We start from the raw sequence: 115343 nt of genomic DNA on the forward strand, positions 1-115343 counted from the left end.
GCTTCATCCGAACAATCCGGCGATGTTTTGAAGCGCTCGGATTCCAGGCGCTTTAGCCAAAGGCAAAAGCCGTTGCGTTCCCAATACAAAATCTTCGTAACCGCTCCATGAACCCCACATTCAAAGCCGAAATTTGATGCCGGAGCTACCCAATCCCTTTCCGGAGCTAGCGCCTCATCATACGTCGCGGGATTCTGTAAAAAACCAAACACATACTCAATTTCTTAGGAAGTGCGTTGATAGAGCGGATACAAAAAACCGCTTTTCGCGGTTTTTTACTATAGCCTTACAACTTATCAACCATCATTCGCACTCGCTCCGATAATTGCTCGTAACTGCTGAGCGCTTTCCTTCCAAGTCAACCAAGGCATATCTACTGATAGCGGATGTTTATTTACTTCATAGAGCGCCAACCATTCCAATATCACATTAGCAAGACTGTCGGGATCAGAGCCAGAAAAATAATAGCCATACTCTCCTGCAACCTCTCTGAAAACAGGAATATCACGCGCGATAATTGGAAGCTTATGCTGTGCAGCCTCAATCAATGGCAAACCAAACCCTTCGCCCTCGGAAGCAGCGATCAGGCAGCTCGCTGCATCATAGAGTTTATCCAGATACTCATCACTTGCCCCCTCCAACCAAAACAAGTTAAGACCAAACTCAACGTGGTTCCGTAACTTAATGGCGAGGTCTTCGACAAGCCAACCCTGCTTGCCAACAATAACAAGTTTTACATTTGCTCCGCTCAACCAAAGCTTTTCAAAGGCAGCAAGCACTACAGCATGCCCTTTACGGGGTTCTACAGTTCCCACCATCAAGAAACTGGGGGAGCGTGCCATTGCAGCCAGAATACTTTCGCCATTTCCAGGCATTCCACGAGACGGAAGCGAGTTCTCGACATCCGCCCCGAGATGGAATGATTTCATGACGGGAATATTATTATTTTCATACCCTGCACTTAGCGCCCAGGCTCGGACTGAGTCACATACCGCACGAGAGATACAAATCAAATTATCGGAAATACTCAATACCGAACGAAGCCACTCTTCGTGATGCCGTCCAACGTCCCCAGGCCACCATTCCGGGTGTTCGATCGGGAGAATGTCATAGACCACAAAGGATATTTTGGCGCCGCGCATTTTCCAGTCTTGAAAAAGCCCCGTCTGCACAGCCCCCACTATTCGGGCATTCAAATCCAGCCCTAAAAATATATCGCCCTTCTTTGGAACTACGACTTCAAAATCGTCAGCGAAACCATTGACATACCGATAGTGCCAATAGCCACCGGCATCTGTTAAATAGACAGGCTCAACTTTAACCCCTGGTAAAAAATCTTGTTCAATCTCGACTGAGATAGAGCGGACGACGCGTTGAATTCCGGTCCGTAAATCCTCGGTAAACACATGTGTCACATCAATAAATAGTTCGCTACCCTCTCGACTAGGTGTCATAGTCGCGTAATTGATCCCGCTCTTTTCAATTCGACGAATTAGACGCATGACAATTGGAAAGCGCGCGACGGACCATTTTGCGAGATGCTTTAATGGAGGGCAACGAATGACGATAAATACCAGCACACTCTTAATAACCCTGAGAAAAGGTACTAATATCTTCCAGCACACCGACTTCACGCTTTGGACCGATTTTTTTTTATTTGCATTCAAAAAATTTCGCTCAAACCATCGCACTGGCGCCGACAACCTCCAGGACCGACTTCCATAAATAGAGGCCAACTCTGCTTTTACTTCAGATATTTGAGCTACTTGTTTTCGATCATATATAGTTGCTAGATTATGGAGGGTTAATCCATACTCCTTATCAAACGGCTGCCCGGTTGCCGTCATGATGTCAGACGCTGCACTCTTTTGTGCAACAATTGAGTAGTCGGGACTTACTCCTTGCAAGACGTCTAACAGAGTGACTTCTGCATTATCAACTAATGCTACGGACTCTTGAAGACGCACTGTTTTCACGCGGCCAAATCCATAGTACTCAGGAACAAATGAGAGTAAAGCCGGTGGAATAGGGCAAATATGCGTTGGGTCAAGATAAAAATTGGACGTCCCAACGACCAGGTTCTCCGGATTTGGTGTTTCAAGGATCAGCAATCCACCAGGCTTCAGTACACGAAGCGACTCGACAACCAGATCCTGAAGCACTTCAAAGGGTATATGCTCCACCAAATGAAATCCGGACACCAGAAAAAGACTTTCATTCGGGACGGACTTGAGGAATGTCAAGGCATCGGCAGTAGCTACATCTAGACCAATGTCCCGACATGCCTGCAACATCTCATCATCAAGGTCAACTCCCCGCGCGACAATACCATTTTCGGCCAATAGCTCCAGCCACTCGCCGCGGCCGCACCCCAGATCCACAGCTTGTGCGTCTGGATATAGATCTTTCACTGCATTGATGAAAGGAAGATAAACACTAAGACGACTCTTGATCAACTGTCGCGATCCGCGAAGTTTATCTTCGAATGCGCGATAAAATCCTTTGCTCATCGATGAAGCTCCAAATTTGGCGGTATCCAGGAAACGCCCACAAAACCGTCTTTATCCAAATTGACGATATTAAAAATCAAGGCCAGATCTCTCCACTCGTAGTTTTTGCTCAAATGCGTATCAGCATCATGCAAACCGGTAGCAACTGAGTAGGTGCCTTCCCCCAGATTGGCGGAAAACGCAAAATTGAAGACCAATTTTGAACCTGCCACTATATGCTCGATCTTTCGGTCCAAATGGAAGGTGTTGGTACCAAACACTTCCTGCCCCAAACGATCTTTGATCATGTACCCCAACACTAACTTAGGCAGATCCTCGAAGGCACGCACGGTGACTCGCAGCACGACCTGCTGCCCTACATTGACCGTTTCTACCTGAGCTCCATCTTCACTGACCAGAATAATCTCTTCGACAGTGGCCTCACCTGAACCGGACGACGCCTGGAGCTTGCCTTGAGCCGTTACAGCCTGGTGAACCGACTCGCTATCTCGCTCGGCCAACATAGCGTTGTAGTAGTCCATTACTGCCTCAGGACTGCCCTCAATTACAATATTCCCTTCGTTCAGCAGAATGGCGCGATCACAAATTGACTGGATAGCCGCCTTGTCATGGGAGACGATCAATAATGTTGTGCCTTCTTCACGGAGTTTGCGGATCCGCTCAAAGCTCTTGTGCTGGAAATAGGCATCGCCCACCGACAACGCCTCGTCGACGATCAACACATCAGGCCGGTTAGCGGTAGCGACACTGAAAGCCAAGCGCATCTGCATGCCACTGGAATACATTCGAACAGGTTGGTCGATCGAACTGCCGATTTCCGCAAACTCAATTATCTGAGGCATGAGTTCATCTATTTCCTGAACACTGTAGCCCAACAATTGACCCGCCATGATCGCGTTCTGTCGACCAGTAAAGTCGGGGTGAAAGCCCATGCCCAACTCCAGCAGAGCAGCGACGCGCCCCTTGATTGCGACGGTTCCACGGGTAGGCTGAGTGGTGCCGGTGATCATTTTCAGAAGAGTACTTTTACCTGCACCGTTCATTCCGATGATGCCCATTGCCTCCCCAGGCTTGATCTCGAAACTAAGATCATTCAAAACCCATTTGAGGCGATGTCGCGTACCACTGAACGGGATCATCCACTCCGCGAGACGCGACCAGCGGTTACTGTAAACCTTGTAGGCTTTGCCTAGATTGCGAACACTTATGCTACCCATCAGAGCTCATCCACCAGTTCACCGGAGTGTTTCTTGAACAACTTCAGCCCCCACAGGCATAAACAAATACTCAGGACTGCTGTTGGCCACAGCGATAGCCAATCGGGAAACTGACCGTGTACGAGGATCTGCTGATAAGCGCCAATGACAGAAGCCATAGGATTCAACTGCATGAATGGCTGTAGTTGAGCGGGCAGGATATTGGCAGGGTAAACAATCGGCGTCAGCCAAAACCAGAATTGCAGCACTACGCCAAACAGCTGACCTATGTCTCGAAAGAAAACGTTCAATACCCCTAATGAAACACCCAGGCCTATGGCAAACAATAGTTGGATGGCAAGCACCGGAAACAGGGCGATAAATGCCAACCCTGGAAATTGCCCGGTCACGAGTAAAAACACCAAAAACAACGAAAAAATAATCAAAAAGTTGAGACTGGCGCTCAATACCAGCGTGACCGGCAAACACAAGCGTGGAAAGCTTAGTTTTTTCAGCAGCGTAGCGTTCTCGATGAATATATTCTGCGCACGCCCCACGACCTCCGCAAAATAACCCCACGTAATAATGCCCGCACACAGATAGACACTGTAACCGAAGACACTCTCGACCCCCGGTAATTTTGCGCGCATGACTTGCGAAAAAATGACCGTGTATACGAGGATCATCGCCAACGGCTGAATGATCGCCCACGAGACGCCCAGCATCGAATTCGTATACTTGGCCTGAAACTCACGTTTAACACTGCCTAAAATGAAGCCGCGATAATTCCACAGCGCTTTGATCGCCACGGGCATCACGATGCTACCTCAATCAGAGATTCAACTTCAGCCAGAAGAGCCTTGAGATTCTCGGCGGCACCTCGGGTTTCTATATTCAATCGCAGCAAGGGCTCGGTGTTCGAACCGCGAATGTTAAATCTCCACGTAGGGAAAGATATGCTGACGCCATCCGTTTCATCAACCTCAAGCGCTTCAGTGAAGAAACGTGCGCGAACCCTGTTCAGCGTTGCATCAACGTCCGACACCCGATAGTTGATTTCCCCAGAGCAAGGGAAAGCAGTAATCCTCTCGTCAACCAATTGTGCCAATGTCTTTCCGGAGCTTGTCATCAAACCAGCCACCAACAACCACGGAATCATCCCACTATCGCAATACGCAAAATCCCGGAAGTAGTGATGAGCACTCATCTCACCGCCATACACCGCATCTTCCTCACGCATGCGCTCCTTGATAAACGCATGCCCGGTTTTGCTCTGAACGGCGATACCACCCGCCTGCTCCACCTGCTCGATAGTGTTCCAGGTCAACCGCGGGTCGTGGATGATCTTGCTGCCAGGGTGTTGTTTCAGCAGCATCTCGGCCAACAGACCGACGAGGTAATAGCCTTCGATGAACCGACCATCGGCGTCGAAGAAGAAGCATCGATCGAAGTCACCGTCCCAGGCCAGGCCCATGTCGCACTGATTGGCCAGCAGCGCCTGACGAGTCAGTTCGCGGTTCTCGGGCAGCAGCGGATTGGGTACGCCATTGGGAAAGTGGCCATCGGGCTCTTCGTTGATGAATACCCACTGCAGCGGCAGCCGCGCCGCCAGTGCTTGAAGCACGGGGCCGGCAGCGCCGTTGCCCGGATCAGCGAGGATCTTGAGGGGTTTCAAGGCGCTCACGTCGACGTAAGTGAGCAAATGGTCGATGTAGGGAGTCTTGTCGAACGCTTGACGAACCTTTCCTTGTTCTGCGGCGACGGTACCTAGGTCACCATGATCGACACGCTGGCGGATTGCGTCGAGCCCCGTGTCACCGCTGATAGGGCGAGACTCGGCCTTGACGAGTTTCATGCCGTTGTAACCCTTGGGATTGTGGCTGGCGGTGATCATCACACCGCCATCGACCTTGTAGTGACTGGTCGCGAAGTAGACTTCCTCGGTGCCACACAGCCCGATATCGATGACATCGGCTCCTGCCTCAGTAATGCCACGTATCAGCGCTGCCGCTAGAGGCGGGCTTTCGAGCCTCATGTCCTGGCCGACTACGAAGGTATTTCCCTGCAATTCGACCACGAGCGAGCGACCTATGCGGTAGGCGATATCTTCATTGAGTTGAGCGGGGACCTGACCACGAATGTCATATGCTTTGAAGCATTGCGTCACGATAGGAGGATACATTCTACTCACTAGCTGAAATGTCCAATGCCGCCCTTAGGCGGCAACGGTAAGAATGGACCGCCAGAGCCTGATGCCGCTGGCGCGCTGCCACCGCAAGACGCGGGGCTCGCATTGGGTTGACTGTCTTACTTGTCGACGCGACCGTAGTTGTCTTCAAAACGCACGATGTCGTCTTCGCCCAGATAGTCACCGCTCTGTACTTCGATCAGCACCAGGTCGATAACACCCGGGTTCATCAAACGGTGCTGATGGCCGGCGCGAATAAAGGTGGACTCGTTGGTGTTCAACATCAATTCTTGCTGATCGTTGACGACCACAGCCATACCGCTAACGACGATCCAGTGCTCGCTTCGATGGTGATGCATCTGCAGCGAAAGAGATGCCTTTGGCTTCACTACGATGCGCTTGATCTTGAAGCGCTCACCATTTTCCAGCGTTGTGTAGGTCCCCCAAGGGCGATGTACCGTGCGATGGAGCAAATGAACGGTGTGGCTGCTGGCCTTGAGCTGATTGACGATATGTTTTACATCTTGGGCATGGTCTTTGTGGGCAATCATCACCGCGTCCGGGGTGTCGATCACCAGCAAGTCCTCAACACCTACCAGAGCGGTGAGTCGACCTTCACTGTTTACGTAGTTGTTGCGAGAGGCATGGGACAGCACCTCGCCTTCGAAGCGGTTACCGTTCTCGTCAGGCTCGGTCAGCTCACTGACGGCGTTCCAGGAACCGATGTCACTCCAGCCGATATCACAGGGAACGGTGGCGACTTTGGAAGAACGCTCCATCAACGCATAGTCGATAGAAATGTCCGGGACTTCGGCGAATGCATCAGGGTCTAGCGCCAGGCAGCGATACTTGGCGGAAGTGGAAAGACGGGAGGTTTCAATCGTCTTGCTGACCGCTGCCACAACGTCCGGCGCATGCTGACGAAGCTCTTCGAGAACCGTACCCACCCGAAAGCAGAACATACCGGAGTTCCAGTAATAGTTGCCTGCACTGACGTAATCCTGAGCAGTCTCAAGATTAGGCTTCTCGACGAAGCGCGCTACTTTCAACCCCCCCTTCAAAGGAGCGTCTTTTTGCGCTTCGATGTAACCAAAGCCGGTTTCAGGGTACGTCGGCTGGATACCGAAGGTGACCAACCAGCCTTCGGCAGCAAGGGCCATGGCTTTGGCGACGGCAGTGGAAAATGCTTGTTCGTCTTGAATCAGATGGTCTGCAGCCAACACCAGCATCTGGGCGTCTGAGCCATGGGTGGCCTCCAACTGAAGTGCAGCCGCAGCCACCGCAGCAGCCGTATTACGACCGAATGGTTCGAGGATAAAACCTTGAGCATGCTTCGCCGTATTGACTGCGCCGTACTCGTCTTCAGTCTTGAACAGGAGTTCACGGTTAGTCACCGTAAGAATCTCCACAACGCCTTCCAGGCGCGCAGCACGCAGGAAGGTTTTCTGGATCAGATTCTGCCCATCTGGCAGCTCCATGAACGGCTTTGGATGGGCCTCTCGAGAAACGGGCCACAACCGGCTACCCACTCCGCCAGACAAAATTACGGGAATCAGTTCCATGCTCTAAATCCTTAATCCCCTTTCTGGTAAATGCTTCCAGAAAGTGGGCTCAGTTATATTTCCGGTTGTTCATGCATCGTCATCGATGCAAATTTTTTGCTCACGCAACAGCCCAAGCGAAGCTCGGCCTTGATCCAACCCCATTAATTTCGGGCCAGGCAGCTCGATGACTGATCTGCCAGCGACTCGAATATTACAGCGTCCCCCCCATTTTTCGGAGGTGATATCGACATACGGAGGCCTACCAGAAAAGGTAATGAAAATCACAGGATCAGGGCATGCAATGCTGAGCTGAATCAGAAAATTCTGCCGGCCATTCTACAGCTAGTGCCGGGAATTAATAACTCATGCGGAAGACCGTAGACAAAAAATCGCTTGAAACCAAAATAGTGTTTCAGTCAGATGCCATCAAAATAACATCAAACAATAATATCGATCAAATATCAGCGACCAGACACATCCAGAAGCTTCTTCAGGTACTGGCCATAGCCTGTCTTGCCAAGCCGTGCGGCTTGAGCCGACAACTCCGTTGCTGATATCCATCCACTGTTGTAAGCAATCTCTTCGAGACAAGCCACCTTCAGACCTTGGCGCTTCTCAATGGTATGCACGAAATGACTGGCCTCAAGAAGAGAGTCATGAGTGCCGGTGTCCAGCCAGGCAAAGCCGCGCCCAAGAATTTCAACATTCAAGGCATTTTGTTCAAGATAAACGCGATTGACATCAGTGATTTCCAGCTCCCCGCGCTCTGACGGTTTGATACTTTTGGCGATCTCCACAACCTGATTGTCGTAAAAATACAAGCCGGTCACCACATAGTTGGATTTTGGTTTCTGCGGCTTTTCTTCAATGCTCAACGCCCTTCCGGCGGCATCGAACTCCACCACCCCGAAGCGCTCCGGGTCAGATACGTGATAGCCGAATACTGTCGCTCCCTGCTCTTTATCGGTAGCCGAACGCAGATTTTCAGAAAAGCTTTGTCCGTAAAAAATGTTGTCGCCCAGGATCAGGCAGCAAGGATCACTACCGATGAACTCTTCACCAATGATGAAGGCTTGTGCCAGACCATCCGGACTAGGTTGCTCGGCGTAGGTCAGGTTGATGCCATACAAGCTTCCATCACCGAGCAGCTTGCGAAAATTCGGCAGGTCTTCGGGCGTGGAGATGATCAGGATTTCACGCATCCCCGCGAGCATGAGTACCGACAAAGGATAAAAAATCATCGGTTTGTCGTAGATGGGAAGCATCTGTTTGGACACACCAAGGGTCAAAGGGTGCAGGCGTGTGCCGGAACCGCCAGCCAGGATTATGCCTTTGCGATTTGTCGTGGTCATTTATTCAGTACTTCCCTGAGCATTCGGGTTATGCCACTTTGCCAATCCGGCAAGTATAGAGAGAAATTGTCACGGAGCTTCTGTGTGTTCAAACGCGAGTTCAAAGGCCGGCGAGCAGGTGTCGGATAATCAGTCGTATCGATCGGATTAACCACCTTCACCGCCAGCAGCTCACCCTGGCTTCGAGCAAAGTTGATGACGTAGTCAGCATAGCCATGCCAAGAAACCTCGCCACTCGCAGCCAAGTGATAAATGCCCGTCAACTCGGAATTCAGCCTGACTTTTTGAAGAGCCAGCGCGGTGACGTCAGCGATCAGCTCGGCACCGGTGGGCGCACCGATCTGATCCGCGATCACGTTCAGGGCTTCGTGCTCCCTGGCCAGTCTCAACATAGTTTTCGCGAAATTATTGCCACGAGCGGCATAAACCCAGCTAGTGCGGAAAATCAGATGCTTACAGCCCGACGCAATAATCGCCTGCTCTCCGGCTAACTTACTGGCGCCATAGCGATTCACCGGCGCGACCAAATCTGCTTCCCGCCATGGCGTAGCACCCTGACCACTAAAGACATAGTCGGTCGAGTAGTGAATCAGCCAAGCATCCAGGGATGCGGCCTCTTCCGCCATAACCCGACTTGCCTGACCATTGACAAGATCGGCCAGATCGATCTCTGCCTCAGCCTTATCGACAGCGGTATAGGCTGCAGCATTGACAATAACATCAGGTTTAACCTTACGGATCGTTGAGCGCAGAGCATCGATATCTGACAAGTCGCCACACAAGCCATCGACGGTTTGGCGATCCAATGCGATCAATTCGCCAAGCGGTGCAAGGGAGCGCTGTAGTTCCCAGCCCACCTGGCCGTTTTTTCCCAGCAGGAGGATTTTCATACCTGGTTCGAGCGGTCTGCGTAGTTCTGGTCTATCCACTGCTGATAGCTACCGCTCTTCACATGCGCCACCCATTCGGTATTTTCGAGGTACCACTCGACGGTCTTGCGAATACCGGATTCAAAGGTCTCCTCCGGCTCCCAACCCAGTTCGCGCTGGATTTTGCTTGCATCGATCGCATAGCGAAGATCATGGCCTGGACGATCCTGAACATAGGTAATCAGACTGGCATGCGGTCGATAAGCCGAGTCTGGACGCAGTTCATCAAGCAGCGCACACAGCGTTTGCACCACCTCAATGTTCTGTTTTTCGTTATGGCCGCCGATGTTGTATGTCTCACCAACAACACCTTCGGTTACGACTTTGTACAATGCACGCGCATGGTCTTCGACATAGAGCCAATCACGAACCTGATTACCTTTGCCATAAACTGGCAATGGCTTGCCTTCCAATGCATTGAGAATGATCAACGGGATCAGTTTCTCAGGGAAATGGCACGGACCGTAGTTGTTGGAGCAGTTGGTAACCAGCGTTGGTAGACCGTAAGTACGAGCCCATGCTCGAACAAGGTGATCGGAACTGGCTTTGCTTGCCGAGTACGGGGAGCTCGGCTGATAAGGCGTTGTTTCGGTAAAAAGATCTTCCGGACCTTCAAGATCTCCGTACACCTCATCGGTCGAGATGTGGTGAAAACGGAAGCTGGCTTTACGCGAATCATCCAGCGCCGCCCAGTAGTGGCGTGCAGCCTCCAACAAGGTATAGGTGCCAACGATGTTGGTCTGGATGAACTCAGACGGGCCGGAGATCGAGCGATCTACGTGGGACTCTGCCGCCAGGTGCATGATGGCATCAGGTTGATGCTCATGCAGGATGCGGTCGATATGACCGCGATGGCATATATCGACATGTTCGAAAACATAGCGCGGGTTCTGGCTAACCTCGGCCAATGATTCAAGGTTACCGGCATAAGTAAGCTTATCGACATTAACAACAGAGTCAGCAGTGCGGGAGATGATATGACGAATAACTGCCGAACCAATAAACCCTGCACCACCGGTAATTAGAATTTTCACTCGATATCACACCCTTGAGCTGCTGACAGGGCTGGGAATCGAGCACTGTCTAATCCATGAATGCAAAAATCTGTCAGACCCAATCATTTCGATATGTGAACGCGCCACAATCGAATAACGGCCGCATTTTACAGCTTAATGAATGTTTTACTAATGGATATAGACATCCGTGGCGCTAATTCAGCGACCGTCACGCACCCACCATATTCAGACAAGCCGCTTGCGCGAAGCTCTGAACGTTCGCCCCATAAACCAGCTTAGCAGCGGCCCGATCACCATACCGATCAGCAATGCGATGACCATCACGAGAGCGACTGGCATTTGCGGCCCGGCCCAGCCGAGAAACAATAGGGAAACTGACTGCTGGTTTTCGAGCACGAAGGCCAGGATCGCCAGCACCAGCAACAGTATGAAGATACCAAGAAGCACTCGTTTTAAATTACGCATGAGCGGCTCCTTGATGAGCGGCGACAGTCAAAGGACTTCCTCTTCATCCTCGTTTACACGATCACGCAATTCTTTTCCCGGCTTGAAATGCGGAACGAACTTGCCGTCGAGGCTGACGGACTGACCGGTTTTTGGATTGCGACCTACACGCGGCGCACGGTAGTGCAGGGAGAAACTGCCAAAACCACGGATCTCGATACGATCCCCCGTGGCCAGACATTGGGACATTTGCTCAAGCATGGTCTTGATAGCCAGCTCCACATCTTTTGATGAGAGCAGCCCTTGATGGGTGACAATTCGTTCGATCAACTCCGACTTCGTCATATTTTTCCCTTCTTTTTCAAGCAGCTAGATCAGCGCTTCAAAGGTTTTAGCACGCCCGGATGATTTTGAACAGTCCGAGTTTTAACATCCCCCTACCCACCACAAAATGCCCGATTTCAGGGCATTGCTACACTTACTCGCCGCCGCACGCTCATCTACAGATGACCAGCATGGTGCGAGTCAGATAACCCGCAGGGTTGAAGCCAAAGGGAAACTCATCTTCTTCCTTGACATCATCGGACCTGGCCACAACCTTATAGCCTGCCGCCTTGCACTCCTTGGCCGCTCGCTTATGACACTTGTCCCACCCCGAGCCCAGCCCCGAACAATCAATCTCAATACCACTGACCCCACGCACAGCGTGAGTCTTGGCGTTAGTCGTACAACCCGCCAATGTCAGAATTGCTATTGCGACAATGAGCTTGTTCATTCACTTCCTTATGCCAGGCACTCTGCCCGACTGTCGTTCGACTCAGTCTAAAGACTAGCTGCAAATAAACGATTGATCCGATTAAAGAAAGAGACAGCTATTGGTTACGCTGGGTTCCCCCCACCCACACTGCCATCACTCCTGGTAAATTCCAGACACAAAAAAGGGCGACCGAAGTCGCCCTTTTTTTACAGAAAGTCAGAACTTAGTTCTGTTTTTCCGCTTGTGCAGCACGCAGCAGGTCACCCAGAGTGGTGGCTACTGGAGCATCCGTAGCTACTGGCTTGTCGCGCAGGCTCTGGATAGCTTCTTTCTCGTCTTCAACGTCTTTCGACTTGATCGAGAGCTGGATTACGCGGCTCTTACGATCAACGCTGATGATCTTGGCTTCTACTTCTTCGCCTTCTTTCAGAACGTTGCGCGCGTCTTCAACGCGGTCACGGCTGATTTCGGAGGCTTTCAGAGTCGCTTCGATATCGTCGGCCAGAGTGATGATGGCGCCTTTGGCGTCAACTTCTTTCACGATGCCCTTAACGATTGCGCCTTTGTCGTTCTCTTGAACGTACTCGGAGAACGGATCGCTTTCCAGCTGCTTGATACCCAGGGAGATGCGCTCGCGCTCTGGGTCAACCGACAGGATAACGGTGTCCAGCTCGTCGCCTTTCTTGAAGCGGCGTACGGCTTCTTCGCCCACTTCGTTCCAGGAGATGTCGGACAGGTGAACCAGGCCGTCGATGCCGCCGTCCAGACCAATGAAGATACCGAAATCGGTGATCGACTTGATGGTGCCGGAGATTTTATCGCCCTTGTTGAACTGGCCAGAGAAATCTTCCCATGGGTTAGATTTGCACTGCTTGATGCCCAGGGAGATACGACGACGCTCTTCGTCGATGTCCAGAACCATAACTTCCACTTCGTCGCCGACTTGTACGACTTTCGAAGGGTGGATGTTCTTGTTGGTCCAGTCCATTTCGGAAACGTGTACCAGACCTTCAACGCCTTCTTCCAGCTCAGCGAAGCAGCCGTAGTCGGTCAGGTTGGTTACACGAGCGGTGACGCGAGTGCTTTCTGGGTAACGGGCTTTGATAGCAACCCATGGATCTTCGCCCAGTTGCTTGAGGCCCAGGGAAACACGATTGCGCTCGCGATCGTATTTCAGAACCTTGACATCGATCTCGTCGCCAACGTTGACGATTTCGGAAGGATGCTTGATACGCTTCCAAGCCATGTCGGTAATGTGCAGCAGGCCATCGACGCCACCCAGATCGACGAATGCGCCGTAATCGGTGAGGTTCTTGACGATACCTTTGACTTGCTGGCCTTCCTGCAGGGATTCCAGCAGAGCTTCACGCTCGGCGGAGTTCTCGGCTTCGAGGACGCTGCGACGGGAAACGACAACGTTGTTGCGCTTCTGGTCCAGCTTGATGACCTTGAATTCCAGCTCTTTGCCTTCCAGGTGCGTGGTGTCGCGCACTGGACGGACGTCAACCAGAGAACCTGGCAGGAACGCACGGATGCCGTTAACGTCGACTGTGAAGCCGCCTTTAACCTTACCGTTGATAACGCCCTTGACCACTTCTTCGGCTGCGAAGGCTGCTTCCAGAACAATCCAGCATTCAGCGCGCTTGGCTTTTTCACGGGACAGCTTGGTTTCACCAAAGCCGTCTTCAACCGAGTCCAGAGCAACGTGAACTTCGTCACCGACGTTGATGTTCAGTTCGCCAGCGTCGTTGTAGAACTGCTCAAGCGGGATGAGTGCTTCAGACTTCAGGCCAGCGTGAACGGTTACCCAGCGAGCTTGGTAATCGATATCAACGATAACACCGGTGATGATGGAGCCTGCCTGAAGGTTCAGGGTTTTTAGGCTTTCTTCAAAGAGTTCCGCAAAGCTTTCGCTCATTTTAATTCCTGTTGATGAGGGCGAAGAATACGCCCATCTCCACACCCCAGACGATGTGGGTTAGTTTCATTTAAAAGAAGCGCCGCAGGACTATGACTGGTCCCCCGCGGCCTTCTTGGTCACCCGGCGATATCGCGAATGGCGATCTCGCTCATGATGCGTTCCAGCACCTGATCGATGGACAATTCCGTGGAATCCAGCTGAATGGCGTCAGCCGCCGGCTTGAGCGGGGCTACCGCTCGCTGGGTGTCACGCTCATCGCGTGCACGTATCTCATCTAGCAGACTCGACAGACTAACACCATCGACTTTGCCCTTCAACTGCAAGTATCGACGGCGCGCACGCTCCTCGGCACTGGCGGTCAGGAAAATCTTCAGCGGTGCATCCGGAAATACCACCGTACCCATGTCTCGACCGTCGGCCACCAGACCCGGCGCTTCCAGGAATGCGCGCTGGCGCTGCAACAATGCTTCGCGAACCGCGGGCAATGCAGCCACCTGGGAGGCACCGGACCCGACACTCTCCGTACGGATCACATCGCTGACTTCGTCACCTTCCAGAATGATGCGCTGCAACTGACCGTCGGTCGCCGCAATGAATTGCACATCCAGATGAGCGGCGAGTTTTTTCAGCAATTCTTCATTGGTCAGGTCAACGCCGTGGTTATGCGCAGCGAAGGCCAGCAAACGGTACAGCGCACCGGAATCCAGCAGATTCCAGCCAAGGCGTTTGGCCAGTATCCCGGCGACGGTGCCTTTTCCGGAGCCGCTAGGCCCATCAATGGTGATGACCGGTGCAATGCTGTTCACGACTGGGCCTCTTGGGCAACGCGGATGCCGACCTGTGCGCACAGCGCGAGGAAGTTGGGGAACGACGTCGCGACGTTGGCGCAATCATGGATGCGGATGGGCGCACTGGCACGCAGCGAGGCAACACTGAAGGCCATGGCAATCCGGTGATCGCCGTGACCGTGCACTTCGGCGCCGCCGATCTGGCCGCCATCGATGATGATGCCGTCCGGGGTCGGTTCGCACTTGACGCCCAGCGCCAGCAAGCCATCGGCCATGACCTGAATGCGGTCCGACTCCTTCACCCGCAGCTCTTCGGCACCACGAAGCACGGTGCGCCCTTCGGCACAGGCAGCAGCCACGAACAGCACCGGGAACTCGTCGATCGCCAATGGAACCAGCGCTTCCGGAATCTCGATACCTTTGAGTTTAGCTGCACGTACGCGCAGGTCCGCTACCGGCTCGCCACCCACCTCACGCTGGTTTTCCAGGGTGATGTCAGCACCCATCAGACGCAGGATATCGATCACGCCGGTACGGGTCGGGTTGATACCGACATGCTCGAGCACCAGCTCGGAACCTTCGGCGATCGAAGCCGCTACCAGGAAAAACGCCGACGAGGAGATATCACCGGGTACTTCGATGTGGGTGGCGGTCAGCTTGTTTCCGGACTCCACCGATGCAGTCGCGCCATTGACGGTAACCGGATAGCCGAAACCACGCAGCATGCGCTCGGTGTGGTCACGGGTCGGCGCAGGCTCGGTAACGGTGGTCTTGCCTTCCGCGTACAGACCCGCCAGCAGCAGACAGGACTTCACCTGAGCACTGGCCATCGGCATGGTGTAAGTCAGGCCTTTGAGCTTGTGACCACCACGAATGGTCATCGGTGGGCGACCTTCAGCGGCGGTCTCGATCACGGCGCCCATTTCACGCAGCGGATTGGCCACGCGATTCATCGGACGCTTGGACAGCGAGGCATCGCCGGTCAGGGTGCTGTCGAAATCTTGCGCAGCCAGCAGGCCGGACAGCAGGCGCATCGAAGTACCGGAGTTACCCAGATAGATCGGGCCAGGCGCCGGCTTCAGGCCATGCAGGCCGACGCCGTGAATGGTCACGCGGCCGTGATGCGGCCCCTCGATCACGACACCCATGTCACGGAAAGCCTGAAGGGTTGCCAGGGCGTCTTCGCCCTCGAGGAAACCTTCCACTTCGGTCACGCCTTCGGCCAGGGAGCCCAGCATGATCGAACGGTGGGAAATCGATTTGTCACCTGGTACGCGAATCCGACCGGAAAGGCGGCCACCAGGTTGAGCCAGGAAAATCAGATCGTTGGAATTCATAGCGTCCACATAGGCCCGACGGGCCAGGATTTTACTGAAATGCTCGCGGGCAACCCGGGCGCGAGTGAAAACGCCCAACAATTGGTGCCCATCCCCTGCATCGACCGCGTCGCGCAAGGCGTCGAGGTCGCTGCGAAATGTATCGAGTGTGCGCAGGACAGCTTCGCGGTTGGCGAGGAAGATGTCATGCCACATGACCGGGTCGCTCCCGGCGATTCTTGTGAAATCGCGGAAACCGCCCGCAGCGTAGCGGAAGATCTCAAGATTTTCATTGCGCTTGGCCAACGAGTCGACCAAACCGAATGCCAGCAAATGCGGCAGATGACTGGTCGCCGCCAACACTTCGTCGTGGCGCTCGACCTGCATGTGCTCGACATCGGCACCCAATTCCCGCCACAAACGGTCGACCACCGCCAACGCTGCCGGATCGGTCTGATCCAGCGGCGTCAGAATCACCTTGTGGCGTCGAAACAGCTCGGCATTGGAGGCTTCCACCCCGCTCTGCTCAGAACCGGCTATCGGGTGCCCCGGAACGAAACGCGGCGGCATACCGCCAAATGCTTCGGTCGCAGCTCGCACCACATTGCCCTTGGCGCTGCCGACGTCGGTCAGGATCGCCGACCCCAGATCCATGCCAGCCAGTCGGGCGAGCAGTTTTTCCATGGCGAGGATCGGCACCGCCAACTGGATAACGTCTGCGCCCTGGCAGGCCAGTGCCAGGTCATCTTCGCAACGATCCACCACACCCAATTCAACCGCCAGCTTGCGCGATTGCGGATCGAGATCGACACCGACCACTTCGCGGCACAGGCCGCTTTCACGCAAGCCCTTGGCAAACGAACCGCCGATCAACCCCAGACCGACCACCACCAGGCGCCCGATCATAGGTTCAGCAGATTGCAGTGCAGTGACATCAACCACGAGCCAGGACCTTGGCCAGAGCTTCGAGGAAGCGGCTGTTTTCAGCCGGCAGACCGATGGTGATGCGCAAGTGATTCGGCATGCCGTAGTTAGCCACCGGACGCACGATCACACCTTCACGCAGCAACCCCTGGAAAACCGGGGCCGCCACTCGACCGAGATCGACACAAATGAAATTGCCCTTAGAGGGAATCCAGCTCAGCCCCAGATCGCGGAAGCCCGCTTGCAGCTGCTGCATGCCGGCCTCATTGAGTCGACGACTTTCGGCCAGGTACTCGGCGTCTTGCAGGGCGGCGCAAGCGGCAGCCAGGGCCAGGCTGTTGACGTTGAACGGCTGGCGCACACGATTCAGTACATCGGCGACCACCGCGGTGGACAAGCCATAGCCGACGCGCAGCGCCGCCAGGCCATAGGCCTTGGAGAAAGTCCGCGAAACGAGCAGGTTCGGGTAAGCCGCCAGGAAATCCAGACCGTCCGGCAGATCGCTGCCTTCGGCGTACTCGATGTAGGCCTCGTCCAGCACGACCAGCACGTGTTCCGGCACGTCCTGCAGGAATTCGTCCAGCGCCTCGGTATCGAACCAGGTCCCGGTCGGGTTGTTCGGGTTGGCGATGAACACCACGCGGGTATTGGCGTCGATCGCAGCCAACATGGCCGGCAGATCATGCCCCCAGTCTTTGGCCGGAATCACTTTGGCCTGGGCGCCGACAGCCTGGGTCACGATCGGATAGACCGCAAACGCGTGCTCGCTGAACACCGCATTCAGGCCCGGCGCCAGGTAAGCGCGCGCGACCAGCTCCAGAATGTCATTGGAGCCGTTGCCCAGGGTCACTTGACTCAGCTCGACTCGGCACTGCTCGGCCAGCAGGGTCTTGAGTGCGAAACCGTTGCCGTCCGGGTAGCGGGTCAGCTCTGCGAGCGCATCGTGGATGGCCGCCAGCGCCTTGGGGCTGGCGCCCAGCGGGTTTTCGTTGCTTGCCAGTTTGACGATGCTGGCCGGATCGAGGTCCAGCTCGCGCGCCAGTTCGTCCACGGGCTTGCCCGGAACGTAAGGCGAAAGTTGTTGCACGCCCGGCTGCGCCAGAGCTAGGAAATCACCACTCATTTGCTACCGCCCTTAGAGAACTGCTTTCGGGTAGGAACCCAGCACTTTGAGTGCCACTGCTTCCTGACTGATCTTTTCCAGCACACCCTTGATCAGCGGATCACGGTGGTGGCCGACGAAGTCGATGAAGAACACGTAGGTCCATTTGCCACTGCGCGACGGACGGGTCTCGATTCGCGTCAGGTCGATGCCATTGTCGTGGAATGGCACCAGCAACTCGTGAAGTGCGCCGGGCTTGTTGCTCATGGAGACAATGATCGAGGTCTTGTCGTCGCCAGTCGGCGGCACTTCCTGGTTGCCGATCATGAGGAACCGCGTGGAGTTATCCGGACGGTCTTCGATTTTCTCGGCCAGTCGGGTCAGCCCATACAGGCCAGCCGCCATATCGCCGGCAATCGCCGCCGAGTTCCACTCGCCCTTGACCCGCTTGGCCGCCTCGGCGTTGCTGGACACCGCCACGCGCTCGACATTCGGGTAATGGGCGTCCAGCCACTTGCGACACTGGGCCAGGGACTGAGCGTGGGAGTAGATGCGACTGATGCTGTCGGTCTTGGTGTTCTCACCGACCAACAGGTGATGGTGGATGCGCAGCTCGACTTCGCCGCAGATCACCATGTCGTGTTCAAGGAAGCTGTCCAGCGTGTGGTTGACCGCGCCTTCGGTGGAGTTCTCCACCGGGACCACGCCAAAGTTCACCGCACCGGCCGCCACTTCCCGGAACACTTCATCGATCGCCGCCATCGGCTTGCTGATCACGGCATGACCGAAGTGCTTCATGGCCGCAGCCTGGGTGAAGGTACCTTCAGGGCCGAGGTAAGCCACTTTCAGTGGCTGCTCGAGCGCCAGGCAGGAAGACATGATTTCGCGGAACAACCGCGCCATCTCTTCGTTACCCAGCGGCCCCTGGTTACGCTCCATGACACGCTTGAGCACCTGAGCTTCGCGCTCAGGACGATAGAACACCGGCACTTCGCCTTCGGCCAGCGAGGCCATCTTTACTCGCGCGACTTCCTGGGCGCAGCGCGCACGCTCACTGATCAACTCCAGGACCTTTTCGTCCAGGGCATCAATGCGCAGGCGCAGTGCCTTGAGTTCTTGCTCAGACATTAGCCGTGTTCCTTCTCGAACTCTGCCATGTACGAAACCAGCGCATTGATCGCGTTGATGTCGACGGCGTTATAGATGGAGGCGCGCATGCCGCCCACGGAGCGGTGCCCCTTGAGGTTCAACAGGCCACGCTCGTCGGCGCCGGCCAGGAACGGCTTGTCGAGACGGTCGTCCGCCAGGCGGAACGGCACGTTCATCCAGGAACGGTCCGACTTGTTGATCGGGTTGCTGTACAGGCCGCTGGCATCGATGAACGCGTACAGCGTGCGCTGCTTCACTTCGTTGAGCTTGCCGATGGCTTCGACACCGCCCTGCTCTTTCAGCCACTCGAACACCAGGCCGGACAGGTACCAGGCCAGGGTTGGCGGGGTGTTGTACATCGAACCGTTATCGGCCGCGACCTTGTAGTCGAGCATGGTCGGGCACAGGGAACGGGCGCGACCCAGCAGGTCTTCGCGAACGATGTTCACCACGATGCCGCTCGGGCCGATGTTTTTCTGGGCACCGGCGTAGATCATGCCGAAGCGCGAGACGTCGATCGGACGGGAAAGAATGTCCGAGGACATGTCGGCCACCAGCGGAACATCACCGGTTTGCGGAACCCACTGGAACTCCAGGCCACCAATGGTTTCGTTCGGCGCGTAGTGAACGTAGGCCGCGTCTTTCGACAGCTTCCACTCGTTCTGCCCGGGAATGGCGAAATAGTCGTAAGGCTTGGCGGTAGCGGCAACATTGACGTGGCCGTAGCGCGAAGCTTCTTCGATGGCTTTCTGCGACCAGATACCGGTATCGATATAGTCGGCAGAGCCGCTTTCCGGCAACAGGTTCAGAGGAATCTGAGCAAATTGCTGGCTGGCGCCACCTTGCAGAAACAGCACTTTATAGTTCGAGGGGATATCCAGCAGATCACGCAGATCCTGCTCGGCCTTGGTGGCAATGGACACGAATTCATCACTGCGATGACTCATCTCCATGACCGACAGGCCCTTGCCGTGCCAATCGAGAAGTTCACCCTGGGCGCGCTGCAGGACAGCTTCGGGAAGCGCCGCAGGACCGGCACAGAAGTTATAGGCTCTCTTGCTCACATCCAATCTCGCTCTGATTTGGTGGTATCACGCAATAAATCACATTGTCAGCCGACACCGGGTCCCTGCTGAAACAGATGTGTGGGAGCGAGCCTGCTCGCGATTGCATCACCGCGATACTTCAGACTTACCGTGGCGCCTGCATCGCGAGCAGGCTCGCTCCCACAAGGGATCTCCAGAGGTGTCGATATTTCATTACGGACAAACAACAAGGGGGCGAATTTTCATCCGCCCCCTGCTTACCTGCTTACTCTTGAGGTTCTTCGTCAGCGGCGGCGTCGAGTTGCTGGTCCTCGACAACGTCGTCGATCACGACCTCACCGTCGAACTCCGCACCCTCTTCACCTTCCAGCTCTTCACCCTCGACCTCCGACGGCTCCTGAACCCGCTCCAGACCAACCAGGGTTTCATCCTTGGCCAGTTTGATCAGGGTTACGCCCTGGGTGTTACGACCCAGGCTGGAGACTTCGTCGACACGGGTACGTACCAGGGTGCCCTGGTCGGAAATCAGCATGATCTCCTCGCCATCGAGCACCTGAACCGCACCGACCAGACGACCGTTACGCTCGTTGCTGACCATGGCGATAACGCCCTGGCCGCCACGTTTGTACTCAGGGAACTCGGTGATCGCCGTACGCTTGCCGAAGCCACGCTCGGAAGCGGTGAGGATCTGGCTGCCTTCTTCCGGGATCAGCATGGAAATCAGCTTCTGGCCTTCCGGCAGGCGCATGCCGCGCACACCGCGGGCGGTACGGCCCATGGCGCGAACGTCGGATTCCTTGAAGCGAGTCACCTTGCCACCATCGGAGAACAGCATGACTTCACGTTCGCCATCGGTAATGGCGGCGGAAATCAGTACGTCGCCTTCGTCCAGCTCCAGCGCGATCAAACCGACGCTGCGTTGACGGCTGAAGGATTCCAGCGGGGTCTTCTTCACGGTGCCGTTGGCGGTGGCCATGAAGATGTAGTGACCTTCGGTGTAGTCCTCGACCGGCAGCATGGTGGTGATGTATTCACCGTCATCCAGCGGCAGCAGGTTGACCAGCGGACGACCACGGGCAGCACGGGACGCCTCGGGGATTTCGTAAGTCTTGAGCCAGTACACCTTGCCCTTGCTGGAGAACAGCAACAGCGTGGTGTGACTGTTGGCAACCAGCAGGTGAGCGATGTAGTCCTCATCCTTGACGCCGGTCGCCGACTTGCCTTTACCGCCACGACGCTGGGCCTGATACGCAGCCAGCGGCTGGGTCTTGGCATAGCCACCGTGGGAAATGGTCACGACGCGCTCTTCTTCCGGGATCATGTCACCCAGGGTCAGGTCGAGACGGGCATCGAGGATCTCGGTGCGACGCACATCGCCGTATTCGGCGCGGATCACTTCCAGCTCTTCGCGGATCACTTCCATCAGGCGCGTGGCGCTGTTGAGAATGCGGATCAGCTCGCCGATCTGGTTGAGGATTTCTTGATACTCGGCCAGCAGCTTTTCGTGTTCCAGACCGGTCAGACGGTGCAGACGCAGTTCCAGAATGGCTTGCGCCTGTTCTGGCGACAGGAAGTACTTGCCGTCGCGCAGACCGTATTGCGGATCGAGGTTTTCCGGACGGCACGAATCGGCACCGGCACGCTCGACCATCGCGACCACCGCGGAGGATTCCCAAGGGGTGCTGACCAGCGCTTCCTTGGCTTCCGACGGAGTTGGCGAGGCCTTGATCAGGGCGATGACCGGGTCGATGTTCGACAGGGCGACCGCTTGACCTTCAAGGATGTGACCGCGCTCGCGCGCCTTGCGCAGTTCGAACACGGTACGGCGGGTGACCACTTCGCGACGGTGACGGACGAAGGCTTCCAGCAGGTCCTTGAGGTTCAGGATCCGTGGGCGACCGTCGATCAGCGCGACGATGTTGATGCCGAACACCGCTTGCAGCTGGGTCTGGGCGTAGAGGTTGTTGAGAATCACCTCCGGCACTTCGCCGCGACGCAACTCGATCACGACGCGCATACCGTCCTTGTCGGACTCGTCGCGCAGCTCGGTGATGCCTTCGAGTTTCTTCTCTTTTACCAGCTCGGCGATCTTCTCGATCAGGCGGGCCTTGTTCAGCTGGTATGGGAGTTCGGTGATGACGATCTGCTGACGGCCACCGACCTTGTCGATGTCTTCGATGATCGAGCGGGCGCGCATGTAAATGCGGCCGCGACCGGTGCGGTAGGCTTCGATGATGCCGGCGCGACCGTTGATGATCGCCGCCGTCGGGAAGTCCGGACCGGGAATGTATTGCATCAGCTCATCGACGGTCAGCTCAGGGTTGTCGATGAGGGCCAGGCAACCGTCGATGACTTCACCGAGGTTGTGCGGCGGAATGTTGGTCGCCATGCCCACGGCGATACCGCTGGAGCCGTTGACCAACAGGTTGGGAATACGGGTCGGCATGACCGCCGGGATCATTTCGGTGCCGTCGTAGTTCGGCACCCAGTCCACGGTTTCTTTGTGCAGGTCGGCCAGCAGCTCGTGCGCCAGCTTGGTCATGCGCACTTCGGTGTATCGCATGGCCGCGGCGTTGTCGCCGTCCACCGAACCGAAGTTGCCCTGGCCGTCTACCAGCAGGTAGCGCAGGGAGAATGGCTGCGCCATCCGAACGATGGTGTCGTACACCGCGGTATCACCGTGCGGGTGATACTTACCGATCACGTCACCGACAACACGGGCAGATTTCTTGTACGGCTTGTTGAAGTCGTTGCCCAGCTCGCTCATCGCGAACAGCACGCGCCGGTGCACGGGCTTCAAGCCATCGCGCGCATCCGGCAGTGCCCGCCCGACAATTACGCTCATCGCGTAGTCGAGGTAGGACTGCTTCAGCTCGTCTTCGATATTGACCGGGAGGATTTCTTTGGCCAGTTCGCCCATGAGAAGCCTGATTCCTTTTTCTGGTGAAACTTCGTCACATCCATATGGGACGAACGAAGCTCGCCGCTGCAGGCTCATTGCCATGCACCGACTTACGACAAATCAACGAGTTATGCCATGGATCTGCGCAGTAAAGGTCGCCCCTTGGGGCAACCCTGGAAACCGCCGGATGTTATCACAAGAGCCGCCACGCACCTATCCCCCTGATGCGCATGGAGCATAGTTAGTTGACCGGTGACAGGCTTGAAGGGGATCAGAGAAGCTTAGAGCTGTGTTGAATGGAGAATTTGTGGCTGATTCAAGTTGATTTGTTGGCTTTGAGGGCCCAATCGCGGGCAAGCCCGCCCCCACAGAGTTTTGCTGCGCTCACAAAACCTGTGGGAGCGGGCTTGCCCGCAATAGCGATCGATCAGGCGCCAGAGACCGTCAATGCAGACGCTTACGGCACATCAACTGCGTCATTTTCGCCGTATCCGGACGCTCGACGATGCCTTTTTCGGTGACGATGGCGTCGATCAAATCAGCCGGCGTGACATCGAACACCGGATTGAACGCATCGACATCCGCCCCGACCCGTTTGCCACCGACTTCCAGCAACTCGCGACCATCGCGCTCTTCAATCGGAATGTCGTCGCCACTGGCCAGGCTCATGTCGATGGTCGAACTCGGCGCCACCACCATGAACCGAACACCGTGGTGCATGGCGTTGACCGCCAGCTGATAGGTGCCGATCTTGTTCGCCACGTCGCCATTGGCGGTGATCCGGTCCGCGCCGACGATCACCCAGGTAATGCCCTTGGTTTTCATGATGTGCGCAGCAGCGGAATCGGCATTGAGGGTGACGGGAATGCCTTCGTTGGCCAGCTCCCACGCCGTCAATCGCGAACCCTGCAACCATGGGCGGGTTTCATCGGCGTAAACGCGCTCGACCATGCCTTCAATGAACGCCCCCCGAATCACACCCAGCGCGGTACCGAAGCCGCCGGTGGCCAGCGCGCCGGTATTGCAATGGGTCAGGATGGCCTGAGCGTTGCCCTGATGCTTGCGGATCAGGTCCACACCCAGTTGCGCCATGGTGAGGTTGGCTTCGCGATCACTTTCGTGGATTGCGATGGCCTCGGCCTCCAGGACAGAGAGCGGATCGGCATGATTCTTCAGCCGATCGAGCCGTTCCTGCATGCGACCCAGCGCCCAGAACAGATTGACAGCGGTCGGCCGGGAATCGGCGAGCAGAGCAAAATCCTCCGCCAGCGCCGCCTGCCAGTCCCCGCCTTCGGCAAACCGCGCGCGAGCCGCCAGCACAACGCCATAAGCGGCACTGATACCGATCGCCGGCGCACCGCGCACCACCATCGAGCGAATGGCCTCGGCCACGCCAGCCGCGCTGGTGTAGGCGATCCAGGTCTCCTCGAACGGCAAAATACGCTGATCCAGCAGATACAGGGCGCCATCACGCCAATCGATGGCCTTCACTTTCTCCGCAGCCAACAGTCGATCGCGCATCCCTCACCCCGCACTCATGAACAAAAGCCGCCGATTATAGCGATCCCCCCGCGAAGACGCTCGGGTATACTTCGCCATCCTTTACAAAAGCACTGGAACCGACCCTCGATGCCGAACACTGCCGCTGCGCTCGACCTGTTATTACTGCCGACCTGGCTGGTACCCGTCGAACCCGCTGGCGTTGTCCTCAAGGACCATGCCCTGGGCATCCGCGACGGACGCATCGTCTTCATCGGCCCACGTTCCGCCGCCCTGAAGCTTAATGCAAGCGAAGTGCGAGATCTGCCGGACATCTTGCTCAGTCCCGGCCTGATCAATGCTCACGGACATGCGGCGATGACCCTGTTCCGCGGCCTGGCCGATGACCTGCCGCTCATGACCTGGCTGGAAAACCACATCTGGCCGGCCGAAGCCAAATGGGTCGACGAGGATTTTGTCCGCGATGGCACGGACCTGGCTATCGCCGAGCAGATCAAAGGTGGCATCACTTGCTTCTCTGACATGTATTTCTTCCCGAAGGTTGCCACCGAGCGCGTGCACAAGAGCGGCATTCGCGCACAGATCGCGATCCCGATCCTCGATTTCCCCATTCCCGGCGCCAGCACGGCGGACGAAGCCATTCGTCAGGGCATCGAGTTGTTCGGCGACCTCAAGCACCATGACCGCATCAAAGTCACCTTCGGCCCCCATGCCCCTTATACCGTGGGCGACGAAAACCTGGAAAAAATCCGCGTGATCGCCGAAGAACTCGACGCCTCGATCCACATGCACGTGCATGAAACCGCGTTCGAGGTGCAGCAGTCGATCGAGCAGCGCGGCGAACGTCCGCTGGCTCGCCTCGCGCGACTGGGCCTGCTCGGGCCGCGCTTCCAGGCCGTTCACATGACCCAGATCAGCGAAGAAGACCTGGCGCTGCTGGTAGAAAGCAACACCAGCGTGATTCATTGCCCGGAGTCGAACCTGAAGCTGGCCAGCGGTTTCTGCCCGGTGGAACGCCTCTGGCAGGCTGGCGTGAATGTCGCGGTCGGCACCGATGGCTCGGCCAGCAATAACGACCTGGACCTGCTCGGTGAAACCCGCACCGCCGCCCTGCTCGCCAAGGCGGTCGCCGGCTCGGCCACCGCGCTGGATGCCCATCGCGCCCTGCGCATGGCCACGCTCAACGGTGCACGTGCCCTGGGGATCGAAGCCGAGGTCGGCTCCCTGGAACTGGGCAAGGCCGCTGACATGGTGGCATTCGACCTCTCCGGGCTGGCCCAACAACCGGTCTACGACCCTGTTTCGCAGCTTATCTATGCCACGGGCCGGGACAGCGTGAAACACCTTTGGGTCGCCGGCCAGCAACTGCTGGACGACCGGCGCCTGACCCGCCTGGATGAACAACAGTTGATCGCCATCGCCAAGGCCTGGGGCCAGCGCATCAGCGGTCGCTACGAATCGTAAGCCCCCCGGACCGAAAACCGGGGCAACAGGATTTTTCAAGTTTTAGAGGACTTAAACCATGAGCAACGTCGACTACGCCGAAATCGCCAAATTCGAAGCCCTGGCGCACCGCTGGTGGGATCGTGAAAGCGAATTCAAACCACTGCACGACATCAACCCGCTGCGAGTCAACTGGATTGACGAACGCGTCAACCTGGCCGGCAAGAAAGTCCTCGACGTCGGCTGCGGCGGCGGCATTCTCAGCGAAGCCATGGCCCAGCGCGGCGCTACGGTGACGGGCATCGACATGGGCGAAGCGCCACTGGCGGTCGCGCAGTTGCATCAACTGGAGTCCGGCGTGAACGTCGAATACCGGCAAATCACCGCCGAAGCCCTGGCCGAGGAAATGCCGGAGCAATTCGACGTCGTCACCTGCCTGGAGATGCTCGAACACGTGCCGGACCCCTCCTCGGTCATCCGTGCCTGCTTCCGCATGGTCAAACCCGGCGGCCAGGTGTTCTTCTCCACCATCAACCGCAACCCGAAGGCCTACCTGTTCGCCATTGTCGGCGCCGAATACATCATGAAGCTGCTGCCGCGCGGCACCCACGACTTCAAGAAATTCATTCGGCCTTCCGAGCTTGGCGCCTGGAGCCGCATGGCTGGCCTGACGGTCAAGGATATTATCGGCCTGACCTACAACCCGCTGACCAAGCACTACAAACTGGCAGCCGATGTTGACGTCAACTACATGATCCAGACCCTGCGCGAGGAGTAAGCCGATGCGTATCAGAGCAGTTCTATTCGACATGGACGGCACCCTGCTCGACACCGCGCCGGACTTCATTGCGATCTGTCAGGCGATGCGTGCCGATCGCGGCTTGCCGCCGATCAACGACAAACATATTCGCGATGAGATTTCCGGTGGTGCCAAGGCGATGGTCGCCGTGACCTTCTCCATGGACCCTGAGTCCCCAGGCTTCGAAGAGCTGCGCCTGGAATTCCTTGAGCGCTACCTCGTGGGTTGTGCCGTACACAGCAAACTATTCGACGGCATGGGCGAACTGCTGGCCGACATCGAGAGCGCCAACCTGATCTGGGGCGTGGTCACCAACAAGCCACTGCGTTTCGCCGAACCGATCATGCAGCAGCTCGGGCTGGCCGAGCGTTCGGCCCTGCTGATCTGTCCGGACCACGTGAAGAACAGCAAACCGGACCCCGAGCCACTGATCCTCGCCTGCAAGATGCTTGACCTCCACCCGGCCAGCGTCTTGTTCGTCGGCGATGATTTGCGCGATATCGAATCGGGCCGCGATGCGGGCACCAGGACGGCAGCGGTGACGTTCGGCTACATCCACCCGGACGACAACCCGCGGCACTGGGGCGCGGACGTGGTGGTCGATCATCCGCTGGAATTGCGCAAGGTGCTCGATAGCGCCCTTTGCAGCTGCTGACCAAAGACGCCTTGGTGGCAAGGGAGCCCGCTCCCTCGCCACAGGTTCGGTCTCCGCTTCTTGTTGAATTTGCTGTGAGGTTTTTATGTTCGATTATTCCGCTCGCCCTGATTTGCTCAAGGACCGGGTCATCCTGGTCACCGGTGCCGGTCGTGGCATAGGCGCCGCCGCCGCGAAAACCTATGCGGCCCATGGCGCTACCGTACTGTTGCTGGGCAAGACCGAAGCCAATCTGACTCAGGTCTACGACGAAATCGAAGCGGCCGGCCATCCGCAACCCGCGGTGATCCCGTTTAATCTGGAAACCGCCCTGCCCCATCAATACGATGAGCTGGCGGCGATGATCGAAAGTGAATTCGGCCACCTCGATGGCCTGCTGCACAACGCGTCAATCATCGGCCCACGCACGCCGATCGAACAACTGTCCGGCGAAAACTTCATGCGGGTCATGCAAGTCAACGTCAACGCCATGTTCATGTTGACCAGCACACTGTTGCCACTGCTCAAGCTGTCCCGGGACGCCTCGGTGGTATTCACCTCCAGCAGCGTCGGCCGCAAGGGCCGTGCGTACTGGGGCGCTTATGGTGTCTCGAAGTTCGCCACCGAAGGCCTGATGCAAACGCTGGCCGATGAAGTCGACACCGTGGCCCCCGTACGCTCCAACAGCATCAACCCGGGCGCCACCCGGACCAGCATGCGCGCCCAGGCGTATCCGGGGGAAAACCCGCTGAACAACCCGACGCCCGAGGAAATCATGCCGGTCTACCTCTACCTGATGGGTCCGGACAGCACAGGTATCAACGGCCAGGCATTCAACGCCCAGTAATACCGTGCGTCGCTTTTGTGCCGCGCCGACTTCCCGTCGCGGCACCCAAGGTTCAGTGGTTTTTCAGTCAATCAAATGCCGCACAAGTGCCCTCCACCCTTTCAGCTACCGTTAACACATTGATTTCGAAATATTTTTATTTAATTGAACGCTCTGGCATGACTTTCGCTCTACCTTTGTTCAAACAGGCAGTGTGAAAGCAGGCAAGCGGGGCTTAACTCGACGGGTTACAAAACCGCGATAAAGCAGATTAGACTTGTAAGAGATGTCCTACGGGACTGACGGACCAGTATGACGCGCAGCCCAAAGCCGCTCTCACCCAGCTTGTAAGACAGCCTTACTGCTCAGGGGCGCACAGCATATGAAATCACCTTCCCAGACCAACGCAATTGACTTCGATAGCGCCAAATTGCAACGCCTGGGTTTTGGTCAGCAGCAAACCACTCTGGAAAGACCTCTCAGTCTTGCGCAACTGCGCCAGCAACTGAGCCTGCAGCTGCAAACCAGTCTTGAGCCACAACGCATTCTCGGACTGTTTTTCCGCGAAATTCAGCGACTCGTTCCACTCGATTCCTTGAGTTACCAGCACAATAGCAGCGACTTGCGCCTGGAGTTCGGCCAACGCGGGCATCACTCCATCAGTTACAACCTCAGTCATGAAGGTGAACACCTGGGTGAACTGGTGTTTCGCCGCAATCAGCGCTTCACCGAGCAAGAACAGGGCAACCTCGAATCGCTGCTGGCCTCGCTGCTTTATCCGATGCGCAACGCCTTGCTTTACCGTGCCGCCACCCGGAGCGCATTGCGCGATCCACTGACCGACACCGGCAACCGTATCGCCATGGACCAGACGCTGCAGCGGGAAATCGAACTGTCGCGGCGCCATTTGCAACCGCTGTCGCTATTGATGCTGGACATCGATCACTTCAAGCAGATCAACGACACCCACGGGCACAGTGCCGGCGATGACGTGCTCAAGGCCGTTGCCGCGTCGATCAAAGGCCAGTTGCGTAACGTAGACATGGTGTTTCGCTATGGCGGGGAAGAGTTCCTGATCCTGCTGTCGAACACCACCCGGGAAGCAGCGGCCATGGTTGGCGAACGACTGCGGTTGGCGGCGCAAACCGAGGACTTCCTGGCTGATGGCCGTCTGGTCGGGCTGACCGTCAGCATCGGCTGCTCGACCCTGTTGCCCGGCGAGTCTGTGGAGAGCCTGTTGCGCAGGGCCGACAATGCGCTTTATGTGGCCAAGCGCGAAGGGCGTAACCGTTTGACGATGGCGGGCTGAGATTTCAGCAACGCTGCATAATCAATGTGGGAGCGAGCCTGCTCGCGATAGTGGAGTGCCAGTCAACATCAATGTTGATTGATAAACCGCTATCGCGAGCAGGCTCGCTCCCACAGTTTTATTGCATGTTACTCGGATCAGTTTTCGGCCAGTGCCAGTCGCTCACGGGCTACCGGCGTTCTTTCCGCGTGTTCCAGCTGCATGCTGCGTTCCAGGAACAGGAACATGTAGTCGTAGCTCTTGCACACAGCCTGGCGCAATTCCGTCTGCAGGGATTTGCTCGGATTCATGCCTGCCAGGGTGCAGATGATTTCCAGCGCTTCCCATGGATGAGCATCGTCGTACTGAGCATGCATCTTCAGCCACTTCATCGCCCGCTTGCGCTCTTCCTCGGGAAACGACGCCGCATAGACGCCATTGGAACAGACCAGCGCCGACCACTCCCCGGTTGCGCCTTCAATGGCATAGTTGGTGGCCGCAATGGCCACGATCAGCGAGTCCGAGGAACTGGTGTGCCAGCACCAATGGCTCAAGGCGTGAAGCTCAGGGGCTACCTGTTGCGCCTGCAGATCTTCCAGGGTGACGCCGTGAGCACGGCTCCAGTTCACCCAATAATCGGCGTGGTTCAATTCGACGCGAATGTTGCGCATCAACCAGCGACGCGCCATGTCCTCGCCTGGGTGGCGGGCAAAACGGGTCTTGGTCAGGTTTTGTGCCATGTATAACGCGAACTGTTCAACCACCGGCCAGCCACCTATCAGGTACTGGCGCATGGTCTTTGCGCTGAGCTTGTTGTCACGCATGCGCTGATACAGTTCGTGTTCGACGACCCGGCGCTTGCTCTCGCTGCAGTCCTGGACCAATCGTTGAGCCCAGGCGGGATAACTTGCAGCTTCCATGAGTGGTCCGGTTCGGTTGAATGTATCGATCACTGTCGAGCTCCTTTTGATTGTGATTGTTGGGATCAGCAAGAGATTTCAACGGAACGTGCCAGGCGCCCTGAACAACAAAGGCTGAGGCCTGGCAGGACGACTTTGCAAGCTATCGCAGGTAAACAGTTGCGGGCGCTCAATGAGATACCCTTGAGCGTAATCCACCCCGATCTCCAGCAATGCCTGCTCGATCTGAGGCGTCTCGACAAACTCGGCAATCGTACGCTTACCCATGACATGACCGATATGATTGATCACCTCGACCATGGCGCGGTTAATCGGGTCGTCCAGCATATCCTTTACGAAACTCCCGTCGATCTTCAGGAAGTCTACAGGCAAATGTTTCAAGTAAGCGAATGAGGACATACCGGCGCAAAAATCGTCCAGCGAAAAATGGCAGCCTAAGCCCTTGAGTTCATTAATGAATCTGATTGCGCTGCCCAAATTTGAAATGGCGCTGGTTTCAGTAATTTCAAAACAAATCATTTCAGCCGGTATTGAATAAGTAACGAACTGTTCACGCAGGAAGTCCAGAAAAGCCTCATCTCCGATGGTAGTGCCTGACAGATTGATCGCACACATGGCCAAAGGCCCCTGACGCTTTTCGGCACGACATTGGGCGATGATCTTGAATACGTTTTGCACGACCCACCGATCAATCAAGCTCATCAGGCCATAACGCTCGGCCGCCGGAATAAAGCTGTCGGGCAGGATCATGCGCCCGGCTTCGTCATGCAGACGCAGCAGGATCTCAATGTGTCCGCTGCCCGCGTCAGTACGGCCGAGCGGCGCGATTTCCTGGGCATACAGGCAGAAGCGATCTTCTTCCAAGGCCATGTGCAAGCGCTGCACCCAAGCCATTTCGCCGAAACGCAGGGACAGTTCCGAATCATCCGGATGATAGAGCTGAACCCGGTTACGACCTTTTTCCTTGGCCATGTAGCAGGCCATGTCGGCAGCGCGCAACGAAGCCTCGAGTGTGGTCGGATGTTGCGCGACATGCACCAGCCCGATACTGACGGTGGTCACGAAAGGTCGACCTTTCCAGACAAAGTGCAGATTCTGTACGGTCTGGCGCAGGCTCTCGGCAATAGTTTCCGCCGCCTCCAGCCCACAATTCTCCAGCAGGATGCCGAACTCGTCGCCGCCCAGCCGAGCGAGGGTATCGCCTTCGCGCAATCCCGATTGCAACAGCGCGCAGATATGCCGCAGCAATTCGTCCCCCGCCGCATGGCCGCAGGTATCGTTGACCAACTTGAATTGATCAAGATCGAGAAACATCAGGGCGTGACGCCCCGTCTGCCGCGCCAGCGTGTGTAGCGCCTGCTCCAGGCGATACTCGAACTCGCGACGGTTGGCGAGCCCGGTCAATGCGTCATGGGTAGCCTGCCAGGACAGATTGGCGATGTATTGCCGCTCCTGGGTCATGTCGTGCAGCACCAGTACGGCGCCGCTGACGTTGCCGGCATTGCGGATCGGCGCGCCAACCAGCGTGACCGACACCGTGCTGCCATCCAGGCGTTGAATCAACTTGGAATGTTCACTGCCACCGCTGAGCTGACCGCTCAGAATTCGCTCGATCAACGTGAATCCGTCGGTGTGGGCATTCTCGTCCAGCAGATTGAACAGCGCCGCCAGCGGCAACCCCGTCGCCTGCTCGGCCTTCCAGTGGGTCAACATCTCGGCCGCCGGGTTCATGTAGGCAATTGCGCCTTCGACATCCGTGGTGATCACCGCGTCGCCAATCGATTGCAGGGTGATCTGCGCCCGGTCTTTCTCGAGCTGCAGGGCATCGGCGAAGGCATGACGTTGTTTGAGCAACTTGTGGGTGCGCATCAAGGCCAGCGCAATCAGGCCAAGGGCGGTGGCGAGGTTGGTCACCAGTAACAGCCGGAGAATGACCCGAGATCCCTCTCCCAGTGCGTCACTGAAAGCTTTCGCTGCCGGAGTCACTTCAACATTGATTGCAAATATCTGCGCCTTCCAGTTCTTGATATCGGCCTCGGAGGCCGGGCCGGCGGCAATGTGCCGGTGCATGTCCTGCGCAACGTCATCAAGCTTGACCAGATACGAATCACCCACCGTCCAGAGATTGATAGCCTTCTCGAGGTAACTGAAATGGCGGAAATTGAGGTACAGCCAGATCAGACTGGAAACGTCATCCGGGTGGTTGCCACCCTTGAGAATCGCCAGGCGCGCCGCTTCGATATTCGGCGGTTGATGATCCAGCGCTACCCGCAACTCGTGACCGCCCTGGGGCACGGACATCGCGCTCTGGTATTTGCGGAAAATCGACTCGTCACGACTGTCGGCGTAGAGATTGAGGTAGTAGATGGCGTCTTTCTGGCCTTTGGACCACAAGCTTTCACCCGCTACATAGCCGCGAACCGCCGACAGCACGTAAAGGCTAACGCCACCCAACAAGGCTTGAAACAACACTACGGCGATAAATGGCCAGACGATGCCCAATAACCGTGGCGTTCCGAGTGTCCGCGTTTGATTCATGAGGTCCCTTGCATTAGCACTTCTTGCTCGTCTTCCGGACGAAATCGCTACAGCTAGACTAGGGCGCGATCTCATTCCCGGCAAGCCGGGATATTTTGGGACGCCAATATATATGTACCGCCTCGAAGTGGCTTGAAGTATTGAAGCTGGCGCTCTTTCCATTCGAGAGCGAAGCCTGTCATGCAATTACCCACTTCAACTTCAGCGCAGCATCACGCCGGTCAACTGGCGGAATACGACGCCTTACTGTCGAAGCTGCGCGATATCCCGACTTCAGGCATCCACACAGACAACACTTATTTGAGTGCTCAACCCTTTTCGCCTCTGGCTCGAGAGTTCGACAAGGGCAGCGCAAACATTGCCGAGGTCGTTCGGAGTATCGGCGCAGAAGTGCGCGCTGATCGCCTGTTGTGTCTCACGCATATCCTGAAATATTACGGGCTTGCGGTGCCTCAGCAACAAAACGCCACCACGCTTGTCCCACTGGTTCGCGAGCTGGAAGAAAGAATCGCGAACCATCGGCTGAGTCTAGAACAGGGTCTTGATATCAGCCGCCTGTTGACTACCGACGATCGTCTGAAGATCAATCAGGAAATCCGCCGGGTTCTGGGTGATGAAGAAACGCCCATCATTGACCGGCTGGCAAGGGAAGTCGAACCGGCCATTACCCTTGAACAGTTGCAACTGACACCCGAAGTCTGCCTGCTGCGCTTGCTCGACAGCCATAAGGCCCGTTATCTGACCCAGCGCTTGATCGACGTGTTGGAATGGTACGGCACTCGCCCCGGCGAAGCATCCGCTCCGGGTATCGGCCCCCGGCTTCTGGCCGCGGCCCTGCTTGCCTGGTATTGCCCGTGGGATGACGAAGAACCCGACACCATTGCCGGCTACAGCCTGCAACAACGCTCCAACTATGGCAAAAGTTACAACCGTCTTCGTCACGAATTCGAGACTCATCTGCTCGATTCGATGCGAGCCTCCACGGCCTTGGAAAAAGCCGTACTCGGCCGTCTGCTGCTGCGACAGTTTCCAGTCGAATTTCAGGTACGCAACATTCCGGATGATCTGCCTTATGCGACCTCGGTCGTCTGGGTCAATTTTGTCCATGGCGCCAGACTCGCCCATGCCCTTGATCCGGGACTACTGCAACGTCTGACGTTTCAGCAACTGGTGGATTTACCCCTGTGCAAAAGTCAAAGCACTTCAAAGTCATTGCTTGATCTGACTGCATTGACTCGCCTCGAAGCTGCCCGCGAGTGGACCTTGGCCACGGGAGCGATTGATCCGGCCGACGAGAATGCACAAGCCTTGACGCACCCGACCACCGCTCTGGAGAAATACACCGAACAATTGAACGCTGCGATTATCCGGATGGCGGCAGAACCGCCACAACGATTGGATCTGGCCAAAAAATCCTTGGTGGACGCGCTTGGCGAAGTCAACGATCCGCTCAGTACGAGACTGATGCGCGACGACGGTAACGCTGGAAAACTCAGCAAACGAAGCGTGATCGACACTCCGCCCATTCCAGGAACGACCTATCCCCTGGTTGAGGTGTATGCCTCGGGCGGCTTGTCGTCCAACACGAAGTGGTATGTCAGCGCCGACGGCAAGATCGGGTATTTTTGGATAAGCCTGTCCAGCGACGGCGCTCTCAAGAACGGCCTTACGAGAGCGCACACTGGAACCAGACTCCATTCTTTCCTTTCCACCGATACACCCTTACCCGACATATCAGCCCTGTTCGACAAACAGTTCAGCTCTTATCTCGATAAAGCCAAGGATGCCTACGAAACCCTGATCAAAAACCAACTCGTTACTTTGCCCTGGGTTGATCGTCAGGCTCTGGAACATGGAGAGGTCAGGGTCTACACCCTGAGGGAAGAAACCTCGAAAATCAAAGCGGATGACGAGACCAGTGAACTGATACTGCCCCTGCGGGCGCGCATGGGGTTTGTTCTGCGAGCCGATTATCGCGGCAAGGCGTCGTTTTACGAGTGCCTTCCCCGTGCCGGATTGATACGGATACGGACGGATGTTTCAGTCAAAATGGTCGGTGGCTACCGCAGAAACTTCCATGCTCCCAATGCTTTCAATGACGACTACGACGTTATACCCATCACGGGTGGCAACAAACTGCCGTTCGACTGGGAAGCCCACAAGAAAGGCATAAAACCGAAGCAGGGAGCGACCTGCTACGCCATTCTCGAACAATTGGGCGGCACCCTCAGCCGTTCATTGATCCCGCCGGCACATCACGACATCTCAGCGAACCTGACACTGTCCTCGTCCCGCTCCCTGGAAATTGCCTCTTTCATTTCGAAGAATCTGTTCTACCTCGACGAAAAAGAACTGCGGGCCAGTGCCTGGGGAGAAACGAAATTCGAGCGCGATCGCGATGAAAAACACTGGCTGTACATGCTCCAACCCTTCATCCCGTTCTGGGGCAGCCTCGATGATTTGCAATCCGACAATTTCGGCGATCGAGTCCTCGGGGCCATAGGGCTGATTGTGGATATCATTTCATTTGCCATGCCTTTGGGGAAATTCGCGGCTGGCAGTATGAGGCTGGTCATCCAGGCTGGCCGAATGGGAATTCGGGCAACGCTACCCTCGCTGGGCAAACTTTCAGCGAACCTCCTGACAACCAATCTGAGAAACCTCAATCCCCTGGATGCCCTGCCTGCCCTTCTTAAATCAACTGCACGTGGCGGTCGGGCGGGCGGTCGCGCATTGGTTCATCTCGAAAACAAAGCTTTGTTCAAACTCAAGAAACTGGCCGGACAGGCTGGTGAGTACGACTTCTCCCACGGCCTGACTCAAGTAACCGACCCCGGGCACTGGCGACCTCTGACAGATGCCGATCAACTGGCCATCGTCAAAGGCATTGAAGACGTCCCCGTGCGTAATGTCGTGCCGTTGGGATTTCGCCATTACCCGATCGATCCGCTGTCCTCTCGTCCGTTCGGGCCGTTGCTGTCGACTCACACCCACGATCTCTCGCTCGGTCGTTCCAGCTACCACCCACTGAAGAAAAGTGACGAGCATGTCTTCGTTGTATTGCCTGAGAAAGCCAGCGTTCGGGAAGTGCTCGAAATCGATGGCCGTACCACGGTACTGATCGACGACTTGCCCTACCGACTCGACGCAGATGATTTACGCCGCGTCGATCTGATCGATGACAGCAGCGCATTGACCCTGGTGCCCTGCCGGCCACGTCGCACGCCAAACGGCAGTAGTGACTGCCTCAGCAGTTTTGTGACGAGCGAGCCGGCCCCCACACCGCAAATCGGCTCGTTCGACGAAACCAAAGGGTACGCGCCATGGTTTGGCGACCGGGTATCCGTGCCGGTTGCACGGCTCCATCATGAAGGTCAGTTTCTTACCCATGAAGGCAATCTTTATCACATCATCAACAATGTCCCGACGCTCTACAAAGGTGACATCACCCAGCTCGGCTTTGCCAGGAAGTGGCTGGTGCCCAGCCGCGAGATACCGGCCAGCCTGATGTTCCGCAAAGGTATTTACAGCCGTATCGAGGTTAAGGGCGTCTATGAAGGCGCTGAGGACTCGCATCGGATCGGCGCCATTCTGGTGCCGTCCCTCGATGAGTCCAGCACTTATGTGTTTACCCGAATCAACACCGACAAGTATTACGTCGCGACAGTCCCCAAGGGACAAAGCTTGAGCGAGCCGCTGACCTTGAAACGCCTGCTCAAGCCCGACATGGCCGAAGGCACGCTGGGAGCGGAATTGTTACTGGTGTACACCGGGTCGTTGAGCGCCAACAACATCGCGCGCATCCATGGAGTCGAAGCCATTTCGCGTGCCATGAAAACCATGGAGGAGATCGCCATTCCCATCGGAACGAACCCGATACCGGCGAGCAGCATGAAACACTTGAAGGTCGACACCAGCCCTGGAGAGGCGTTGATGTTCGATCATTCGACCCGAATGATCGTCACGCAATTGCCCCAAGGCGCCACGTCCTGGAGCCGCAGCAAGGACGCGCCGGAAGCCCTGAGGCAACGAACGGCAAACATTTTCGATACCCTGTTCGGGTCGCCGACCATCGACGCCAGCAAGGCGAACAGTGCGCTGCGGATAAACCAGACCATGGAAAAACTGCACCAGTTGATCCCGCGGCGCCAACGCTCCTACAACCCGAGGAACATCGCCTACGCCGAGGTCATGACCACGACCGGGCAACGGGAAATTTATGTCAGCGTTTCGGGAGGCCAACAGGCGACCAGTCATTTGCCTCTGTTCAAGCAAAACCTGGGCGCGGATCAAGTCAGGGTCGGCGATTCTGTCTACTTCAATATCGATCTGAATCAGCACTTTCCCATTACATCCCTTGATGTGACCGATCAAGGCAAGCTGCTGGCCGTACCGACGACCATCAAGGACATAGGCACCTACAAGCCTGTGCAAACTGTCAGACCTACTTCTCTGGACAGCGAAAGCAAGTTGATCCGTGTGATTCGGGAAAAATACCCTGATTCTGCAGCGATCAAATCCATAGACGTCGCTACGACAATGCGCCCTTGCGAGTCATGCTCGATCGTGGTGAAAGAGTTCGGTTACGACGGCGGGGCAAATGCGCTCCAAGTGTTGTGGAATTAACTACAACTGCTGCAAATGCCCATAAAGCTTGGCGTACAAACCGCCATCAGCGATCAACTGCTGGTGGTCGCCATCCTCGGCGATTTTCCCGCCGTCGAACACCAGCACCCTGTCGGCCTGTTTCACCGCCGACAGTCGGTGGGCGATGATCAACGTGGTGCGATTGCTCAGGAACCGTGCCATCGCCTGATGAAGGTTGTATTCGGTGGCGGCATCCAGTGCCGAAGTGGCCTCGTCGAGGATCACCACTTTCGGCTCGGCCAACACCATCCGCGCAATCGCCAGGCGTTGCCGCTGGCCACCGGACAAACGCACGCCGGAGCGCCCGACAATGCTGTCCAGCCCATTGGGCAGATCGCGTATCGTGGCGTGCAACTGCGCGATTTCCAGCGCATGCCAGCAAGCCTCGTCACTGCGTTCACGGCCCATGGTCAGGTTGGCGCGCACGGTGTCGTTGAACAGCGCCGGGTGTTGCAGGACCACGGCGACATTCTCCCGGACAGTCTCCAGACCGATCTCTTGCTGAGTCGAACCGCCGAAGCGAATGGTGCCGGCCAGTGGCGTGTACAAGCCCAGCAGCAGTTGCACCAGGGTGCTCTTGCCACCCCCGCTGGCACCGACGATCGCGACTTTCTCGCCGGGGGCGATGGACAGGTTCATCTGATTCAGCACCAATTCGTCGCCGTAGCCAAAACTCAAGCCCTGAACCTCGATGCCCACCGTCTCGCGGCCATTGAACGGATCGACCCCTTTCGGGTATTCCGGCTCATCGGCGCGGGACAGCAGTTCGTTGATTCGCGAGAGGGCACCGCCCGCAGCGTAATAGGCGTATTGCAGGTTCAACAGCTGTTCAACCGGCCCGATCATGAACCACAGGTAGCTGAACACCGCGAGCATCTGGCCGATGGACAGGTCGGAAAACAGCACCGTCAGCATTGCCGCGGCGCGGAAAATATCGATACCGAACTGGAACAGCAAGCCGCTGGCCCGGTTTGAGGCATCGGTTTTCCACTGCGAACTCACCGCGTAATCACGGACTTCCCTGGCCCGCAGCCCCAGGCGACCGAGGAAAAAACCCTGACGGTTGCCGGCACGCACTTCCTGGATCGCATCGAGGGTTTCGGTCAACGCCTGGGTGAAGCGCGAAGTGCTGTCGTTCTCGAGCTTCTTCAGGTGCTTGACCCGCTTGCCCAACTGCACCGTGGCGTAGATCACCAGCGGGTTGAACAACAGGATCAGCAGCGCCAGTTTCCAGTGCATCCACATCAGAATGCCCGCGGTCCCCACCAGCGTCAGCATGGCCACGAGGAAACGGCTGAGGGTTTCGCCGACGAATTTGTCCAGGGTGTCCAGGTCGGTGACCAGATGCGTAGTCACCGTGCCGCTGCCCAGGCTTTCGTATTCCCCCAGCGAAATACGCTTGAGTCGCTCGATCAGCCGGATGCGAATGCGGTAGACGATGTCCTTGGCCAGCGCCGCGAACAATCGCGCCTGCACCACGTTGAAGAACAAGGCGGCGCAGCGCAGCGTCAGGGTCACCAGCAGCATCAGGCCGATGTAACCCGCAGCCTTCTGCCAGGGATCCGGCAGTGCGTGGTTCATGATTTTCAGCGCAGCGTCACCATGCCCCAGCAACACTTCGTCCACCAGCAGTGGCAAGAGCAAGGGGATGGGCACACTGCAAAGCGTTGCCAGCACGGCCACGCCGTTGGCGATCCACAGGGACTTTTTGTGATGAAGCGCCAGACGACGAATTTCCGCCCAGCTCAACCGATCGACACGTTTTACCGTTGCGCTATCGTCGGGCAGATCATGCACAGGCAGCGCGCTCCAGCCAGCGGCCGAGCAGCGGGGAAAGCACACTGAGCGGCTGGTAACCATTGGTCAGCAGCGCCAATTGACCATTTCGCTCAGCCAGCAAGGTCGGGAAACCGGCAATGCCCAGGTCCTGGACCCAGGTGAAATCGGCAGCCGTAGCGGCGTGCATATCGGCACGATCAAAAGCGGCGGCGAACTCGATGCGCGGCAGACCGGCCCGCTCCGCCAGCTCCACCAGAACGCTGGCGTGGGTAACATCGCGACCTTCGGCATAAAACGCCTGCTGAATCAGACCGAGCAGTTTCCACGCACAATCCGGCGCCAGGCTTCGCGCCGTCACCAGCGCCCGACAGGCGGGCTCGGTGTCGTAGACGAATCCATCCGGCAACGCCCCTTCCAGCTTGAACGGCTGGCCGGTGGCCTCGGTGACCGCCTGCCAATGCTCGAGGATGTAACGCCGGGTGGTCGGTTCAAGCGCCGCGCCACTGCCGGTACGCAAACCGCCCACCACCAGGTGCACGTCCACTCCTGCTGCCTGCGCCTGCTCGACCAGCGCGTTGGCCACCGGAGCAAAGCCCCAGCACCAGGAACACATCGGGTCCATCAAGTAGAGCAGGCGACATGCAGACATGATTCAAGCCTCGGAGTTGATTTGCTTGTAGTTGTAGCCGATCGGGTGAGGCATGTTGCGAGCCTTGGCCAGCTCGATCTGCTTTTGTCGATCGATGGCGCTGCGACGGGTTTTCTCACTCAGTTTGTCCCAGCAATGCGGGCAACTGATACCGGCCACGTAATGTTCGGATGCACGGTCTTCGACGCTGACCGGCGTACGACAGGCGTGGCACTGATCGTAGTCGCCTTCGCTCAGATCGTGGCGAACGGTCACGCGGTTGTCGAAGACGAAGCAGTCGCCCTGCCATTTGGTTTCTTCCTGCGGCACCTCTTCGAGGTACTTCAGGATGCCGCCCTTGAGGTGATAGACCTCATCGAAGCCTTCGCTGAGCATATAGCTCGAGGCCTTTTCGCAACGAATGCCGCCGGTGCAGAACATCGCGACCTTCTTGTGCACGGCCGGGTCGAAGTTGGCTTTGATGTAGTCGGGAAATTCGCGAAAACTGGTGGTTTTCGGGTCGATCGCGCCCTCAAAGGTACCGATCGACACTTCATAGTCGTTGCGGGTGTCGATCAACAACACTTCCGGATCGCTGATCAGCGCGTTCCAGTCCTGCGGATCAACGTAAGTGCCGACCTTTTTGTTCGGGTCCACGCCGTCCACGCCGAGGGTGACGATTTCTTTCTTGAGTTTGACTTTGGTGCGGTAGAACGGCTGCTCGTCGCAGTACGACTCTTTGTGGTCGATGTCGTCCATGCGCGGGTCGTTCTTGAGCCAGGCCATGAGCCCGTCGATGCCTTCGCGGCTGCCGGACACGGTGCCGTTGATGCCTTCTTCGGCGATCAGCAGGGTGCCTTTGATGCCGTTGTCGACCATCGCCTTGAGCAGGGGCTCGCGCAGGTCGACGTAATTTTCCAGGGTGACGAACTTATACAGTGCCGCCACGACAATCTGTTGTGTCATGGGTGATTCTCCAGGTGGCTACCCTCGTAAGGGGTGAACCGGATACGAAAAAAAACGCGCCGGGTGAGCGGCGCGTTGCATATTCTAACAAAAACCGTGTGCTTTAGGACCGCGAGATGACGTTGTGGCGAGCGAGCCTGCTCCCTCGCCACAATAGCCCATCAACCCATCACATTAATGACCGCCACCTGCACAAGTCGGCGAAGCCGGAGCCGCGTCGATCTGCGCCCACTCTTCTGGCGTGTAGGTATGCAGCGCCAACGCATGGAACTCACCCATCAGCTCGCCCAGCGTGGCATAGACCTTCTGGTGTCGCTTGACGCGATTGAGCCCGGCAAACTGCTCACTGACCACGACAGCCTTGTAATGGGTCTGCAACCCGCGGCTGTGCATATGGCTTTCATCCAGCACCTGCAGATGCTGGGGCTGCAGCAGGCCCAGCGTCGATTCGATGCGTTGTTGCATGGTCATACCAGACTCCGCTTAAGGCTTTTTCTTGGCTGGAGCGGTCGCGTCTTTCGGCGTCAGCTCGGCGGTCATGTCAGCCAGCAGTTTGTTGACCACCGGCACTGCGCTTTCCAGCTTGGCTTGAGTCATCTGGGCCGATTGCTGGGTCAGCTGCGGCATTTTTTCCAGGACTTTCTTGCCCAGCGGCGACTGGTAGAACGCTACCAGGTCCTTGAGTTCGGACTCGGTGAAGTTGCTGGTGTAGAGCTTGACCATGTCTGGCTTGAGCTTGTTCCAGCCAATGGCCTGGTCCAGGGCGGCGTTAGCCTTGGCCTGGTAGGTTTCGAGTACGGCTTTTTTCGATTCCGGGGCTTTGGTTTGCTCGAAGCGTTGAGCGAACATTTGCTGAACTTGCATGTACACCGGAGTGCCCAATTTGTCAGCGTGCGCCAGGGTCAGGAAGGCCTCGGCACTGGCGTTGTGGCTGGCGGTATCGGCAAAAACCTGGCCGCTGGCGCAAACCAGTGCAACCGCGGTACAGATGGCACGAAGACGAGTCATCGAGTTTCCTTTTCTAGCAGGCGAGGTAAAACCCCAAGGACGACCATTCTGCGCCTAAAAAAGTGTGTCACTCAACCCCAAGCCTTGTCGCGCCTGATTTAGAGGGGTTCAATGGACACAATTCAGACTGATGGAACCACGGCCGTGGATCACGGCCTAAACTGCGCAATCGAACTGACAGGAGTGTGACCGATGAGCCGTATCGAAACCGACAGCCTTGGCCAGGTTGAAGTCCCGGATGAAGCCTACTGGGGCGCTCAGACGCAACGCTCACTGGTTAACTTTGCCATTGGCACCGAACGCATGCCGCTGGCCGTGCTGCATGGCCTGGCGCTGATCAAGAAAGCGGCCGCCCGGGTCAACGACCGTAATGGCGACTTGCCCGCCGACATCGCCCGATTGATCGAACAAGCGGCCGATGAAGTGCTCGACGGCAGCCATGACGATCAGTTTCCCCTGGTGGTCTGGCAAACCGGTAGCGGTACCCAGAGCAACATGAACGTCAACGAAGTGATCGCCGGGCGCGCCAACGAGCTGGCCGGCAACGCGCGCGGCGGCAAGTCGCCGGTGCACCCCAACGATCACGTCAATCGCTCCCAGAGCTCCAACGACTGCTTCCCCACCGCCATGCACATTGCTGCCGCCCAGGCCGTGCAACATCATCTGCTGCCGGCAATCAACGAATTGTCGGGCGGACTGGCCGAGCTGGCGGCGCGCCACATGAAGCTGGTCAAGACCGGCCGCACGCACATGATGGACGCGACGCCGATTACCTTCGGCCAGGAAATCTCGGCATTCATCGCGCAACTGGATTACGCCGAACGGGCAATCCGCAGCGCGCTGCCGGCGATTTGCGAACTCGCCCAGGGCGGTACTGCGGTGGGCACCGGGTTGAATTCGCCCCACGGTTTCGGTGAAGCCATCGCCGCCGAGCTGGCCGCGCTTTCCGGTCTGCCGTTCGTCACCGCGCCCAACAAATTCGCCGCGCTGGCCGGCCACGAGCCGCTGACCACGCTGTCCGGCGCGTTGAAAACCCTCGCCGTGACGCTGATGAAAATCGCCAACGACTTGCGTCTGCTGGGCTCCGGGCCTCGTGCCGGATTGGCCGAGGTGAAACTGCCGGCCAACGAACCGGGGAGCTCGATCATGCCCGGCAAGGTCAACCCGACCCAATGCGAAGCCTTGTCGATGCTGGCCTGTCAGGTGCTGGGCAATGACGTCACCATCGGTTTCGCCGCGAGTCAGGGGCATTTGCAACTGAACGTGTTCAAACCGGTGATCATCCACAGCTTGCTGCAATCGATCCGCCTGTTGGGCGACGGCTGCAGCAACTTCCAGCAGCATTGCATCGCCGGCCTGGAGCCGGATGCCGAGAAAATGGCGGAACACCTGGAACAGGGGTTGATGCTGGTGACCGCGCTGAACCCGCACATCGGCTACGACAAATCGGCGGAAATTGCCAAGAAAGCCTACGCGCAAGGGCTGACCCTGCGTGAGGCTGCCATTGAGCTGGGGTATCTGACCGATGAACAGTTCGACGCGTGGGTGCGGCCGGAGAACATGCTGGAGGCTGGCGCCAAGGGCTGAGCCTTGTAGCGCCTGAGCGTCCGTAATCGCGGGCAAGCCCGCTCCCACATTGAACAGTGCACGCGGTCAAATGTGGGAGCGAGCCTGCTCGTGATGAACGATAACGCGAATCAGCTTGCTGCCATCCGCACTTTCCGCGCCTTGAGCCCGGCAATCAACGATGGCCCCAACGCCACCAACGCCGACCCCAGCACCACCAGCACCGCCCCGCCATAGCCCAGGCCATTGATCGTTTCGGCGTGCACATACGCAGGCCACCACAAGGCCGCCAGGGCCACGGCACCGAAAGTCACCAGAGGTGTAATCGCCAGGGTCGCACTGACCCGGGATGCTTCCCAATGGGCCAACGCTTCGGCAAAGGCGCCGTAGGCAATCAGGGTGTTCATGCAGCAGGCCAGCAGCAGCCAGCCTTGCAGTGGGTTCAATTGCAGCGCTTCGAGCGGATGCACCCACGGCGTCAGCAATAATCCGCAGAACAGGTAGATCACCATCATCACCTGCAACGAATTCCACACCGTCAGCAACTGCTTCTGCCCCAGCGCATAGAAGGTCCAGACCGTGGACGCCAGCAGCACCAGCAGCACGCCGGCGGTGTAATCGGTCAGCGAGGTCAGCAGCTCACTCAAACGCTGATTGAAAAACAGGGCGAAACCGACCAGCAGCACCAGCAAGCCAATCCCCTGCCCCAGGCTGAAGCGCTCCTTGAACACGAACACACTGGCGATCAGCAACATGATCGGCCCCATCTGCACCACCAGTTGCGCGGTGCCGGGGCTGAGCAGGTTCAGGCCCATCAAATACAACACGTAGTTGCCCACCAGACCCAGCACCGCCATCAACACCAGCCAGCCACCTCGCGGGCCAAGCGCTCGGCGACTGGGCAAACGCCGGGTCGCCGCCAGGTAGATGAACAGGCAGCCACCGGACACCATCAGGCGAAACCAGGTCACCGTGACCGGGTCCATCACCAGCAATACCTGTTTGAGCTTGATCGGCAGGATTCCCCACAGCAACGCGGTCAACAAGGCCAGGAACAGACCGTAAACCCAGCGACCCGATGAAATGTGCATGTGATCCCCAGAGCGAACGTTCAAGAGCCCTCATTCTAGGCGCACCCTCATGTGGCACACAGGGACAGTTTGCGTCTGGCCGCTAATGAAACTGTGCAGGTCGCATCATGGATTTGACGGCCAGCCCAAGCTGTTTATCGCACGGCCTCGAACAACCCGGTAGCCCCCATCCCGCCGCCCACGCACATGGTGACGATGCCGTAACGCAGGTTACGTCGCTGCAACTCGCGAACGAGGTGACCCACCTGACGCGATCCGGTCATGCCGAAGGGATGGCCGATGGAAATCGAGCCGCCATTGACGTTGTATTTGTCGTTATCGATTTCCAGGCGATTACGCGCGTACAGGCACTGCGAGGCGAACGCTTCATTGAGTTCCCACAGGTCGATGTCGGCGATCCGCAAACCTTTGGCCTTGAGCAGCTTGGGCACCGAAAACACCGGGCCAATGCCCATTTCATCCGGCGCGCATCCGGCCACGGCAAAACCCCGGAAGAACGCTTTCGGCTTGAGTCCCAGTTCAAGGGCTTTTTCCAGGCTCATTACCAGGGTCATGGACGCTCCGTCTGACAACTGCGAAGAGTTGCCGGCCGTCACCGAGCCGTCCTCGGCAAACACCGGGTTCAGACCCGCCAGACTTTGCAGCGAGGTGTCGGGGCGGTTGCAGTCATCGCGATCCACCACCCCCTCAACGATCTGCACCTGGCCGGTGGCCTTGTCTTCAACGCGGTATTTCACTGCCATCGGCGCGATTTCATCGTCGAACAGCCCGGCGGCCTGGGCCTGAGCCGTACGTTGCTGGCTTTGCAGGGCATACAGGTCCTGCTCTTCGCGGCTGACGTTGTAACGGCGAGCGACGATTTCCGCAGTCTGGCCCATCGGGAAATAGATACCCGGCACCTGCTCCTTGAGCAGCGGGTTGATCAGGTTGTCGGTGTTGACGCTTTTCATGGTCAGGCTGATCGACTCGACGCCACCGGCCACGATGATGTCGCTGCAGCCGGAAGCGATCTGGTTGGCCGCGATGGCGATCGCCTGCAAGCCCGACGAACAGAAGCGGTTGAGGGTCATGCCGGCGGTGCCGATACCCAGTTGCGACAGCACGGCGACGTTGCGACCGATGTTGTAGCCCTGCGCACCTTCGTTGGAACCGGCACCGACGATGCAGTCCTCGACGCTGGCCGGGTCGATACCGGTGCGTTTCAACAAGGCGTTGACACAGTGAGCCGCCATGTCGTCGGGACGGGTCATGTTGAATTTGCCGCGAAAGGATTTGGCCAGGCCAGTCCGCACGCTGTCGACGATCACCACTTCACGCATGGCATACCTCATTGTTGTTGTCGGTTGAGAGTGAGCCGAGCATAAGCTCACTCAATTACCGGCCGCGACAATCATTCACCTCGCGTATGCGCAACCATCGGTTTATTTCTTGCCTTTCTGTGCCTCGCGTTCATGTCTGTCGGACTTTTCGAAGGCTTGCTCCAGTGCCAGGTTGATGGTGCGCAAGACCTTCACCCGCGCCCAGCGCTTGTCATTGGCTTCCACCAGGGTCCAGGGCGAAATCTCGGTACTGGTGCGGTCGACCATGTCGCCGACGGCGCCGCGGTAGTCATCCCATTTATCGCGATTGCGCCAGTCATCCTCGGTGATCTTGAAGCGCTTGAAGGGAATATCTTCGCGCTCCTGGAACCGCTCCAGTTGCGTCTGCTTGTCGATGGCCAGCCAGAACTTGACCACGATCACGCCGGCATCGGCGATCTGCTCTTCGAAATCGTTGATTTCACCGTAGGCGCGCAACCAGTCGGCCGGGCTGCAGAGGCCTTCGATGCGCTCCACCAGCACCCGGCCATACCAGGAGCGGTCGAACACGGTGAACTTTCCCCGGGCCGGAAGATGCCGCCAGAAACGCCAGAGATACGGCTGCGCCCTCTCCTCTTCGGTCGGCGCGGCAATTGGCACGATGTCGTACTGGCGCGGATCGAGCGCCGCGGCAACCCGGCGGATCGCCCCGCCCTTGCCCGCCGCGTCATTGCCTTCGAACACCGCCACCAGTGCATGGCGCCGCATTCGCTTGTCACGCATCAACCCGGAAAACCGAGCCTGCTCGGTGATCAGTTGCTCTTCATAATCCTCTTTGTCCAGGTGCAACGTCAGGTCAAGGCTATCGAGCAAGTTCACCTGATCGACGCTGACGGGCAATGGCGCGGCACTGACTTTGACGGGGTGGATCGTCGGCCGGTTCAGGGCGCTTTGCAGGCCTTCGAGCAAAATCCTGCCCACCGCCAGGCTGCGATAGCGCGGATCCATCCCGGCGATCACATGCCATGGCGCGTAGTCACGGCTGGTGCGACGCAGAATGCGTTCGCCGTACTTCACAAACTTGTCGTAGGTTTGCGATTGCTGCCAGTCCAGCGGGCTGATGCGCCAGCTGTGCAGCGGGTCATCGGCCAAGGCCTTGAGGCGGTCCTTCATTTGCTTCTTGGAGAGGTGAAACCAGAACTTGAAGATCAAGGCGCCTTCATCGCACAGCATCTTTTCCAGGCGCTCGGCGCCATTGATGCCCTGGTCCAGTCGAGCGTTCTTGAAGACGCCATGCACCCGCCCCTGCAACATCTGGCTGTACCAGTTGCCAAAGAAGACACCCATGCGCCCCTTGGCCGGGAGCATCCGCCAGTAGCGCCAGGCCGGTGGTCGCGCCAGTTCCTCGTCGGTTTGCTGATCGAAGGTGCGAACCTCGATCAGGCGCGGGTCCATCCATTCGTTGAGTAATTTGACCGTCTCGCCCTTGCCGGCGCCTTCAATACCGTTGATTAAAATGATCACCGGAAAACGCTTTTGCTGCTGCAACTCGAATTGCGCTTCGAGCAAGGCTTCACGCAGGGCCGGTACTTCGGTGTCATAGGTTTCTTTGTCGATCACGTGATCGATTTCAGCAGATTCGAACATGAATGGCTCCCTTCCAGATGTGAGCAAGACTAGCGGATCGGGCTGCTTTTGGTCGCAGAAAATTCCTTGGGGGAGCGAGCCAGCTCGCGATGTACGTCAACGATAAAGCGGTTTGTCTGAATAACCGCGGTGCTCTTGAATTCATCGCGAGCAGGCTCGCTCCTGCAAGGGCAAGTCTTCTCATCATGGCGATCGGCTAGAATGGCCGCCTTGCCGTTGCCGAGCCTGCCATGAAACCTGTAATGCCCCACGCCCAACTCGACTGGGACGACCAAGGTCGCCCGTATTCGCGAGTGTTCGACGATGTGTATTTCTCCGACAAGTCGGGGCTGGACGAAACCCGCTATGTGTTCCTCGAGCAGAACCGCCTGGCGGAACGCTTTGCCGCGTTGCCCCAGGGCGGTCGACTGGTGATTGGCGAGACCGGTTTCGGCACCGGGCTGAATTTTTTATGTGCCTGGCAGGTGTTCGAGCAACACGCGGCAACTGATGCCCGATTGCATTTTGTCAGCGTCGAAAAATACCCCTTGAGCCCGGCCGATCTGCAACGGGCCCTGGCACTGTGGCCAGAGCTCAAACCCCTTGCCGATCAATTGCTGGGGCAATACGTGGCGATCCATCAAGGGTTCCAGCGCCTGACACTGGCCAATGGCCGGGTGACCCTGACACTGCTGATCGGCGACGCACTGGAGCAGTTGCCGCAACTGGACGCCCGGATCGACGCCTGGTTTCTCGACGGCTTTGCTCCGGCGAAAAACCCCGACATGTGGACCGCTGAACTGTTCGCCGAACTGGCACGCCTGGCCGCCCCCGGCTCGACCATCAGCACCTTCACCAGCACCGGTTGGGTCCGCCGCCTGCTCAATGCCGCCGGCTTCAAAATGAAACGCACACCCGGCATCGGCCACAAGTGGGAAATCCTGCGCGGCGAGTTCCTTGGCTGGCCCCAGGAAGTTGCCGCTCCGGCGCCGGACAAGCCCTGGTTTGCCCGACCTGCCGCGCTGACCGGTGAACGCCGCGCCTTGGTGATCGGTGCCGGGCTCGCCGGTTGCGCCAGTGCCGCCAGTCTCGCTGCACGGGGCTGGCAGGTGAGCGTGCTGGAGCGACACAAGGATGTCGCACAGGAGGCTTCGGGCAACCCGCAAGGCGTGCTTTACCTCAAGTTATCGGCCCATGGCACGACGCTGTCGCAAATGATCGTCAGTGGTTTCGGCTACACCCGGCGCCAGCTCGAACACTTGCAGAGAAGCACCGACTGGGACGATTGCGGCGTGTTGCAACTGGCGTTCAATGCCAAGGAAGCCGAACGTCAGTTGCAACTGGCCGAGGCCTTTCCCGCGGACCTGCTGCACCTGCTGGATCAGCCCCAGGCGCAAGCGCTGGCCGGTGTCGGCCTGGCGCAGGGCGGCCTGTACTACCCGGAAGGTGGCTGGGTCCATCCGCCGGCGCTGTGCCAATGGCAGATGGCGCATCCGCAGATTCAATTGCTCGCGCATCACGATGCCCTGGAATTGCGCAGGGTCGATGGCGAGTGGCAGGCCTGGAACGGCGAGCAGTTGCTTGCCTGTGCACCGGTGGTGGTGCTGGCCGGCGCTGCCGAGATCCAGCGCTTCCCGGAAACCGCCGGACTGCCGCTCAAGCGCATTCGCGGACAAATCACTCGCCTGCCGCAAACCCCGCAGAGCCAGCCGCTGAACACGGTGGTCTGCGCCGAAGGCTACGTCGCCCCGGCGCGTCTGGGCGAACATACCCTGGGCGCCAGTTTCGATTTCAAGAGTGACGACCTGACGCCGACCACCACCGAACACTTGGGCAACCTGGCGATGCTCGAAGAAATTTCCCATGACCTGGTCACGCGCCTGCAGGCCAATGAGCTTGACCCCGAAAGCCTCCAGGGTCGCGCCGCCTTTCGCTGCACCAGCCCCGACTATCTGCCGATCGTCGGCCCCTTGGCCGACAGCCAGGCATTTGCCCAGGCCTATGCCGCGCTGAGCAAGGACGCCCGACAGGTGCCGGACGTCGAATGCCCGTGGCTGGATGGTTTGTACATCAACAGCGGCCACGGCTCGCGCGGCTTGATCACCGCACCGCTTTCCGGGGAACTGCTGGCGGCCTGGCTGGATGACGAACCCCTGCCACTGCCCAGAAGCGTGGCTGAAGCCTGCCATCCCAACCGGTTTGCCTTGCGGCGCCTGATTCGCCGAACCAACGCCTGACGCAGCCCCTTGCGGTCGGATGACGTTCAGCCAAACGGCGGCCCATCCGGCCCTTATAACTTATCGGTCTAAAACTCCGGGGATTCAGCCGGGTCAGTTTTTGAGTACCCGCCGTTTTGGCGCGGTAATCGAATGACCCTCCCCAACGGAAAAACCGGTAAGGAATTTATGTGCGGATTAGCTGGCGAGTTACGTTTTGACAATCAACCTGCAGACCTCGCAGCGGTTGAACGAATCACCCATCACCTGGCGCCTCGCGGCCCCGACGCCTGGGGTTTTCACAGTCAAGGGCCAATAGCCCTGGGCCATCGCCGCCTGAAAATCATGGACCTGTCGAACGGTTCGGCGCAGCCGATGATCGACCACCAATTGGGCTTGTCCCTGGCCTTCAACGGCGCAATCTACAACTTCCCCGAACTGCGCATCGAACTGGAAAGCCTCGGCTACGCCTTCTATTCCGGTGGCGACACCGAAGTGCTGCTCAAGGGCTTTCACGCCTGGGGCGAGGCGCTGCTGCCCAAACTCAACGGCATGTTTGCCTTCGCCATTTGGGAGCGCGACAGCCGACGCCTGTTCATCGCCCGTGACCGGCTCGGGGTGAAACCGCTGTACCTGTCGCGCACCGGCCAGCGCCTGCGTTTTGCCTCGTCCCTGCCGGCGTTGCTCAAGGGCGGCGACATCAACCCGATCCTCGATCCGGTCGCGCTCAATCACTATCTGAACTTCCACGCCGTGGTGCCGGCCCCGCGTACCTTGCTGGCGGGCATCGAAAAACTGCCGCCGGCCACCTGGATGCGTATCGAGGCCAATGGCAGCACCGAGCAGAAAACCTGGTGGACCCTGCCCTACGGCCCACACGCCGATGAGATGAATCTGACGCTCGAAGACTGGCGCGACCGGGTGCTCGACAGCACGCGTGACGCCGTGGCGATCCGTCAGCGTGCGGCGGTCGACGTTGGCGTGTTGCTGTCCGGCGGTGTCGATTCGAGCATGCTGGTCGGTCTGTTGCGTGAAGTCGGCGTGGAAAACCTGTCGACGTTCTCCATCGGTTTCCAGGACGCCGGCGGTGAGCGTGGCGACGAGTTCCAGTATTCGGACCTGATCGCCAAACACTACGGCACTCGCCACCATCAACTGCGTATCGACGAAAAAGAAATCATCGAGCAGTTGCCCGCCGCGTTCCGCGCCATGAGCGAACCCATGGTCAGTCATGACTGCATCGCCTTCTATCTGCTGTCACGGGAAGTGGCCAAGCACTGCAAAGTGGTGCAAAGCGGCCAGGGCGCCGACGAACTGTTCGCCGGCTATCACTGGTACCCGCAGGTGGACGGCGCGAGCGACCCGTATGCCGCCTATCGCGAGGCGTTTTTCGACCGCAGCTACGACGAATACGCCGCCACCGTTCAGCCCAAATGGCTGACGGCCAACGACGCTGCCGGCGACTTCGTGAAGAAACATTTCGCACAGCCCGGTGCGGACGCAGCGGTGGACAAAGCCCTGCGCCTAGACAGCACGGTGATGCTGGTGGACGACCCGGTCAAACGCGTCGACAACATGACCATGGCCTGGGGCCTGGAAGCGCGCACACCGTTTCTCGACTATCGCCTGGTGGAGTTGTCGGCCCGGGTGCCGGGTCAATACAAATTGCCGGATGGCGGCAAGCAGGTGTTGAAGGAAGCCGCGCGCCAGGTGATTCCGAGCGAGGTGATCGACCGCAAGAAAGGTTACTTCCCGGTACCGGGCCTCAAGCATTTGCAAGGCGAGACCCTGAACTGGGTCCGCGAACTGTTGCTCGATCCGAGCCAGGATCGCGGTCTGTTCAAGCCCGCCATGCTCGACCGCCTGCTGACCAATCCGCAGGGGCAGTTGACCCCGCTGCGCGGTTCCAAACTGTGGCAACTGGCAGCCCTGAACCTGTGGCTCAGCGAACAAGGAATCTGATCGATGAAACCTCACGCCACGGCCATCAACCAACGCTTGTTGCGCGGCCAGACACCCTCCTACGAACGCTTGCAGGCGCGCCTGGCCGAAGATGGCAGCGAGTTGGGGGGCGCGCCAATCGCCGTGCATTGCGGCTGGGGCCGGTTGCTGATCGGCCACACCTTTGCCGATGCGGCCAGCCTCGCTCAGGAGTTACTCAACGAACAGCCCGGTGAGCGCGACATCGCCCTGTATGTCGCCGCGCCGCAACAAGTGCTGGGACTGGAGCCGACCCAGTTGTTCCTCGACCCCTCCGACACCTTGCGCCTGTGGTTCAGCGATTACCGTCAGGCCACCCGGGTGTTTCGCGGCTTTCGCATCCGCCGTGCCCAGAGTGCAGCGGACTGGAGCGCGATCAATCAGCTGTACCAGGCGCGGGGCATGCTGCCGATCGATGCCACGTTACTGACGCCACGGGGCTCGGGCGGGCCGGTGTACTGGCTGGCCGAAGACGAGGACAGCGGCGCGGTGATTGGCAGCGTCATGGGGCTGAATCATCACAAGGCCTTCAATGATCCGGAAAACGGCAGCAGCCTCTGGTGCCTGGCGGTCGACCCGCATTGCTCGCGACCGGGGGTCGGTGAAGTGCTGGTGCGCCATCTGATCGAACACTTCATGAGTCGCGGCCTGAGTTACCTCGACCTGTCGGTGCTCCACGACAATCGCCAGGCGAAGAACCTCTACGCCAAGCTCGGTTTTCGCAACCTCTCGACGTTCGCCATCAAGCGCAAGAACGGAATCAACCAGCCGTTGTTCCTCGGCCCGGGCCCCGAGGCGCCGTTCAATCCCTATGCGCGGATCATCGTCGAAGAAGCCCATCGACGCGGCATTGATGTGCAGGTCGATGACGCCGATGCCGGGATGTTCACCCTCAGCCACGGCGGGCGCCGGGTGCGCTGTCGCGAGTCCCTCAGCGATCTGACCAGCGCCATCAGCATGAGCCTGTGCCAGGACAAAAGCCTGACCCACAACGTGCTCAAGAACGCGGGCCTGAACCTGCCATCGCAGCAACTGGCCGGCAATGCTGATGATAACCTGGCGTTTCTCGACGAGCACCACAGGGTGGTGGTCAAGCCGCAGGATGGCGAACAGGGGCAAGGTGTGGCGGTGGATTTGCAGACCATCGAAGACGTCCAGCACGCCATCGAAGCCGCTCGTCGCTTCGACAGTCGCGTGCTGCTGGAAAGCTTCCACGAAGGCCTTGATCTAAGGATTCTGGTGATCGGCTTTGAAGTGGTCGCCGCCGCAATTCGTCGACCGGCCGAAGTGGTCGCGATGGCCAGCATTCCATCGGCGCGTTGATCGAAGCCCAGAGCCGACGCCGACAGGCCGCCACGGACGGTGAAAGCAAAATCCCGCTGGATGCGGAAACCCAACGCACCTTGCATACCGCCGGCTACGACTACAGCAGCATTCTGCCGGCGGGCGAGCACTTGTTCGTACGGCGTACGGCGAATCTTCACACCGGCGGGATTCTCGAAGACGTCACCGCGATCCTGCACCCGACACTGGCGGATGCCGCCGTGCGAGCCGCGCGGGCGCTGGATATTCCCGTGGTCGGCCTCGACCTGATGGTGAGCGCCGCCGATCAACCGGCGTATGTGTTCATCGAAGCCAACGAGCGGGCCGGACTGGCCAACCATGAGCCACAGCCGACGGCTGAACGCTTTGTGGATCTGTTGTTTCCCCATAGTCAGCCGATCGTTTCCTAGTCACGTAGTGCCTGGGCGACCGCCTTTGCTGGAAACAAAATTCCTCCTCATCGAAACCATCGATGTGCTCAACCCCATCTGGAGTTTCCATGACCCTCAAATACCCGGAACCCGATCTGACCTACCTGCAAAAAGTCCTGCTGGAAATGCTCGCCATTCCCAGCCCCACCGGGTTCACCGACACCATCGTGCGCTATGTGGCCGAACGCCTTGAAGAGCTGGGCATTCCCTTCGAAATGACCCGTCGCGGCACCATTCGCGCCACGCTCAAGGGCAAGAAGAACAGCCCGGATCGCGCCGTTTCCGCGCACCTGGACACCATTGGCGCGGCCGTGCGCGCCGTCAAGGACAACGGCCGCCTGACCCTGGCTCCAGTGGGATGCTGGTCGAGCCGTTTCGCCGAAGGCAGTCGCGTCAGCCTGTTTACCGACAACGGAGTAATCCGTGGCAGCGTATTGCCATTAATGGCGTCGGGACATGCGTTCAACACGGCAGTCGATGAAATGCCAATCAGCTGGGATCACATCGAATTGCGCCTGGATGCCTACTGCGCCACCCGCGCCGATTGCGATTCGCTGGGCATCAGTGTCGGCGATTTCGTCGCCTTCGACCCGCTGCCGGAGTTCACCGAAAGCGGCCACATCAGCGCTCGCCACCTCGACGACAAGGCCGGTGTGGCGGCGCTGCTGGCGGCGTTGAAAGCGATCGTCGACAGCGGTGAGGAATTGCTGATCGACTGTCATCCACTGTTCACCATCACCGAGGAAACCGGCAGCGGCGCGGCGGCGGCACTGCCTTGGGACGTCAGCGAATTCGTCGGCATCGACATCGCGCCGGTCGCCCCCGGCCAGCACTCCAGCGAACATGCGGTGAGCGTGGCGATGCAGGATTCCGGTGGGCCGTATGACTATCACTTGTCACGGCACCTGCTGCGCCTGGCCAGTGACAACGAGTTGCCGGTACGCCGCGATCTGTTCCGTTACTACTTCAGCGATGCTCACTCGGCCGTGACCGCCGGCCATGACATCCGCACCGCCCTGCTCGCTTTCGGCTGCGATGCCACCCACGGCTACGAACGCACCCACATCGACAGCCTCGCGGCCCTCAGTCGCCTGCTCGGCGCCTATATCCTCAGCCCGCCGGTGTTCGCCAGCGATGCACAACCGGCCAAGGGTTCGCTGGACCGCTTCAGTCACCAGATCGAACACGACACCCAGATGGAAAGCGATACCCGGGTGCCGTCGGTGGACAGTCTGGTGGGGCAGCGCAACGATAGATGATCCTGGACTTCATCGACTGGGCCGACGCCATCGCGGGCAAGCCACGCTCCCACAGGTTCTGAGTTGCTTACCTTTTTGTGGCTTGCCCGCGAAGACGCCGGATCAGACAACACTCAAGCCCGGGCTGGCAGCAACCCGCCATTCGCCGTAGCATCGCGCCATTGATTTAACCGAGGTGCCTATGCTGATCCCCCACGACCAACTTGAAGTCGACACCCTGACCCGCCTGATCGAAGATTTCGTGACCCGTGACGGTACTGACAATGGTGATGACACCCCGCTGGAGACCCGTGTACTACGGGTACGTCAGGCGTTGACCAAGGGGCAGGCATTGATTGTCTTCGACCCGGAAAGCGAGCAATGCCAGTTGATGCTCAAGCACGACGTACCCAAGCACCTATTCGACTGATTTTTTCGCTCGGGCCAGTTTGCGCTGGATGCGCTCGTAGATTTCGTTTCGGTGCACATTGACGTGGCGCGGAGCCTCGATGCCGAATCGCACATCATTGCCGTTGATGCCAACGACGCGTATCGAAATGCTGTCACCGATGGAAATCAACTCGCCCACAACACGGCTGAGTACAAGCATGGCCTTCGTCCTTCAAGGTTACCGGACCTTGAAGATGCCCGGCGTACCGCAGCGCTTCAAGGCAACAGCGGCAATCCAGACCGAACCTACAAGCACAGACCCACAGCGCTGACAGAAACGTCTGACAAATCGATCAGGCACTTCCTTCACGACGCAGTAAAGCGCGGGCCAAACAGGATGACGCTCGCCCCGATCACACACAATGCCACGCCGATCCAGTCCGAACCGAGTGGACGAATCCGCTCGACCACCGCCAGCCAGCCAATCGATGCAATGATGTAAATGCCCCCGTAGGCGGCATAGGCGCGACCGGCGTAGACCGCTTCGACACGGGTCAGCAACACCGCGAACAAGGTCAGGCTGAGCAGCGCCGGCGCGATCCACCAGGCGCTTTTGCCCTGGCGCAACCACATCCAGAAGGCAAAACAGCCGGCGATTTCAAACAGCGCGGCGAGGAAAAACCACAGATAGTTGAGCATGCGAACGCCTCGCGAGGATGACCGATGGCGGCCACCCTAACGAGGCTGTTCCGTGCGGGCAAGTTCAACCTGCGGTTTGTTTGGCCTTGGCGCGCATCTTGTCGGCCATCAGGGTCATTTCGTTGTAGAGCAGTTGCGGGTTTTTCTGCTTGAGCGCCCAGGCCATGCGCCCTTGCTCGTGGGGCAGGATCATGAACTCGCCGGCGGCGACCTGCTGATAGATGTAGTCAGCGATGTCTGCCGCGCTGATCGGCGAGCTTTCCAGCAATTTGCCGACCTGGGCTTTCATCGCCGGGGTCGGGCCACGGAACGAGTCCAGCAGGTTGGTCTGGAAGAACGATGGGCAAACCACGTGTACGCCGACTTCCTGCTGGGCCAACTCAATCAGCAGACTTTCGGACAGCGCCACCACGCCAGCCTTGGCCACGTTGTAGTTGCTCATGGCCGGGCCTTGCATCAAGGCGGCCATCGACGCGATGTTGATGATCTTGCCCTTGCTTTGCTCCAGCAGCGGCAGGAAGGCCTTGCACCCCTTGACGACGCCCATCAGGTTGATTGCGATTTGCCAGTCCCAGTCTTCCAGGGACAGTTCACTGAAGAACCCACCGGATGCCACGCCGGCGTTGTTGACGATGACATCGATACCACCCAGTTTCACTTCGCAGGCCTGGGCGAAGGCGGTCAACTGGCTGTAATCGCGCACATCGCAGCGCTGGATGAAACCGTCGCCGCCGGCTTCGCGAACCAATTTCAGGGTTTCCTGCAGGCCCGGTTCGCTGACATCCGACAAGGCCAGCTGCCAGCCTTCGCGCGCCCAGCGCAGTGCGATTTCGCGACCCAGGCCAGAGCCCGCACCAGTGATCATCATGCGATTTTGCATAGCAAACAGCCTTGTTGTCCGGGGGAAGATGCAGCGAGTGTAGCGAAGGATATTGCCCGACCCACGCTCCATCAGATTGCTGAATGCCCCGAGCAAACCGCAGGCGCGTCCGACCCAACTAACACAATTAACCCCGAAACAGCGCATTGCTCGAAAAACATCGAAAAAACTTGGAATTTTATAGCGTGCGCGGCAGTCGGATTTTTTAAGCAGCTCGAATTAATTGCATTCCCGCTGACCGTTAACGATCAGGTCATTCCTGAATACATCCAACAAGGAAACAGTCATGGGCACAATTCTTATCGTAATTCTGATCTTGTTACTGATCGGTGGCTTGCCGGTCTTCCCGCACTCCAGAAGCTGGGGTTATGGCCCATCGGGCATCATCGGCGTCGTGTTGGTCGTGCTGCTGATCCTGCTCTTGCTCGGCAGAATATGAAGATCTGACCGGCAAAAAAAATGTAGGAGCTTGCTTGCTCGCAATGGACTTGATGACGATGCGCTTATCCAGAAAATACGCGTCATCGTTAACGTCCATCGCGAGCAAGCTCGCTCCTACAAGTGCTTGTTTCTATATTGCCGCTTTACTTAGTCCGGCTTGCCGTCAACCACACCTGCGGTGTTGTCGAGCAGGCTCTTGGTGGCCGTTTGCAGGAACGATTCAAGCTTGGTTTTCAACTCGGCAGTACGCGGGGCGTTTGGAATGACCTCAGCGTGTGGATTGGCACCCAACTCGTATTGATACATCTTCGGGGCCATGTCCTTGTCCTTCGGTAAAACCAATATCTGGTCCGCCGTAATGATCGCCGTGGTCTGCTCACTGCCCGATGGTTTGATCACGCCAAAACCAGGATCACCTTCTGGCAGGTTGAGCAGGTCGCGTCCCCAGCACTGATGGCGCACTTCGCCCCCCAGTCGACCCATGATGGTCGGCACAATGTCAATCTGAGTCCCGACGGTGTGGTCACGCTGGCCGAATTTTTCCTGAATGCCCGGTGCGATCATCAGCATCGGAACGTTGAAACGCCCCAGATCCATTTCGGTGATCTGCTGCTCGTTGCCAAAACCGTGGTCACCGACGATCACAAACAGGGTTTCCTTGAAGTACGGCTCCTTGCGTGCCTTCTCGAAGAACTGACCCAGCGCCCAGTCGGAGTAACGCATCGCGGTCAAGTGCTCGTTGAGGCTACCGCGATCAGTCACTGGCTCAACAGGCAATGGCGACGGCAAGGCATAAGGTGTGTGGTTGGACAGCGTTTGCAGCAAGGCATAGAACGGTTTTTTGTCCTTGCCATCACGAGCCTTCAGCTCTTCCAGGCCACGGGTGAACATGTCCTGGTCGGAAACACCCCAGGTCGGGTCGGAGAACACCGGGTTAACGAAGTCGTTACGCCCGATGAAGTTGGTCATGCCCTGGTTGCTGAAGAAACCCGACTGGTTATCCCAGGCGAAGTCACCGTTGTAGACATACACGTCATCGTACTGACGGGCACTGAGCAATTGCGGCAGGCCAGACAGTTTGTGACTGCCTTCCGGGGTCTGCATCAGGTATTCGAAACCCGGCAGGTTCGGGAAGCAGGCCATGGTGGCGAACATCCCCTGGTGAGTGTGGGTGCCGTTGGAGAAGAAGCGGTCGAACAACAGGCCCTCCTTCGACAGTTTGTCGAGGTATGGCGTGATGTTGCCCGGTGCACCCAATGCCCCCACCGAGTGGCCGGCCATGCTTTCCATCAGGATCACGACGACGTTCTTGATCGGCAGGGTCTTGTCTGCCGGAGGCGTATAAACGCGACGTACGGCAGCGGTATCGCCATCCACCAGTTTTTCGTCCTTCATCACCAGCATGTCACGCACAGTCTGCTGCGCCATGGGTTGTGGCAATGTCGCTTTCCAGATGTTGTCGCGATCTTCGGACATCCGGCTCTTGGCGGCGGCAATCAGTTGCAGGGTACCGTTAAGGCCCAACTGGTTGGCGAAGTTCGATTCGGTGGTGTAGACGTCACCCCAACGCATGGGTGGGCCTTGACGCAAGGTGCCACGGGCGGCGACCACGCAGATCAGCAGGCAGACCACGAACACGGCGAAGCGCGTGTACCACGGGGCAACCTGACGCGTACCAATGCTGCCGCCGCTGAAGGGGCCACGAGGACGGGTCGCACGATCAGCGCCCTTGAATGCCAGGCTGAGGATCCAGGTGCCTACGGCCCAGGCCAGCAGGTAGCGAACGACCGGAAAACCGTACCAGAGCATGCTCATCACGGTTTTCGGATCTTCTTTTACATACTGGAAAACCAGGCCGTTGAGGCGCTGGTGGAACTCACGGTAGAAATCCATCTCCATGAGGCCCAGGAACAGCGCGATGCTCGAAGCAACCGTCAACCAGAAGCGGAACAGCCCGCGCGCCGCCATGCTACGGACGCTAAACAACGCGAGCAGCAACGGAACGCTGAGGTAAACCACCAGGCGCAAATCGAAACGCAGGCCGTTGGCGAATGCTTCGAGAAATGTCGAGGCTGGTGTAGAGAGGATCATCTCGCGGTTGTAGACCAGCAGCGCGACGCGCAGCGCGGAAAACATCACCATCATGACCAAAGCACACAGCAGTGTATAAGCCAGATGCGATTTGACGGTCGGTTGCAGCAGGCGACTTGAAGCTCGCTGCTGATTCAGGGCGTCCGGGATTGCCATGTCGTATTAGGACCCATTGGAAGTTGAAGTTTCAAAAATACAGCTGCGCCCTGCCCTCTGCTGGCCAAATCCTGGCCCGGGGTTTGCGCGATGCGCAAATGTTGCACGATCAACCGCATCATTGCCATTGATAAGTGTTCGTCGATGCAGACGCGTGCGAATTGTCTTGGAGGCGTTGTGAAAATTTCGTGCAACGCATATCTGGAAACAAAATAAAGCCCTGCCCTGCAAATACGGCAACGCCCCGAACCGGTCGGGGCGTTGCGCAGGCCTTGCTCAACAGCGCAATGCGATTACTTCTCGGCGCGTGCCTTGAGGTTTTTCAAGGTATTGAACGGCGCATCGACCACAAACTTGTTGGCCACCATCGACGGAACACTACCGCCCGGCTCGGTGTGAACCTGATAGGTCACTTCAACCTGGTCGCCCTTGGGAACAAACTTCCAGAAACCATCGACCTTGGCGACCCGGACCAGACCTTTTTCATCAGGCAGGTATTTAGGCACGCCTTCGAGCTTGCGGGTCATGCTGCCATCGGCACCTTCGGTAATGGTGACGTGCATCACCGAATCACGCGGGGTGACTGGCCAAGGGGTATTGAACTGGGTGTAGGTCCAGAGCTGATTGCCTTCCTGCTTGAGCAACTTCTGGGTCTTGCATTCGTGAATCCAGGCGCAGGCGCCGGGGACGTCGTCCTGTAGTGCGCGCAGTTTGGCCATGGTGGTCTTCATCAGGGTGACGCCCTGATAGGCCTTGTAGTCGGAACCTGGTACTTCACTCAGGGATATCTTGATGCCGTCTTCGTTCTTGGCAACCTTCCAGTCTTCGGCCTGAGCGACCGAGGTGGCCAATACAGCCGTCAAACCGCACAGCAGAGCAATACGATGCAGCGAACCCATAGTCTTATTCCTTATTGTTGAAGTTCCGTTCGTTGTACACATCACGCAGCCGTCATTTGCTCCCACCAGCCGATCAGCCTGATCGCTTCTTCACGGCTATTGCCGCACACCTCGATATCAGCCTCGAACGCCGAACAGACTGCCGGGCGCTCTGGCTGGCCGAAAATAGTGCACAGGTTTTCGGCAGACAATTGCAGGCATCGTTCCCCCGCGGCTTTGCCGTTGGGCATGCCGGGGATGGGCGAGCTGATGGATGGGGCAATGCAACAGGCGCCACAGCCTTCACGGCATTTCATGACGACGAGCTCCTCGCGACGGGCAATGTGTTAAAGGACGTTGCACAGAGTAACCGCTAAAACAGTTGTTTTAAATTGGCGAACCACGGGTTTTTGCCTGCAACCAGGCGTGACCGGGCAGTCTCCGACAAAGCGTCTGGTTGGCGGGTCATCAGCAAGGAAGAATTAATGCTTGAACTCGAATTCCAGCGCCGCGCCTTCGACTTCATGACGTTCTTCGTTGCGCAGCTGCAATTGCATTTCGTTACTGATCAACCTTCCGTTGAGCTGGAACTGGCTGCTTTTGTCACCGAACATTTGCGGCAGTACCGGATCTCGCCTCGGTAATGGCACGGTGCCCACCGGCTTCAGCTCCTCGACCATGCCCTTGGGCAAACTCAAATCCAGGTCAGCTGAAGGCAGCGGGGTTTTCGCCACCTCGCTGGCCGGTTTCGACTTGGCCGCAATCGGAGGACGCTTCTTGACCGGCGCGGCTTTCTTTTTGACCGGGGCGGTTTTCGTGGCTGGAGCGGTTTTTTTCGAGGTAGTGCTTGCTGCCGGTTTTTCCTGAACAGAAGCGGCCATCACGGATAGCGGCTGAGCGCTCAATAACAGGCAAATCATCAGCCAGGTGGCGGGAAAAATCGGTTTCATGGACCCAACGGCGCAACGGCGCTAACGACAGAGGGGCCATATGCTCGCTTGTTGCAATCAACATGACAAGCGCGGACAGGCATTACCTGCCCGCCTCCGTCAAAGACCGCCGGCCATTTCCTGGCAGAGCTGGGTGGCGAGCATGCCAAGGGTCATCAAGGCACGCTCGGCTTCACGATTCCAGGGGATGCCGCAGTTCAGGCGAATGCAATGATTGAATTGCTCGGTGTTACTGAAAATCAGCCCCGGCGCGATGCTGATGCCCTGCTGCAGCGCCCGTACATGCAATTCCTGGGTATTGACCCGACCCGGCAGGCTTACCCACAAAATGAACCCGCCGGTTGGCCGCGTCATCTGGGTGCCTTCGGGGAAATACTGCTGCACGGCCAGCTGGAAGGCGCTGAGGTTCTTGCGGTATTCCTGACGGATGTAACGCAAATGGCGGTCGTATCCACCGTTTTCCAAGTAGGCCGCAATGCCCATTTGCGTGACGCTGCAGGCGGAATGGGTGCTGAACGTCTGCAAACGCTGGATTTCCTGCTGGTACTTGCCGGCAATCATCCAGCCGATCCGTACACCCGGCGACAGGGTCTTGGAGAAACTCGAGCAATAGATCACCCGGTCCAGGCGGTCATAGGCCTTGAGCGCTTTGGTGCGCCCCTGCTCGAACATCAACTCGCCGTAAATATCGTCCTCGACAATCTGGATATCGAAGTCGGATGCCAGGCGCAGCAGTTGTTTCTGCCGCTCCTCGGGCATGGTGCCCCCCAGCGGGTTGCTTAGACGAGTGGTCAGCACCAAGGCCTTGATCGACCACTGGTTGGCCGCCAGTTGCAAGGCTTCGAGGCTCATGCCGGTGGATGGATCGCTGGGAATTTCGATGACCTTGAGGCCCAGCAGATCAGCCAATTGCAGCAACCCATAGTAGGTCGGCGACTCGGCTGCGATCAGGTCACCCGGCCGGGTCAGCACCCGCAGGGACATTTGCAAGGCATCGACACAGCCGTGGGTGATCACCACTTCCGACGGATCGACCACCACGCCTGCATCACGCATGCGAATCGCCACTTGTCGGCGCAACGGTTCAAAACCCGGGCTGAACATGTAGCTGAACGCACGCGGACTGTGAAAACGGGTGACTTTGGCCAGTTGCTGATGCAGTGCCCGCACCGGCAAATAATCGACGCTCGGTACTGCGGCGCCCAACGGAAAGACGCCCTCGCGGCGGGATTCGACCAACACCTGCTGGATGATGCTGCTGCGAGTGACCAGCCCGGGACGCTCAACCCTGGCGATATCCGGTGTCGGTGCAGTCAGGGCCGGGGTCTGGTGCACGTAGTAGCCCGATTGCGGCCGGGCACGGATCAGCCCCTGATCCTCGAGGTTGGCATAGGCCTGCAGCACTGTCGCGTGGCTGACATTGAGCTGCGAGCTCATCTTGCGCACCGAAGGCACACGCTCGCCGGGTTGATAGACACCACGACGGATATCTTCGGCCAGTTGCTGAGCAATACGTTGGTAGAGCAGGAGATTGGTCATGACGCAGCACTCGATTTCACGGGCATTTTATTCTTGTGTGAAACAATACCGGAACAGTTTAGAAGTGTACTGGGACAGTTGCCACAATAGTCGACAGTACAGTGCAGTGTCAGCAAGAACTGTACTGTTTTGAGCACTATTTGGCAGGCGAAAAAAAACCCGGCGCTGACTGGCAGGCCGGGTCTCCAGTGACGCAACCCTTAGCGGGCGGCGCCCAGCTGGCCTTTTTCGTCGGAGAACACAATTTCCACCCGACGGTTCTGGGCACGACCACGCTCGGAAGCGTTGACGTCCACAGGGTATTCATCGCCGTAGCCTTCAACCTGAATACGTTTGTCGTCGATCCCAAGATCCGTCAAAACGTCCGCCACCGATTGCGCACGGTCGCGCGACAGCTTGAGGTTTTCCTGTTTGCCGCCGGTACTGTCGGTATAGCCTTCGATCCGCACCACGCGCTTGGGGTTGAGCTGCAGGAACTGGACGACTTTCAGCACGACGCGGTTCGCCGAGTTTTTCAATTCTGCTTCGCCGGTGTCGAACAGCACGTCGCCCAGGGTCATGACCAAACCACGGTCGGTCTGGGTGGTGGCCGTCGCAACGATCTGCTCTTCGATCCATTTGCCCTGCTGCTGCACGCTGAGCAGTTTGGATTCCCGCAAGGCCAGTTGCAGGCGCTGCCGCTCCAGTTCGAGCTTTGCCGCGCGCTCTTCGTTAAGCACCTGATTGGTGTGTTCCCGAGCGATCTCGCTGTAACGCTGACTCAGATAAGCGTAATGCACCACGTCCGACCCGCTGCCCCAGTAGCTGGACAAGCGATCGGCGCGCGCCAGGGACTCACCGGCGCGGATCACGTCCTTGGGTGCGATACGCAGCACATTCGAATCTTCCTTGACCTTCTGGAAGTCGGCGCCCGCCTCCTGCAATGCCGTTTCGCTGTGCTGGCCGGCGCAGCCATAAAGGCTCGCGCAACCCGCCAGGATCAGACCACCGAGGGCCTTGGTCTTGAGGCTCATTGGGAGTCCCCCACTTGCTTGCGCAGACGGGCGATGCGGGTATTGAGCACGCTCAACTGCTCCTCGCTCTTGAGGGTCAGGACCCGGGCCTCAGCCAGACGCGCGTCCAGCTCGGCCTGTTCGGCCCGCATGCGTGCGTTTCTGAAGGATTGGTCGGCCATGTTGCCCTTGGCCCGGTTGAACTTGTCTTCGGCCAATTTCATTTCAGGCACTTCGTCGGCAGTGGCGCCAACAGCCTTGGCTTGTTCGAGTGCCTGTGCAGTCAGGCGCATTTGTTCATTCGGCGCAGGATCGGCTGCACAACCCGCCAGAGCCAGAACGGCCAGGGCAGCGAAAAGAGGTCGAATACTCACTAAAAATCCCTACTGTTTTGGGCTACTGACAGGTTGCGTCTGCCGTTGAGAAAGTTGGGCATTCCAACGCTCGATATTGCGCAACAGCACGGCCTCCGTCAGTCCGGACGCGCGCAATTCTGTCATCTTTTTGGCCAACTGTCCGCGCAACCACGGATCGTTGCAGGCGGAGTCGTGGGAAATGGCCAGAAACAACCCCGGCTTGTCTACTGGTTGCACGCGAGCCACCAGATCATTGGACATGCCCAATGTCTGCGCCATCGCCACACCCGAGTAGCGTCCGGCCAGGACATATTCCGCCTCGCCCAAGAGCAATTTCTGAAAGGCCAGGGTCAGACTGGATGTGCGGATGAGGGTCAATTGCTGCTCGGCAAAAGTGCCAAATGCCGGGGTCAATCGGGATTTTTCCGACACGGCGCCGGTATGCCCCTGCAGGTCCTGCACATCGCTGTAGACCAGTGACGAATCCTTGCGGGTCCAGACCAGATAGTCGTTTTCCAGCAATGGTGGGTGAATATAATCCAGGGTTTCCAGCTCGCTGACCGTCAACGAGGCGTCGGCCAGCATGTCCATGCGTCCACTGCGCACTTCGTCCAGGGCCTGGGAGCGTTTTCCGGCGTACAACAGTTCAACCTTGATCCCTGACTGCCCCGCCACTTGCTGCAATAAATCGGCACTGGCGCCGATCAGATGCCTGGGATCCTGCGGGTCTTGCCACAGGAAAGGTGGCGCATCCGGACTGCCGGTCACCACCAGGCGATCGCACTTGCCGGCTGCAGTGGACAGCGCTGGAAATAGCGTCAACCCAAGAAGCAATGACCAGCCACATAGGCGGCTCAAATCCATGGCGAAACTCTCCCGTTGAGACCGTTTATAACCTTGTAGGAGCGAGCCAGCTCCTACAGGAAAAAAAGCAAAAAAAACCCGACCAAAAGGTCGGGCTCTTTATAAGTGAAGCAGCCGGATTAGACCAGCTTCTCCAGCTCGGGGATGGCTTCGAACAGGTCAGCCACCAGGCCGTAATCGGCCACCTGGAAGATCGGCGCTTCTTCGTCCTTGTTGATCGCAACGATCACTTTGGAGTCTTTCATGCCGGCCAGGTGCTGGATCGCGCCGGAGATACCGACGGCGATGTACAGCTGTGGCGCAACGATCTTGCCGGTCTGACCGACCTGCATGTCGTTGGGTACGAAACCTGCGTCGACCGCGGCGCGGGAAGCACCGACGGCAGCGCCCAGCTTGTCGGCCAGGGCGTACAGGTGTTTGAAGTTGTCACCGTTCTGCATGCCACGGCCGCCGGAAATGACGATCTTGGCAGCGGTCAGTTCCGGACGATCGGACTTGGCCAGTTCTTCGCCAACGAAGCTGGAGATGCCAGCGTCGTGAGCAGCGGCAACGGCTTCTACAGCAGCCGAACCACCTTCAGCGGCAACCGGGTCGAAACCGGTGGCACGCACGGTGATCACTTTCACGGCGGCGTTCGATTGAACGGTAGCGATGGCGTTACCGGCATAGATCGGACGCTTGAAGGTGTCAGCGCTTTCGACCGAGATGATCTCGGAGATCTGGTCAACGTCCAGTGCTGCGGCAACGCGCGGCAGGATGTTTTTGCCGTTGGAAGTGGCGGCAGCCAGGATGTGGCTGTAGCCCTTGCCCAGCTCGGCAACCAGAGGCGCAACGTTTTCCGGCAGCTGGTGAGCGTAGGCAGCGTTGTCGGCCACCAGCACTTTAGCCACGCCAGCGACTTTCGCAGCGGCTTCAGCCACGGCGCCAGCGCCCTGGCCTGCAACCAGCACGTGGATATCGCCGCCGATTTTGGCAGCGGCAGCCACGGTGTTCAGCGTGGCCGGGGCCAGCACTTTGTTGTCGTGTTCAGCAATAACCAAGATAGTCATTTAGATTACCTTCGCTTCGTTTTTCAGTTTCTCGACCAGTTCAGCCACCGACTTGACCTTGATACCCGCGCTGCGTGCAGCAGGCGCTTCGACTTTCACGGTCTTGTTGGTGGAGGCGGTGGAAACGCCCAAAGCGTCCGGAGTCAGCACTTCGAGAGGCTTCTTCTTGGCTTTCATGATGTTTGGCAGGGACGCGTAGCGCGGCTCGTTCAAACGCAGGTCGGTGGTGACGATGGCCGGCAGTTTCAGGGAAACGGTCTGCGCGCCGCCATCGATTTCGCGGGTCACAGCGACGCTGTCGCCGCTGATTTCGACTTTCGAAGCGAACGTACCCTGACCGTAACCGCTCAATGCGGCAAGCATCTGGCCAGTCTGGTTGTTGTCGCTGTCGATGGCTTGTTTGCCAAGGATCACCAGCTGAGGCTGTTCCTTGTCGACAACAGCCTTCAGCAGTTTGGCAACGGCCAGGGAAGTCAGATCTTCGGCGGATTCGACGAGGATGGCGCGGTCAGCACCCAGAGCCAGCGCAGTGCGCAGTTGCTCTTGAGCGGTGGACGGGCCGACGGAGACGACGACGATTTCAGTCGCGACGCCTTTCTCTTTCAGGCGTACCGCTTCTTCCACTGCGATTTCGCAGAACGGGTTCATCGACATCTTGACGTTGGCAAGATCGACGCCGGAATTGTCCGCCTTGACGCGGACCTTGACGTTGTAATCCACAACGCGTTTGACAGCTACAAGAACCTTCATGGATTCCTCGTTACTCTCCGGTGAAAAGGAAGTCGCCTAGGCGAACCTGGCGGTTGATACTCATCGGGCGCAAGGGCACCTCTAAAAACGCCGGCAAACGTGTCAAGTGACCATCGTTCATGATGTTGATGACCGTTCGTCAGTCGTGACTTACAAGTCATTCATTATCGCGGCGTGTAAACTGCGCGCCAAACCTGCGCGGCTCATCACTTTCCAGTGCCATCGCCCTGTCTTTAAAGGTGCTCTTGAAACCAACAGTCAGCCTACGGCGAGCGCAAAACCGCCCGTATCTTGACCGGAACACCTATTCCGGTCAATACGGCAAAATAGCCGTTCATAAGCCGCGTGACTTTGATTTCTCTGGCTTTGAGCCAATTCAAACAAACGTTTGTATTGGACGCTGAGAGTGGTGTAGATATAATGCGCCACCCAAAGAGAAAGGTGGTTACTCGATTGTCCTCTCCCGGCGTTGCGCAGGGATTCAGGGATGCGACACCCAACCTCCCAATTAGAAAAAAAACTGTTGAGCCTTGAGTAGGAGATAACCTGTGGAACGCGAATACATGGAATTCGACGTGGTCATCGTCGGTGCCGGCCCCGCTGGTCTTTCCGCTGCCTGCCGATTGAAGCAGAAGGCCGCCGAAGCCGGTAAGGAAATCAGCGTCTGCGTGGTCGAAAAAGGCTCCGAAGTCGGTGCTCACATCTTGTCTGGTGCCGTGTTCGAACCACGGGCCCTGAACGAATTGTTCCCGGACTGGAAAGCACTCGGCGCGCCGCTGAACACGCCGGTCACCCGCGATGACATCTTCGTGCTGAAAAATGCCGAAAGCGCGCAGAAAATCCCTGACTTCTTTGTGCCCAAGACCATGCACAACGAAGGCAACTACATCATCTCCCTGGGTAACCTGTGCCGCTGGCTGGCCCAGCAGGCCGAGAACCTGGGCGTGGAAATCTACCCGGGCTTCGCCGCCCAGGAAGCCCTGTTCGACGAGAACGGCGTGGTTCGCGGGATCATCACCGGTGACCTGGGCGTTGACCGCGAAGGTCAGCCGAAAGAAGGCCTGTACACCCCAGGCATGGAACTGCGTGGCAAGTACACGCTGTTCGCCGAAGGTTGCCGCGGCCACATCGGCAAGCAGCTGATCAAGCGTTTCAACCTCGACAGCGATGCAGACGCCCAGCATTACGGCATCGGCCTGAAAGAAATCTGGGAAGTCGACCCGGCCAAGCATCAGCCTGGCCTGGTGGTCCACACCGCCGGTTGGCCGATGGACATCATGGGCACCGAGAACACCGGTGGCTCGTTCCTCTATCACCTGGAAAACAACCAGGTGGTGGTCGGCCTGATCGTCGACCTGTCCTACAGCAACACTTACCTGTCGCCGTTCGACGAGTTCCAGCGCCTCAAGCATCACCCGGTGCTCAAGCAGTACCTGGAAGGCGGCAAGCGCATCAGCTACGGCGCGCGCGCCATCTGCAAGGGCGGCCTGAATTCGCTGCCGAAAATGGTCTTCAAGGGCGGCGCGCTGATCGGTTGCGACCTCGGCACCCTGAACTTCGCCAAGATCAAAGGCAGCCACACCGCGATGAAGTCCGGCATGCTGGCTGCCGAATCCGTGGCTGACGCGCTGTTCGCCGACAAGGACGGCAGCGAAGAGCTGACCACTTACGTCGACGCGTTCAAGAAGAGCTGGCTCTACGACGAACTGTTCGCCAGCCGCAACTTCGGCCCGGCGATCCACAAGTTCGGCGCTATCGTCGGTGGCGGTTTCAACTGGCTCGACCAGAACATCTTCGGCGGCAAACTGCCGTTCACCCTGCACGACACCAAGCCGGATTACGCTTGCCTGAAGCTCGCGGCCGACTGCAAGAAGATCGACTACCCGAAACCGGACGGCAAGATCAGCTTCGACAAACTCAGCTCGGTGTTCATCTCCGGTACCAACCATGAAGAAGAACAGCCTTGCCACCTGAAGCTGACCGACCCGAGCATCCCGATCAACAAGAACCTGCCGCTGTACGATGAGCCAGCCCAGCGTTACTGCCCGGCCGGCGTGTACGAAGTGATTACCAAGGAAGATGGCGAGAAGCGCTTCCAGATCAACGCCCAGAACTGCGTTCACTGCAAGACCTGCGACATCAAGGACCCTTCGCAGAACATCACCTGGGTGACGCCGGAAGGCGCTGGCGGCCCGACTTACCCGAACATGTAAGCCGAGCGCTGAACAACGAGGCTCCCGAACGGGGGCCTTTTTGTTGCCTGCGATTTTACTGACGGCACAAAAAACCAATGTGGGAGCGAACTTGCTCGCTCCCACAGTGTTTTGCATTCAAACCTTGAGACCCAGCTCCGCCGACAACCGCGCCGTGACCCCTTTGATCAGGGGAATCAACTCGGCCATTTTTTCCAGCGGCATATACGGCACGGTACTGGCGATGCTGATGCCGGCGACGATACGCTTGCTGGCATCACGAATCGGCGCCGCCACGCATCGGATCGACGGTTCGTTGTCCTCCAGGTCGAAAGCGTAGCCACCGGCCACGTACTCGATCATGCGCTGATGAAACTGTTCCCAGGACTGTTCCGGGTGCTGCGGCCAGAACTGATTTTTCCCACCCGCTGGCAGGCTGACTTCGTACAACCGTTGCCACTCTTGCGGAGTGTCGTCGAGCATCAGTGCCTTACCGATGCCGGTACGCGCCAACGGCATGCGATGGCCGACCCGCGAGCGCATTTCCGGGCCGTTGCGTCCCGGATTCTTGTGCAGGTACAGCACTTCGTCGCCCTCTCGGATCGCCAGGTGAATGGTGTCACCGGTCAACGCCGACAACTCATCCAGATACGGCCCGGCCAGGGTGACCAACGGCAGTTCTTCGCGCGCCTGAAACCCCAGTTCGATCAGCTTCGGCCCCAGCAGGTAACCGACTTGCGGCACCACCCGCAGATAACGTTCGTCGACCAGGCAACTGGCCAGTCGATGAGTGGTGCTGCGCGTGGTTCCGATCAACCGGGCGATCTCCTTGAGATCACGGGCGCCACTGGCCACCGCCTGAACCACACCCAAACCTCGAAGCAGTGTCTGGGTGCCGGTCGGCGCGGCGTCCTTGGCGATTTTTGGGGCGTCTTCCTGCATATCCAGCCTTTACCGTTGAGCGAGTGAACGGGCGGCATTATGGTCGCCCTCCTGCTGCGACTACAACTTGATACGCTCGACCTTGCCCACCAGCAAAATGTAGGAAAGTGCACCCAGCAATGCCAGAACCGAGATGTAGGTGATCGCCGGGGCAAAGGACTCACCGCTGGCAAGGAAACCGATGACGATTGGCGTGGCAATGGCCGACAGGTTGCCGATGAAGTTGAACACGCCACCGGTCAGTCCCAGCAAACGTGCCGGTGCCAGCGTGGAAACCAGCGACCAGGTGATCGACGCCAGACCGTTGCCGAAGAACGCCAGGGCGAGGAAGGCAATCACCAGCGGCGTCGACTCGACGAAGTTGGCGCCGATGATCGAAGTGGAAATCAGCAGGCCACTGATGATCGGCAATTTGCGAGCGAAACCGACCGTGTACCCGCGCCGGATCAGGAAATCCGAAAAGAAACCGGAACACAGCACACCGACGAACGCTGCGAGAAACGGCAGCGATGCCAGCAAGCCGGATTTGATGAAGTCCATCCCACGGTATTTCACCAGGTAGGTCGGGAACCACGTCAGGAAAAACCACAGCGTCGAGTTGAGGCAGAACTGGCCGAGGTAGATGCCCCAGAGTTTGCGCTTGCTCAAGACGATCCCCAGGTCGGCCCAGCTGAATTTGGCCTTCACCTTCGCTTGCTCGGCCTGGATGTCCACCAGCCCGCCGCCTTCGCGGATCAGGTCGATTTCGGCCTCGTTGGCACCTTTGAAGTCACGCGGTTCGCGATACACCGCGTACCAGATCACGGCCCAGAGAATGCCTACCGCGCCTGTGGTGACAAACACCATGTGCCAGCCGAATTCGTGCTGAAGCCAGGCCAGTACCGGCGTCAGGAACGCCAGGCCGACAAACTGTCCAGAGGTGTAGAAACCGATGGCCGTGGCGCGCTCGCGCTCGGGGAACCAGGTGGTTACAACGCGGCTATTGATCGGATAGGCCGGCGCTTCCAGGGCACCGACGGCCATGCGCAAGACGAACAGCGCGATGAAGCTGCCGGCGAAGCCGAGCATCACCGTGGCAATCGACCACAACAGCAGCGCGACGGTGTAAAGAATGCGCGGAGGCACCCGATCCACCAGCCAGCCACCGGGGATCTGCATGGCGGCGTAGGTCCAGCCGAAGGCCGAGAAAATCAGGCCGACGTGAATCGGGTCGATGCCCAGTTCGCTGGTCAGCGCCGGGGCTGCGATCGACAGGTTGCTGCGGTCCAGGTAATTGATCACCACCGTGATGAACAGCAGGACCATGATGAAAAAACGCTTGCGGCTGGGCGTCACCAACGTCGCCTGCCCGGTGAGGGTTTGCGGTTGCATGAGGAGTGCCTCTTCTTATGTTTATTGAGGACGATTGGAAAATTTGCACTGTCTCTGTGGAGGCGGGCTTGTCCGCGATGGCGGCGGCACATCCGGCATTGATGTGACCGACAGGACGCTATCGCGGGCAAGCCCGCTCCCACAGGTTATGTGTCAGGAGAAACTCACCACTCGGCAAAACTGCCATCGGCATGGCGCCAGATCGGGTTGCGCCAGCGGTGGCCGATGGCTGCGCGTTCGATCACGTACTCCTCGTTGATCTCGATACCCAGGCCCGGACCGTTGGGGATTTTCACGAAGCCTTTGTCGTAGTCGAACACCCGCGGATCCTTGACGTAATCCAACAGGTCGTTGCTCTCGTTGTAATGGATGCCCAGGCTCTGCTCCTGAATGAACGCGTTGTAGCAGGCCGCGTCCAGTTGCAGGCAGGCGGCCAGCGCAATCGGGCCCAGCGGACAATGCAGCGCCAGCGCCACATCGTAGGCTTCGGCCATGTTGGCAATCTTGCGGGTTTCGGTGATACCGCCGGCGTGGGACGCATCGGGCTGGATGATGTCGACATAGCCTTCGCTGAGCACGCGTTTGAAATCCCAACGGGAAAACAACCGTTCGCCCAGGGCAATCGGCGTGCTGGTCAGCGGCGCCAGCTCTTTCAGCGCTTCATAGTTTTCGCTGAGCACCGGCTCTTCGATGAACATCAGTTTGTACGGGTCGAGCTCTTTCATGAGCACCTTGGCCATGGGCTTGTGCACCCGGCCATGAAAGTCCACGCCTATGCCGACGTTCGGGCCCACCGCGTCTCGCACGGCAGCGACGTTGGCCAGGGCCAGGTCGACTTTTTCGAAGGTGTCGAGGAATTGCAGCTCTTCAGTGCCGTTCATTTTCACCGCGGTGAAACCGCGCCCCACCGCTTCTTTCGCGGCACGCGCGGTATCTGCAGGACGGTCGCCGCCGATCCACGAATAGACACGAATCTTGTCACGCACCTGGCCGCCCAGCAGGTCGCTGACCGACACACCCAACGCCTTGCCCTTGATGTCCCACAATGCCTGATCGATGCCGGCCAGTGCGCTCATGTGGATCGCGCCGCCACGGTAGAAGCCGCCGCGATAGAGCACGGTCCAGATGTCTTCGATGTTGCGTGGGTCTTTGCCGATCAGGTAGTCGGACAATTCCTCGACGGCGGCCGCCACGGTGTGGGCGCGGCCTTCGACCACGGGCTCGCCCCAACCGGTGACGCCCTCGTCGGTTTCGACCTTGAGGAAGCACCAGCGCGGCGGAACGATGAAGGTGGTCAGTTTGGTGATTTTCATCTTCTTGTCTCTCTTGTTCGGATGCAGCGCACGCAGCGCCAAAAGTCTTAGCGAAGGGATTTCCAGGCAGCGACGTAGGCCTTGGCATTGGCCGCCACTTGCGCAGGGGTCATGCCTGGCTTGAACAACCCGGAGCCGAGGCCGAAGCCCTTGACGCCAGCATCGATGAACACCTGCATGTTGTCCGGGGTGATGCCACCGACCGGTGCCAGAATCGTTCCTGCCGGCAACACCGCGAGCCATGCCTTGACGACCGCCGGCCCCATCTGTTCGGCCGGAAACATCTTCAGGATGTCCGCCCCTTCGGCCAGTGCCGCAAAGGCTTCGGTCGGCGTGGCGACACCCGGCGACAGGTACAGCCCCGCAGCTTTCGCGGCGCGCAATACCTTGGGATCGCTATGAGGCATGACGATCACCTGACCGCCCGCCGCTTTCACTTGCCCGACCTGTTCCGGTGTCAGCACCGTGCCGGCACCGATCAGGCAATCGGCGGGCAAGGTACTGCGCAGGATACGGATGCTTTCGTACGGCTCCGGGGAGTTGAGCGGTACCTCGATGACGCGAAATCCGGCCGCGTACAGGACTTCGCCGATGGCCGCCGCTTCTTGCGGACGCAAGCCGCGCAGGATCGCGATCAGACCGTTTTGCGCCAATGCTTGTTTGAGCATGTTCAGAGCTCCAGTCAGGTTTAACGGGATGGGTTGGGCGTGATCAGTCCGGCGGCCAGCGCCAGTTGCCACAGCCCGCGTTCGGTGGCCTGCTCGGCCTGGGACACCCGGGCAAACCCGCACGCGTCGAGGGCCCGGCTGTAACGCGTACAGAGTTGGGCGTTGCCGATGAGGATGATTGACGGCAGGTGCACACTGTTGCGCCGATGTCGCAGGACGCTGGCCAGGGCCGACAGTTCATGGCCGATCAACAGGCCGGACAGGTAATCCGGTTGTGCGGTGGCGCTCAGCTCCCCCGTCAGCCCGAGGCTGCGAGCGCTGAACATTGTCGAGAGCACACCGGTTTCGCCGTCCGCCGACAAAGCCACCTGCACGCCGCGGTCAAACGCTTCGCCATCGAACGACCCGCCGCGTTGCTGGGTACGCCCCAGAATGCTGTGTTCGCTGAGCACGGCGAAGACTTCGCCGGTCATGAAAGTGTCGAAATGGACGATGCAGCCGTCGGCCACTTCCACCCATTTCGAATGACTGCCCGGCAGGCCGATCAACAGATCGGCGCCCGCCTCGTCCGGCAGCGTTTGCAGCACGCCGAGCACTTGGGTTTCTTCGCCGCGCATCACGTTGGGCAAGCGCGAGCGCTGGATCACACCCGGCACGATGTGCACGTCGACACCGCGAAGACTGCGTACGGTTTGCAAGGCGGTGCCGAGGGTGGCGACGTTTGCCGGCGTATCGCGGTAGGCCGCTTCGCACCAGCCCTGGGCGCTGCCGACCATGCCACAGGCAATCACCGGAAGACCGGGCTGCTCGTCGAGCCAGTCGCCGCATGCCTGGTCAAAGGCCAGTTCAAAACCGTCGGTGCATTCCCGGCCGGCAATGACGCGCGGCGCCTTGGGCAACTGCATGATCCCCGACGACAGCGAACGCTGTTCGAGCACTTGGCCACCTTCGGCCAGTTTGTAAGCACGTAATGAGGTTGTCCCCCAATCGAGCGCGATCAATTGCGCCAGCATCGCTTCACCTGTTTTGGTTTTTGGCAGTGAGTGAGCTGGACTATAAACCCGGACGGCGAAAAATCTCAATATATAAATATCAATCCCATATATTGGGAGAAGACAAAAAAAGATCGCAGCGTTCGCTAGCTCCTCGGAATGCATTCCTCTGTAGGAGCCAGCGGGCTAGCGATGGTCGTCAACGATAATGCGTGAAGCCTGACACCCTGCAGTGCTTTCGATTTCTTCGCGAGCAGGCTCGCTCCTACAGGGTTGAGCGTTTAATTACCCTCGGCGAACTCGCGGAGCACTTTGCCGTCCATGCGGTAGCGCACCCACTCTTCCTGTGGCTGCGCGCCCAGGGATTTGTAGAAATCGATGGCTGGGGTGTTCCACTCCAGAACGCTCCATTCGAAGCGCCCGCAGTCGTTGGCACAGGCAATTTTCGCCAAATGCCGCAGCAGGGTTTTGCCGGCACCGCCCCCCCGCTGTTCCGGGGTGATGTAGAGGTCTTCGAGGTACAGGCAGTTGCTGCCCAACCAGGTGGAATAACTGAAGAAGAACACCGCGAACCCGATCGGCAAGCCGTCGCGCAGACAGATCAGGCCATGGGCGGTCGCCCCTTCGCTGAACAGGCTGCGCTCGATGTCGGCGACGCTGGCAATGACTTCGTGGCGGGCACGTTCGTAGTCGGCCAATTCCGTGATGAACGCGAGGATTTGTGGCGCGTCACTGGGGGTTGCCGGGCGGATTTCGATCGTCATGGACGTGCCTTGTCAAAAGTTGAAAACGCCATACTAAGGCGGCGCGCGATTTGTGGCGAGGGAGCTTGCTCCCTCGCCACAGGTCATTACTCCGGCTACGGCTAACCCTTGCATCGCGAACCTCGCACCTAAGATAGACGCCTTGCGTGATAGATAGATGACCTGCCTACTTATCGGGTCAAGGAACTGCGTCATGTCTAGCGCAACACCCCCTGTCTCCAGCAAGTTGTTCGGCCTGTTTTGCCTGGCCAGCTACCTGCTGTCGCTGTCCTATGGTTCGACCTTTTTGCTGTCGCTGTTGATCGGCTCTCGCGGTGGCAACGAGCAGGATGCCGGCAGCGTGATTTCGGCAGCGATGCTCAGCACTTTCGCCGCAGTAATCGTCTCCGGTCACTTGTCCGACTGGCTCGGCGCGGCCCGTTCGGTGGCGCTGTTCGGCCTGTTGCTGGTCGCCGCCAGCCTTGGTTTTGCCTTGACGCCAGGCTTCGGCCACCTGCTGCTGCCTTTCGGACTGTTGCTGGGGCTGGGTTGGGGCGTGTTCTACACCCTTGGGCCGATCATCGTCGCCAGCCTGGTGACGCCGGTGCAGCGCGCCAAATATTTCGCCCTCCTGTCGGGCAGCATGATGACCGGCATCGGCAGCGGTCCATTGCTCGGTCGCGCCGCAAGCGCCCTCGGCTATCCGGTAACGGCGGCGTTTTATCTGGCGGCGCTGGCGAGTCTCGTGGGGGTGCTGCTGTTCTGGCGTCTGGATCGACAGCTGAAAACGGCCGCGGCGCAATCGACCGTCGTATCGCGGATTTCCTGGCACGCAGCGGCCCGGGTGCTGTCATCCAGAGCGGTGCTCCCGATCATCATGGTCGGCCTCGGTGGCTGCGTGTTCGGCGGGTTGTCGAGCTTTCAAACCAGCTACGCGGCGCAGCGCTCGCTCGACTATTCGCTGTTCTTTCTCGGTTTCATGAGCGCGGCGATCAGCGGCCGCCTGCTGATCGCCGGATTCGTGGTCAAGCGCGATCCACTGCGTGCGTCCTGCCTGCTTTCAGGGCTGATGCTCGGTTCGATCCTGATGTTCGGGTTCGTGGTCAACAACGGCTTCAGCTACGTGCTCGCCGCCGTGATGCTCGGGATCGGTTACGGCCTGACCTACTCAGTGATCAACGGCCTGGCCGCCAATGAAGCGCCGAGCGGCACCACCGCACAATCCTTGCTGCTGTTCAGCCTGTCGTACTTCATCGGCGTGTTCGGCTTTCCATTGCTGGCCGGGAAAATCATCGTCGAACACGGCATGGCCACGCTGCTGCTCACCGTGATGGCGGTGGCATCGCTCAATTGGTTGATTACCGTCGGGCGCCTGGCCTGGCGTCGAATCACCACGGTCAAGGCGTTGCAGCGCGCCTGAGCCGTTCGTCGCCCATCAGGCACCCATCGAGATCCGGGGCGGACTAATCAGGTAGGACTCTATTTATTGGAGACAACACCATGAGCCTGTCCCGGTTGACCGCCCTCGCCCTCGCTGCGCTGCTGTCCTCTAGCGCCTTCGCCGGGACCACCGGCCCCACCAACCCTGTGGAAAAACCCAAGGCCCCGGCCGTCCAGAGTGCCCCCGGCATGAACACCGACGGTGCGGGAATCGACAACCGTTTGCCGCCTTCCACCGGGACCGATCCACGCACCCAGGGCAACGACCCCGGGCGCCAGGGCGGCTTCGACTTGCCGGACACCGAAACACCCGATAGCACCGGCGGCGGCCTGGGCTCAAGCACCAGCGGTAACTCGGGCAAAGCCGGCGGAATCAGCCAATAGCTGCCACCCCTGAAAGCAGGATTGCTGTCCAGCTTTCGGGGTGCAGATCAGCTATCGCGAATCGCCTTCAGGAGCCGGCTTGCCAACGATGGCGACAGATCAACGGCTAGAGCCAACGCCAATCAACGCATCCACTTCAGCCACCCCTGGCGAAGTCGCAGGCCCCCAGCGAGTCACCGCCAAAGCCGCCGCCGCATTCGCCCGCCGTGCTGCTTCAAACGCCGACAATCCCTGGGCCAGCCCCGCCACGAACACCCCGGCATGGGCATCGCCCGCACCATTGCTGTCCACCGCGTCGACCTTGAAGCCCGGCACATGCCGACGCTCAGAACCCTGGCTGATCCAGCAGCCTTGCGGCCCATCGCGCACGACCATCAACACCCTGGCCGGCAGATGGTCGGTCAGGCGCGTCAGCGCGTCGGAGATGTCCGACGCCCCGGTGAATCTCAGCGCCTCGACCGCGTTGCTGGTCCACAGGTCGATACGTGGCAGCAACGCTTGCATCAGCGGTGCATCCGGTGAATCCACCAAGGGACCCGGATCGAATACCACCTTGATAGCGCTCGGCAACGCCAGCACCCAGTCCACCAGCGCCTGGGCCTTGCCGACGTGCAGCAGGCTGTAGCCACTGACGTAGACATAGTCCCCCGCCTCGACCGACACGCCCGCCAGGTCTTCGGCAGTCAGTTCGCCCTCAGCGCCGATATAGGAAACGAAACTGCGCTCGGCCGAGGCGTCGGTGATGGCGACACACAACCCGGTATCGCGCTCGGCGCGCTGAGTGATGCCGATCCGGATGCCCTCCGTGTTCATCGCCTCGCGCGCCAGGTCACCGAAGCGCCCGGTGCCATGCCGGCCCAGGTAGACCACCGGCAGACCGTTGCGCCGGGCGGCGGCCATCACATTGAAACCGCCACCCGCTTCGAAACGGGCCGATTGCGCCAGCACGTCGCCACCTGCTTGCGGCAATTTATCCACGGCCATGACCAGGTCGATGATGACCTGGCCGGTGTGCAACAACCTAGGCATGGGCATTCTCGATCAATGCGGCGCGACGATCCTTCGCCCCGCCGAGTACCCAATAAATCCCGCCAGCGACCACGAAGGTCACGATCCAGCCGAGGCCGTTATGGCCCAGCCACGAATCGGACAGAAAGCCTTTGAACCAGACGTTTTCTGCGGTGGTGCCAATGGTGGTGAAACTGAAACCGAGCACAATGGCGATGGCCCAGGCACCGAAGGCTCGCCATTCGACGCCGCCGCGATACCAGTAGGCGCTGCTCGGGCTGACATCCAGCAAGTCCTTGGGGCTGTAGTAGTGACGATGGATCAGGTCGACCACGAAGATCCCGACCCACGCGGTGATCGGCACTGCCAACAGGGAAATGAAGGTGATGAACGGACCATAGAAACTGTCGGCGATCAGCATGAAGTAGATCGAACCGGCGAAGATCGCGACGATGTCGACCACCACGGCGTAGACGCGCTTGACCTTCAAACCGAGGGTCAGCGTGGTCAGGCCGGCGGAATACACCGAGAGGTTGTTCGACAGCAGCAGCCCGCCGAATGCGGTGATCAGGTACGGCACGGCCATCCAGGTCGGCAGCATGTCGCGGATCGCGATGATCGGATCGGTGGCCTGGGCCAGGTCGTTATTGCCCACCGACAGCAGGCCGCCGAGGGTGATCAACAGCACCAGCGGAATGCCCGCGCCGAATGCCGCCGACGCCACCAGGCGCACAGCCTTGACGCTGCGGTGCTGGTAGCGCGACATGTCGGCCCCTGCGTTGGCCCAACCGATCCCGGTGCCCGCCGCCATGGTGCCGACGCCGATGATCATGGCGCTCAGTGGCGCAGGCGTGGCGTTGAATACCGCGCTCCAGTCGATGGTGGCGCAGAGGAAACCGCCGACCAGAATGTTCAGCGCGCCGAACACGTAGGTCGCCCATTTCTGGATCACCAACAGCGTGGCGTGACCGAGGCCGGACACCGACAGGGTCAGCAACACGAAAATCGCGATGAACAGCAGCGTCAACAGCGGTGCGCTTTTCGCTTCCACCGGCGAGCCGAACAGAATGGAACACAACGACAACAGCACGAACGCGGCGGTGGTGGTGTTGACCGTTTCCCAACCCAGGCGCGACATCAGTGAGACCAGGGTCGGGCCGATGTTGCCGCGTACACCGAAGATCGCGCGCGACAGGGTCAGGCTCGGTGCCCGGCCTCGACGGCCGGCGATGGAGATGATCCCGACCACCGCGAAAGAACCGGCGGCACCGAGGATCGCGACGATGATCGCCTGCCAGATCGCCAGGCCGCGAAACGCTACGAGGGTCGCACCCAAAGGCAGGCCGAGGATGGAAATGTTGGCGGCGAACCAGACCCAGAACAGCTGCAAGGGATGACCGTTGCACTCGGCTTCCGGCACCGGTTCGATGCCACGGGTTTCCAGTTGTCCGGCATTTTGCCCGGCGGTTGATGAACTCATGAAAAATGCTCCTGTTTGCCTTTTTTGTGGTTGTGGGCAATGACGGATGTCGATACAACAGCCCGGCCATCCTGGCCTTGTTGGTGCGCACTATTGCGGTTTATCAAATTGATTCGGTGGTGCACCCATCGCAGGCAAGCCCGCTCCCACAGGGTCACAGCGATCCTGTGGGAGCGGGCTTGCCCGCGATGGCGTCAGCGCTATCAACGCAAAGCCAATAGCCCCTGCACCAGTGGCTTCAGCTCCAGATCATTGACAGCCTTGACCGTGTCGATCAACGCGACAGGCCAACTCTCAAGGCCCAGGCAGGCCCCGAGCATCGCGCCGAGAATCGCTGCGATGGTGTCGGTGTCGCCCCCCAGGCTGGCGGCCATGCACAGCGCTCCGAAGGCATTCATCTCACCGATGGCCACTTGCTGCGCCAGGGCAAACGCTACCACCACCGATTCCTGTGATGCCACCGAAGTGCCAATCACGTCATACAGCAGGTCGGCCAATAACGCCTTGTCGCTGTCGATGCTGATGCTCCGCGCCCAACTGATGCGCGAGGCAATGCGTCCGCCGGCAACCCAATGGCCATGGCTTTCGGCTTGCTGGGCGACTTGCTGGCCAAGGTTCAGCGCTGCCCCCAAATCCATGCCGTTGATCCCGGCCGAAACCACCGCCGCCACCGCCGCCGCGCTCGAAATACCCAGCGTGGTGTTATGGGTCACCTGGCAGGCCTGGACCACGGAATCGATAAAACGCGCGGGATCTGCGACGTCGGCGGCGATACCGACCGGGGTGATGCGCATCGCCGCACCGTTGGTGGTGCCGTAACGCCCCGCCTCTTCCGGCGAATGACCGGCCAGGATCATTTCAATTGCACGTTTGGTCGATGGCCCGAGCAAATCCTGGGAGCCCCTGGCCTGCATTTGGGCTTCCCATTCGATCAAGCGCCGGGCGAGCAGCGCCGGTTCGATCCTGCCCTTGCCGTCGATCAACAACTGGCCGACCAGGATCGCCTGTTCGGTGTCGTCAGTGATCGAGCCCCTGGGCATGTTGGGGGCAATCGGTTGCAAGGGGCCGGCGTCTTGCAGGTCGGTGATTTCGCCGAAGCGCGCCTTGATTTCCGGGCGGCTCAGGGATTGGGTCGGCATGCCCAGCGCATCACCCAGGGCCAAGCCATAGAATGCGCCAAGTGCACGGTTGAGCGCCGTCATTGCGCCGCTCCAAACTGCAGGTGAAGACGAAAGTGCACAGGGTCGAGCAAGCTTTCCACCTGCTCCATGAAACGGTTTTGCCGGTCGTACGTGGTGCGCAAGGCTTTCAGGAATACCGTGCCGACCGGGCGGCCCAGCAGTTCGGCGTCTTCGGCGTTCAGCGGTTCGGCACCGATCCATTGATCGCCGCGTTCACCGATATAGCCATAGGCCGCCAGGGTGATGGTCAGGGAATTGTCGATCAGACCGACACGCGGCAGGCTTTCCAGACCTCCGGTGGCGGGCATCAAGGAGCGTTCAAGGGAGACCAGCGTGCCGTCGTTGGAACGGCGGCGTCGGTCGAGCGTAATGAACTGGTCGGTACCGAAACGCGAGAGCAGGTCAGGACGGGTCACCGCCTCCAGCCGCAGCACTTCGGTGTTGACCAGCGCGCCGCTGTCGGCCAGGGCCTGGGCCCAGCCGTTGCGCTGGTCGAGCATCACACCGTCGAAGGTGACGATGGAGCCTACCCCGCTTTGCGTCGCAATGTAGTTGCGCCGTTTCAACTCGGCCAGGGCTTCACGCAAAGTACCTCGGCTGACTTTGAATTCTTGAGCCAACTGATGCTCGCCCGGCAGATGAAAGCCGTCCTCCATGAGGCCGCTTTCAATGCGCCGGATGAGTTCGTCGACCACCCGTTGTTTCTTGTCGAATCGTACCTGTCTAATCATGTACAAATTGATACCCGAAACGGGCTGGGGCGGGCAAGGAATATTTAAGGGAGGTGACAGAAGGATGCGATTGTTCGCGAGAGCGGGAGTGAGTCAGTCATGCCGCCATCGCGGGCAAGCCACGCTCCCACAGATTACGCAAAAACCTGTGGGAGCCTGGCTTGCCCGCGATGGCGCTCGTGGGAGCAGCGAAAATCTCAGCGCTGTTTCAAACGGTCAATCACCACCGCCAACAGCAGGATCGAACCCCGAATCACATACTGGTAAAACGTATCGATGTTCTTCAGGTTCATTGCATTCTCGATGATCGCCAGAATCAACACCCCGGCAATCACGTGCCGGATCATGCCGATCCCGCCACTCAACGAAACCCCGCCCAGCACGCATGCCGAGATCACCGTCAGCTCGAAGCCCTGGCCGATCATCGGCTGACCCGAGGTCATGCGCGAAGCCAGAATCACACCGGCCAACGCGCCAATCAGGCCATGCACGGCGAAGATAATGATCTTGGTCCGGTCAACGTTGACCCCGGCCAGCAGCGCCGCTTCCTGGTTACCGCCGATGGCCATGGTGTTGCGGCCATAGGTGGTGTAGTTGAGCAACCAACCGAAGAACAGGAAGCAGACGATGGTAATCAGGATCGGCACCGGCACACCGAACAGTTGGCCATTGCCGAACACGAAGAAGGATTCCTGGGACACGCCCACCGCTTTGCCGTTGGCGAAGATGTAGGCCAGGCCGCGCACGATCTGCATGGTCGCCAGCGTCGTGATCAACGCGTTGACCCGCAGCTTGGCAATCACGATCCCGTTGATCAGCCCGACGATCAGCCCCATGACCAGTGCCGCACAGACACCCAGAAACACGCTGTTGGTGTCGCGCATCACCACGGCGGCGACGACCCCGGCACAAGCGATCACCGAGCCCACCGACAAGTCGAAATGCCCGGACGCCAGGCAGTACAACATGGTGCAGGCGGCAATCCCGGTGGTGGAAATCGCCAGGCCCAGGCCACGCATGTTCAGCGGTGACAGGAAATTGTCGATCAGCAAGGTGCAGAGCACGAAGATCCCCACAGCCGCCAGCAGCATCACCCAGTCATCGAGAAAGCGTCGCAGGTCCAGAGGCTTGCGCACGGTCGGCAGGGTTTCGTTTTGGGTTGTCATCATAGTCACCTCTCAGTTCGCCACGCCGTCAGCGCGTTGGCGCGGCAAAGCCAGTTGCAGCAAGTTGGATTCGTTGGCCTGTTCGCGGCTCAGTTCGCCGCGCATGGCGCCTTCGCACAGCACCAGGATGCGGTCGGAAATACCCATCACTTCCATCAGGTCGCTGGACACCACGATCACCGAAATACCGTCGGCGGCCAGGTTGTGGATGATCTGGTAGATCTCGGCCTTGGCGCCGATGTCGATACCGCGAGTGGGCTCGTCGAGCAGCAACACTTTCATCGGCATCGACAGCCAGCGACCGAGAATGGCCTTTTGCTGGTTGCCGCCGGATAGAAACTTGATCTGTTGTCCGGCATGCGGCGTTTTTACTTTCAGTGCCTTGATCTGCTTGTCGGCGTTGCCCTTTTCCCACAGCCCGCGCAACAGGCAGCCAAACGTGGAATGGGCGCCGCGCGCACTGATGTTGATGTTTTCGGCAACGCTGGAGAGCGGCATGATGCCCTCCTTCTTGCGATCCTCCGGGCACAGCAGAATCCCGGCGGCGATGGCGTCGCGGGGTGAACGCAACTTCAATTCGTGGCCGCGCAGTTCAAGGCGTCCGGCGGTGTTGCGCGTAAGCCCGCTGAGCATGCGGAACAGCTCGGTACGGCCGGCGCCCACCAGACCGAACAGGCCGAGAATCTCGCCTTTGTGTGCCTCGAAACTCACCGGTTCGCGCAAGCCTGGCCCGAGCAGGCCGTCGACTTTCAGGGCCACCGCACCACGCTGGCGAGGACGGTAATCGTAGATGTCCTGGATGTCGCGACCGACCATGCACGTGACCAATTGATCGTGGGTCAGTTCGCTCATGTCCTCGAAGGTGCGTACGTAGCGACCATCCTTGAACACCGTCACCGCGTTGCAGATACGGAACACTTCTTCCATGCGATGGGAGACGTACAGCACCACTTTGCCCTCGTCGCGCAGGCGGGCGATGATCGTCATCAAGCGATCGATCTCCCGCGCCGACAGGCTGCTGGTTGGCTCATCGAAGGCAATCACATGGGCGCCACGGGACAAGGCCTTGGCGATTTCCACCAGTTGCCGCTGCCCGAGGGACAGGCGTCCGACTTTTTCCTGGGGGTCGATTTCATCGGCCAGTCCCTTGAGGCAGGCCAGCGCTTGCTGGCGCAGGGTACGCCGATTGATCAAGCCGAAACTGGCTGGCAAATGACCAAGGAACAGGTTTTCCGCCACGGTCATTTCCGGCACCAGGTGCAATTCCTGGTGGATCACTGCCACCCCGCTGCCGATGCTGTCGGCAGTGGACTTGAAGACCATCGTCTGCTCGCCGATCTGCAAGTCGCCGCTGCTCGGGGTATAGGCGCCACCGAGGATTTTCAGCAGGGTCGACTTGCCGGCGCCGTTCTCGCCCATCAGGGCATGAACCTGCCCGGGATGGGCGACGAAGCTGATGCCATCCAGCGCCTTCACACCGGGAAAGGTTTTGCCGATCCCGTTGAAGCGCAAGCTGCCACCGCCACTAAAGGAACGGCCGGTGCGTTGTTGTATGTGTGTTTGCGCGTGCATAACCACCTCATGACACAGATCAGGCAACCCCGTTGCGGGGGCTGCCGATGAAATCAACCCGTCCTCAGTTCCACAGACCGATCTTTTCCAGCTCCTGCTTGAAGTTGTCGCGGGTGATCAGTGTCACGTCATCCATGGCAGTGTATTTCGCCGGTTCTTTGCCGGTGGTGACCCACTCGTACATCATGCTGGCGGTGTTGTAGCCCTCGATGTGCGGGCTTGGCAGCATCGAGCCATAGAAGCCACTGTCAGGTTTCTTCAATTCACCGATGGCATCGGTGCCGTTGATGCCGATGCCGATCACATTCTTCGCCGCGAAACCGGCAGCTTCCGTGGCGCGCACGCCGCCGAGCACGGTGTTGTCGTTCATGCCGCCGATGATCAGGTTCTTCGCCGCGCCCGGCAGCTTCACCAGCGCCGAGTTGGTGGCGTCCATGCTGCCCGGCACGTCGAGGGTTTTCAGCGCCGAGAACAGGATGTGATCCTTCGGCATGCCGGCGTCTTCCAGCGCCTTGACCGAACCGTCGGTGCGTTTCTTGCCGGTGTCGAGTTCGTTGTAGGTGTTGATCACCGCGTAGGTGTCTTTCCAGTCCCAACCGCGCTTTTTCGCTTCGGTGGCCATGGCATGGCCCTGCTTCTGGCCGACTTCGAACGCTGCCATGCCCAGGTACGGAACCTCTTCCATGAATTTGCCACTGGCATCGACGAAGCGGTCATCGACGGCGATCACTTTCAAGCCGTTGAGCTTGGCTTTGGCCATGATGGCCGGGCCGAGGGATATATCCGGCGGGCAGATCACAAAGCCCTTGGCGCCGTTGGCGGCCAGGCTGTCGATGGCCGACAGGGTCTTCTCGCCATCAGGCACGGCAATCTTGATCAGGGTGAAGCCCTTCTCCTTGCCGGCCTTTTCGGCGAAGGCCCACTCGGTCTGGAACCACGGCTCTTCCGCTTGTTTGACCAGAAACCCGATTTTCACTTCCTCGGCCGCCAGCAGCGTACTGCTCAGGCTGACCGCAGTGACCGCCAGAGCGGCACAGCACAGGGAACGGATTGCACGACGACGATTCATAGGTTTTGACTCCTTGTTATTTTTGTTGAGCATTCTTCGAAAGCGTTCTTTTCAACCAGTGGCGCGGTGAAACCTTATCGCTAAATAGTCATATCGTATGATGATTGAATCTCAGACGCAGAATGGCGCCTGAAACCCTCATCATTCAGTCGTGGTACATGACCGAGCGCCCACCATCGATGGTGATGCAGGAAGCGTTGATGAACGGCGCTTCATCGCTGGCCAGGAACACGGCCGTCATGGCGACTTCTATCGGCTGACCGATGCGGCGCGGCGGATGCAGGTCGAAGGCACGCTGACGCTCGGCGTAAGGATCGGCAAAACCGTTCCAGTAATCGACGTTCAACTGAGTTTCGATGTAGCCCGGTGCAATGGCGTTGACGCGAATGCCCTTGGGCGCATATTCGATACCCAAGGCACGGGTCAGGCCGAGCAAGCCGTGCTTGGCCACCGGGTACGGGAAGCAGCCGGGAATGATGTGGCTGGAATGGGTCGAGGCAATGTTGATAATGCTGCCGGTGCCCTGCTCGATCATCTGCGGCAAAACGGCCTTGCAGCCGAACCAGGCGCCGTCGAGGTCGATGGCAAAGCAGCGACGCCAGTCTTCTTCGGTCATTTGCAGCGGATCACGGAACACATTGACCCCGGCACAGTTGACCAGCACGTCGATCCGGCCGTGACGTTCCACCGCCAGCCTGGCCATGGCGTGCAGATCCTGCTGGTGCGAGACGTCGGCCTCGATCGCCACCACATCGGCACCTTTTTCCCGCCAGTGCGCCGCAACCTTTTCGACTTTATCCCCCTGAATATCGCTGATGATCAGCCTGGCTTGCTGAGATGCGAAGCTGGCGACGATCGCTTCGCCGATACCCTGGGCCGCGCCGGTGAGCAACACGACTTTGTTTTTCAAACGCTCGCCCTTCGGCGGTTCGGGTACCGGTGGCAAGGAAAGAGGTTCAGCCATGGATCAAGACTCCTGTTCGAAAGCACGACGAAAACCGGGCATCCGTGGATGTCCGGTCAAAAGGCGTTGAGGCAAGAACAGGCACGCAAAAAACGTTTCAGCCTTGAAACGCTCTGAAGCACTGACTCCGCAAGGGAGGACGGTGGAATATCGCTGCATCACTTCACCTGTTTTGTTTTTCTTAAGTGTGAGTGCATGTAACTGGTGAGGCCGACTATAAACCCGGCCCAGGATAAATCTCAATATATATATTTACATCCCATATTTTGGGATTTATCCCGCAAATCGAGTGCAATGCTTTCCGGGTACGTCCACACGAATCGACAACACGGCCCCGTCCAGCGAATGCCCGAGCGGGCTCGCGGCACTGGTGATGTACAAGGTTTTGAGATCGGTATCGCCGAACACGCAGCTGGTGGGGCGACTGACTGGCAGTTCAATCACCCGATCGACTTTGCCGTCCGGGCTGAGCCTGAGCAGGCAGCTGCCGTCCCACCGGGCGTTCCAGATAAAGCCTTCGGCATCCATCGCCGATCCGTCCGGACCGCCGCGCCCATGGGCTGCAAACCAGGTCTGCGCCGGTTCGAGGTTGCCGTCGGTGCGGATGAAATGTTGATACAGCGTGCCATCGAGGCTGTCACCGAAATACAGGGTGGTGACGTCATCGCTCCACAACAACGTATTGGGAATGCCCAAACCGCGAAGCAGGGGCGTCACCCGTGCGTCGCGGTCAATGCGAAACAGCCCGCCGGTTCGCCGCTCGATGGGCAGGTCTTCACCTTGTTCGCCGATATTGTTTTGCATGGTACCGAGCCAGAGCCGGCCGAGGGCATCGCAACGCGCTTCGTTGGCGCGGTTGCCCGGTTGCGGGTCGGCGACGCAGAGCAACGTCAACCGCGGCTCCAGGCCGGGCGAATCCAGATCAAGTCGATAGACGCCACTGCTCAGGGTCACCAGCGCATCGCCGCGCTCACACGGAATGAACGCCGACACGTGCTCCGGCATCTGCCAGATCTGCACGTTGTCGCCGATCAGCCGCAGCGCTTGCTTGCCGGCGATGTCCACCCAGTACAGTGCCTGGGTCGGCGCATCCCAGAATGGGCCCTCACCGAGTTGCGCCCGGTGTCCGGTCACCGCAGTCCACGTCATGAAACCTCCTGCTTTCTTATTCTTTTCAGGTCGGAGCCGGTTTGCCGGCGCCCACAGGTTTTTCGTTTTCAGCTGGCTTTTTTGTCGGCCATGACCTGCGGGTAGTAGCGTTTGATCGCCAGGTCAGCGTTGTCGATCAGGGTCATGCAGGCCCATACACCCCGCGCGGCATCCCGGGCGGCGATGGCTTGGGCCATGTCTTTATGAATGGGCAAGGTGCGACGCAGTTCGTCGGGGTCGGCGGCTGACACTTCGAAACACACCGCCAGCAAGGCACCGAGGGCCGGCACCATTTGCTCGATGAATTGATTGTGGCTCGCGGCGAGGATGCACTCATGGAAGAGCTGGTCGGCGCGGTTGTAGTCGATGCCACTGTCCACGGCGCGTTCGAGCGCGTTGCAAGCCAGTAAAATCGCCTCGACCTGCTCGCCCGTCGCCCGCTCGCAGGCCCAGCGCACGGCCATGGGTTCGATGGTGCGGCGCAGGTCGAGCAAGTCATCGACGAAGTTTTCCGGCAAGCCGCTGCGCGACAGCCAGCCAACGACTTGTGGGTCGAACAGGTTCCAGCGCCGTACCGGCAACACCCGGGTACCGACCTTCGGCCCGACTTCGAGCAGGCCTTTGGCAACCAGGGTTTTGATGGCTTCGCGGATGACGGTACGACTGACGCCGAGCTGCTCGCCGAGGTCAGCCTCGACCTTGATGGTTTCGCCGGGCTTCACTTGGCCGGTAGCGATCCAGCAACCCAGCCAATCGACGGTCGACGCATGAAAACTGCTGGACATGGATATCCCCAAAGCCATTCGCCAAGGTGGCCACGCTAATCATCATACGATTGACTGTCAAATTGATTTTTTGAACATACGCAAACCCTGTGGGAGCGACCTTGCTCCCACAGGGTTACGCGTCAGGGTTCAAGGCCGATGCGGAAAAACTCACCCCCACTCCACACGCCCAACCAGCGCTGCCCATCGATCTCGCGACTGACTGCCAGCTCAACCAGTTGGTAAAACACATTGCGATGGATCAGCGCTTCAAGATTAGTGCGCACATGCACGTAAGGCGCCGGTTCCTGGGTGAGTGGATCGACCACCACACGAATCGGGTGTTCGGCACCGGCGTCGGTGGTTTCGTCGACGTTGGTGGTGAAGCGCAGGACCTGCGCCTCGCCCTCGCCTTCCACGTCCACGGCGATGGCCACGAAGGGTGCGTCATCAACCTTGATGCCGACCTTCTCGACCGGCGTGATGAGGAAATAATCATCGCCATCGCGGCGAATGATGGTGGAGAAGAGTTTGACCATCGGCTTGCGCCCGATCGGCGTGCCCAGGTAATACCAGGTGCCGTCGCGAGCGATGCGCATGTCGATGTCGCCGCAGAAGTCGGGATTCCACAGGTGGACCGGCGGCAAGCCTTTGGTTTTGGGGATTTGCCCCAACAGGTCGTTGGCTTTTTGCGGGCCACTCATGGCGATCTCCTTTGATTTACTGGTCGCTGAGCCCCAACAGACTACGAGCGTATTGCTCCAGCGGCGGGCCCATCAGGTCTTCCGGCTTTTTGTCGTGGAACGTCAGTAAACCGCCACGACTCTTGATACGTGCAGTATCAATCAAATACTGGGTGCTGGTCTCGATCAACATGATCTGAATCACGCCGCTGTCGATTCCGAGGCGATCCAGCGCCTCTTGGTCCAGCAGTTCATCCGTGTTGCCAATGCGGTCATCCGACTTGGCGAAACGGGTGTAGAGCAGGTAATGGGCACCCACGGCACGGGCTTCGCCCATGGCCTGGTCCAGACCTTCCGGCGTGCGAGCGCGACGAACCATCGGGAAGTATTCGACAAAGCCATCGAAGGCGACTTCGGCGATCACGTTGGGTCGCGGGTAAACGGCACTGCCCGGCGGTACGAATGCACCCTGGGCAATGTAGACGAACGAGTCCGGCTGAATGCGCAGGTTATTCACGCGGCGGCTGTCGCTGTGATCCAGCAGACCGACGTCGCTCATGTGGTAAAGAGTCCCTTCGGCCATATCGCTGACATTCATGCAGCCGCCAAGCGCCAAAACGGCCAGCAGCAAAACCAGGCTACGCATCCTATCCTCCAGAAGCCGGTGTCGGAAAACCGGCGAATGGCCATGGGATGCAGCTTTTGCGCCACCTCATGGACGTCGTCGCCTGATCCAACGCAATCGCGGGCAAGCCACGCTCCCACAAGTATCTGCGTAAAACCTTGTGGGAGCGTGGCTTGCCCGCGATGAGGCCGGTTCAGCCGCCGATAATCTTCATGACTGTCGCACCACCGGAAAACGCCACCTCCTGCTTGTCGCCCAACGCCTTGACCAGCAACCGCTGCAAGGCCGGCAATGCCTGATGACGCGGTTTGTCCAACAGATCGCCGACGTAGTGACGATTGCTCGAGGACAAACAGCCATGCAACCAGCCGGTGGAGGACAGGCGCAGCCTGGAACAGGTGCGACAGAACGGCACGCTTTCGTTGGCAATTACACCGAAATGGCCCATCCCCGGAATCTCGTAGCGCACGGCCGTGGCATCGAGTGGGGCATCGGCCTGGAGATATTCGTAGCGTTCGCCGATCAGACTCAACAACTGCTGAAGGCTGACAAACTGCTGCAGGAAGGCGTTGGAGTCGCTGGCCAGGTGGCCCATTCGCATCAATTCGATAAAGCGCAGTTCATAGCCACGCTCCAGGCAGTACTCGAGCAGTGGCATCACCTGGTCAAGGTTCTGGCCACGCAACGGCACCATGTTGACCTTGATCTTCATGCCAGCGGCGCTGGCCTGGTCCATGCCGTCGAGCACGGTCGCCAGATCACCGCCACGGGCAATGCCGCGAAAGGCGCTGGCGTCGAGCGTATCGAGGGAAACGTTGATGCGGCGAATGCCGGCATGGACCAGCAACGGCAGCTTTTTCGCCAGCAGTTGGCCATTGGTGGTCAGGCTGATGTCTTCCAGGCCCATCTGGCCGACGGCGGTCATGAAGGCTTCGAGCTTGGGGCTGACCAGCGGCTCGCCGCCGGTGATGCGCAAGCGCTCGATGCCTGCCGCTTCAATCAGATACGCCACGCCGCGCGCCATGGCTTCGGCCGACAGTTCATCCTGCGCAGCCACCAGCCGCTTGCCGTTCGGCACGCAGTAGGTACAAGCGTAATTGCAGGCTGAGGTCAGACTGATTCGCAAATTACGAAAACGCCTGCCTTGACGGTCAACGATCATGGATCACTCCGGCGGAAGAAAATCGAACCGCTAAAACTTGACTCACAAATCAAGTTTTAGCAAGCCCTATGCCTGAGTATATTCCTGCGGTATCGCACCATGTAGCGAATTCATGGCGTCATAAGGCAACTGAATGGCTCAGCTGCTCGGGGCGTCGGTGTCGCGCTTGCGCTTGTTGCCCATGCGAACGCCGATGTCCATCAGGAACTGGAAGAAGCCTTCCTGATCTTCCAGCACATTGCTCCAGAACGGCGAGTGATACAGGGCCACGGCACCGTGCACCAGCGCCCAGGATGCGCAGTAATGGAAGTAAGGTGGCACGTCTTCCAGCTTGCCTTCACTGATCCGGCCCTTGATCAGCAAGGTCAGGCGTTCGAAGTTCGAGGCGCGGATCTTGTGCAACTCCTCGATCATCTCCGGAACCTGGTTGCCCTTGACCACCTTTTCTTCCAGGCGATCGAACAGCCGATAGCGTTGCGGGTCACGCATGCGGAATTCGAAATAGGCGCGCGACAGGGCTTCCTTGTCCTTGTCGACGTCGGCCGAATGCAGCAGTTCATTCAAATCGCGCTCGTAGTCGAGCATCAGCCGCAGATAGATCTCGGCCTTGGATTTGAAATGCTTATAGATCGTGCCTTTGCCGATACCGACGGCATCAGCAATCATCTCGACGGTGACACTGTCTTCACCTTGTTCGAGGAACAGCTTGAGCGCGGTATCGAGAATTTCCTGCTCGCGGCGGCGAAACTCACGGACCTTACGAGGTTCTTTATGCATAAGAAAAGGTCTGTAGGGGTCAAAATTCGAAGCCGCGTATTATGCCTAAATTACGCAAAAATGCACGGATCATCCGACCATGTCTGTGTTTCCTGATGAATTCGGACAGGGTCTGCACCTGATGAGAACGCTTCCGAAGCGGGCGTATTCCAAAATTGTTTAAAAACTGTGTCCGGTAAACTGGACTCGGCGTAATAGTGATCAATACTTGAACTGTCGGCGGGGCATCTCCCCCAAGTGTCACGCCGATATTGGTACCAACGGACCGCGTGCCATTGTTTTACTCCTAATGGTCTTAACCCGGATTCACCCCCCAGAACCCGGGTTTTTTTTGCCTGCGATTTAACCTTTTACGTGCGCCAGAGGAAACAGTCGCTTGAAGTTCGCGGTGGTCTGCTCGGCAAATCGCTCGTAGGGCTCACCGCGCAGCATGGCCAGAAACTCTGCCACTTCTCGCACATACTGCGGCAGGTTCGGCTTGCCACGATAGGGAATCGGCGCCAGGTACGGTGAGTCGGTTTCCACCAGCAAACGATCGGCCGGGACTTTGCTGGCCACATCACGCAACGCATCGGCATTGCGGAAAGTGACAATACCGGACAGGGAAATGTAATAGCCCATGTCCAGGGCGGCCTTGGCCATGTCCCAGTCTTCGGTGAAGCAATGCAGAACACCCGCCTGGGGCAGCGCCGCTTCACGCAGCAAGTCGAGGGTATCTGAACGGGCACCACGGGTATGGATGATCACCGGCTTGCCGGTTTGTTGCGCCGCTTGCAGGTGCAGTCGAAAAGACGCCTGCTGCAATTCGGCGGCTTCGGGTTCGTAGTGGTAGTCCAGACCGGTTTCACCAATCGCCACGACGCGCGGGTGATTGAGCTCCTGCAACAGCCAGTCCAGCGCAGGCGCCGCTCCTGGCTGCACATCCAGCGGATGCACGCCCACCGAGCAATCGACGTCGTCATAACGCTCGGCCAGCGCTTTGACATCAGCAGCGTTATCGACGCTGACGCCGATACACAGAAAGTGCCCAACCCCGCGCTGACGAGCGGCATCGAGGGCAGCGTCCAGGGATCCGTCGTGGGCGGCGAGGTCAAGGCGATCAAGGTGGCAATGGGAATCTACGAGCATAAAAAGGGCTGCAACTTACATCGTATGAGTGGGACGGTCGGACTCGAGGGCTCCGGCCAGATGGGTTTCGATTCGACTGCGGGCAGTGTTTTCAGCATTGTTGAACTGTACGCCAACCCCGGCTGCCCGGTAACGCTTTACCGCTGACAGGTAGCGTCCAGGTTACCTCTGGGCAGGCAGGGACGCCCATTGCACCAGCAGCGCCTCCAGCAGCAGCACCCGATTGAGGTTGGCCTTGCTCAGTACTTTCTGGCGCTGGGCAAGGATCCAGTCCTGGATATTCAGGACTTTGTCCTGCGCGGTCTTCTGCGCCAGGTATTGAATCACCTTGCGCATGTCCGGCAGTCCCAGCCCCTCTTCGTCCTGGGTCAGCTGGTAGCGCAGGATCAGGCTAGACCAGTCGCAGAACCAGTCAAACAACAGTAACAACGGGATCGCATTCCAGCCTTCGGCCAGTTGGGTCGGCGATTGCTGCTGCTTGAGCAGCTTCTTCACGCCATCGACCACTTGCGCACGTTGTTCGCGTACACCTTGAGCCTGCAGGTTGACCGCGGCCAGTGGCGAACCGGCAGCCAGGGTCAGCAATTCAATACGCTCTTCTTGCGAGCAATCCGGCAGCGCTTTCGCCAGCCAGGCCAGACTCATGGCTTCGCTCGGTAGCGGGCAAGCCTGCTGCACGCAGCGACTCTTGATGGTCGGCAGCAAACGACTCGGCTGGTGGCTGACCAGCAGCAATACAGTGTCGCCGGACGGCTCTTCAAGGCTTTTGAGCAAGGCGTTGGCAGCGTTGATGTTCATTGATTCGACGGGCTCGATCAGCACCACCTTGCGTCCGCCCAGCTGCGCGGTCTGGACCACGAAGCTGACCAGGTCACGCACCTGATCGACCTTGATGGCCTTGTCGGCCTCTTCCGGTTCGAGAATGTAGTTGTCGGGGTGACTGCCAGCCTTGAGCAACAGGCAGGATTTGCATTCTCCGCAAGCGCCCTGCGCAGTGTGACGCTGGCATAACAGACTGGCCATCAGGCGCTCGGCCAGCGCTCGCTTGCCGATCCCGGCCGGACCGTGCAGCAGATAGGCGTGGGCGTGATGCGTGCGACCGGCCAACTGGTGCCAGAGGCTGTCCTGCCACGGATAGGCTTCAGCCACGGGTCAGCTCCAGCAGACGCGGCAGCAAGGCATCGAGGGACTGCTGAACCTGTGCCAGCGGCTGCGCGGCGTCGACCAACACATAACGCCCCGGCTCCGCTGCCGCGCGCTTGAGGAAGGCACTGCGCACGGCATCAAAAAAGGTTCGGCCTTCGAGCTCGAAGCGATCGAGGCGACCACGCGCACTGGCGCGGGCCAGGCCCACTTCCACCGGCAAATCGAAAATCAGTGTCAGGTCGGGACGCAGGTCGCCCTGCACGAAGGTTTCCAGTGTCGCGATACGCTCCAGCGACAAGCCGCGGCCACCGCCCTGATAGGCGTAGGTCGAATCGGTAAAACGGTCACAGAGCACCACAGCGCCCCGAGCCAGCGCAGGGCGGATTACCTCGGCCAGATGCTGGGCCCGCGCCGCGAAGACCAGCAGCAATTCGGTGTCCGGGTTCATCTGTTCTTCAACCGGTGCCAGCAGCACTTCGCGGATACGCTCGGCCAGTGGCGTACCGCCCGGTTCGCGAGTCAGCACGACCTCAATACCGGCGGCGCGCAGGCGCTCGGCCAGGTATTCGCGATTGGTGCTCTTGCCGGCGCCTTCCGGGCCTTCCAGCGTAATAAACAAGCCAGTCACAGGCAGTCCTTAGTCAGAGTCATTGCGGGCTTTGCGGGGCGGCAGCATCCGGCTCGGGAGCAGTCGCTGGCGCAGGTGCAGGATCTTGCGCCGGCACTTGCGGCAGGGCTTCCGGGGCCGGATCGGGTGAAGCAACCGGGATCGGTGCCTGGGCTTCCGCGGCCGGGGCATCCTGCGTGTCGGGCGCGGTGGCAGGCGCCGGACTGGAGCGGTAATCGGCACGACGCTTGAGCTGGAACTCGCGCACGGCGTTGTTGTGGGCATCCAGGTCATCGGAGAACACGTGGCTGCCATCGCCACGAGCGACAAAATACAGGCTGTTGCCAGCCACCGGATTCAGCGCCGCATGAATTGCTTCACGGCCGACCATGGCGATCGGGGTCGGCGGCAGGCCGGCAATCACATAAGTGTTGTAAGGCGTCGGTTCCTTGAGATGGGCACGGGTCAATTTGCCGCTGTACCGCTCACCGAGGCCATAGATCACCGTCGGGTCGGTCTGCAGCAACATGCCCATCGCCATCCGCCGGACAAACACACCCGCAATCTGCCCACGCTCCTGTGGCACGCCGGTTTCCTTTTCCACCAGCGAGGCCATGATCAACGCCTGATAGGGCTCGGTGTAGGGCGCATCAGGGGCGCGCCGCTCCCATTCCTTGGCGAGCACTTCATTGAGACGGTCATAGGCTGTTTTCAGCAGTTCTGCGTCGGACATTCCACGGACGAAGCGATAGGTGTCAGGGAAAAATCGTCCCTCAGGGAAAATTCCGCCATGGCCGAGCTTGTCCATGACCTGGGTGTCGCTCAGGCCGTCCAGGGTGTGATCGAGTTTTTCTTCCTTGGCCAAGGCGGCGCGAACCTGATGGAAGTTCCAGCCTTCGACCAGGGTTACGCTGTACTGCACCATTTCTCCGCGCTTCCACAGATCGATCAGACCTTCTACGGTCATGCCGGGAAGCATGCGGTATTCGCCGCTGTGCAGGGGTTGTTTCGGTAGATTGAAACGCCAGTACAGGCGCAGCCAGAAAGCGTCCTTGATGACGCCATCGGCTTCGAGTCGGTAGAAGGTGCGGGTCGGCGTGGTGCCCTTGGGCACCTCCAGCAGTTCTTCCTGAGCGATATTCAGCGGCTGCACCAGCGCCGAATGAACTTTCCAGGCAGAAGCGCCCAACATCAGCCCTGCCAGAACCAGTCCGGTTTCCAGCAGCAGCAAGAGTTTACGTCTCACGTATCAAGCATCCAGTAGCGCACAGGCAATGGTTTGGAGTTTACGGGTGAGCGGCCCAACCGGCCAGCTCAGTGCGGCATAGGCATGCACGGGCCAAATACCATACACGCTGTTGCAGACAAAGACTTCGTCAGCCCATTGCAGCTGTTCGAGGGTGATATCGGTGATTTGCGTGGGAATGCCCAATGACTCGGCTTGAAACAATATCTCGGCACGCATCACACCCTCCACGCCGCAACGTTTCAGATCGGCCGTGATCAACTCGCCATTGCGCACGAGGAACAGGTTACTGAACACACCTTCGATCACACGCCCCGCCTGATCGAGCATCAGGCCTTCGGCATGTTCGGTGTCTCGCCATTCGGCGCGGGCGATCACCTGTTCGAGGCGGTTCAAGTGTTTGAGACCGGCGAGCAATGGCTGAATGGAAAGTCGTGTCGTGCAGGGGAACAGACGAACGCCCTGCTCGGCATGGGCGGCTGGATAAACGGCTGGAGGATTACCAGAGAGGATACGTCGGGCTTTGGCTGAAGGATCGAAAGCGTAGCCACGCAAGCCATCGCCGCGAGTCACGATCAGCTTGAGCACACCTTCGTCCAGCTCCCTGGCGTAGGCCAGCAGCTCCGTGGCCATCGCATCATGATCAAGGTTGATCGCCAACCGCTGGCACCCCTTGGCCAAACGCTGCAGATGGCGGTCCAGCAACACCGGAAGGCCACGCCGCACGGCAATGGTCTCAAAGAGACCATCACCGTAAGCCAGGCCGCGATCCTTCAGCGACACTGCGTCAGCCGGTTGACCGTCGACCCGGCTTTCCATCAGCCTGCAAACCGGCGGAACACCAGCGAGCCGTTGGTACCGCCAAACCCGAAGGAGTTGGACAGGACGACATCGATATCCATGTTGCGCGCGGTGTGCGGCACAAAATCGAGATCGCAGCCTTCGTCCGGTTCATCGAGGTTGATGGTCGGTGGCGCCACCTGACTGTTGATCGCCAGCACGCTGAAGATCGCCTCGACCGCGCCCGCCGCACCCAACAGGTGACCGGTCATGGATTTGGTCGAACTGACGGCCAGCTTGTAGGCGTGATCGCCGAACACCGAACGGATCGCATTGGCTTCCGCCAGGTCGCCGGCAGGCGTCGAGGTGCCATGGGCGTTGATGTACTGCACTTGATCGCCATTGATCCTGGCATCGCGCAAGGCATTGGTGATGCAGCGCGCAGCACCGGCGCCATCAGCCGGAGGCGAGGTCATGTGATAGGCATCGCCACTGGTGCCGAAACCGATCAGTTCGGCATAGATGGTCGCGCCGCGCGCCTTGGCGTGTTCCAGTTCTTCAAGAACCAGCGCACCGGCACCATCGGAAAGCACGAAGCCATCACGGCCCTTGTCCCATGGGCGGCTGGCGCGGGCCGGCTCGTCATTGCGGGTCGACAAGGCGCGAGAGGCACCAAAGCCGCCCATGCCCAGGCCACAGGCCGCCATTTCGGAGCCGCCGGCAATCATCACGTCAGCTTCGTCGTACATGATGTTGCGTGCAGCCATGCCAATGCAGTGCGTACCCGTGGTGCAAGCGGTGGCGATGGCGTAGTTAGGTCCCTGTGCACCCAAGTGGATCGACAGGAAACCGGAAATCATATTGATGATCGAGCCTGGCACGAAAAACGGCGAAATCCGTCGTGGGCCGGAATCATGCAGGGTACGGCTGGTTTCTTCGATATTGGTCAGTCCGCCAATGCCCGAGCCCATGGCGACGCCGATGCGCTCACGGTTGGCATCGGTGACTTCCAGGCCGGCATTGCGTACCGCCTGAAAACCTGCGGCCAGGCCGTACTGAATGAACAAGTCGAGTTTGCGGGCTTCCTTGACCGACAGGTATTCCTCGACATTGAAACCCTTTACCGAGCCGCCAAAACGGGTGGAATAGGCAGAAAGGTCGGTGTGTTCGATCAGACCAATGCCACTGCGGCCAGCCAGAATGCCCTGCCAGCTGCTTGGCACATCAGTGCCCAGTGGCGACAACATACCCATACCGGTGACTACGACGCGTCTACGCGACACAGCACTCTCCTTTTTTGAAATGACGACTTTGCATCAGGCCTAAAGAAAAAACCGCACGCCGTGATAGCAGTGCGGTTTTTCCATGACAGCAAGCAACGATTACAAACTATTACGCCTGGTGGCTAGTAACGTAGTCGATTGCAGCTTGTACAGTAGTGATCTTCTCAGCTTCTTCGTCAGGGATTTCGGTCTCGAATTCCTCTTCCAGAGCCATCACCAGCTCAACGGTGTCAAGGGAGTCAGCACCCAGGTCTTCAACGAAGGAAGCAGTGTTGACCACTTCTTCTTCTTTAACGCCCAGTTGCTCGGCAACGATTTTCTTGACGCGCTCTTCGATGGTGCTCATACCTTGTTTTCACTCCTAATGGACAAATTCAGGCAGCTGGCCAGTGGGTAAGTGTATAGAAAGACTTTTCAGCTTTTCAACTGAAAGCTTCACTCCTCAAACCCTGCAGCCCTCTGCCTATAAATAGATTGCAGCTTTATAACGGATTTTAGACAGCTCGTATGACATTTTTTTGAAGCAATCCGTCACATTTAACTCATGTACATCCCGCCGTTCACCGGGATTGTAGCCCCAGTAACGTATGCCGCACCGTCGGACGCAAGAAAAGCGACCACAGACGCGATCTCTTGTGCTTGCCCCAGACGACCCAGCGGAATCTGCGCCTGCAAGGCTTCACGCTGTGCCTCGGGCAGTTCACGGGTCATATCGGTGTCGATGAACCCTGGGGCCACCGAGTTTACCGTAATCGAACGCGAACCGACTTCACGCGCCAGTGCACGACTGAAACCTTCCAGACCGGCCTTGGCGGCAGCGTAGTTTACTTGGCCTGCGTTGCCCATGGCACCCACAACCGAGCCAATACTGATAATTCGTCCCCAGCGGGCCTTGGTCATGCCGCGCAAAACGCCCTTGGACAGGCGGAACAGACTGTTCAGGTTGGTATCAACAACGTCATGCCACTCGTCGTCTTTCATGCGCATCATCAGGTTATCGCGGGTGATACCGGCATTATTGACCAGAATCGCCGGCGCACCGAACTGCTCCTGGATGCTCGCCAGGACCGCCGCCACGGACTCGTCGCTGGTGACATTGAGTTCCAGGCCAGTGCCCTGAATGCCGTTTTCCTTCAGGGTGGCGGCAATGCGCTCGGCACCCGAAGCGGAGGTCGCGGTGCCCACAACGACGGCGCCCTGACGACCCAGTTCCAGGGCGATAGCCTGGCCGATACCGCGGCTTGCACCAGTGACCAGTGCAACTTTACCTTGCAGACTCATGCAAGCTTCTCCTGATTCAGGCCAGCGCTGCACGAGCGGCAGCGAAAGCGTCTGGGGTATTGAGGTTGGAAGTCGATACGCCTTCGGCGCAGCGTTTGTTCAGACCGGCCAGCACTTTGCCCGGGCCGCATTCGACCAATTGAGTTGCCCCCTTGGCCGCCAGTGCCTGGACCGATTCGACCCAGCGCACAGGCTTGTAGAGCTGTTCAAGCAGATCGCGCTTGAGGATTTGCAGATCGGCCGGCACATCGGCACTGACGTTCTGCACCACAGGAATCTGCGGCGCCTGCCAGTCGATCGCAGCGATCGACTCAGCGAAACGCTCGGCGGCCGGACGCATCAGCTCGCAATGGGACGGCACGCTGACCGGCAGTGGCATGGCGCGCTTGGCACCACGGGCCTTACAGCCTTCGATGGCGCGCTCGACCGCAGCCTTGGCACCGGCGATAACCACCTGGCCTGGAGAGTTGAAGTTGACCGCGCTGACCACTTCGCCTTGCGCAGCTTCAGCACAGGCCGCCACTACGTCAGCATCGTCCAGCCCGAGGATGGCGGCCATGCCACCCTGCCCGGCGGGAACGGCTTCCTGCATCAGTTGGCCACGACGCTCGACCAGCTTCACCGCGTCGCCCAGGCTCAGGCTGCCCGCCGCGACCAGCGCGCTGTATTCACCCAGGCTGTGACCAGCCACGTAGGCCGGACGCGCACCACCTTCAGCCAGCCACAGACGCCACAGGGCGATCGAGGCGGTCAGAATGGCCGGTTGGGTTTTATCGGTTTGATTGAGTTGCTCTTCCGGCCCTTGCTGGGTCAGTGCCCACAGGTCGTAACCCAGAGCATCGGAAGCTTCTTTGAATGTTTCGAGGACAACCGGATGTTGCGCGCCCAACTCGGCCAGCATGCCGAGGGACTGCGAACCCTGTCCCGGAAAGACGAATGCGAGGGAAGCAGACATGTAACAAGCCCCTAATGATCTTGTCGTCGGAGAATTGACGTCCCTCTTGGGGGACGCAAGAAACTGACAGTTGGATGGCCAATTGAACTGAGCGGTCACATTTAAGCATTGTCCGACGAAAACGCCTAAAGCAACAAATCCGCAAGACGACCGTGAAGTCGCTCGGGCAGGTTTTCCTGAATCTCGATCAGTGCACGCTGAATGGCACTCTGAAAGCCCTGTACCCCGGCTGAACCGTGACTTTTCACCACAATCCCCTGCAACCCCAAAAAGCTTGCGCCATTATGCCGCGCCGGAGCCAGATCCGCCTGCAGACGCTTCATCAACGGCAGCGCCAATGCACCGACCATTCGCGACATCAGGGTTTTCTTGAACAATGCCTCGATGCGCCCGGCAATCATGGTGGCCAGGCCTTCGCTGGATTTGAGCAGGATATTGCCGACAAAGCCGTCACACACCACGACATCCGCCTCGCCACGGTATAAGCCGTCACCCTCTACAAAACCGATGTAATTGATGCCACGGGCATTCTGCAACAACGTTGCCGCCAGCTTGACCTGCTGGTTGCCCTTGATGTCTTCAGTGCCGATATTCAGCAGCGCTACACGCGGACGAACAATACCGAGGGTTTCTGCCGCGACAGACCCCATCACCGCGAACTGCAACAAGTGCTCGGCACTGCAATCGACATTCGCACCCAGGTCGAGCAACTGACAGTACCCTTTCTGCGTCGGAATCGCCGCGATCATGGCGGGCCGATCAATACCAGGCAAGGTCTTGAGCACAAACCGCGACAACGCCATCAGTGCACCGGTGTTGCCGGCACTGACACAGGCCTGGACCTTGCCGTCACGCAGCAACTCAAGCGCCACGCGCATCGAGGAATCAGGCTTGCCGCGCAGGGCCTGGGCCGGTTTTTCATCCATGGTGATGAATTCGGACGCAGGTGTAATCGACAGGCGAGCGCGATCCACAGCCGAATGGCCAGCGATCAATTCTTCAAGGAGGGAGGTTTGACCGACGAGGGTCAGGTGTAGCGAGGGTGTAGCAGACAGACAAGCAAGGCTGGCCTGGACAATGCTGCGGGGACCGAAGTCCCCGCCCATTGCGTCAATCGCGATGACTTGAGCGGACAAGTGATTACTCGTCAGCGCCCTTGTCGATCACTTTACGGCCACGGTATACGCCTTCTGGCGATACGTGGTGACGCAGGTGAACTTCACCAGTGGTTTTTTCTACAGACAGAGTGCTAGCCTCGAGAGCGTCGTGCGAACGGCGCATGTCACGGGCAGAGCGGGATTTTTTGTTCTGCTGAACAGCCATAATTGATTAACTCCTAAACGTTTGGGTCACGCTTTAACTGCGCCAATACACTGAACGGGTTGGACCGCGTTACCTCGTCCTCGCTCGGTTCGGGCTCATCTGCTCCCGCCGGCTGCTGGCATTCTTCCGGATGATGAGCAGGCACAATGGGCAAGGCGAGCAGAAGCTCCTCCTCGATCAGTGACTGCAGATCCAATGGATCTTCGCCCAGTTCCAGCACGTCATAACCTTTCGGCAACGACTGGGTATTCGCACCCTCCTTCACCACAGCATAACTGCATTCGCTATGGATCGGCAGGGTGACCAGCTCAAGACAACGCTGGCAAACCATTTTGACTTCAGTGTCGATAAAGCTGTGGATGACCACAGATTTACGTTCATCTCGTTCAAAAACGAATTTAGCCTGCACCGTACCGACATTGTCGGAAAGCGGGTCGCAGAGTCTCTCCAAATCGGCCAGCAGCATTTCACCTTGAAGGGTGGTGCCACGGTCAGCCAATTTGCGCGGGTCAACGTGAGGTGGAATCGGGTCATTCAACATAGGCGCAGCATTATAGGGATGCCCCCGCCCATGTCAAAGGAAATTCAGCCCTGTCCGTCACTTGGAAGGCTCGCTAGAATTCCCGTCTGCCTTTTGGAGTTGCCCATGCTGCCTTTATTACTCGCTTCCAGCTCGGTCTATCGCCGGGAATTGCTGGCCCGCCTACAACTGCCGTTTACCTGTAGCTCGCCAGATATCGACGAAAGCCATCGCCCGGGCGAGACCGCCGTTGATCTGGTCAAGCGCCTCGCCGAGGAAAAAGCCCGCGCATTGACCGACCACCACAGCGCTCACCTGATCATTGGCTCCGACCAGGTTGCCGTGCTGGGGGACAGCATCATCGGCAAGCCCCACACCTTCGAAAAGGCCCGCGAACAACTGCTGGCCGCCAGTGGTGCCAGCGTGACCTTCCTGACGGGCCTGGCACTGCTCAATAGCCAGACCGGTCGCTGCCAGGTCGACTGCATACCGTTCACCGTGCACATGCGCACACTCGACAGCGCGCGCATCGAGCGCTATCTGCGCGCCGAACAACCCTACGACTGCGCTGGCAGCTTCAAGGCCGAAGGCCTGGGCGTGAGCCTGTTCCAAAACACCGAAGGCCCGGACGCCACCAGCCTGATCGGACTACCGCTGATCCGCCTTGTCGACATGCTGCTGACTGAAGGCGTGCAAATTCCCTGAGCCACAAAAAACCGGCCACACAGGCCGGTTATTTTGAGCATCCAAAAGATCAACGCAGCGATGGACCATTGAAACCCATCCACATCGCCAAATGCTCAGCCACGCTGGCGCCGAGCTTTTTCGAGAAGCGATCGAACGGCGACTCCTGAACCGTGAAATCCACCAGCTCTTTTTCGCCGATCACATCCCGGGCAACCGAACTGGCATTACCCAGGCCATCGATCAGCCCCAGCGGCAGCGCCTGCTCGCCAGACCAGACCAGGCCGGAGAACAGCTCCGGATGCTCTTTGTCCTTCAGGCGATCACCCCGCCCCTGCTTGACGCTGTTGATGAACTGATTGTGGGTGGTATCGAGCACACCCTGCCAAAACGCCGTCTCTTCCGGTTTTTGCGGCTGGAACGGATCAAGGAACGACTTGTGTTCGCCAGAAGTGTAGGTGCGACGCTCGACCCCCAGCTTCTCCATGGTACCGACAAAGCCGTAACCGGCCGCCGTGACGCCGATGGAACCCACCAGGCTCGCCTTGTCGGCGTAGATCTGATCGGCCGCACTGGCAATGTAATACGCGCCGGAAGCCCCCAGATCCGAAATCACCGCATAGAGCTTGATATCCGGATGCAGGCCACGCAGGCGGCGAATCTCGTCATAGACGTAACCTGACTGCACCGGACTGCCACCCGGACTGTTGATACGCAGGATTACGCCCTTGACCTTATCGTCCTCGAAGGCCGCTCGCAGGCTTCCAACGATATTGTCGGCGCTGGCCGGCTCCTTGTCGGCGATCATGCCCGTCACGTCGATCAACGCCGTGTAATGGGCGCTGCGGGTGGCGGCCTTTTCCATGTCCATCAGCGGCGTGAACAAGGCCAGCGCGCCGAACAGGTACACAAACGTCAGCAGCTTGAAGAAAATCCCCCAGCGACGAGACCGACGCTGTTCCTGCACGCCGGCCAGCAGCGTCTTTTCCAGCAGCTTCCAGCTTTTCTCGTCACCGCTCTCTGCGCTCGACTTGGCGGGCGCTTTCCATTCGTCGGTCATGCCATCTACCCCAGCAACAACGTATTAAGCCCGCTGACTCAGCCAGGCATGCAATTCTGAAAAGCGATCGACCGCCAGGCGCGGCCCGAACAGCTTCAGCGCTTCGATCGATTGAGCACCGTAGCCGACCGCCACCGAATCCATCCCGGCATTGCGCGCCATCTGCAGATCGAACGACGAGTCGCCGACCATCAGTGCCTGCGCGGGAGCCACATTGCAATGAGCCAGGATCTGCTCAAGCATCAGCGGATGCGGCTTGCTGGCGGTCTCGTCAGCCGCACGGGTGATGTCGAAATAATCTTCCCAGCCATGGGATTTCAACACCCGATCCAGCCCGCGACGGGCCTTGCCGGTCGCCACAGCCAGATGATAGCCCTCGGCACGAAACGCCTCGAGCGACTCAACGACCCCCTCGAACAACGGCGAAGGTACCGCCTCCGACGCGATGTAGTGATCCGCATAATGCTGACGAAAGGCTATCAGCTCGGCATCGCCGATTTCGGGGTACAAGGTGCGGATCGCTTCCGGCAGACCAAGCCCGATGATGCCCTTGACGGCGAAATCATCACGCAACGGGAAACCGGTTCGCTCCGATGCCACATGCATCGCTTCGACAATCCGACCAATGGAATCGGCGAGCGTGCCATCCCAATCGAAAATCAGCAGCTTGTAATCAGATGGGCGCACTCAATCGCTCCACGGTCTTGGCCCACATTTCATCGACCGGCGCCTGCAACTTGAGTTCACCGCCGTCGGGCAGCGGCACAGTCAGCATGTAGGCGTGCAGGAACAGGCGCTTGCCGCCCAGGTCGCGAATTTCCTTACTGAAATCGTCATCGCCGTACTTGGTGTCGCCGGCAATGCAGTGCCCGGCGTGCAACGTGTGGACGCGGATCTGGTGAGTGCGGCCGGTGATCGGCTTGGCTTCGATCAGGGTGGCAAAGTCGCCAAAGCGACGCAGGACCTTGAACACGGTCACAGACTCCTTGCCCTCCTCCTCGTCGACCTCGACCATGCGCTCGCCGGAGCGCAGATTGCTCTTGCCAAGCGCCGCACGGACTTGCTTGATCGAGCTCGCCCAGTTGCCGCGAACCAGCGCCATGTAGCGCTTATCGACACCATCACCGCGCAATGCGGCGTGCAGGTGACGCAACATGCTGCGCTTCTTGGCGATCATCAGCAGCCCGGAAGTGTCACGGTCAAGACGGTGGACCAGTTCCAGCTCCTTGCAGTCGGGGCGCAACTGACGAAAGGCTTCGATGACGCCGTAATTCAAGCCACTACCGCCGTGAACAGCGATGCCAGCAGGCTTGTTGATCACGATCAGCGCCTTGTCTTCATAGACAATCGAGGCTTCGAGTCGCTGCAGCAGGCCCTGGGCCAGCGGCACCGGCTCGTCGCGTTCAGGCACGCGAACCGGCGGCACGCGCACGATATCGCCCGCCTGCAGCTTGTATTCGGGCTTGATCCGCCCCTTGTTCACCCGCACTTCGCCCTTGCGCAAAATGCGGTAAATCAGGGTCTTGGGCACGCCTTTGAGCCGAGCGAGAAGGAAGTTATCAATACGTTGGCCGGCATATTCCGGCGAGACCTCAAGCAGTTGTACGCCTGGGGTCGAGGGGGCTGTAGTCGTCATGCCGCGGATGATAACAATTTTTTATGGAATTGAAGCACTTAATCATTGCTGCTATAGTCGCGAACGCCGCCAAAAGCGGCCTGGACAGCGGACCAACGGTCAAAAACCGACCCTGACCAACGCAATTCACCAGGACGCGAGGCCGTCCTACGGGGCTTTCGCTACGTAACGGTGGAGTTTGCAGTTGTAACAAGCGCAGGTGACATGAGGCCTGAATCAAACCGCAAAGCAGAGTTTTCACTCGTCTTGCGAGCCAATATTCATGGCCAGTTCACAAAGTGCAGTCAGCTGCGAATGACCCCGAGCGAACGCTTCGGAAACAACGCCTAAATTAGCCATGATGCGTGACCTCCCCTATCGGAGCTCACGGTAAATGCCAACCCGCTGCGGATTCTGCGCGCGGCAGCACCCGAATTATCAGGGATACGTGTAGGGTGGAGATGCACAACCGCTGGACTGTGTAGCAATAGGCTTTATCAAGACGCTTCATCTCGTCCACAGCCGCTGGTTGATTCCTCCTCCTGACTGAGTGCTTAAGTAGCCACAGCAAGCAGGACGCGTACGTCGCGACGCCGGCCCAATTGGTCGGGGTTCGCTAGACACTGGAGTGTCCAACCACTCCTGACGCACCTGACACCGACCGTGAGAAGTCGTGTGTGCCGAACGCCGTTTCCGGCAGCCCGGAAACCGACGGTACTACATGAAAAGAATGCTGATTAACGCAACTCAACCCGAAGAGTTGCGTGTTGCACTGGTAGATGGCCAGCGCCTCTACGACCTGGACATCGAATCCGGTGCACGCGAGCAGAAGAAGGCCAACATCTATAAAGGCCGGATTACTCGCATCGAACCAAGCCTTGAGGCTGCCTTTGTCGATTTCGGCTCCGAGCGCCACGGCTTCCTGCCACTCAAAGAAATCTCCCGCGAATACTTCAAGAAAGCCCCTGAAGGCCGCGTCAACATCAAGGACGTCCTGAGCGAAGGCCAGGAAGTCATCGTTCAGGTCGAAAAAGAAGAACGTGGCAACAAGGGCGCCGCCCTGACCACGTTTATCAGCCTGGCCGGCCGTTACCTGGTACTGATGCCGAACAACCCGCGTGCCGGCGGCATCTCCCGTCGCATCGAAGGCGAAGAGCGCAATGAACTGCGTGAAGCCCTGAACGGCCTGGTTGCCCCGGCCGACATGGGTCTGATCGTGCGCACTGCCGGCCTGGGCCGCAGCAGTGAAGAAATGCAGTGGGACCTCGACTACCTGCTGCAACTCTGGACCGCCATCAAAGAAGCCTCGCTGGATCGCTCCGCGCCTTTCCTGATCTATCAGGAAAGCAACGTGATCATCCGCGCCATCCGCGATTACCTGCGCCAGGACATCGGCGAAGTGCTGATCGACAGCGTCGAAGCCCAGGACGAAGCCCTGACCTTCATCCGTCAGGTGATGCCGCAGTACGCCAGCAAGATCAAGCTGTACGAAGACAGCGTTCCGCTGTTCAACCGCTTCCAGATCGAAAGCCAGATCGAGACCGCGTTCCAGCGCGTGGTCGAACTGCCTTCCGGCGGCTCCATCGTTATCGATCCGACCGAAGCCCTGGTGTCCATCGACATCAACTCGGCGCGCGCCACCAAAGGCAGCGACATCGAAGAAACCGCCCTGCAGACCAACCTTGAAGCCGCCGAAGAAATCGCCCGTCAGTTGCGCCTGCGCGACATTGGCGGCCTGATCGTCATCGACTTCATCGACATGACCCCTGCCAAGAACCAGCGTGCCGTGGAAGAGAAAGTCCGCGAATGCCTGGAAGCCGACCGCGCTCGCGTGCAAGTCGGTCGCATCTCGCGCTTCGGCCTGCTGGAAATGTCCCGTCAGCGCCTGCGTCCTTCCCTGGGCGAGAGCAGCGGCATCGTCTGCCCGCGCTGCAACGGTACCGGCATCATCCGTGATGTTGAATCGCTGTCGCTGGCGATCCTGCGCCTGATCGAAGAAGAAGCACTGAAAGACCGCACCGCCGAAGTTCGCGCCCAGGTGCCTATCCCGGTCGCCGCGTTCCTGCTCAACGAAAAACGCAACTCGATCACCAAGATCGAACTGCGCACCCGTGCCCGCATCGTGATTCTGCCGAACGATCATCTCGAAACGCCGCACTTCGAAGTACAGCGTCTGCGTGATGACAGCCCTGAAGCCGCGATCAACCAGTCCAGCTACGAAATCGCTGCTGCCGCTGCCGAAGTGGAAGAAGTCCAGCCAGCTGCGGCCACCCGCACCCTGGTTCGCCAGGAAGCGGCGGTCAAGACTGCGCCAGCCCGTGCCAACGCTCCGGTTCCGACCGAAGTCGTTGCCGCTCCGGTTGCCGCTCCCGTCGCTGCTCCAGAGCCAAGCCTGTTCAAGGGCCTGGTGAAATCGCTGGTCAGCCTGTTCGCCTCCAAGGAAGAGCCTGCTGCCCCGGCCGTGGTCGAGAAACCGGCTGCCACCGAGCGTCCGGCTCGCAGCAATGAAGAACAACGTCGCAACGGTCGCCAGCAGAGCCGCAACCGTAACGGTCGCCGCGATGAAGAACGCAAGCCGCGCGAAGAACGTGCACCGCGTGAAGAGCGCGCACCACGTGAGCCACGCGAAGAGCGTCAACCACGCGAAGCCCGTGAAGAGACACCAGCCGTAGCACGTGAAGAACGCGCACCGCGTGCTCCACGAGAAGAACGTGCCCCTCGCGCACCGCGTGAAGACCGCAAGCCACGTGGCGACCGCGAAGAGCGCGTTCGTGAACTGCGTGAGCCTCTGGATGCTGCTCCGGCTGCTGCTCCGGCTGCGGCGGCGACCGCTGAAGAGCGCCCGGCCCGCCCGCCACGCGAAGAACGCGCTCCACGCCCACCGCGTGAAGAACGTCAACCCCGTGCCGAGCAAGCCGCTGCCGTCGCTGAAGAAGAGCTGACCACCAACGAAGAGCAACTGCAGGAAGAAGGTCAGGACGGCGCCGAAGGCGATCGCCCACGCCGCCGTTCCCGTGGCCAGCGTCGTCGCAGCAACCGTCGCGAGCGTCAACGCGATGCCAACGGCAATGTGATCGAAGGTTCGGAAGAATCCGAATCCGGCGAAAGCAATGAAGCACCAAGCACCGCTGACCTGGCCGCCGGCCTGGCTGTTACCGCAGCCGTTGCCAGCACCGTGATCAGCGCCCCGGCCGAAGCACAGGCCAACGAGCAAGCCGAACGCGCCACTGCCGCCACCCTGGAAACCGCTCCAGTCGAAGCGCCAGTCGTTGAAGCGACTACTCCGGTCGAAGCTAGCGCATCGCCGGAAGTCGAAGTGGCACAAGCACCACAAGCGGAGCCTGTGGTTGAAGCGCCTGTCGTGGTTGCAGAACCGGTTGTCGAAACCGCCACTGAAACCGTGACCGAAGCCGTTCGTGAAGTTCGCGAAGAGCAAACCGCGTTCAACTGGGTTGCCGAGCCAGCCGTAACCGAAACTCCAGCGCCAGTCGTTGAAGCTCCGGCCGCTGAAGCTCCGGTCGCCGATGCAGTGACCTCCGAGCCGGTCGTCGCAGCAGCCGAGCCTGCTCCTGTCGTGGAAGCGCCGGTAGTTGTCGAAGAGCCTGCACCAGTGGTGGCTGCCGCTCCGGCCAGCGCCCTGACGCCTAGCGGCCGCGCACCGAACGACCCGCGTGAAGTGCGTCGTCGCAAGCGTGAAGAAGAGCGCCTGCAGAAGGAAGCCGAATTGGCTGCCGCTGCTGCTCAGGCTGAAGCAGTTGTTGCTGAAGTGGCCGAGGCAGCACCTGCCCCGACTGCAGAAGTTGCTGTCGAGCCAGCTCAATCCGCAATCCACGAAGCACCTCGCTCCGTTCAGGAAGCGGTTGAGCAACACGAACAAGCCCTGGAAAAAGAACACGAGCCTAAACCTCTCGCCTGATTCCATCGGCTAATGAAAAGCCCCGCCTGGTAACCCAGGCGGGGCTTTTTCATATCCAGAACAATCACACCGATTCCCTGTGGGCGCGAGTTCCCACAGGGATCAGCGATTACTTGAAGACCAACTTCTCCGGCACATCCACATCCCATAACACCCCGGGATCCCCCACAGCCACCTCAACCACACGCCCCTTGGCGAATAGCGGCTTGGCGCCACGATCTCCCGATAGCGCCATCAATCCCGCCGCGAAATCACGTCCGAACCCGACCGGATGCCCATACTCTCCGTTCTGCACCGGCACGCTGACGCTGTCGTGGCTGATGCCCGCCAGGACTTTTTCAATGCTGGACGGCAGGATGAACGGCATGTCACCCAACATCATCAACCAGCCATCGAGTTGCGCACAGGCAGAAACTCCCGCAGCAATGCTGTCGCCCATGCCGATGGACTCGATCAATACAATTTCGCAGCCATAGGCCTGGGCCATGCGAATCACTTGGGGTCGATCAGCGGTGGTCACCAGGACGCGCTTGCCCCCATTGGCCGGCAGATTCACCAGCACGTGTTCGATCACCGAACGAACCGCACCATCGCGGCCGGTGCAATCGGCCAGCAACTTGTCCTTGTCGCCACCGGCGAACTGACGAAACCGGCTGCCCTGCCCCGCTGCCAGCACAATGACGCCGATGGACTCGCTCATACGCGCTCCTGTAGCGGCTTCTTCTGTTTCAGCTCCACGCCATTTTTAATGGCCACGATTTCAGCCATCAGCGACAAGGCGATTTCCGCCGGGCTATGACTGCCGATATGCAAACCGATCGGGCCGTGCAGCCGATCAATGGCCTGTTGCGACAAGCCCAGTTGAGCCAGATTGTCCCGGCGCTTCTGGCTGTTAATCCGTGAACCCAGCGCGCCGACGTAAAACGCCCTGGAATCGAGAGCCGTCAGCAGGGCCATGTCATCCAGGCGCGGGTCGTGGGTCAGGGCAACGATGGCCGTGCGCTCGTCGGTCTGGATACTCAGCACCGCCTCATCGGGCATGCCGGAGACGAAACGGCCATGCTGCTCTTCCCAGCCATAGACGAACTCGGTACGCGGATCGCAAATCAGCACTTCGAAATCCAGCAGCCGCGCCATTTCGGCAACGTAGCGTGACAATTGCCCTGCGCCTATCAACAACAAGCGCCAGCGGGGGCCGTAGATGGCGCGCAAGGTCTGCTCGTCAAACGCCAGTACATCCGTTTTGCCGGCCGGCTGCACAACCACTTCACCGGTTGCGATATCAAGGCAACGCGCCACGATTTCATGGGCTTCGCAACGCGCCAGCAGTTCAGCGACCCACGCGGGATCGCCGACGCGCTCCTCGGTCAATCGCAACGTGCCGCCGCACGGTAAGCCAAAACGTGCCGCCTCTTCGCGGGTCACGCCGTAGGTGATCAATTGCACCGGCGGCCCGTCGGCCGGAATCCGACCATCGTGCAACCGGGCAATCAGGTCGTCCTCCACACAACCACCCGAAACCGAACCGATCACCACGCCATCTTCGCGCAAGGCCAGCATGGCACCAGGCGCCCGGGGCGCGGTGCCCCAGGTCTGGACCACGCTGTACAACACCACCCGCTGACCGGCACGGCGCCACTCCAGGACACTGCGCAGGACATTCAGATCAGCGCTGTCCATCAAGCTTCAGCCTTCTGCCAGTCCTGCAACTGATAGCGAACCGGCAGGCTGCGGATGCGCTTGCCGGTGGCAGCGAAGATCGCGTTACACAGCGCCGGCGCAATCGGCGGCACGCCGGGTTCGCCGACGCCGCCCAACGGGACATTGCCCGGCGGCGTGACCAGATGCACGGCGACTTCCTTCGGCGCCAGGGACATGCGCGCCACTTCGTACATATGGAAGTTGTCCTGCTGGACCTTGCCATCCTTGAAGCTGATTTCACCCAAGACCGCGTTGCCCAGGCCCATGACGCAGGCACCTTCGAACTGCGCGCGAATCCGCTCGGGATTGATCTGCGGCCCGCAATCCACGGCAATGTCAGCCTTGTGCACAATCAACGTGCCATCGTCTTTGACCTCGACTTCGATCACCGCCGCCACGTATGTGACAAAGCTGTAATGCACCGCCAGGCCCAGGCCGCGCCCCTTCGGCAGCTCGCGCCCCCAACCGGCGGCTTTGGCCGCAGTTTCCAGCACCGTGCGCAAACGTCCGGTGTCGATCGGGTAACGTTCCGGCGATTCACCGTAGTTCCACTCTTCACTCAAGGTGCGCGGGTCGATCTTGCGGTCCGGGCCGAGCAATTTGATCTGGTACTTCAGCGGGTCCTGTCCGGCCTTGTGCGCCAGTTCATCGACGAAACTCTGGATCGCAAAGCCGTGGGGAATGTTCGACACCGAGCGATACCAGCCGACGCGGGTGTGCACCGTCGCCTCGGGGTTTTCCAGGCGCACGTTGGGAATCGCGTACGCCATGTTGGTAAAGCCCATGCCCAGCTCGAATGCCGCCTCGTGGTTCATGCCCGGCGCGAACAATGCGGTGATGCTCGGCGCGACCGTGCGATGCAACCAGCCGGATGGCAGGCCATCCTTGTTCAGGCTGGCCTTGAGGTACTCGGCGGACACGGTATGGAAATAGGAGCAGTGGATGTCGTCTTCGCGGGTCCATTGCACACGCACGGCCTTGCCAGGGAACTCCTTGGCAAGAATCGCCGCCTCGATAATGAAATCCGGCTTCGACTTGCGGCCGAAACCGCCACCCAACAAGGTGACATTGAAGGTGACATTGTCGAACGGCAGGCCGAGACGTTCGCTGATCCGCTCACGGGTGACCTGTGGCGCCTGACTCGGGCCCCAGGCTTCGCACACACCGTCCTTGTAGCGGGCGATGGCGACCATTGGCTCCATCGGCGACTGCGATAGATGCGGCAAGTAGTAGGAGGCTTCCAGCGTGCTGTTGGCGCCGCTCATGGCTTCATCGATGTTGCCCGTGTTGCGCACCACTTTGCCGGGCTTGAGCGAAGCGGCTTCCAGCTCCTTGCGGTAGGCGATCGAGTCGTAACTGGCATTGGCGCCGTCATCCCATTCGATGTTCAGCGCTTCACGTCCCTTGATCGCCGCCCAGGTATTACTGGCCACCACCGCCACCCCACCCAGCGGTTGGAACTCCGAGGGCAGTGGACGGCTTTCGATTTGCACGACCTTGAGCACACCGGGGACTTTCATCGCGGCGCTGGCATCGAAAGTTTTAACCTTGCCACCGTAAACCGCTGGACGGGCGATGGTGGCGAACAGCATGCCGTCGACATGCACGTCGGCGCCATACACCGCGCGACCGTTGACGATGTCGTCGCCGTCGATGGCCCTGGTGCCTTCCTTGCCGATGTAGCGGAACTCCGAAAGTTGCTTGAGTCGCAGACTGTCACGCGCCGGCACGGCCAAGGCGCCGGCAGCAGCGGCCAGGACACCATAATCCAGCTCGCGACCGGAAGGTTTGTGGATGACTTTATGCAGTTGCGCATGACATTCACTGACCGGCACTTTCCACTGCTCGGCAGCCGCCTGCTCCAGCATGGTCCGCGCGGCGGCACCGCAGCGGCGCATTGGCTCGTACCAGTGGCGCATGCTGCGCGAACCGTCGGTGTCCTGGTTGCCGAAACGCACTTCGTCGCCCGGTGCCTGCTTGACTTTGACCCGCGCCCAATCGGCTTCGAGTTCGTCGGCCACGACCATGGTCAGGCTGGTGCGGACACCCTGCCCCATTTCCGAACGGTTGCAGACGACTGTCACTGTGCCGTCGGCTGCGATGCTGAGGTAAACCTTGGGATCGTCAACCCAGCCGTGGGGCATGCCATCGGCGCCGAACTTCTTCTCCTTCTCCTCGGCGAACGCGTCTTGCCAGCCCCAACTGGCGGCCACCACCAGGGCGCCGGTAGCACCCACGCCTTTGAGGAAACCACGCCGACTGAGGTTGCTCAGGGCGAAATCATTCGGTAACTGGCTCATGCCTTGGCCTCCTTCAGGTGAGTGGATGCCTGGCGGATGGCGGTCTTGATGCGGTTGTAGGTGCCGCAGCGGCAAATGTTGCCGACCATCGCCTCTTCGATCTGTTCGTCGCTCGGGTTCGGATTGGTTTTGAGCAATGCGGTAGCCGACATGATTTGCCCGCCCTGGCAGTAACCGCACTGGGCTACGGCCGTATCGAGCCAGGCTTGCTGCACGACCTGACCGACCGGGTCGGCATGCAGATTGTCGATCGTGGTGACGTTCTGCCCCACTACCGAGCCGATTGGCGTGATGCAGCTGCGCGCCGGAGCGCCTTCGATGTGAATGGTGCAGGCACCGCACAGGCCCATGCCGCAGCCGAATTTGGTGCCGTTGTAACCGGCCACGTCGCGGATCGCCCAGAGCAGCGGCATGTCCTCGGTGACGTCGAGTTGATGGTCTTGACCATTGAGTTTCAGGGTAATCATGGGCACGCCCGCATAGTATTGGGTTATGGGGTCGAGCAATCTGCCGCTTTAGCCAAGCGGTTCGGTAATCGCAGATCGACTCAGGCTATTGGGCTCTCTTGTGCGAACGAACACGTCTGCACCGGGCCTTTGGATGGAGCAAATGCTGGTATCGTTAGGTGGCTAAGTTAACCCAGCATTAACAAAAAAGCCCTGCACAATGGAAGTTGTGCAGGGCTTTGAGATCAGTCTGGAAAGCTTAGCCTCAATACTGATTGGGCTCCATTTCCAGATTGACATGAAAACGCTCTGAAATGTCTTTCTGGATACGCTGTGCCAGGTCGAGCAATTGCAGTCCGGTAGCACTGCCATAGTTGACCAGCACCAGTGCCTGCAATTTATGCACGCCGGCATCGTTCTCGCGAAACCCTTTCCACCCTGCCCGTTCGATCAGCCAGCCTGCGGCCAGCTTCATCTGACCGTCCGGTTGCGCGTAGGCCACCAGATCCGGGTATTCGCCCTTGAGCTGCGCTACCAGCGCGGCCGGTACCAGCGGATTCTTGAAGAAACTGCCAGCATTGCCGAGCACCGCCGGGTCCGGAAGCTTCTCGTTGCGGATACTGCAAATGGCCTGGCTGACGTCAGTGGCGGTCGGCTGATCGATGCCCTGCTCGGTCAGGCGCTGACGCACCGGGCCGTAATCCAGATGCAGATGCGCGGTGCGGTCAAGCGTGAAACGTACCCGAAGGATCAACCAGCGCCCCGGTTGCTGCTTGAAGACGCTGTCGCGGTAAGCGAAGTTGCATTCTTCCAGGCTGAAGTCGCGCAGTTCACCGCTGTGGCGATCGAGTGCCGTCAGGCCGGCAAACACGTCCTTGATCTCGACGCCATAAGCACCGATGTTCTGCATCGGTGCCGCGCCCACGGTGCCGGGAATCAGGCTCAGGTTTTCCAGACCGGACAACCCCTGCGCCAGTGTGTGCTGCACGAACGGATGCCAGGGCTCGCCAGCCTCGGCTTCAAGCACGACTGTGCGGCCATCGTCGCTCAGCACACGAACCCCGCGAGTGGCCATGCGCAGCACCAGCGACGACACGTCCGCCGTCAACAGCAAGTTGCTGCCACCACCGATGACCAGCAAGGGCACGTCATGGTCCCGGGCATAAGCCAGAGCGTCACGCACGTCGGCGTCGCTATGGGCCTCGGCAAACAGACGGGCCTGAACATCCACGCCAAAGCTGTTGTACGGTTTGAGCGAAACCTGTTGCCGCACCTGCAGACTCATAACCGTCCCTTCAATTCGATCACCAGCAGATCACTGGCACGCTCGATCAAATCCAGCACCCGCTCGAAGCCCTGGTCACTGTCGTGATAGGGATCCGGCACTTCATCGATGCCCGACTGATAGCGACGCAGGAACAGATCCAGCTCTGCTTTACCCTTGACCGGTTGCATGGACTCGAGATCGCGCAGATTGCTTTTATCCATCGCCAGGATCAGGTCGTAGGTGGAGAAATCGGCACGGGTCACTTGTTGGGCGCGCTGGGCGGACAAATCATAACCTCGCAGCTTGGCAGCCGCCTGGCTGCGCTTGTCCGGCGCCTGGCCGACGTGCCATTCACCGGTGCCGGCGGAGGCGACTTCTATCTGGTCGGCCAGCCCCGCCTCACGCAATTTATGCCGCAGCACGCCTTCGGCCGTGGGTGAACGGCAGATGTTGCCCAGGCATACAAACAAAACACGCATCAGGCCTCCAGCAGGCGACGAACGCGCTCAAGGTCTTCAATGGTATCGACGCCGGCCGGCGGTGCGATCAGCGCATCGGCAACGTGAATCCGTACGCCGTGCCACAGCGCACGCAGTTGTTCCAGGCTCTCGGTGTTTTCCAGCCAGCATGGGCCCCAGCTGACAAAGTCATGCAGGAAACCGGCACGGTACGCATAAATACCGATGTGGCGGCGGTAAGGCACGCCTTGCGGCAATTGCTCGCGGCTCTTGGCGAAAGCATCCCGTGCCCACGGTAACGTGGCGCGACTGAAGGTCAGGGCCAGGCCATTGAGATCACTGACAACCTTGACCACGTTGGGATTGAACAGGGTTTCAACATCGTCG

General features: G+C 59.0%; 102 protein-coding genes and 2 pseudogenes (1 of these 104 running past the window's edge). 18 read left to right on the forward strand and 86 right to left on the reverse strand.

Going from position 1 to position 115343, the window contains the following annotated elements:
• The 20 genes from tnpB to mtnA all read right to left on the reverse strand — a co-directional run.
• A partial coding sequence (gene tnpB, locus JQF37_RS31725) for an IS66 family insertion sequence element accessory protein TnpB (protein ID WP_275424144.1) occupies nucleotides 1-212 on the reverse strand: 212 nt, incomplete at its 3' end.
• Nucleotides 213-296: 84 nt separating this feature from the next.
• On the reverse strand, nucleotides 297-2510 hold the full coding sequence (locus JQF37_RS18295; RefSeq protein ID WP_204149735.1) for a glycosyltransferase: 2214 nt from the start codon (nucleotides 2508-2510) through the stop codon (nucleotides 297-299).
• Nucleotides 2507-3727, reverse strand: a complete 1221-nt coding sequence (locus JQF37_RS18300; protein ID WP_204149736.1) for an ABC transporter ATP-binding protein — start codon at nucleotides 3725-3727, stop codon at nucleotides 2507-2509. The genes JQF37_RS18295 and JQF37_RS18300 overlap by 4 nt, the downstream gene beginning before the upstream one ends.
• Nucleotides 3727-4521 (reverse strand): ABC transporter permease, encoded by a 795-nt coding sequence (locus JQF37_RS18305; RefSeq protein ID WP_204149737.1) that lies wholly within the window; start codon nucleotides 4519-4521, stop codon nucleotides 3727-3729. The genes JQF37_RS18300 and JQF37_RS18305 overlap by 1 nt, the downstream gene beginning before the upstream one ends.
• The gene (locus JQF37_RS18310; protein ID WP_204149738.1) at nucleotides 4521-5888 is read right to left on the reverse strand and encodes a phosphomannomutase; all 1368 of its coding nucleotides are present in this window, start codon (nucleotides 5886-5888) and stop codon (nucleotides 4521-4523) included. Before JQF37_RS18310 ends, JQF37_RS18305 begins: the two co-directional genes overlap by 1 nt.
• A 125-nt stretch (nucleotides 5889-6013) precedes the next feature.
• A complete protein-coding gene (locus tag JQF37_RS18315) occupies nucleotides 6014-7456 on the reverse strand; it encodes a mannose-1-phosphate guanylyltransferase/mannose-6-phosphate isomerase (protein WP_204149739.1) in 1443 nt (480 codons plus the stop codon).
• Between the two features lie 443 nt (nucleotides 7457-7899).
• Nucleotides 7900-8790 (reverse strand): glucose-1-phosphate thymidylyltransferase RfbA, encoded by an 891-nt coding sequence (gene rfbA / locus JQF37_RS18320; protein WP_204149740.1) that lies wholly within the window; start codon nucleotides 8788-8790, stop codon nucleotides 7900-7902.
• Nucleotides 8787-9680, reverse strand: coding sequence for a dTDP-4-dehydrorhamnose reductase (gene rfbD / locus JQF37_RS18325; protein WP_204149742.1), 894 nt, complete (start codon nucleotides 9678-9680; stop codon nucleotides 8787-8789). Before rfbD ends, rfbA begins: the two co-directional genes overlap by 4 nt.
• On the reverse strand, nucleotides 9677-10753 hold the full coding sequence (gene rfbB / locus JQF37_RS18330) for a dTDP-glucose 4,6-dehydratase (protein ID WP_204149743.1): 1077 nt from the start codon (nucleotides 10751-10753) through the stop codon (nucleotides 9677-9679). Before rfbB ends, rfbD begins: the two co-directional genes overlap by 4 nt.
• A gap of 207 nt (nucleotides 10754-10960) precedes the next feature.
• Entirely contained in the window at nucleotides 10961-11200 is a 240-nt protein-coding gene (locus JQF37_RS18335; protein ID WP_204149744.1) for a LapA family protein, read from the reverse strand.
• A 27-nt stretch (nucleotides 11201-11227) separates the two neighbouring features.
• Entirely contained in the window at nucleotides 11228-11524 is a 297-nt protein-coding gene (ihfB, locus tag JQF37_RS18340; protein ID WP_033055808.1) for an integration host factor subunit beta, read from the reverse strand.
• A gap of 151 nt (nucleotides 11525-11675) precedes the next feature.
• Nucleotides 11676-11954: a hypothetical protein gene (locus tag JQF37_RS18345; RefSeq protein WP_103405718.1), complete on the reverse strand. Its 279-nt coding sequence runs from the start codon at nucleotides 11952-11954 to the stop codon at nucleotides 11676-11678.
• Between the two features lie 205 nt (nucleotides 11955-12159).
• Nucleotides 12160-13854 carry a 30S ribosomal protein S1 gene (rpsA, locus tag JQF37_RS18350; RefSeq protein ID WP_047527094.1) on the reverse strand — a complete coding sequence of 565 codons (1695 nt, stop codon included), beginning with the start codon at nucleotides 13852-13854 and terminating at the stop codon, nucleotides 12160-12162.
• A 119-nt stretch (nucleotides 13855-13973) separates the two neighbouring features.
• On the reverse strand, nucleotides 13974-14663 hold the full coding sequence (cmk, locus tag JQF37_RS18355; RefSeq protein WP_047527093.1) for a (d)CMP kinase: 690 nt from the start codon (nucleotides 14661-14663) through the stop codon (nucleotides 13974-13976).
• Nucleotides 14660-16867: a bifunctional prephenate dehydrogenase/3-phosphoshikimate 1-carboxyvinyltransferase gene (locus JQF37_RS18360; RefSeq protein WP_239142527.1), complete on the reverse strand. Its 2208-nt coding sequence runs from the start codon at nucleotides 16865-16867 to the stop codon at nucleotides 14660-14662. Before JQF37_RS18360 ends, cmk begins: the two co-directional genes overlap by 4 nt.
• Before the next feature lie 28 nt (nucleotides 16868-16895).
• Nucleotides 16896-18008, reverse strand: coding sequence for a histidinol-phosphate transaminase (gene hisC, locus JQF37_RS18365; RefSeq protein WP_130206870.1), 1113 nt, complete (start codon nucleotides 18006-18008; stop codon nucleotides 16896-16898).
• Nucleotides 18009-18020: 12 nt separating this feature from the next.
• Complete coding sequence (gene pheA / locus JQF37_RS18370; RefSeq protein ID WP_047527090.1) at nucleotides 18021-19115, reverse strand: prephenate dehydratase; 1095 nt, start codon at nucleotides 19113-19115, stop codon at nucleotides 18021-18023.
• Nucleotides 19115-20200, reverse strand: coding sequence for a 3-phosphoserine/phosphohydroxythreonine transaminase (serC, locus tag JQF37_RS18375; protein ID WP_130206868.1), 1086 nt, complete (start codon nucleotides 20198-20200; stop codon nucleotides 19115-19117). Before serC ends, pheA begins: the two co-directional genes overlap by 1 nt.
• A 247-nt stretch (nucleotides 20201-20447) precedes the next feature.
• Nucleotides 20448-23102: a DNA gyrase subunit A gene (gene gyrA, locus JQF37_RS18380; RefSeq protein WP_130206866.1), complete on the reverse strand. Its 2655-nt coding sequence runs from the start codon at nucleotides 23100-23102 to the stop codon at nucleotides 20448-20450.
• 426 nt (nucleotides 23103-23528) lie between these two features.
• The gene (gene mtnA, locus JQF37_RS18385) at nucleotides 23529-24605 is read right to left on the reverse strand and encodes an S-methyl-5-thioribose-1-phosphate isomerase (RefSeq protein WP_047527088.1); all 1077 of its coding nucleotides are present in this window, start codon (nucleotides 24603-24605) and stop codon (nucleotides 23529-23531) included.
• A 108-nt stretch (nucleotides 24606-24713) separates the two neighbouring features.
• On the opposite strand from mtnA, the gene JQF37_RS18390 reads away from it, so the two are divergent.
• The 5 genes from JQF37_RS18390 to JQF37_RS18410 all read left to right on the forward strand — a co-directional run bounded on the left by JQF37_RS18390 (nucleotide 24714) and on the right by JQF37_RS18410 (nucleotide 29595).
• Entirely contained in the window at nucleotides 24714-26048 is a 1335-nt protein-coding gene (locus tag JQF37_RS18390) for a TRZ/ATZ family hydrolase (RefSeq protein WP_130206865.1), read from the forward strand.
• A 58-nt stretch (nucleotides 26049-26106) separates the two neighbouring features.
• Nucleotides 26107-26805: a bifunctional 2-polyprenyl-6-hydroxyphenol methylase/3-demethylubiquinol 3-O-methyltransferase UbiG gene (gene ubiG / locus JQF37_RS18395; RefSeq protein WP_007973655.1), complete on the forward strand. Its 699-nt coding sequence runs from the start codon at nucleotides 26107-26109 to the stop codon at nucleotides 26803-26805.
• Nucleotides 26806-26809: 4 nt separating this feature from the next.
• A complete protein-coding gene (gene mupP / locus JQF37_RS18400) occupies nucleotides 26810-27481 on the forward strand; it encodes an N-acetylmuramic acid 6-phosphate phosphatase MupP (RefSeq protein ID WP_090467988.1) in 672 nt (223 codons plus the stop codon).
• A gap of 85 nt (nucleotides 27482-27566) precedes the next feature.
• Entirely contained in the window at nucleotides 27567-28307 is a 741-nt protein-coding gene (locus JQF37_RS18405) for a YciK family oxidoreductase (protein WP_130206863.1), read from the forward strand.
• A 361-nt stretch (nucleotides 28308-28668) separates the two neighbouring features.
• A complete protein-coding gene (locus tag JQF37_RS18410; RefSeq protein WP_130206861.1) occupies nucleotides 28669-29595 on the forward strand; it encodes a GGDEF domain-containing protein in 927 nt (308 codons plus the stop codon).
• A gap of 137 nt (nucleotides 29596-29732) precedes the next feature.
• On the opposite strand, the gene JQF37_RS18415 is transcribed toward JQF37_RS18410, so the two are convergent.
• A complete protein-coding gene (locus JQF37_RS18415) occupies nucleotides 29733-30527 on the reverse strand; it encodes an iron-containing redox enzyme family protein (protein ID WP_130206859.1) in 795 nt (264 codons plus the stop codon).
• 45 nt (nucleotides 30528-30572) lie between these two features.
• Entirely contained in the window at nucleotides 30573-33032 is a 2460-nt protein-coding gene (locus JQF37_RS18420; protein ID WP_130206857.1) for an EAL domain-containing protein, read from the reverse strand.
• A 180-nt stretch (nucleotides 33033-33212) separates the two neighbouring features.
• Between JQF37_RS18420 and JQF37_RS18425 the strand changes: the two genes are divergently transcribed.
• Nucleotides 33213-37658 (forward strand): hypothetical protein, encoded by a 4446-nt coding sequence (locus tag JQF37_RS18425; RefSeq protein WP_130206855.1) that lies wholly within the window; start codon nucleotides 33213-33215, stop codon nucleotides 37656-37658.
• Here JQF37_RS18425 and JQF37_RS18430 read toward each other — a convergent pair whose 3' ends face one another.
• From JQF37_RS18430 to JQF37_RS18450, 5 genes are all read right to left on the reverse strand, one after another.
• Nucleotides 37659-39476 (reverse strand): ABC transporter ATP-binding protein, encoded by a 1818-nt coding sequence (locus tag JQF37_RS18430; RefSeq protein ID WP_130206853.1) that lies wholly within the window; start codon nucleotides 39474-39476, stop codon nucleotides 37659-37661.
• The gene (locus tag JQF37_RS18435; RefSeq protein WP_177329346.1) at nucleotides 39469-40071 is read right to left on the reverse strand and encodes a DsbA family protein; all 603 of its coding nucleotides are present in this window, start codon (nucleotides 40069-40071) and stop codon (nucleotides 39469-39471) included. The genes JQF37_RS18430 and JQF37_RS18435 overlap by 8 nt, the downstream gene beginning before the upstream one ends.
• A 39-nt stretch (nucleotides 40072-40110) precedes the next feature.
• Nucleotides 40111-41052: a rhodanese-related sulfurtransferase gene (locus JQF37_RS18440; protein WP_130206851.1), complete on the reverse strand. Its 942-nt coding sequence runs from the start codon at nucleotides 41050-41052 to the stop codon at nucleotides 40111-40113.
• 174 nt (nucleotides 41053-41226) lie between these two features.
• The gene (locus JQF37_RS18445) at nucleotides 41227-41523 is read right to left on the reverse strand and encodes a BolA family protein (protein ID WP_130206849.1); all 297 of its coding nucleotides are present in this window, start codon (nucleotides 41521-41523) and stop codon (nucleotides 41227-41229) included.
• Between the two features lie 12 nt (nucleotides 41524-41535).
• Nucleotides 41536-42060, reverse strand: a complete 525-nt coding sequence (locus tag JQF37_RS18450) for a DUF2059 domain-containing protein (protein WP_103405727.1) — start codon at nucleotides 42058-42060, stop codon at nucleotides 41536-41538.
• Between the two features lie 192 nt (nucleotides 42061-42252).
• Here JQF37_RS18450 and JQF37_RS18455 point away from each other — a divergent pair, with 192 nt between their 5' ends.
• The gene (locus tag JQF37_RS18455) at nucleotides 42253-43647 is read left to right on the forward strand and encodes a class II fumarate hydratase (RefSeq protein ID WP_130206847.1); all 1395 of its coding nucleotides are present in this window, start codon (nucleotides 42253-42255) and stop codon (nucleotides 43645-43647) included.
• Between the two features lie 110 nt (nucleotides 43648-43757).
• On the opposite strand, the gene JQF37_RS18460 is transcribed toward JQF37_RS18455, so the two are convergent.
• The 3 genes from JQF37_RS18460 to pap all read right to left on the reverse strand — a co-directional run bounded on the left by JQF37_RS18460 (nucleotide 43758) and on the right by pap (nucleotide 47662).
• Complete coding sequence (locus JQF37_RS18460) at nucleotides 43758-44717, reverse strand: DMT family transporter (protein WP_130206845.1); 960 nt, start codon at nucleotides 44715-44717, stop codon at nucleotides 43758-43760.
• A gap of 134 nt (nucleotides 44718-44851) precedes the next feature.
• Nucleotides 44852-46036, reverse strand: coding sequence for a thiolase family protein (locus JQF37_RS18465; RefSeq protein ID WP_130206843.1), 1185 nt, complete (start codon nucleotides 46034-46036; stop codon nucleotides 44852-44854).
• A 102-nt stretch (nucleotides 46037-46138) separates the two neighbouring features.
• Nucleotides 46139-47662: a polyphosphate:AMP phosphotransferase gene (gene pap, locus JQF37_RS18470; RefSeq protein ID WP_130206841.1), complete on the reverse strand. Its 1524-nt coding sequence runs from the start codon at nucleotides 47660-47662 to the stop codon at nucleotides 46139-46141.
• A gap of 230 nt (nucleotides 47663-47892) precedes the next feature.
• Between pap and mnmC the strand changes: the two genes are divergently transcribed.
• From mnmC to JQF37_RS18495, 5 genes and pseudogenes are all read left to right on the forward strand, one after another.
• Nucleotides 47893-49878 carry a bifunctional tRNA (5-methylaminomethyl-2-thiouridine)(34)-methyltransferase MnmD/FAD-dependent 5-carboxymethylaminomethyl-2-thiouridine(34) oxidoreductase MnmC gene (mnmC, locus tag JQF37_RS18475; RefSeq protein ID WP_130206839.1) on the forward strand — a complete coding sequence of 662 codons (1986 nt, stop codon included), beginning with the start codon at nucleotides 47893-47895 and terminating at the stop codon, nucleotides 49876-49878.
• A gap of 168 nt (nucleotides 49879-50046) precedes the next feature.
• Complete coding sequence (locus tag JQF37_RS18480) at nucleotides 50047-51819, forward strand: N-acetylglutaminylglutamine amidotransferase (RefSeq protein WP_130206876.1); 1773 nt, start codon at nucleotides 50047-50049, stop codon at nucleotides 51817-51819.
• Between the two features lie 3 nt (nucleotides 51820-51822).
• A pseudogene (gene ngg / locus JQF37_RS18485) lies at nucleotides 51823-53570 on the forward strand (N-acetylglutaminylglutamine synthetase).
• Nucleotides 53571-53659: 89 nt separating this feature from the next.
• Nucleotides 53660-54850, forward strand: a complete 1191-nt coding sequence (locus tag JQF37_RS18490) for an osmoprotectant NAGGN system M42 family peptidase (RefSeq protein WP_130206837.1) — start codon at nucleotides 53660-53662, stop codon at nucleotides 54848-54850.
• 181 nt (nucleotides 54851-55031) lie between these two features.
• On the forward strand, nucleotides 55032-55259 hold the full coding sequence (locus JQF37_RS18495; RefSeq protein WP_003199186.1) for a YheU family protein: 228 nt from the start codon (nucleotides 55032-55034) through the stop codon (nucleotides 55257-55259).
• Here JQF37_RS18495 and csrA read toward each other — a convergent pair.
• The 3 genes from csrA to JQF37_RS18510 form a co-directional block, all read right to left on the reverse strand.
• Entirely contained in the window at nucleotides 55248-55439 is a 192-nt protein-coding gene (gene csrA / locus JQF37_RS18500) for a carbon storage regulator CsrA (protein WP_130206835.1), read from the reverse strand. The genes JQF37_RS18495 and csrA overlap by 12 nt on opposite strands.
• A 146-nt stretch (nucleotides 55440-55585) precedes the next feature.
• Entirely contained in the window at nucleotides 55586-55918 is a 333-nt protein-coding gene (locus JQF37_RS18505; RefSeq protein ID WP_130206833.1) for a YnfA family protein, read from the reverse strand.
• A 64-nt stretch (nucleotides 55919-55982) separates the two neighbouring features.
• A complete protein-coding gene (locus JQF37_RS18510; protein WP_047527046.1) occupies nucleotides 55983-56798 on the reverse strand; it encodes an SDR family oxidoreductase in 816 nt (271 codons plus the stop codon).
• Nucleotides 56799-57084: 286 nt separating this feature from the next.
• On the opposite strand from JQF37_RS18510, the gene JQF37_RS18515 reads away from it, so the two are divergent.
• The gene (locus JQF37_RS18515; RefSeq protein WP_032833547.1) at nucleotides 57085-57237 is read left to right on the forward strand and encodes a DUF3309 family protein; all 153 of its coding nucleotides are present in this window, start codon (nucleotides 57085-57087) and stop codon (nucleotides 57235-57237) included.
• A 149-nt stretch (nucleotides 57238-57386) separates the two neighbouring features.
• Here the strand turns inward: JQF37_RS18515 and JQF37_RS18520 are convergent, their stop codons facing one another.
• The 10 genes from JQF37_RS18520 to JQF37_RS18565 all read right to left on the reverse strand — a co-directional run bounded on the left by JQF37_RS18520 (nucleotide 57387) and on the right by JQF37_RS18565 (nucleotide 66864).
• Nucleotides 57387-59486 (reverse strand): LTA synthase family protein, encoded by a 2100-nt coding sequence (locus tag JQF37_RS18520; protein ID WP_130206831.1) that lies wholly within the window; start codon nucleotides 59484-59486, stop codon nucleotides 57387-57389.
• Between the two features lie 293 nt (nucleotides 59487-59779).
• Nucleotides 59780-60385, reverse strand: coding sequence for an START domain-containing protein (locus JQF37_RS18525; protein WP_130206829.1), 606 nt, complete (start codon nucleotides 60383-60385; stop codon nucleotides 59780-59782).
• Between the two features lie 41 nt (nucleotides 60386-60426).
• Nucleotides 60427-60681, reverse strand: a complete 255-nt coding sequence (locus JQF37_RS18530; protein WP_130206827.1) for a YkgJ family cysteine cluster protein — start codon at nucleotides 60679-60681, stop codon at nucleotides 60427-60429.
• Between the two features lie 165 nt (nucleotides 60682-60846).
• Nucleotides 60847-61314, reverse strand: a complete 468-nt coding sequence (locus tag JQF37_RS18535; RefSeq protein WP_130206825.1) for a translation initiation factor 2 — start codon at nucleotides 61312-61314, stop codon at nucleotides 60847-60849.
• Nucleotides 61315-61413: 99 nt separating this feature from the next.
• The gene (locus JQF37_RS18540; RefSeq protein WP_047527036.1) at nucleotides 61414-62853 is read right to left on the reverse strand and encodes a PLP-dependent aminotransferase family protein; all 1440 of its coding nucleotides are present in this window, start codon (nucleotides 62851-62853) and stop codon (nucleotides 61414-61416) included.
• 200 nt (nucleotides 62854-63053) lie between these two features.
• Nucleotides 63054-63866, reverse strand: coding sequence for an OmpA family protein (locus JQF37_RS18545; protein WP_130206823.1), 813 nt, complete (start codon nucleotides 63864-63866; stop codon nucleotides 63054-63056).
• On the reverse strand, nucleotides 63863-64219 hold the full coding sequence (locus JQF37_RS18550) for a DUF4398 domain-containing protein (protein WP_047527033.1): 357 nt from the start codon (nucleotides 64217-64219) through the stop codon (nucleotides 63863-63865). Before JQF37_RS18550 ends, JQF37_RS18545 begins: the two co-directional genes overlap by 4 nt.
• A gap of 9 nt (nucleotides 64220-64228) precedes the next feature.
• Nucleotides 64229-65065 carry a transporter substrate-binding domain-containing protein gene (locus tag JQF37_RS18555; RefSeq protein ID WP_130206821.1) on the reverse strand — a complete coding sequence of 279 codons (837 nt, stop codon included), beginning with the start codon at nucleotides 65063-65065 and terminating at the stop codon, nucleotides 64229-64231.
• A gap of 119 nt (nucleotides 65066-65184) precedes the next feature.
• A complete protein-coding gene (locus JQF37_RS18560) occupies nucleotides 65185-66114 on the reverse strand; it encodes an FAD-binding protein (RefSeq protein ID WP_130206819.1) in 930 nt (309 codons plus the stop codon).
• A complete protein-coding gene (locus tag JQF37_RS18565; RefSeq protein ID WP_007987229.1) occupies nucleotides 66115-66864 on the reverse strand; it encodes an electron transfer flavoprotein subunit beta/FixA family protein in 750 nt (249 codons plus the stop codon). It lies immediately after the preceding gene.
• 548 nt (nucleotides 66865-67412) lie between these two features.
• Here JQF37_RS18565 and JQF37_RS18570 point away from each other — a divergent pair.
• Nucleotides 67413-69077: an electron transfer flavoprotein-ubiquinone oxidoreductase gene (locus JQF37_RS18570; protein WP_130206817.1), complete on the forward strand. Its 1665-nt coding sequence runs from the start codon at nucleotides 67413-67415 to the stop codon at nucleotides 69075-69077.
• A gap of 117 nt (nucleotides 69078-69194) precedes the next feature.
• On the opposite strand, the gene JQF37_RS18575 is transcribed toward JQF37_RS18570, so the two are convergent.
• From JQF37_RS18575 to JQF37_RS18600, 6 genes are all read right to left on the reverse strand, one after another.
• On the reverse strand, nucleotides 69195-69998 hold the full coding sequence (locus tag JQF37_RS18575) for an IclR family transcriptional regulator (protein WP_130206815.1): 804 nt from the start codon (nucleotides 69996-69998) through the stop codon (nucleotides 69195-69197).
• 60 nt (nucleotides 69999-70058) lie between these two features.
• On the reverse strand, nucleotides 70059-71369 hold the full coding sequence (locus JQF37_RS18580) for an MFS transporter (RefSeq protein WP_130206813.1): 1311 nt from the start codon (nucleotides 71367-71369) through the stop codon (nucleotides 70059-70061).
• 164 nt (nucleotides 71370-71533) lie between these two features.
• The gene (gene dgoD, locus JQF37_RS18585; RefSeq protein WP_047527021.1) at nucleotides 71534-72682 is read right to left on the reverse strand and encodes a galactonate dehydratase; all 1149 of its coding nucleotides are present in this window, start codon (nucleotides 72680-72682) and stop codon (nucleotides 71534-71536) included.
• Nucleotides 72683-72729: 47 nt separating this feature from the next.
• A complete protein-coding gene (locus tag JQF37_RS18590) occupies nucleotides 72730-73350 on the reverse strand; it encodes a 2-dehydro-3-deoxy-6-phosphogalactonate aldolase (protein WP_130206811.1) in 621 nt (206 codons plus the stop codon).
• Nucleotides 73351-73370: 20 nt separating this feature from the next.
• Nucleotides 73371-74363, reverse strand: coding sequence for a 2-dehydro-3-deoxygalactonokinase (locus JQF37_RS18595; protein WP_130206809.1), 993 nt, complete (start codon nucleotides 74361-74363; stop codon nucleotides 73371-73373).
• 260 nt (nucleotides 74364-74623) lie between these two features.
• Entirely contained in the window at nucleotides 74624-75106 is a 483-nt protein-coding gene (locus JQF37_RS18600) for a GNAT family N-acetyltransferase (protein WP_056855912.1), read from the reverse strand.
• 193 nt (nucleotides 75107-75299) lie between these two features.
• Between JQF37_RS18600 and JQF37_RS18605 the strand changes: the two genes are divergently transcribed.
• Together JQF37_RS18605 and JQF37_RS18610 are read left to right on the forward strand one after the other, a co-directional pair.
• On the forward strand, nucleotides 75300-76505 hold the full coding sequence (locus JQF37_RS18605) for an MFS transporter (RefSeq protein WP_130206807.1): 1206 nt from the start codon (nucleotides 75300-75302) through the stop codon (nucleotides 76503-76505).
• Between the two features lie 80 nt (nucleotides 76506-76585).
• On the forward strand, nucleotides 76586-76909 hold the full coding sequence (locus tag JQF37_RS18610; protein WP_130206805.1) for a hypothetical protein: 324 nt from the start codon (nucleotides 76586-76588) through the stop codon (nucleotides 76907-76909).
• A 99-nt stretch (nucleotides 76910-77008) separates the two neighbouring features.
• On the opposite strand, the gene JQF37_RS18615 is transcribed toward JQF37_RS18610, so the two are convergent.
• The 27 genes and pseudogenes from JQF37_RS18615 to JQF37_RS18745 form a co-directional block, all read right to left on the reverse strand.
• Nucleotides 77009-77938, reverse strand: a complete 930-nt coding sequence (locus JQF37_RS18615) for a PfkB family carbohydrate kinase (RefSeq protein WP_130206803.1) — start codon at nucleotides 77936-77938, stop codon at nucleotides 77009-77011.
• A complete protein-coding gene (locus JQF37_RS18620; RefSeq protein WP_130206801.1) occupies nucleotides 77931-79397 on the reverse strand; it encodes a cytosine permease in 1467 nt (488 codons plus the stop codon). The genes JQF37_RS18615 and JQF37_RS18620 overlap by 8 nt, the downstream gene beginning before the upstream one ends.
• A gap of 203 nt (nucleotides 79398-79600) precedes the next feature.
• Nucleotides 79601-80599 carry an ADP-ribosylglycohydrolase family protein gene (locus JQF37_RS18625; RefSeq protein ID WP_204149745.1) on the reverse strand — a complete coding sequence of 333 codons (999 nt, stop codon included), beginning with the start codon at nucleotides 80597-80599 and terminating at the stop codon, nucleotides 79601-79603.
• Entirely contained in the window at nucleotides 80596-81309 is a 714-nt protein-coding gene (locus tag JQF37_RS18630) for a GntR family transcriptional regulator (protein ID WP_130206797.1), read from the reverse strand. The genes JQF37_RS18625 and JQF37_RS18630 overlap by 4 nt, the downstream gene beginning before the upstream one ends.
• A gap of 197 nt (nucleotides 81310-81506) precedes the next feature.
• Nucleotides 81507-82475 carry an L-arabinose ABC transporter permease AraH gene (gene araH, locus JQF37_RS18635; protein ID WP_047538387.1) on the reverse strand — a complete coding sequence of 323 codons (969 nt, stop codon included), beginning with the start codon at nucleotides 82473-82475 and terminating at the stop codon, nucleotides 81507-81509.
• A 12-nt stretch (nucleotides 82476-82487) separates the two neighbouring features.
• Nucleotides 82488-84047: an L-arabinose ABC transporter ATP-binding protein AraG gene (gene araG / locus JQF37_RS18640; protein ID WP_130206795.1), complete on the reverse strand. Its 1560-nt coding sequence runs from the start codon at nucleotides 84045-84047 to the stop codon at nucleotides 82488-82490.
• A 64-nt stretch (nucleotides 84048-84111) separates the two neighbouring features.
• A complete protein-coding gene (locus JQF37_RS18645) occupies nucleotides 84112-85116 on the reverse strand; it encodes a substrate-binding domain-containing protein (protein WP_204149746.1) in 1005 nt (334 codons plus the stop codon).
• A 145-nt stretch (nucleotides 85117-85261) separates the two neighbouring features.
• Nucleotides 85262-86080 (reverse strand): SDR family oxidoreductase, encoded by an 819-nt coding sequence (locus tag JQF37_RS18650; protein WP_130206791.1) that lies wholly within the window; start codon nucleotides 86078-86080, stop codon nucleotides 85262-85264.
• Between the two features lie 273 nt (nucleotides 86081-86353).
• The gene (locus JQF37_RS18655; protein ID WP_130206789.1) at nucleotides 86354-87229 is read right to left on the reverse strand and encodes an SMP-30/gluconolactonase/LRE family protein; all 876 of its coding nucleotides are present in this window, start codon (nucleotides 87227-87229) and stop codon (nucleotides 86354-86356) included.
• Nucleotides 87230-87297: 68 nt separating this feature from the next.
• Nucleotides 87298-88014, reverse strand: a complete 717-nt coding sequence (locus JQF37_RS18660) for a FadR/GntR family transcriptional regulator (RefSeq protein WP_047526995.1) — start codon at nucleotides 88012-88014, stop codon at nucleotides 87298-87300.
• 122 nt (nucleotides 88015-88136) lie between these two features.
• Nucleotides 88137-88697 (reverse strand): DUF1285 domain-containing protein, encoded by a 561-nt coding sequence (locus JQF37_RS18665; RefSeq protein ID WP_047526994.1) that lies wholly within the window; start codon nucleotides 88695-88697, stop codon nucleotides 88137-88139.
• 16 nt (nucleotides 88698-88713) lie between these two features.
• Nucleotides 88714-89322, reverse strand: coding sequence for a DUF4823 domain-containing protein (locus tag JQF37_RS18670; RefSeq protein WP_130206787.1), 609 nt, complete (start codon nucleotides 89320-89322; stop codon nucleotides 88714-88716).
• Nucleotides 89323-89494: 172 nt separating this feature from the next.
• Nucleotides 89495-90463, reverse strand: a complete 969-nt coding sequence (locus tag JQF37_RS18675; RefSeq protein WP_130206785.1) for a radical SAM protein — start codon at nucleotides 90461-90463, stop codon at nucleotides 89495-89497.
• A 138-nt stretch (nucleotides 90464-90601) separates the two neighbouring features.
• A complete protein-coding gene (locus JQF37_RS18680) occupies nucleotides 90602-91240 on the reverse strand; it encodes a TetR/AcrR family transcriptional regulator (RefSeq protein ID WP_047526990.1) in 639 nt (212 codons plus the stop codon).
• A gap of 342 nt (nucleotides 91241-91582) precedes the next feature.
• Entirely contained in the window at nucleotides 91583-92368 is a 786-nt protein-coding gene (locus tag JQF37_RS18685; RefSeq protein ID WP_130206783.1) for a TatD family hydrolase, read from the reverse strand.
• A gap of 15 nt (nucleotides 92369-92383) precedes the next feature.
• Nucleotides 92384-92497 (reverse strand): annotated as a pseudogene (locus JQF37_RS18690) (pilus assembly protein PilZ); the annotation flags it as partial.
• A gap of 33 nt (nucleotides 92498-92530) precedes the next feature.
• Nucleotides 92531-93517 (reverse strand): DNA polymerase III subunit delta', encoded by a 987-nt coding sequence (locus JQF37_RS18695; RefSeq protein ID WP_130206781.1) that lies wholly within the window; start codon nucleotides 93515-93517, stop codon nucleotides 92531-92533.
• Nucleotides 93510-94142: a dTMP kinase gene (gene tmk, locus JQF37_RS18700; protein ID WP_130206772.1), complete on the reverse strand. Its 633-nt coding sequence runs from the start codon at nucleotides 94140-94142 to the stop codon at nucleotides 93510-93512. The genes JQF37_RS18695 and tmk overlap by 8 nt, the downstream gene beginning before the upstream one ends.
• 19 nt (nucleotides 94143-94161) lie before the next feature.
• Nucleotides 94162-95367: an endolytic transglycosylase MltG gene (gene mltG, locus JQF37_RS18705; RefSeq protein ID WP_130206771.1), complete on the reverse strand. Its 1206-nt coding sequence runs from the start codon at nucleotides 95365-95367 to the stop codon at nucleotides 94162-94164.
• A gap of 3 nt (nucleotides 95368-95370) precedes the next feature.
• The gene (gene pabC / locus JQF37_RS18710) at nucleotides 95371-96186 is read right to left on the reverse strand and encodes an aminodeoxychorismate lyase (protein WP_130206770.1); all 816 of its coding nucleotides are present in this window, start codon (nucleotides 96184-96186) and stop codon (nucleotides 95371-95373) included.
• Entirely contained in the window at nucleotides 96186-97430 is a 1245-nt protein-coding gene (gene fabF / locus JQF37_RS18715; protein ID WP_047526983.1) for a beta-ketoacyl-ACP synthase II, read from the reverse strand. The genes pabC and fabF overlap by 1 nt, the downstream gene beginning before the upstream one ends.
• A gap of 109 nt (nucleotides 97431-97539) precedes the next feature.
• Complete coding sequence (gene acpP / locus JQF37_RS18720; RefSeq protein ID WP_003175607.1) at nucleotides 97540-97776, reverse strand: acyl carrier protein; 237 nt, start codon at nucleotides 97774-97776, stop codon at nucleotides 97540-97542.
• A 191-nt stretch (nucleotides 97777-97967) separates the two neighbouring features.
• Nucleotides 97968-98711 (reverse strand): 3-oxoacyl-ACP reductase FabG, encoded by a 744-nt coding sequence (fabG, locus tag JQF37_RS18725; RefSeq protein ID WP_130206769.1) that lies wholly within the window; start codon nucleotides 98709-98711, stop codon nucleotides 97968-97970.
• 16 nt (nucleotides 98712-98727) lie between these two features.
• Entirely contained in the window at nucleotides 98728-99666 is a 939-nt protein-coding gene (gene fabD / locus JQF37_RS18730) for an ACP S-malonyltransferase (RefSeq protein ID WP_130206768.1), read from the reverse strand.
• Between the two features lie 125 nt (nucleotides 99667-99791).
• Complete coding sequence (gene plsX / locus JQF37_RS18735; RefSeq protein WP_130206767.1) at nucleotides 99792-100802, reverse strand: phosphate acyltransferase PlsX; 1011 nt, start codon at nucleotides 100800-100802, stop codon at nucleotides 99792-99794.
• A gap of 4 nt (nucleotides 100803-100806) precedes the next feature.
• Entirely contained in the window at nucleotides 100807-100989 is a 183-nt protein-coding gene (gene rpmF, locus JQF37_RS18740; protein ID WP_003179396.1) for a 50S ribosomal protein L32, read from the reverse strand.
• A 13-nt stretch (nucleotides 100990-101002) separates the two neighbouring features.
• Nucleotides 101003-101530 (reverse strand): YceD family protein, encoded by a 528-nt coding sequence (locus JQF37_RS18745; RefSeq protein ID WP_007942001.1) that lies wholly within the window; start codon nucleotides 101528-101530, stop codon nucleotides 101003-101005.
• 105 nt (nucleotides 101531-101635) lie between these two features.
• Between JQF37_RS18745 and JQF37_RS18750 the strand changes: the two genes are divergently transcribed.
• A complete protein-coding gene (locus JQF37_RS18750) occupies nucleotides 101636-102214 on the forward strand; it encodes a nucleoside triphosphate pyrophosphatase (RefSeq protein WP_130206766.1) in 579 nt (192 codons plus the stop codon).
• 49 nt (nucleotides 102215-102263) lie between these two features.
• Here JQF37_RS18750 and JQF37_RS18755 read toward each other — a convergent pair whose 3' ends face one another.
• Genes JQF37_RS18755 through rluC form a run of 3 tightly spaced genes read right to left on the reverse strand, consistent with a single transcriptional unit; the run spans nucleotide 102264 to nucleotide 104889 of the window.
• Nucleotides 102264-103253 carry a S49 family peptidase gene (locus JQF37_RS18755; RefSeq protein WP_130206764.1) on the reverse strand — a complete coding sequence of 330 codons (990 nt, stop codon included), beginning with the start codon at nucleotides 103251-103253 and terminating at the stop codon, nucleotides 102264-102266.
• 24 nt (nucleotides 103254-103277) lie between these two features.
• The gene (locus JQF37_RS18760) at nucleotides 103278-103940 is read right to left on the reverse strand and encodes an HAD-IA family hydrolase (RefSeq protein WP_130206762.1); all 663 of its coding nucleotides are present in this window, start codon (nucleotides 103938-103940) and stop codon (nucleotides 103278-103280) included.
• Nucleotides 103927-104889, reverse strand: a complete 963-nt coding sequence (rluC, locus tag JQF37_RS18765) for a 23S rRNA pseudouridine(955/2504/2580) synthase RluC (protein ID WP_130206760.1) — start codon at nucleotides 104887-104889, stop codon at nucleotides 103927-103929. The genes JQF37_RS18760 and rluC overlap by 14 nt, the downstream gene beginning before the upstream one ends.
• Nucleotides 104890-105589: 700 nt before the next feature.
• On the opposite strand from rluC, the gene rne reads away from it, so the two are divergent.
• Nucleotides 105590-108784, forward strand: coding sequence for a ribonuclease E (rne, locus tag JQF37_RS18770; protein ID WP_130206758.1), 3195 nt, complete (start codon nucleotides 105590-105592; stop codon nucleotides 108782-108784).
• 109 nt (nucleotides 108785-108893) lie between these two features.
• On the opposite strand, the gene JQF37_RS18775 is transcribed toward rne, so the two are convergent.
• The 7 genes from JQF37_RS18775 to kdsB form a co-directional block, all read right to left on the reverse strand.
• The gene (locus JQF37_RS18775; RefSeq protein ID WP_130206756.1) at nucleotides 108894-109484 is read right to left on the reverse strand and encodes a nucleotidyltransferase family protein; all 591 of its coding nucleotides are present in this window, start codon (nucleotides 109482-109484) and stop codon (nucleotides 108894-108896) included.
• On the reverse strand, nucleotides 109481-110464 hold the full coding sequence (locus JQF37_RS18780; RefSeq protein ID WP_130206754.1) for an XdhC family protein: 984 nt from the start codon (nucleotides 110462-110464) through the stop codon (nucleotides 109481-109483). The genes JQF37_RS18775 and JQF37_RS18780 overlap by 4 nt, the downstream gene beginning before the upstream one ends.
• Entirely contained in the window at nucleotides 110464-112785 is a 2322-nt protein-coding gene (locus JQF37_RS18785; RefSeq protein ID WP_130206752.1) for a xanthine dehydrogenase family protein molybdopterin-binding subunit, read from the reverse strand. Before JQF37_RS18785 ends, JQF37_RS18780 begins: the two co-directional genes overlap by 1 nt.
• Complete coding sequence (locus JQF37_RS18790) at nucleotides 112782-113252, reverse strand: (2Fe-2S)-binding protein (RefSeq protein ID WP_090467760.1); 471 nt, start codon at nucleotides 113250-113252, stop codon at nucleotides 112782-112784. Before JQF37_RS18790 ends, JQF37_RS18785 begins: the two co-directional genes overlap by 4 nt.
• 244 nt (nucleotides 113253-113496) lie before the next feature.
• Entirely contained in the window at nucleotides 113497-114516 is a 1020-nt protein-coding gene (gene murB / locus JQF37_RS18795) for a UDP-N-acetylmuramate dehydrogenase (RefSeq protein ID WP_130206750.1), read from the reverse strand.
• Complete coding sequence (locus JQF37_RS18800; RefSeq protein WP_130206748.1) at nucleotides 114513-114977, reverse strand: low molecular weight protein-tyrosine-phosphatase; 465 nt, start codon at nucleotides 114975-114977, stop codon at nucleotides 114513-114515. Before JQF37_RS18800 ends, murB begins: the two co-directional genes overlap by 4 nt.
• Nucleotides 114977-115343: the 3' portion of a 3-deoxy-manno-octulosonate cytidylyltransferase gene (gene kdsB / locus JQF37_RS18805; RefSeq protein WP_103406454.1), read on the reverse strand. 398 nt of this gene lie beyond the right edge of the window; the window shows 367 of its 765 coding nt (coding positions 399-765); its start codon lies beyond the right edge, outside the window — the gene reads right to left on this strand; it ends in the stop codon at nucleotides 114977-114979. The genes JQF37_RS18800 and kdsB overlap by 1 nt, the downstream gene beginning before the upstream one ends.

The sequence above is a fragment of the Pseudomonas sp. MIL9 genome (assembly GCF_016887925.1).
Taxonomy (GTDB): Bacteria; Pseudomonadota; Gammaproteobacteria; order Pseudomonadales; family Pseudomonadaceae; genus Aquipseudomonas; species Aquipseudomonas mohnii.

What these genes read in the sequence shown, in the direction of transcription:
- JQF37_RS18465 (WP_130206843.1), bottom strand. Translation starts at nt 46,036, where the DNA reads ATGCGTGAAGTGGTGATCGTCGACAGCGTGCGGACTGGCCTGGCCAAA.
- hisC (WP_130206870.1), bottom strand. Translation starts at nt 18,008, where the DNA reads ATGAGTGGTGATTTCCTAGCTCTGGCGCAGCCGGGCGTGCAACAACTT.
- JQF37_RS18600 (WP_056855912.1), bottom strand. Translation starts at nt 75,106, where the DNA reads ATGACGATCGAAATCCGCCCGGCAACCCCCAGTGACGCGCCACAAATC.
- ubiG (WP_007973655.1), top strand. Translation starts at nt 26,107, where the DNA reads ATGAGCAACGTCGACTACGCCGAAATCGCCAAATTCGAAGCCCTGGCG.
- JQF37_RS18445 (WP_130206849.1), bottom strand. Translation starts at nt 41,523, where the DNA reads ATGACCATGCAACAACGCATCGAATCGACGCTGGGCCTGCTGCAGCCC.
- JQF37_RS18595 (WP_130206809.1), bottom strand. Translation starts at nt 74,363, where the DNA reads ATGCTGGCGCAATTGATCGCGCTCGATTGGGGGACAACCTCATTACGT.
- JQF37_RS18800 (WP_130206748.1), bottom strand. Translation starts at nt 114,977, where the DNA reads ATGCGTGTTTTGTTTGTATGCCTGGGCAACATCTGCCGTTCACCCACG.
- JQF37_RS18605 (WP_130206807.1), top strand. Translation starts at nt 75,300, where the DNA reads ATGTCTAGCGCAACACCCCCTGTCTCCAGCAAGTTGTTCGGCCTGTTT.
- JQF37_RS18540 (WP_047527036.1), bottom strand. Translation starts at nt 62,853, where the DNA reads ATGACCAATCTCCTGCTCTACCAACGTATTGCTCAGCAACTGGCCGAA.
- JQF37_RS18610 (WP_130206805.1), top strand. Translation starts at nt 76,586, where the DNA reads ATGAGCCTGTCCCGGTTGACCGCCCTCGCCCTCGCTGCGCTGCTGTCC.
- JQF37_RS18745 (WP_007942001.1), bottom strand. Translation starts at nt 101,530, where the DNA reads ATGTTGAATGACCCGATTCCACCTCACGTTGACCCGCGCAAATTGGCT.
- JQF37_RS18790 (WP_090467760.1), bottom strand. Translation starts at nt 113,252, where the DNA reads ATGATTACCCTGAAACTCAATGGTCAAGACCATCAACTCGACGTCACC.
- JQF37_RS18335 (WP_204149744.1), bottom strand. Translation starts at nt 11,200, where the DNA reads ATGCGTAATTTAAAACGAGTGCTTCTTGGTATCTTCATACTGTTGCTG.
- JQF37_RS18630 (WP_130206797.1), bottom strand. Translation starts at nt 81,309, where the DNA reads ATGATTAGACAGGTACGATTCGACAAGAAACAACGGGTGGTCGACGAA.
- JQF37_RS18450 (WP_103405727.1), bottom strand. Translation starts at nt 42,060, where the DNA reads ATGACTCGTCTTCGTGCCATCTGTACCGCGGTTGCACTGGTTTGCGCC.
- JQF37_RS18575 (WP_130206815.1), bottom strand. Translation starts at nt 69,998, where the DNA reads ATGCAGGAAGACGCCCCAAAAATCGCCAAGGACGCCGCGCCGACCGGC.
- JQF37_RS18295 (WP_204149735.1), bottom strand. Translation starts at nt 2,510, where the DNA reads ATGAGCAAAGGATTTTATCGCGCATTCGAAGATAAACTTCGCGGATCG.
- pabC (WP_130206770.1), bottom strand. Translation starts at nt 96,186, where the DNA reads ATGGAAAGCCGGGTCGACGGTCAACCGGCTGACGCAGTGTCGCTGAAG.
- JQF37_RS18565 (WP_007987229.1), bottom strand. Translation starts at nt 66,864, where the DNA reads ATGAAGGTTCTTGTAGCTGTCAAACGCGTTGTGGATTACAACGTCAAG.
- JQF37_RS18580 (WP_130206813.1), bottom strand. Translation starts at nt 71,369, where the DNA reads ATGCAACCGCAAACCCTCACCGGGCAGGCGACGTTGGTGACGCCCAGC.
- JQF37_RS18685 (WP_130206783.1), bottom strand. Translation starts at nt 92,368, where the DNA reads ATGCTCGTAGATTCCCATTGCCACCTTGATCGCCTTGACCTCGCCGCC.
- JQF37_RS18310 (WP_204149738.1), bottom strand. Translation starts at nt 5,888, where the DNA reads ATGTATCCTCCTATCGTGACGCAATGCTTCAAAGCATATGACATTCGT.
- JQF37_RS18560 (WP_130206819.1), bottom strand. Translation starts at nt 66,114, where the DNA reads ATGACTATCTTGGTTATTGCTGAACACGACAACAAAGTGCTGGCCCCG.
- murB (WP_130206750.1), bottom strand. Translation starts at nt 114,516, where the DNA reads ATGAGTCTGCAGGTGCGGCAACAGGTTTCGCTCAAACCGTACAACAGC.
- JQF37_RS18660 (WP_047526995.1), bottom strand. Translation starts at nt 88,014, where the DNA reads ATGTCCAGCAGTTTTCATGCGTCGACCGTCGATTGGCTGGGTTGCTGG.
- JQF37_RS18305 (WP_204149737.1), bottom strand. Translation starts at nt 4,521, where the DNA reads ATGCCCGTGGCGATCAAAGCGCTGTGGAATTATCGCGGCTTCATTTTA.
- JQF37_RS18510 (WP_047527046.1), bottom strand. Translation starts at nt 56,798, where the DNA reads ATGCAAAATCGCATGATGATCACTGGTGCGGGCTCTGGCCTGGGTCGC.
- JQF37_RS18440 (WP_130206851.1), bottom strand. Translation starts at nt 41,052, where the DNA reads ATGACACAACAGATTGTCGTGGCGGCACTGTATAAGTTCGTCACCCTG.
- mnmC (WP_130206839.1), top strand. Translation starts at nt 47,893, where the DNA reads ATGAAACCTGTAATGCCCCACGCCCAACTCGACTGGGACGACCAAGGT.
- gyrA (WP_130206866.1), bottom strand. Translation starts at nt 23,102, where the DNA reads ATGGGCGAACTGGCCAAAGAAATCCTCCCGGTCAATATCGAAGACGAG.
- JQF37_RS18625 (WP_204149745.1), bottom strand. Translation starts at nt 80,599, where the DNA reads ATGACGGCGCTCAACCGTGCACTTGGCGCATTCTATGGCTTGGCCCTG.
- JQF37_RS18775 (WP_130206756.1), bottom strand. Translation starts at nt 109,484, where the DNA reads ATGAGCGAGTCCATCGGCGTCATTGTGCTGGCAGCGGGGCAGGGCAGC.
- pap (WP_130206841.1), bottom strand. Translation starts at nt 47,662, where the DNA reads ATGTTCGAATCTGCTGAAATCGATCACGTGATCGACAAAGAAACCTAT.
- rluC (WP_130206760.1), bottom strand. Translation starts at nt 104,889, where the DNA reads ATGACGACTACAGCCCCCTCGACCCCAGGCGTACAACTGCTTGAGGTC.
- araG (WP_130206795.1), bottom strand. Translation starts at nt 84,047, where the DNA reads ATGCACGCGCAAACACACATACAACAACGCACCGGCCGTTCCTTTAGT.
- fabD (WP_130206768.1), bottom strand. Translation starts at nt 99,666, where the DNA reads ATGTCTGCTTCCCTCGCATTCGTCTTTCCGGGACAGGGTTCGCAGTCC.
- JQF37_RS18655 (WP_130206789.1), bottom strand. Translation starts at nt 87,229, where the DNA reads ATGACGTGGACTGCGGTGACCGGACACCGGGCGCAACTCGGTGAGGGC.
- JQF37_RS18480 (WP_130206876.1), top strand. Translation starts at nt 50,047, where the DNA reads ATGTGCGGATTAGCTGGCGAGTTACGTTTTGACAATCAACCTGCAGAC.
- JQF37_RS18645 (WP_204149746.1), bottom strand. Translation starts at nt 85,116, where the DNA reads ATGAATCGTCGTCGTGCAATCCGTTCCCTGTGCTGTGCCGCTCTGGCG.
- JQF37_RS18300 (WP_204149736.1), bottom strand. Translation starts at nt 3,727, where the DNA reads ATGGGTAGCATAAGTGTTCGCAATCTAGGCAAAGCCTACAAGGTTTAC.
- JQF37_RS18420 (WP_130206857.1), bottom strand. Translation starts at nt 33,032, where the DNA reads ATGAATCAAACGCGGACACTCGGAACGCCACGGTTATTGGGCATCGTC.
- ihfB (WP_033055808.1), bottom strand. Translation starts at nt 11,524, where the DNA reads ATGACGAAGTCGGAGTTGATCGAACGAATTGTCACCCATCAAGGGCTG.
- JQF37_RS18455 (WP_130206847.1), top strand. Translation starts at nt 42,253, where the DNA reads ATGAGCCGTATCGAAACCGACAGCCTTGGCCAGGTTGAAGTCCCGGAT.
- JQF37_RS18555 (WP_130206821.1), bottom strand. Translation starts at nt 65,065, where the DNA reads ATGGATTTGAGCCGCCTATGTGGCTGGTCATTGCTTCTTGGGTTGACG.
- JQF37_RS18360 (WP_239142527.1), bottom strand. Translation starts at nt 16,867, where the DNA reads ATGATCGGGCGCCTGGTGGTGGTCGGTCTGGGGTTGATCGGCGGTTCG.
- JQF37_RS18530 (WP_130206827.1), bottom strand. Translation starts at nt 60,681, where the DNA reads ATGAAATGCCGTGAAGGCTGTGGCGCCTGTTGCATTGCCCCATCCATC.
- dgoD (WP_047527021.1), bottom strand. Translation starts at nt 72,682, where the DNA reads ATGAAAATCACCAAACTGACCACCTTCATCGTTCCGCCGCGCTGGTGC.
- JQF37_RS18425 (WP_130206855.1), top strand. Translation starts at nt 33,213, where the DNA reads ATGCAATTACCCACTTCAACTTCAGCGCAGCATCACGCCGGTCAACTG.
- JQF37_RS18490 (WP_130206837.1), top strand. Translation starts at nt 53,660, where the DNA reads ATGACCCTCAAATACCCGGAACCCGATCTGACCTACCTGCAAAAAGTC.
- JQF37_RS18785 (WP_130206752.1), bottom strand. Translation starts at nt 112,785, where the DNA reads ATGAGCCAGTTACCGAATGATTTCGCCCTGAGCAACCTCAGTCGGCGT.
- JQF37_RS18405 (WP_130206863.1), top strand. Translation starts at nt 27,567, where the DNA reads ATGTTCGATTATTCCGCTCGCCCTGATTTGCTCAAGGACCGGGTCATC.
- JQF37_RS18680 (WP_047526990.1), bottom strand. Translation starts at nt 91,240, where the DNA reads ATGCATAAAGAACCTCGTAAGGTCCGTGAGTTTCGCCGCCGCGAGCAG.
- acpP (WP_003175607.1), bottom strand. Translation starts at nt 97,776, where the DNA reads ATGAGCACCATCGAAGAGCGCGTCAAGAAAATCGTTGCCGAGCAACTG.
- araH (WP_047538387.1), bottom strand. Translation starts at nt 82,475, where the DNA reads ATGACAACCCAAAACGAAACCCTGCCGACCGTGCGCAAGCCTCTGGAC.
- rfbA (WP_204149740.1), bottom strand. Translation starts at nt 8,790, where the DNA reads ATGACCACGACAAATCGCAAAGGCATAATCCTGGCTGGCGGTTCCGGC.
- JQF37_RS18515 (WP_032833547.1), top strand. Translation starts at nt 57,085, where the DNA reads ATGGGCACAATTCTTATCGTAATTCTGATCTTGTTACTGATCGGTGGC.
- JQF37_RS18410 (WP_130206861.1), top strand. Translation starts at nt 28,669, where the DNA reads ATGAAATCACCTTCCCAGACCAACGCAATTGACTTCGATAGCGCCAAA.
- JQF37_RS18545 (WP_130206823.1), bottom strand. Translation starts at nt 63,866, where the DNA reads ATGAGCCTCAAGACCAAGGCCCTCGGTGGTCTGATCCTGGCGGGTTGC.
- JQF37_RS18460 (WP_130206845.1), bottom strand. Translation starts at nt 44,717, where the DNA reads ATGCACATTTCATCGGGTCGCTGGGTTTACGGTCTGTTCCTGGCCTTG.
- JQF37_RS18525 (WP_130206829.1), bottom strand. Translation starts at nt 60,385, where the DNA reads ATGGGTTCGCTGCATCGTATTGCTCTGCTGTGCGGTTTGACGGCTGTA.
- rpmF (WP_003179396.1), bottom strand. Translation starts at nt 100,989, where the DNA reads ATGGCTGTTCAGCAGAACAAAAAATCCCGCTCTGCCCGTGACATGCGC.
- JQF37_RS18750 (WP_130206766.1), top strand. Translation starts at nt 101,636, where the DNA reads ATGCTGCCTTTATTACTCGCTTCCAGCTCGGTCTATCGCCGGGAATTG.
- JQF37_RS18755 (WP_130206764.1), bottom strand. Translation starts at nt 103,253, where the DNA reads ATGACCGACGAATGGAAAGCGCCCGCCAAGTCGAGCGCAGAGAGCGGT.
- JQF37_RS18315 (WP_204149739.1), bottom strand. Translation starts at nt 7,456, where the DNA reads ATGGAACTGATTCCCGTAATTTTGTCTGGCGGAGTGGGTAGCCGGTTG.
- JQF37_RS18665 (WP_047526994.1), bottom strand. Translation starts at nt 88,697, where the DNA reads ATGAGTGGCCCGCAAAAAGCCAACGACCTGTTGGGGCAAATCCCCAAA.
- JQF37_RS18390 (WP_130206865.1), top strand. Translation starts at nt 24,714, where the DNA reads ATGCCGAACACTGCCGCTGCGCTCGACCTGTTATTACTGCCGACCTGG.
- JQF37_RS18495 (WP_003199186.1), top strand. Translation starts at nt 55,032, where the DNA reads ATGCTGATCCCCCACGACCAACTTGAAGTCGACACCCTGACCCGCCTG.
- JQF37_RS18535 (WP_130206825.1), bottom strand. Translation starts at nt 61,314, where the DNA reads ATGAAACCGATTTTTCCCGCCACCTGGCTGATGATTTGCCTGTTATTG.
- JQF37_RS18675 (WP_130206785.1), bottom strand. Translation starts at nt 90,463, where the DNA reads ATGATCGTTGACCGTCAAGGCAGGCGTTTTCGTAATTTGCGAATCAGT.
- JQF37_RS18435 (WP_177329346.1), bottom strand. Translation starts at nt 40,071, where the DNA reads ATGTGTTCCTGGTGCTGGGGCTTTGCTCCGGTGGCCAACGCGCTGGTC.
- csrA (WP_130206835.1), bottom strand. Translation starts at nt 55,439, where the DNA reads ATGCTTGTACTCAGCCGTGTTGTGGGCGAGTTGATTTCCATCGGTGAC.
- JQF37_RS18615 (WP_130206803.1), bottom strand. Translation starts at nt 77,938, where the DNA reads ATGCCTAGGTTGTTGCACACCGGCCAGGTCATCATCGACCTGGTCATG.
- JQF37_RS18590 (WP_130206811.1), bottom strand. Translation starts at nt 73,350, where the DNA reads ATGCTCAAACAAGCATTGGCGCAAAACGGTCTGATCGCGATCCTGCGC.
- JQF37_RS18345 (WP_103405718.1), bottom strand. Translation starts at nt 11,954, where the DNA reads ATGAACAAGCTCATTGTCGCAATAGCAATTCTGACATTGGCGGGTTGT.
- mtnA (WP_047527088.1), bottom strand. Translation starts at nt 24,605, where the DNA reads ATGCGCGATCGACTGTTGGCTGCGGAGAAAGTGAAGGCCATCGATTGG.
- mupP (WP_090467988.1), top strand. Translation starts at nt 26,810, where the DNA reads ATGCGTATCAGAGCAGTTCTATTCGACATGGACGGCACCCTGCTCGAC.
- pheA (WP_047527090.1), bottom strand. Translation starts at nt 19,115, where the DNA reads ATGTCTGAGCAAGAACTCAAGGCACTGCGCCTGCGCATTGATGCCCTG.
- rfbD (WP_204149742.1), bottom strand. Translation starts at nt 9,680, where the DNA reads ATGAAAATCCTCCTGCTGGGAAAAAACGGCCAGGTGGGCTGGGAACTA.
- JQF37_RS18505 (WP_130206833.1), bottom strand. Translation starts at nt 55,918, where the DNA reads ATGCTCAACTATCTGTGGTTTTTCCTCGCCGCGCTGTTTGAAATCGCC.
- rne (WP_130206758.1), top strand. Translation starts at nt 105,590, where the DNA reads ATGAAAAGAATGCTGATTAACGCAACTCAACCCGAAGAGTTGCGTGTT.
- JQF37_RS18670 (WP_130206787.1), bottom strand. Translation starts at nt 89,322, where the DNA reads ATGCGTAGCCTGGTTTTGCTGCTGGCCGTTTTGGCGCTTGGCGGCTGC.
- JQF37_RS18780 (WP_130206754.1), bottom strand. Translation starts at nt 110,464, where the DNA reads ATGGACAGCGCTGATCTGAATGTCCTGCGCAGTGTCCTGGAGTGGCGC.
- rpsA (WP_047527094.1), bottom strand. Translation starts at nt 13,854, where the DNA reads ATGAGCGAAAGCTTTGCGGAACTCTTTGAAGAAAGCCTAAAAACCCTG.
- JQF37_RS18520 (WP_130206831.1), bottom strand. Translation starts at nt 59,486, where the DNA reads ATGGCAATCCCGGACGCCCTGAATCAGCAGCGAGCTTCAAGTCGCCTG.
- JQF37_RS18620 (WP_130206801.1), bottom strand. Translation starts at nt 79,397, where the DNA reads ATGAGTTCATCAACCGCCGGGCAAAATGCCGGACAACTGGAAACCCGT.
- JQF37_RS18650 (WP_130206791.1), bottom strand. Translation starts at nt 86,080, where the DNA reads ATGGCTGAACCTCTTTCCTTGCCACCGGTACCCGAACCGCCGAAGGGC.
- fabG (WP_130206769.1), bottom strand. Translation starts at nt 98,711, where the DNA reads ATGAGTCTGCAAGGTAAAGTTGCACTGGTCACTGGTGCAAGCCGCGGT.